104 protein-coding genes (1 of these 104 only partly in view) are annotated in these 115,343 nt (G+C 41.4%); 53 read left to right on the forward strand and 51 right to left on the reverse strand.

Annotation, left to right across the window (positions count from 1 at the left end; genetic code table 11):
- The first annotated feature begins 476 nt into the window (after positions 1–476).
- Positions 477–1,658: a bifunctional phosphopantothenoylcysteine decarboxylase/phosphopantothenate--cysteine ligase CoaBC gene (coaBC, locus tag H3T84_RS01305; RefSeq protein WP_198217759.1), complete on the forward strand. Its 1,182-nt coding sequence runs from the start codon at positions 477–479 to the stop codon at positions 1,656–1,658.
- Between the two features lie 82 nt (positions 1,659–1,740).
- Positions 1,741–2,202 carry a dUTP diphosphatase gene (gene dut / locus H3T84_RS01310; protein WP_198217290.1) on the forward strand — a complete coding sequence of 154 codons (462 nt, stop codon included), beginning with the start codon at positions 1,741–1,743 and terminating at the stop codon, positions 2,200–2,202.
- 144 nt (positions 2,203–2,346) lie between these two features.
- Here dut and ppk1 read toward each other — a convergent pair whose 3' ends face one another.
- The 9 genes from ppk1 to aroQ all read right to left on the reverse strand — a co-directional run bounded on the left by ppk1 (position 2,347) and on the right by aroQ (position 11,063).
- On the reverse strand, positions 2,347–4,407 hold the full coding sequence (ppk1, locus tag H3T84_RS01315) for a polyphosphate kinase 1 (RefSeq protein ID WP_198217292.1): 2,061 nt from the start codon (positions 4,405–4,407) through the stop codon (positions 2,347–2,349).
- A gap of 86 nt (positions 4,408–4,493) precedes the next feature.
- Positions 4,494–5,108, reverse strand: a complete 615-nt coding sequence (locus H3T84_RS01320) for a serine acetyltransferase (protein ID WP_198217293.1) — start codon at positions 5,106–5,108, stop codon at positions 4,494–4,496.
- 6 nt (positions 5,109–5,114) lie between these two features.
- Positions 5,115–5,387 (reverse strand): oxidative damage protection protein, encoded by a 273-nt coding sequence (locus tag H3T84_RS01325; protein ID WP_025331188.1) that lies wholly within the window; start codon positions 5,385–5,387, stop codon positions 5,115–5,117.
- A 62-nt stretch (positions 5,388–5,449) separates the two neighbouring features.
- Positions 5,450–6,787 (reverse strand): amino-acid N-acetyltransferase, encoded by a 1,338-nt coding sequence (gene argA, locus H3T84_RS01330; protein WP_198217295.1) that lies wholly within the window; start codon positions 6,785–6,787, stop codon positions 5,450–5,452.
- Entirely contained in the window at positions 6,784–7,587 is an 804-nt protein-coding gene (locus H3T84_RS01335; RefSeq protein WP_037475811.1) for a hypothetical protein, read from the reverse strand. The genes argA and H3T84_RS01335 overlap by 4 nt, the downstream gene beginning before the upstream one ends.
- 122 nt (positions 7,588–7,709) lie before the next feature.
- Positions 7,710–8,606: a 50S ribosomal protein L11 methyltransferase gene (gene prmA / locus H3T84_RS01340; RefSeq protein ID WP_198217297.1), complete on the reverse strand. Its 897-nt coding sequence runs from the start codon at positions 8,604–8,606 to the stop codon at positions 7,710–7,712.
- Positions 8,607–8,697: 91 nt separating this feature from the next.
- Positions 8,698–10,056 (reverse strand): acetyl-CoA carboxylase biotin carboxylase subunit, encoded by a 1,359-nt coding sequence (accC, locus tag H3T84_RS01345; RefSeq protein ID WP_078475659.1) that lies wholly within the window; start codon positions 10,054–10,056, stop codon positions 8,698–8,700.
- A gap of 45 nt (positions 10,057–10,101) precedes the next feature.
- Entirely contained in the window at positions 10,102–10,563 is a 462-nt protein-coding gene (gene accB, locus H3T84_RS01350) for an acetyl-CoA carboxylase biotin carboxyl carrier protein (RefSeq protein WP_025331183.1), read from the reverse strand.
- 41 nt (positions 10,564–10,604) lie between these two features.
- Positions 10,605–11,063, reverse strand: a complete 459-nt coding sequence (aroQ, locus tag H3T84_RS01355; protein WP_025331182.1) for a type II 3-dehydroquinate dehydratase — start codon at positions 11,061–11,063, stop codon at positions 10,605–10,607.
- A 253-nt stretch (positions 11,064–11,316) separates the two neighbouring features.
- On the opposite strand from aroQ, the gene queA reads away from it, so the two are divergent.
- The 6 genes from queA (at position 11,317) to pntB (ending at position 17,676) form a co-directional block, all read left to right on the forward strand.
- The gene (gene queA, locus H3T84_RS01360; RefSeq protein WP_198217299.1) at positions 11,317–12,357 is read left to right on the forward strand and encodes a tRNA preQ1(34) S-adenosylmethionine ribosyltransferase-isomerase QueA; all 1,041 of its coding nucleotides are present in this window, start codon (positions 11,317–11,319) and stop codon (positions 12,355–12,357) included.
- Positions 12,358–12,374: 17 nt separating this feature from the next.
- A complete protein-coding gene (gene gloA, locus H3T84_RS01365; RefSeq protein ID WP_198217301.1) occupies positions 12,375–12,761 on the forward strand; it encodes a lactoylglutathione lyase in 387 nt (128 codons plus the stop codon).
- Between the two features lie 239 nt (positions 12,762–13,000).
- Positions 13,001–13,318 carry a quaternary ammonium compound efflux SMR transporter SugE gene (gene sugE, locus H3T84_RS01370; protein ID WP_110414434.1) on the forward strand — a complete coding sequence of 106 codons (318 nt, stop codon included), beginning with the start codon at positions 13,001–13,003 and terminating at the stop codon, positions 13,316–13,318.
- 142 nt (positions 13,319–13,460) lie between these two features.
- A complete protein-coding gene (locus H3T84_RS01375; RefSeq protein WP_198217304.1) occupies positions 13,461–14,402 on the forward strand; it encodes a siderophore ABC transporter substrate-binding protein in 942 nt (313 codons plus the stop codon).
- Between the two features lie 346 nt (positions 14,403–14,748).
- Entirely contained in the window at positions 14,749–16,284 is a 1,536-nt protein-coding gene (locus H3T84_RS01380) for a Re/Si-specific NAD(P)(+) transhydrogenase subunit alpha (protein WP_198217316.1), read from the forward strand.
- A 12-nt stretch (positions 16,285–16,296) separates the two neighbouring features.
- Positions 16,297–17,676 carry a Re/Si-specific NAD(P)(+) transhydrogenase subunit beta gene (gene pntB / locus H3T84_RS01385; RefSeq protein ID WP_078475654.1) on the forward strand — a complete coding sequence of 460 codons (1,380 nt, stop codon included), beginning with the start codon at positions 16,297–16,299 and terminating at the stop codon, positions 17,674–17,676.
- A gap of 213 nt (positions 17,677–17,889) precedes the next feature.
- Here pntB and mog read toward each other — a convergent pair whose 3' ends face one another.
- A complete protein-coding gene (gene mog, locus H3T84_RS01390) occupies positions 17,890–18,465 on the reverse strand; it encodes a molybdopterin adenylyltransferase (protein WP_025331175.1) in 576 nt (191 codons plus the stop codon).
- 71 nt (positions 18,466–18,536) lie between these two features.
- Here mog and moaC point away from each other — a divergent pair, with 71 nt between their 5' ends.
- Positions 18,537–19,022: a cyclic pyranopterin monophosphate synthase MoaC gene (moaC, locus tag H3T84_RS01395; RefSeq protein ID WP_198217318.1), complete on the forward strand. Its 486-nt coding sequence runs from the start codon at positions 18,537–18,539 to the stop codon at positions 19,020–19,022.
- Positions 19,023–20,237: 1,215 nt separating this feature from the next.
- A complete protein-coding gene (locus H3T84_RS01400; RefSeq protein ID WP_037475831.1) occupies positions 20,238–20,999 on the forward strand; it encodes a helix-turn-helix transcriptional regulator in 762 nt (253 codons plus the stop codon).
- A 348-nt stretch (positions 21,000–21,347) separates the two neighbouring features.
- Here the strand turns inward: H3T84_RS01400 and H3T84_RS01405 are convergent, their stop codons facing one another.
- Positions 21,348–21,620, reverse strand: coding sequence for a DksA/TraR family C4-type zinc finger protein (locus H3T84_RS01405; protein ID WP_174833820.1), 273 nt, complete (start codon positions 21,618–21,620; stop codon positions 21,348–21,350).
- 468 nt (positions 21,621–22,088) lie between these two features.
- Here H3T84_RS01405 and H3T84_RS01410 point away from each other — a divergent pair, with 468 nt between their 5' ends.
- Positions 22,089–22,418 carry a four-helix bundle copper-binding protein gene (locus tag H3T84_RS01410; protein WP_198217326.1) on the forward strand — a complete coding sequence of 110 codons (330 nt, stop codon included), beginning with the start codon at positions 22,089–22,091 and terminating at the stop codon, positions 22,416–22,418.
- Positions 22,419–22,599: 181 nt separating this feature from the next.
- On the opposite strand, the gene dapB is transcribed toward H3T84_RS01410, so the two are convergent.
- Both dapB and H3T84_RS01420 read right to left on the reverse strand, forming a co-directional pair.
- Positions 22,600–23,412, reverse strand: a complete 813-nt coding sequence (dapB, locus tag H3T84_RS01415) for a 4-hydroxy-tetrahydrodipicolinate reductase (protein WP_198217328.1) — start codon at positions 23,410–23,412, stop codon at positions 22,600–22,602.
- Positions 23,413–23,415: 3 nt separating this feature from the next.
- Positions 23,416–23,775, reverse strand: a complete 360-nt coding sequence (locus tag H3T84_RS01420) for an outer membrane protein assembly factor BamE (RefSeq protein ID WP_037475840.1) — start codon at positions 23,773–23,775, stop codon at positions 23,416–23,418.
- Between the two features lie 129 nt (positions 23,776–23,904).
- Here H3T84_RS01420 and fur point away from each other — a divergent pair, with 129 nt between their 5' ends.
- From fur to dapD, 3 genes are read left to right on the forward strand one after another with little or no spacing between them, the layout of a single operon-like run.
- On the forward strand, positions 23,905–24,339 hold the full coding sequence (gene fur, locus H3T84_RS01425; RefSeq protein WP_037475842.1) for a ferric iron uptake transcriptional regulator: 435 nt from the start codon (positions 23,905–23,907) through the stop codon (positions 24,337–24,339).
- 29 nt (positions 24,340–24,368) lie between these two features.
- Positions 24,369–25,157 carry a leucyl/phenylalanyl-tRNA--protein transferase gene (aat, locus tag H3T84_RS01430; protein ID WP_037475844.1) on the forward strand — a complete coding sequence of 263 codons (789 nt, stop codon included), beginning with the start codon at positions 24,369–24,371 and terminating at the stop codon, positions 25,155–25,157.
- Positions 25,158–25,172: 15 nt separating this feature from the next.
- Positions 25,173–25,991: a 2,3,4,5-tetrahydropyridine-2,6-dicarboxylate N-succinyltransferase gene (gene dapD, locus H3T84_RS01435; RefSeq protein WP_037475846.1), complete on the forward strand. Its 819-nt coding sequence runs from the start codon at positions 25,173–25,175 to the stop codon at positions 25,989–25,991.
- A gap of 73 nt (positions 25,992–26,064) precedes the next feature.
- Here dapD and H3T84_RS01440 read toward each other — a convergent pair whose 3' ends face one another.
- The 3 genes from H3T84_RS01440 to H3T84_RS01450 form a co-directional block, all read right to left on the reverse strand.
- A complete protein-coding gene (locus H3T84_RS01440; RefSeq protein ID WP_037475848.1) occupies positions 26,065–26,352 on the reverse strand; it encodes a hypothetical protein in 288 nt (95 codons plus the stop codon).
- A complete protein-coding gene (locus H3T84_RS01445; protein ID WP_198208814.1) occupies positions 26,349–26,765 on the reverse strand; it encodes a phage holin family protein in 417 nt (138 codons plus the stop codon). The genes H3T84_RS01440 and H3T84_RS01445 overlap by 4 nt, the downstream gene beginning before the upstream one ends.
- Positions 26,766–26,851: 86 nt before the next feature.
- Positions 26,852–27,166, reverse strand: a complete 315-nt coding sequence (locus H3T84_RS01450; RefSeq protein WP_025331163.1) for a YqjD family protein — start codon at positions 27,164–27,166, stop codon at positions 26,852–26,854.
- 222 nt (positions 27,167–27,388) lie between these two features.
- On the opposite strand from H3T84_RS01450, the gene H3T84_RS01455 reads away from it, so the two are divergent.
- The 7 genes from H3T84_RS01455 to H3T84_RS01485 all read left to right on the forward strand — a co-directional run bounded on the left by H3T84_RS01455 (position 27,389) and on the right by H3T84_RS01485 (position 33,332).
- The gene (locus H3T84_RS01455) at positions 27,389–28,261 is read left to right on the forward strand and encodes a phosphoribosylaminoimidazolesuccinocarboxamide synthase (RefSeq protein WP_198217761.1); all 873 of its coding nucleotides are present in this window, start codon (positions 27,389–27,391) and stop codon (positions 28,259–28,261) included.
- Between the two features lie 380 nt (positions 28,262–28,641).
- A complete protein-coding gene (locus H3T84_RS01460) occupies positions 28,642–29,601 on the forward strand; it encodes a hypothetical protein (protein WP_100125833.1) in 960 nt (319 codons plus the stop codon).
- A gap of 238 nt (positions 29,602–29,839) precedes the next feature.
- A complete protein-coding gene (locus H3T84_RS01465; protein ID WP_198217330.1) occupies positions 29,840–30,637 on the forward strand; it encodes a polyamine aminopropyltransferase in 798 nt (265 codons plus the stop codon).
- A 64-nt stretch (positions 30,638–30,701) separates the two neighbouring features.
- Positions 30,702–31,037, forward strand: coding sequence for a ferredoxin (locus H3T84_RS01470; RefSeq protein WP_198217332.1), 336 nt, complete (start codon positions 30,702–30,704; stop codon positions 31,035–31,037).
- 5 nt (positions 31,038–31,042) lie between these two features.
- Complete coding sequence (locus H3T84_RS01475) at positions 31,043–31,678, forward strand: alpha/beta hydrolase (RefSeq protein ID WP_198217334.1); 636 nt, start codon at positions 31,043–31,045, stop codon at positions 31,676–31,678.
- A 186-nt stretch (positions 31,679–31,864) separates the two neighbouring features.
- Positions 31,865–32,743 (forward strand): helix-turn-helix transcriptional regulator, encoded by an 879-nt coding sequence (locus H3T84_RS01480; protein WP_198217336.1) that lies wholly within the window; start codon positions 31,865–31,867, stop codon positions 32,741–32,743.
- A gap of 10 nt (positions 32,744–32,753) precedes the next feature.
- Positions 32,754–33,332, forward strand: a complete 579-nt coding sequence (locus tag H3T84_RS01485; RefSeq protein ID WP_198217338.1) for an FRG domain-containing protein — start codon at positions 32,754–32,756, stop codon at positions 33,330–33,332.
- A gap of 264 nt (positions 33,333–33,596) precedes the next feature.
- Here the strand turns inward: H3T84_RS01485 and H3T84_RS01490 are convergent, their stop codons facing one another.
- Entirely contained in the window at positions 33,597–34,676 is a 1,080-nt protein-coding gene (locus tag H3T84_RS01490; RefSeq protein ID WP_198217340.1) for an MrcB family domain-containing protein, read from the reverse strand.
- 312 nt (positions 34,677–34,988) lie between these two features.
- Here H3T84_RS01490 and H3T84_RS01495 point away from each other — a divergent pair, with 312 nt between their 5' ends.
- The 6 genes from H3T84_RS01495 to H3T84_RS01520 all read left to right on the forward strand — a co-directional run bounded on the left by H3T84_RS01495 (position 34,989) and on the right by H3T84_RS01520 (position 38,413).
- Entirely contained in the window at positions 34,989–35,285 is a 297-nt protein-coding gene (locus H3T84_RS01495) for a hypothetical protein (RefSeq protein WP_198217342.1), read from the forward strand.
- A 100-nt stretch (positions 35,286–35,385) separates the two neighbouring features.
- Complete coding sequence (locus H3T84_RS01500; RefSeq protein WP_198217350.1) at positions 35,386–35,820, forward strand: putative T6SS immunity periplasmic lipoprotein; 435 nt, start codon at positions 35,386–35,388, stop codon at positions 35,818–35,820.
- A gap of 365 nt (positions 35,821–36,185) precedes the next feature.
- Positions 36,186–36,554 (forward strand): capsular polysaccharide synthesis protein, encoded by a 369-nt coding sequence (locus H3T84_RS12385; protein WP_198217352.1) that lies wholly within the window; start codon positions 36,186–36,188, stop codon positions 36,552–36,554.
- A 231-nt stretch (positions 36,555–36,785) separates the two neighbouring features.
- Positions 36,786–37,448: a hypothetical protein gene (locus H3T84_RS01510; RefSeq protein ID WP_198217354.1), complete on the forward strand. Its 663-nt coding sequence runs from the start codon at positions 36,786–36,788 to the stop codon at positions 37,446–37,448.
- Positions 37,449–37,614: 166 nt separating this feature from the next.
- On the forward strand, positions 37,615–37,884 hold the full coding sequence (locus tag H3T84_RS01515) for a hypothetical protein (protein WP_198217356.1): 270 nt from the start codon (positions 37,615–37,617) through the stop codon (positions 37,882–37,884).
- Between the two features lie 103 nt (positions 37,885–37,987).
- On the forward strand, positions 37,988–38,413 hold the full coding sequence (locus H3T84_RS01520; protein ID WP_037473341.1) for a putative T6SS immunity periplasmic lipoprotein: 426 nt from the start codon (positions 37,988–37,990) through the stop codon (positions 38,411–38,413).
- A gap of 268 nt (positions 38,414–38,681) precedes the next feature.
- Here H3T84_RS01520 and purM read toward each other — a convergent pair whose 3' ends face one another.
- From purM to rpsP, 5 genes are all read right to left on the reverse strand, one after another.
- Positions 38,682–39,716 carry a phosphoribosylformylglycinamidine cyclo-ligase gene (purM, locus tag H3T84_RS01525; protein ID WP_198217364.1) on the reverse strand — a complete coding sequence of 345 codons (1,035 nt, stop codon included), beginning with the start codon at positions 39,714–39,716 and terminating at the stop codon, positions 38,682–38,684.
- A gap of 382 nt (positions 39,717–40,098) precedes the next feature.
- Positions 40,099–40,464, reverse strand: coding sequence for a 50S ribosomal protein L19 (gene rplS / locus H3T84_RS01530; protein WP_025331156.1), 366 nt, complete (start codon positions 40,462–40,464; stop codon positions 40,099–40,101).
- Positions 40,465–40,477: 13 nt separating this feature from the next.
- Positions 40,478–41,224 (reverse strand): tRNA (guanosine(37)-N1)-methyltransferase TrmD, encoded by a 747-nt coding sequence (gene trmD / locus H3T84_RS01535; protein ID WP_025331155.1) that lies wholly within the window; start codon positions 41,222–41,224, stop codon positions 40,478–40,480.
- A complete protein-coding gene (gene rimM / locus H3T84_RS01540) occupies positions 41,224–41,736 on the reverse strand; it encodes a ribosome maturation factor RimM (protein WP_198217366.1) in 513 nt (170 codons plus the stop codon). The genes trmD and rimM overlap by 1 nt, the downstream gene beginning before the upstream one ends.
- A 15-nt stretch (positions 41,737–41,751) precedes the next feature.
- The gene (gene rpsP, locus H3T84_RS01545) at positions 41,752–42,000 is read right to left on the reverse strand and encodes a 30S ribosomal protein S16 (RefSeq protein WP_025331153.1); all 249 of its coding nucleotides are present in this window, start codon (positions 41,998–42,000) and stop codon (positions 41,752–41,754) included.
- A gap of 404 nt (positions 42,001–42,404) precedes the next feature.
- On the opposite strand from rpsP, the gene H3T84_RS01550 reads away from it, so the two are divergent.
- The 5 genes from H3T84_RS01550 (at position 42,405) to groL (ending at position 47,847) form a co-directional block, all read left to right on the forward strand.
- On the forward strand, positions 42,405–43,364 hold the full coding sequence (locus tag H3T84_RS01550; RefSeq protein WP_174833787.1) for an acetyl-CoA carboxylase carboxyltransferase subunit alpha: 960 nt from the start codon (positions 42,405–42,407) through the stop codon (positions 43,362–43,364).
- The gene (tilS, locus tag H3T84_RS01555) at positions 43,342–44,655 is read left to right on the forward strand and encodes a tRNA lysidine(34) synthetase TilS (RefSeq protein WP_198217374.1); all 1,314 of its coding nucleotides are present in this window, start codon (positions 43,342–43,344) and stop codon (positions 44,653–44,655) included. Before H3T84_RS01550 ends, tilS begins: the two co-directional genes overlap by 23 nt.
- 78 nt (positions 44,656–44,733) lie before the next feature.
- Entirely contained in the window at positions 44,734–45,330 is a 597-nt protein-coding gene (locus H3T84_RS01560; protein ID WP_100116081.1) for a sigma-70 family RNA polymerase sigma factor, read from the forward strand.
- A 521-nt stretch (positions 45,331–45,851) separates the two neighbouring features.
- Positions 45,852–46,139, forward strand: coding sequence for a co-chaperone GroES (groES, locus tag H3T84_RS01565; RefSeq protein WP_025331149.1), 288 nt, complete (start codon positions 45,852–45,854; stop codon positions 46,137–46,139).
- Between the two features lie 61 nt (positions 46,140–46,200).
- Positions 46,201–47,847: a chaperonin GroEL gene (groL, locus tag H3T84_RS01570; RefSeq protein ID WP_078475142.1), complete on the forward strand. Its 1,647-nt coding sequence runs from the start codon at positions 46,201–46,203 to the stop codon at positions 47,845–47,847.
- A gap of 627 nt (positions 47,848–48,474) precedes the next feature.
- Here groL and H3T84_RS01575 read toward each other — a convergent pair.
- Positions 48,475–49,743, reverse strand: a complete 1,269-nt coding sequence (locus H3T84_RS01575) for an MFS transporter (protein ID WP_198217376.1) — start codon at positions 49,741–49,743, stop codon at positions 48,475–48,477.
- A gap of 138 nt (positions 49,744–49,881) precedes the next feature.
- Here H3T84_RS01575 and H3T84_RS01580 point away from each other — a divergent pair, with 138 nt between their 5' ends.
- Positions 49,882–50,763 carry a LysR family transcriptional regulator gene (locus H3T84_RS01580; protein WP_198217378.1) on the forward strand — a complete coding sequence of 294 codons (882 nt, stop codon included), beginning with the start codon at positions 49,882–49,884 and terminating at the stop codon, positions 50,761–50,763.
- A 51-nt stretch (positions 50,764–50,814) separates the two neighbouring features.
- On the opposite strand, the gene H3T84_RS01585 is transcribed toward H3T84_RS01580, so the two are convergent.
- The 5 genes from H3T84_RS01585 to H3T84_RS01605 form a co-directional block, all read right to left on the reverse strand.
- A complete protein-coding gene (locus H3T84_RS01585) occupies positions 50,815–52,347 on the reverse strand; it encodes a class I adenylate-forming enzyme family protein (RefSeq protein ID WP_198217380.1) in 1,533 nt (510 codons plus the stop codon).
- Complete coding sequence (locus H3T84_RS01590) at positions 52,344–53,171, reverse strand: SDR family NAD(P)-dependent oxidoreductase (RefSeq protein WP_100116085.1); 828 nt, start codon at positions 53,169–53,171, stop codon at positions 52,344–52,346. Before H3T84_RS01590 ends, H3T84_RS01585 begins: the two co-directional genes overlap by 4 nt.
- 310 nt (positions 53,172–53,481) lie before the next feature.
- The gene (locus H3T84_RS01595) at positions 53,482–53,955 is read right to left on the reverse strand and encodes a hypothetical protein (RefSeq protein ID WP_198217382.1); all 474 of its coding nucleotides are present in this window, start codon (positions 53,953–53,955) and stop codon (positions 53,482–53,484) included.
- A gap of 451 nt (positions 53,956–54,406) precedes the next feature.
- Positions 54,407–54,841 carry a ribonuclease HI gene (gene rnhA / locus H3T84_RS01600; protein ID WP_078475184.1) on the reverse strand — a complete coding sequence of 145 codons (435 nt, stop codon included), beginning with the start codon at positions 54,839–54,841 and terminating at the stop codon, positions 54,407–54,409.
- 31 nt (positions 54,842–54,872) lie between these two features.
- Positions 54,873–56,279, reverse strand: a complete 1,407-nt coding sequence (locus H3T84_RS01605; RefSeq protein ID WP_198217384.1) for an FAD-binding oxidoreductase — start codon at positions 56,277–56,279, stop codon at positions 54,873–54,875.
- A gap of 129 nt (positions 56,280–56,408) precedes the next feature.
- Here H3T84_RS01605 and H3T84_RS01610 point away from each other — a divergent pair, with 129 nt between their 5' ends.
- From H3T84_RS01610 to purF, 6 genes are all read left to right on the forward strand, one after another.
- Entirely contained in the window at positions 56,409–56,768 is a 360-nt protein-coding gene (locus H3T84_RS01610) for a hypothetical protein (RefSeq protein WP_198217386.1), read from the forward strand.
- Between the two features lie 6 nt (positions 56,769–56,774).
- Positions 56,775–57,260, forward strand: coding sequence for a protein YgfX (locus tag H3T84_RS01615; protein ID WP_084552018.1), 486 nt, complete (start codon positions 56,775–56,777; stop codon positions 57,258–57,260).
- A 4-nt stretch (positions 57,261–57,264) separates the two neighbouring features.
- The gene (gene folC / locus H3T84_RS01620; RefSeq protein WP_198217393.1) at positions 57,265–58,569 is read left to right on the forward strand and encodes a bifunctional tetrahydrofolate synthase/dihydrofolate synthase; all 1,305 of its coding nucleotides are present in this window, start codon (positions 57,265–57,267) and stop codon (positions 58,567–58,569) included.
- Positions 58,570–58,612: 43 nt separating this feature from the next.
- Positions 58,613–59,629 (forward strand): SPOR domain-containing protein, encoded by a 1,017-nt coding sequence (locus H3T84_RS01625; RefSeq protein WP_198217395.1) that lies wholly within the window; start codon positions 58,613–58,615, stop codon positions 59,627–59,629.
- Positions 59,630–59,643: 14 nt separating this feature from the next.
- The gene (locus H3T84_RS01630) at positions 59,644–60,141 is read left to right on the forward strand and encodes a CvpA family protein (protein WP_198217397.1); all 498 of its coding nucleotides are present in this window, start codon (positions 59,644–59,646) and stop codon (positions 60,139–60,141) included.
- An 85-nt stretch (positions 60,142–60,226) separates the two neighbouring features.
- Complete coding sequence (gene purF, locus H3T84_RS01635; protein WP_198217398.1) at positions 60,227–61,762, forward strand: amidophosphoribosyltransferase; 1,536 nt, start codon at positions 60,227–60,229, stop codon at positions 61,760–61,762.
- Positions 61,763–61,966: 204 nt separating this feature from the next.
- On the opposite strand, the gene H3T84_RS01640 is transcribed toward purF, so the two are convergent.
- Both H3T84_RS01640 and H3T84_RS01645 read right to left on the reverse strand, forming a co-directional pair.
- On the reverse strand, positions 61,967–63,037 hold the full coding sequence (locus tag H3T84_RS01640; RefSeq protein ID WP_198217400.1) for a zinc-dependent alcohol dehydrogenase family protein: 1,071 nt from the start codon (positions 63,035–63,037) through the stop codon (positions 61,967–61,969).
- Positions 63,038–63,340: 303 nt separating this feature from the next.
- Positions 63,341–63,922 carry a bacterioferritin gene (locus tag H3T84_RS01645; protein ID WP_100116071.1) on the reverse strand — a complete coding sequence of 194 codons (582 nt, stop codon included), beginning with the start codon at positions 63,920–63,922 and terminating at the stop codon, positions 63,341–63,343.
- Positions 63,923–64,541: 619 nt separating this feature from the next.
- Between H3T84_RS01645 and H3T84_RS01650 the strand changes: the two genes are divergently transcribed.
- From H3T84_RS01650 to H3T84_RS01665, 4 genes are all read left to right on the forward strand, one after another.
- Positions 64,542–67,607 carry a S8 family serine peptidase gene (locus H3T84_RS01650; protein ID WP_198217402.1) on the forward strand — a complete coding sequence of 1,022 codons (3,066 nt, stop codon included), beginning with the start codon at positions 64,542–64,544 and terminating at the stop codon, positions 67,605–67,607.
- A gap of 245 nt (positions 67,608–67,852) precedes the next feature.
- On the forward strand, positions 67,853–68,299 hold the full coding sequence (locus H3T84_RS01655) for a hypothetical protein (RefSeq protein WP_198217404.1): 447 nt from the start codon (positions 67,853–67,855) through the stop codon (positions 68,297–68,299).
- Positions 68,300–69,015: 716 nt separating this feature from the next.
- Positions 69,016–69,717 (forward strand): phosphoadenosine phosphosulfate reductase, encoded by a 702-nt coding sequence (locus tag H3T84_RS01660; protein WP_037475107.1) that lies wholly within the window; start codon positions 69,016–69,018, stop codon positions 69,715–69,717.
- Positions 69,704–70,126 carry a hypothetical protein gene (locus tag H3T84_RS01665; protein WP_198217406.1) on the forward strand — a complete coding sequence of 141 codons (423 nt, stop codon included), beginning with the start codon at positions 69,704–69,706 and terminating at the stop codon, positions 70,124–70,126. Before H3T84_RS01660 ends, H3T84_RS01665 begins: the two co-directional genes overlap by 14 nt.
- 78 nt (positions 70,127–70,204) lie before the next feature.
- Here the strand turns inward: H3T84_RS01665 and hrpA are convergent, their stop codons facing one another.
- From hrpA to H3T84_RS01710, 9 genes are all read right to left on the reverse strand, one after another.
- Positions 70,205–74,227 carry an ATP-dependent RNA helicase HrpA gene (hrpA, locus tag H3T84_RS01670; RefSeq protein ID WP_198217413.1) on the reverse strand — a complete coding sequence of 1,341 codons (4,023 nt, stop codon included), beginning with the start codon at positions 74,225–74,227 and terminating at the stop codon, positions 70,205–70,207.
- 282 nt (positions 74,228–74,509) lie between these two features.
- The gene (locus H3T84_RS01675; protein ID WP_198217415.1) at positions 74,510–74,749 is read right to left on the reverse strand and encodes a hypothetical protein; all 240 of its coding nucleotides are present in this window, start codon (positions 74,747–74,749) and stop codon (positions 74,510–74,512) included.
- An 11-nt stretch (positions 74,750–74,760) separates the two neighbouring features.
- Positions 74,761–75,519: an ABC transporter ATP-binding protein gene (locus tag H3T84_RS01680; protein WP_174833774.1), complete on the reverse strand. Its 759-nt coding sequence runs from the start codon at positions 75,517–75,519 to the stop codon at positions 74,761–74,763.
- A 59-nt stretch (positions 75,520–75,578) separates the two neighbouring features.
- Entirely contained in the window at positions 75,579–76,535 is a 957-nt protein-coding gene (locus H3T84_RS01685; RefSeq protein ID WP_084585016.1) for an iron chelate uptake ABC transporter family permease subunit, read from the reverse strand.
- A 7-nt stretch (positions 76,536–76,542) separates the two neighbouring features.
- Positions 76,543–77,511, reverse strand: a complete 969-nt coding sequence (locus H3T84_RS01690; RefSeq protein WP_198217417.1) for an ABC transporter permease — start codon at positions 77,509–77,511, stop codon at positions 76,543–76,545.
- 91 nt (positions 77,512–77,602) lie between these two features.
- Positions 77,603–78,571, reverse strand: a complete 969-nt coding sequence (locus H3T84_RS01695) for a siderophore ABC transporter substrate-binding protein (RefSeq protein WP_198217419.1) — start codon at positions 78,569–78,571, stop codon at positions 77,603–77,605.
- Positions 78,572–78,652: 81 nt separating this feature from the next.
- Positions 78,653–79,459, reverse strand: a complete 807-nt coding sequence (locus H3T84_RS01700) for a siderophore-interacting protein (protein WP_198217421.1) — start codon at positions 79,457–79,459, stop codon at positions 78,653–78,655.
- A gap of 1 nt (position 79,460) precedes the next feature.
- Entirely contained in the window at positions 79,461–80,402 is a 942-nt protein-coding gene (locus H3T84_RS01705; RefSeq protein WP_198217423.1) for an alpha/beta hydrolase, read from the reverse strand.
- 315 nt (positions 80,403–80,717) lie between these two features.
- A complete protein-coding gene (locus H3T84_RS01710) occupies positions 80,718–82,946 on the reverse strand; it encodes a FepA family TonB-dependent siderophore receptor (RefSeq protein WP_198217431.1) in 2,229 nt (742 codons plus the stop codon).
- Between the two features lie 374 nt (positions 82,947–83,320).
- Here H3T84_RS01710 and H3T84_RS01715 point away from each other — a divergent pair, with 374 nt between their 5' ends.
- Positions 83,321–84,127 (forward strand): hypothetical protein, encoded by an 807-nt coding sequence (locus H3T84_RS01715; protein ID WP_198217433.1) that lies wholly within the window; start codon positions 83,321–83,323, stop codon positions 84,125–84,127.
- 368 nt (positions 84,128–84,495) lie between these two features.
- On the forward strand, positions 84,496–85,002 hold the full coding sequence (locus H3T84_RS01720; RefSeq protein WP_198217435.1) for a pilin: 507 nt from the start codon (positions 84,496–84,498) through the stop codon (positions 85,000–85,002).
- Positions 85,003–85,823: 821 nt separating this feature from the next.
- Here the strand turns inward: H3T84_RS01720 and H3T84_RS01725 are convergent.
- From H3T84_RS01725 to H3T84_RS01745, 5 genes are all read right to left on the reverse strand, one after another.
- Positions 85,824–85,940 (reverse strand): hypothetical protein, encoded by a 117-nt coding sequence (locus H3T84_RS01725; protein ID WP_198217763.1) that lies wholly within the window; start codon positions 85,938–85,940, stop codon positions 85,824–85,826.
- A 264-nt stretch (positions 85,941–86,204) separates the two neighbouring features.
- On the reverse strand, positions 86,205–86,720 hold the full coding sequence (locus H3T84_RS12065) for a prepilin-type N-terminal cleavage/methylation domain-containing protein (RefSeq protein ID WP_198217437.1): 516 nt from the start codon (positions 86,718–86,720) through the stop codon (positions 86,205–86,207).
- 156 nt (positions 86,721–86,876) lie between these two features.
- Entirely contained in the window at positions 86,877–88,142 is a 1,266-nt protein-coding gene (gene waaA, locus H3T84_RS01735; RefSeq protein ID WP_198217439.1) for a lipid IV(A) 3-deoxy-D-manno-octulosonic acid transferase, read from the reverse strand.
- Positions 88,143–88,278: 136 nt separating this feature from the next.
- Entirely contained in the window at positions 88,279–91,758 is a 3,480-nt protein-coding gene (gene smc, locus H3T84_RS01740) for a chromosome segregation protein SMC (protein ID WP_198217446.1), read from the reverse strand.
- Positions 91,759–91,883: 125 nt separating this feature from the next.
- Positions 91,884–92,291, reverse strand: coding sequence for a MerR family DNA-binding protein (locus H3T84_RS01745; protein ID WP_025331111.1), 408 nt, complete (start codon positions 92,289–92,291; stop codon positions 91,884–91,886).
- Positions 92,292–92,401: 110 nt separating this feature from the next.
- Here H3T84_RS01745 and H3T84_RS01750 point away from each other — a divergent pair, with 110 nt between their 5' ends.
- The 7 genes from H3T84_RS01750 (at position 92,402) to H3T84_RS01780 (ending at position 105,646) form a co-directional block, all read left to right on the forward strand.
- Entirely contained in the window at positions 92,402–92,608 is a 207-nt protein-coding gene (locus tag H3T84_RS01750; protein ID WP_025331110.1) for a heavy-metal-associated domain-containing protein, read from the forward strand.
- 38 nt (positions 92,609–92,646) lie between these two features.
- Entirely contained in the window at positions 92,647–94,857 is a 2,211-nt protein-coding gene (locus H3T84_RS01755; protein WP_198217452.1) for a cation-translocating P-type ATPase, read from the forward strand.
- 286 nt (positions 94,858–95,143) lie between these two features.
- Positions 95,144–96,895: an ABC transporter ATP-binding protein gene (locus H3T84_RS01760; protein WP_198217454.1), complete on the forward strand. Its 1,752-nt coding sequence runs from the start codon at positions 95,144–95,146 to the stop codon at positions 96,893–96,895.
- The gene (locus H3T84_RS01765) at positions 96,895–98,652 is read left to right on the forward strand and encodes an ABC transporter ATP-binding protein (protein WP_198217456.1); all 1,758 of its coding nucleotides are present in this window, start codon (positions 96,895–96,897) and stop codon (positions 98,650–98,652) included. The genes H3T84_RS01760 and H3T84_RS01765 overlap by 1 nt, the downstream gene beginning before the upstream one ends.
- A 144-nt stretch (positions 98,653–98,796) precedes the next feature.
- A complete protein-coding gene (locus H3T84_RS01770; protein ID WP_198217458.1) occupies positions 98,797–100,014 on the forward strand; it encodes an MFS transporter in 1,218 nt (405 codons plus the stop codon).
- Positions 100,015–100,042: 28 nt separating this feature from the next.
- The gene (locus H3T84_RS01775; RefSeq protein ID WP_100125860.1) at positions 100,043–101,272 is read left to right on the forward strand and encodes an MFS transporter; all 1,230 of its coding nucleotides are present in this window, start codon (positions 100,043–100,045) and stop codon (positions 101,270–101,272) included.
- Between the two features lie 840 nt (positions 101,273–102,112).
- Positions 102,113–105,646 carry an SIR2 family protein gene (locus H3T84_RS01780; RefSeq protein WP_198217460.1) on the forward strand — a complete coding sequence of 1,178 codons (3,534 nt, stop codon included), beginning with the start codon at positions 102,113–102,115 and terminating at the stop codon, positions 105,644–105,646.
- 143 nt (positions 105,647–105,789) lie between these two features.
- On the opposite strand, the gene H3T84_RS01785 is transcribed toward H3T84_RS01780, so the two are convergent.
- From H3T84_RS01785 to H3T84_RS01810, 6 genes are all read right to left on the reverse strand, one after another.
- Entirely contained in the window at positions 105,790–109,620 is a 3,831-nt protein-coding gene (locus tag H3T84_RS01785; protein WP_198217462.1) for a DUF3683 domain-containing protein, read from the reverse strand.
- A gap of 314 nt (positions 109,621–109,934) precedes the next feature.
- The gene (locus H3T84_RS01790; protein ID WP_037474858.1) at positions 109,935–110,624 is read right to left on the reverse strand and encodes a GNA1162 family protein; all 690 of its coding nucleotides are present in this window, start codon (positions 110,622–110,624) and stop codon (positions 109,935–109,937) included.
- Between the two features lie 2 nt (positions 110,625–110,626).
- Positions 110,627–110,983 (reverse strand): DUF4810 domain-containing protein, encoded by a 357-nt coding sequence (locus H3T84_RS01795; protein WP_037474856.1) that lies wholly within the window; start codon positions 110,981–110,983, stop codon positions 110,627–110,629.
- A 21-nt stretch (positions 110,984–111,004) separates the two neighbouring features.
- A complete protein-coding gene (locus H3T84_RS01800) occupies positions 111,005–111,667 on the reverse strand; it encodes a CsgG/HfaB family protein (protein ID WP_037474855.1) in 663 nt (220 codons plus the stop codon).
- A 600-nt stretch (positions 111,668–112,267) separates the two neighbouring features.
- The gene (locus H3T84_RS01805) at positions 112,268–113,014 is read right to left on the reverse strand and encodes a pseudouridine synthase (RefSeq protein WP_198217464.1); all 747 of its coding nucleotides are present in this window, start codon (positions 113,012–113,014) and stop codon (positions 112,268–112,270) included.
- Positions 113,011–114,168 carry a class I SAM-dependent RNA methyltransferase gene (locus tag H3T84_RS01810; protein ID WP_198217466.1) on the reverse strand — a complete coding sequence of 386 codons (1,158 nt, stop codon included), beginning with the start codon at positions 114,166–114,168 and terminating at the stop codon, positions 113,011–113,013. Before H3T84_RS01810 ends, H3T84_RS01805 begins: the two co-directional genes overlap by 4 nt.
- A gap of 202 nt (positions 114,169–114,370) precedes the next feature.
- Here H3T84_RS01810 and H3T84_RS01815 point away from each other — a divergent pair, with 202 nt between their 5' ends.
- Entirely contained in the window at positions 114,371–114,655 is a 285-nt protein-coding gene (locus H3T84_RS01815) for a YciI family protein (RefSeq protein WP_198217468.1), read from the forward strand.
- A gap of 123 nt (positions 114,656–114,778) precedes the next feature.
- Here the strand turns inward: H3T84_RS01815 and H3T84_RS01820 are convergent, their stop codons facing one another.
- On the reverse strand, positions 114,779–115,343 hold the 3' portion of the coding sequence (locus H3T84_RS01820) for a bifunctional transcriptional activator/DNA repair enzyme AdaA (RefSeq protein ID WP_198217470.1). 494 nt of this gene lie beyond the right edge of the window; the window shows 565 of its 1,059 coding nt (coding positions 495–1,059); the start codon falls outside the window, past its right edge; its stop codon occupies positions 114,779–114,781.

Below are 115,343 nucleotides of genomic sequence, written 5' to 3' on the forward strand. Positions count from 1 at the left end.
ATGTTTAAAGAACGGTGCAAAAACGATTCTGCTCCTGCTTTAGGGGACGCATTGTATGCAAGCATTTAGTATGGGGCAATGAAATTTAAGTGTTAATACGTTTAAATTCTCCACTTAGAGTATAACTTTGTATGTAAACAGGGATTTAGCGGTACTTTTTAAATTGAATAAAATTTTGTTAGGATTGAGCTAAAGTACGGTCTGACAGAGAACATGCTGTCTGGCAGGCTGAATATTGCCTAGTGTATCATGTAATTATTGGCTGCTATATTCATTTAAATCTGATCTACTCAGCGGTTGTATCTGATAATGAGATTGTACTGATTTCAATTATAAAATGTGAATGTGAGTATAAATGGATTATGCAAAAAATTTTCCTTATAATCAAATAGTTTGTTTTATTTTTTCTGACTGGGTTAAATGAAAATTCGGTAGATATCTGTTTACGGCCGGTCATGACGATGGATGTAAAAGTAATGAAGAAAAAGGTGTTGCTGGGTATTTGTGGTGGTATTGCTGCATATAAATGTTGTGAACTGGTACGATTGCTTAAAAAAGCAGGACATCAGGTTAATGTTGTGATGACACAGGCAGCTACTGATTTTGTCAGTCCCACTACTTTTCAGGCACTGAGCGGAGAACCGGTATTGCTGGATACCCATGATGCTGCCGGCGGCAACGGGATGGCTCATATCAATCTGAGTCGTCAGGCAGATGTGATGCTGATTGCACCGGCTTCTGCCAATACGCTGGCGAAAATTGCGCATGGCATGGCTGATAATCTGCTGACAACTCTGGTAGCAGCCCGTACCTGTCCGCTGGCTGTTGCGCCGGCAATGAATGTACAGATGTGGAATAATCCGGCTAATCAGCGCAATCTGGCTTTATTACGTCAGGATCAGATAAAAATACTCGGACCGGCAGTCGGTGAGCAGGCCTGTGGCGAAACTGGCAGTGGACGCATGCTGGAAGCGGCTGAGCTGGCGGAATTGCTGGCAGATGTCTGGACACTGCCGGTACTGGCTGGTAAACGGGTACTGATTACGACCGGGGCAACCTTTGAAGCCATTGATCCGGTACGCGGTATTACCAATATTTCCAGCGGACAGATGGGTATGGCTCTGGCACGTGCCTGCCGTGCGGCCGGAGCAAGTGTATCTTTGGTATACGGACAGATTAATACCTCAATGGCAGCAGGGCTGGCTTACACTGAACAGGCTGTCAGCGCAGATTCTATGCTGAATGCAGTCGAGCGTTTATTGCCCCAGCAGGATGTGTTTATTTCTGTAGCAGCAGTGGCTGATTACAAAGTAAAAAACCGCAGTGTACAAAAACTGAAAAAACAGTCGGGGCAGGCTATTCCTGTAATCGAACTGACTGAAAATGCCGATATACTGGCAACTGTAGCCGGCCGGCCGGATGCTCCTTTCTGTGTTGGCTTTGCAGCAGAAAGTGAGCATGTTCTGGAATATGCGCGTGCTAAACGGCTGAAAAAAGGTGTGCCGTTACTGGTAGCTAATGATGTGAGTCTGGCTATGGGTAAAACGACCAATCAGGTAATTTTACTTGATGACAAGCAGGAAACGGCTTTACCGCAGATGAGTAAAGCAGATACCGCTGCGGCTATTGTTGAACGGCTGGCACAATTATTGCCGTGACAGTAAAAGACTGTTACTGATGTGTTATAAGGGCTTGCTGTCCTGATATTTTTAATGATCTATTATTTAAAGACTGGTTTTTATGAGTGCTTCTGAGTTATCTGTACAAATTAAAATATTACATCCGTCAATGGCAGAACAATTACCTGAATATGCGACGATTGGTTCGGCCGGGCTGGATTTACGTGCCTGTATTGAAACACCGGTTACTTTGCAGCCGGGAGAAAGCTTTCTGCTACCGACCGGACTGGCCATACATCTGGCTGATCCGGGATACGCAGCTCTGATATTGCCGCGTTCCGGACTGGGACATAAACATGGAATTGTACTGGGTAATTTGATCGGGTTAATTGATTCGGATTATCAGGGAGAATTAAAAGTATCGTTGTGGAATCGCAGTCAGGAAGCGTATGTCATTGAACCTCTGGCACGGATTGCTCAGATGATTATTGTACCGGTTATGCAGGCAGCTTTTACTGTGGTTGATGAATTTGCGCAAACCAGCCGCGGAGAAGGCGGTTTTGGTAGTACCGGACATCAGTAATTTTATTTAAGCAAACGAAAAGCAAGGTATCCGGATGGATAACCTTGCTTTTTTTGCCATGGCACTGGCTAAAACTGCTTACTACACAATTAATTCAGCATTCTGACCGGCCATTCGGTAGTTTTAGGTTTGAAACCAGTATTATTACTGGCGATAACGCTCAATAAGCATATTCTGCATATTGGTTATAGACTCTTTCTCTGCTGGTTTAATGCGCTCATACTGGCCATCCGGCTGCATTAGCCATGCACACTGATTATCAGCCAGCGCAAGCATCAGAGTTTCCTTGATTATACGTTGTTTTAGCTCAGGTGTTTCAATCGGTGTGCAAATTTCTACACGACGGAACAGATTTCGCCCCATCCAGTCGGCGCTGGATATCCATAGTTTAGAATCACCGCCATTTTCAAAATAAAATACCCGTGCATGTTCCAGCAGCCGGCCGACTATAGAACGTACCCGGATATTTTCTGATAAGCCTTTAACACCCGGTCGCAGCACACATATTCCGCGTACTATCAGCTCAATTTGTACACCGGCCTGACTGGCTGCATACAGGGCATCGACAATAGAAGGCTCAACCAGTGCATTCATTTTAGCAATAATACGAGCTGTTTTGCCGGCTTTTGCCTGCTCAATTTCGTTATTAATGCTGTTGAGAAGCATTTTGTGCAGAGTAAACGGGCTTTGTGCTATTTTATGCAGATTATTGGGTTGTCCCAGACCGGTGATTTCCATAAATACGGTATTAACATCCACGCTGATGTCCTGATTGCAGGTCATCAGACCCAGATCAGTATAAATACGGCTGGTGCCCTGATGATAATTACCTGTACTGACATGAGCGTAGCGTTTCAGCCTGCCGTCTTCACGTCGTACTATCAGTGCCATTTTGGCATGAACTTTATAACCGAATACTCCATATACGACATGGGCGCCGGCAGCTTCAAGCTGACCTGCCCAGTTCAGATTGGTTTCTTCATCAAAACGGGCCATCAGTTCTACTACTACGGTAACCTGTTTGCCTGTCAGTGCCGCTTTCATCAGTGCTTTTACCAGGTCAGAGTTACTGCCAGTGCGGTAAATGGTCATTTTTATCGCAATAACCTGAGGGTCATCAGCCGCCTGCTGAATCAGACGAACTGTAGGTTCGAAAGACTGATAGGGATGATAGAGTAAGATATCGCGCTGGCTGATGATGCTGAACATATCGCGATTTTTATTCAGAATGGCCGGTGTGCCGGGAATAAATGGCGGAAATTTTAAATCATTGCGTTCAACCATATCCGGTACGGCCATCAGTCGTACCAGATTTACCGGACCGTTTACCCGGTACAATTCATCGCGTCCCAGATGAAAATGGCTAAGCAGGAAATCGTAAACGTGTGCCGGACAATTATCGGCTACTTCCAGCCGGACACCATCTCCATATTGTCTTCCCTGTAATTCACCGGCAATTGCCGTGCGCAGATTTTCCAGATCTTCTTCATCAACACTTAGGTCACTGTCGCGGGTAAGGCGAAACTGATAGCAGCCTTTAACGCTCATTCCGGTGAAGAGTGTATGCACATGAGCATGCAGGATTGACGACAGAAATACAAAACCATCATGCCCGTCACATAATTCTTTAGGCATTTTCAGTACTCTTGGCAAAATACGCGGAGCCTGAACGATGGCCATGCCGCCGGTACGCCCAAAAGCATCTTTACCTTCCAGTTCTACTGCAAAATTCAGTGATTTATTCAGTAAGCGCGGAAAAGGGTGCGAAGGATCGAGTCCGATAGGGGTCAGAATAGGTAACAATTCATGCCGGAAGTAATCAGCCACCCACTGGCGTTGTGCTTCACTCCATTCACTGCGCGGATAAAAAGATATGCCTTCACTGCGCAGTGCCGGAATCAGCTCATCGTTAAATAATCTGTATTGTTCGGCAATAATGGCGTGAGCTTCTTCGGTTACATTGGCAATAACTGTATCCGGCAGTTCGCCATTGGCCAGAGGAATATGCGGCGAGAGTTGACGGGTACGCCGCAGCCACGCCATTCGTACTTCAAAAAATTCATCCAGATTGGAAGAAACGATACATAAAAACCGTAAACGTTCGAGTAAGGGTACCTGTGTATCCTGCGCCTGTGCCAGAACGCGACGATTGAAAGCCAGCAGGCTAAGTTCACGGCAAAGTAGATGTGGCTGAATTTCGGACATTGGCTATACCTGTAACTGTCATTAAGGGTAAGAATTTGTCAGTCTGGTGTTAATGTTACTAACATTGGCACTGTTTTGCTGGCAGGTCAAGCTTCATTTGTATTTTCTGGCGGCCAGCGGTTGTGGATATATTGTCCCGGGTTCTGGTAGTTCAGTACTTTAGCGTAATTGCCGGCAGCAGTGGCATTTGCCGGAATATTTTTAGTCACAACACTGCCGGCGCCAATAGTGGCATTGTCACCAATCTGTACATTTTCAATCAGATTACAGTTGGGTCCGATGTAGACGTTATTACCGATATAGGCTGCGGGTCCGTTGTTAGCGCCAATTACTGTGTAGGGAGAAAGATTGACATTGTTACCCAGTCGGGCACTGCTATTGATAATCAGCGGGCCGCCATGACCAATGTACAAACCATAACCCACTGCTGTGCGCGGGCTGATAATGATGCCGCTGCGGCGTTTTTGCCATGCATACATGGGGTAGGCAAGTTTGCGCCATATTCCCGGTACGGAGGCCAGCCTGAGCCAGAAAGTAAAGCGGAACCCCCGGTTAAACAGATAATGACGAATAAAACTAGACCAGTCTGTACGGCCGCTATAACGAAACAAATCACTTTTAATAAGCTGGATAACCATAAAACAGTGCAAAGATGTCGGGAAAATAAAAGGCTGTTCGTCTCTGTGAAATCGAACAGCCATTAGTTTTTATTCCTGAGGCGGTGTATAACCACTGATTTGATCGGCACCCTCGCCGAAGAAATAATTTTCCATTTGCTGAGTAATGTACTGACGGGCGCGGGGGTCGGCCAGACTAAGGCGGTTTTCATTAATAATCATGGTTTGATAACGTAACCAGCCATCCCATGCTTCCTGTGATACGTTATTGTATATGCGTTTACCCAGTTCATTGGGAAATGGCGGAAATTTCAATCCGGGCGCTTCTTTGCCCAGTTTAACGCAATGCACCATATGGCTCATGTGTTTTCCTTTGTGTCATTCAGGGAAAAATACAGATTGTAGAATATTTTGCAGGAGTTGGTTTAAAGCTGGCGGCAAAATATTTTCGACTGGCGTTTGTTACTGGTGTACTGTTGCTGCCGCTCTAATGGTAACTGTTCCAGGTGAGCACTGATAAATCCGCGTTCGACAAACCAGTCACCAGTATGTGTGCTCAGAGCAAACAGTTCTTTTAGCTGTAATTGCTGTGCCTGTTTAATAACATGAGTCAGCAGCAGTTCTCCGTAGCCGCGGGCACGGGCATTCGGTGAAACAATCAGACAGGCCAGCTCACCGGCATTTGCTTCAGGATAAACATGTAAAGCAACACAACCATAAACATAACAATCCTGCTCAAGCACAGAAAATTCATGAATATGGTTTTCCATGTATTCACTGTCACGCGGTAATAAAATACCGGCTGCTTCCAGTGGCGCAATCAGTTGCAGGATATCACCGATATCTTTATTGGCAGCCGGCCGGATACGCATAAAAGGCGCTTTAGCCATGGCTGTGCCGCTGCCTTCACGGGTAAATAATTCCTGTAACAGGCTGCCATCCTGCAGACCGGACAGTACATGCACCCGCTGAACACCGTGTTCAAGTACATGTGCTGCTGTCTGTAACAGCTCTGTCTGGCGTCTGCTTCCGGAGTTTTGTGCCAGCAGACTGGCAATTTCAACACAGTTCAGTTCACTGATGGTTTGTTGCCGTTCATCCAGTAAACCCTGCTGTGTGCCCAGAAAGATGAGTTTTTCTGCGCTGATGGCTTCTGCCACAGCTTGTGCAACTTCATTTACCTGTAAACGATATGACTGACCGCTAAGCGAATGGCCGATCGGGCTGATTAATACCAGCTGATTGTGAGCCAGACGCTCTTCGATAGCAGCCGAATCTACTTTACGAACACAGCCGCTGTAGCCCATATCTGTTCCGTTAATTACGCCCAGAGGCTTGGCGCGCAGGAAATTGCCGGCAGCAATACGCAGGTTGGGAGTGCTGTGATCCATAACCTGTGTAGGTATCATAGATAGTGCTGCTTCCAGATTGAAGCGTGCAATTCCGCTGGCCTGTTTGACTAACTCCAGAGCAGCATTATCCGTAACCGGATTTTCATCTATGCTGATTGCGGTATCGCTGCCGGCTATGGCCTGAATATATTGACTGCAACCGTGAATAAGAACCAGCCTCATACCGAGGCTGGTTAATAAAAGTATATCGGCTGCCAGTGCTGCGAGTTTGTCGCTGACCAGAACATGGCTACTGATTGCTAAAACAAGCGTTTTACCATTCAGATGGTGGATATAGGGTGAGGCCTGACGAAAATCGTGAACAAACTGGTTACTCTTAAAAGTTTCTTGATTACCTGCATGAATGTTCATTTTACTGCCATTAAATAAAATAACTGCATCATCAGTACAGTTAACGCAACAATAGTTGCTAGAGTCCAGTTAAATTCTTTGGACAGTTTATCCTGCTGATGATGTAAAAATTCGGTTTTGGCATGGATGGCATCGGTTTTTTCGATCGCATCATTTAGCAGTAATGGTACATCTGCCTGATTTGTGTTGTCATTAGGCAGTAAGGTAAAAACAAGATTATTCAGGTTATTCACATTACTGTTCATGGAAATATTGGTAGTATTTTCTTCAGGCACATGGACTGGTGTGCTGACTATTGGCGGTGCATTTTTTACCGGCTCTGCTACTGGCAGCGGGTTAAGCAGTAATTCACTGCTGGCCAGCTGCGGCTGTGGCGCAGACGAGTGTTCCGGTTCCGGTTCGGTTGTTGTTGGCACGCGAATCTCCACTTTATTCGCTACCTGATTTAATAAAGTATTCAGATTCGGTCTTTTGTCGATAACCGCAGTATTTTTTGGTGTTGGTGCACTGGTGTAGATTTGATTCTGTGCGCGTTTATTATTCGTCTGATTCTGATTCAGAGCATTGTGCAGTAAATCCATTACTTCACTGGCACTGGGTATCTGCTGCCCGGAGGCAGCTGTATTTTTATTGCTTTCTGAAGCCGGCGGGGTGACATTTTTATTCGCACGGATTTTGGATACAACAGTAAATCTGTGCTGGCATTGTTGACATACAACACGTCCTCCGTCACGTGGCGGTGTTGCTACGATATTTTCTGCATGGCATTGAGGACAAATAACAGTAATTGTTTTAGACATGATTATTTCAGCAAACCAAATAGTTAAAAAGGAGGCAATTAAGTACTGTCAGAAGCAGATAGCCGCTTTATCGCATTAGTATGTCATGCCAGAGTCTACAGATAAATAGCAGAACTGGATAATTATGCTCTTTTACGGCCACTAATGCATACCCACCCGTCCAGTGTTTTAGGTGAATTTAAATCAAACCACTGACGATATATTTCACTGAGTTCTTCTGTTTGTTCTGCCAGAATTCCTGACAGAACAATTTCACCACCGGTACGGGTACGTTCTGCCAGCATTTGAGCCAGCATGCGTAACGGATTTGCCAGAATATTTGCAACAACAATGTCAAATTTCTGACCGGCTGGCAAATTATCCGGAAGATAAAATTCAGCACTGACCTGATTTTGTGCAGCATTATCCTGACTGGCACGGATTGCCTGCGGATCAATGTCTACACCACAGGCACGGCCGACACCCAGTTTCAGTGCGGCAATTGTTAGAATACCCGAACCACAGCCATAATCCAGTAGAGTTTCACCACTGCGCACATGCTTATCCAGCCATTGCAGGCACAGCCGAGTAGTAGGGTGACTCCCGGTACCGAAAGCCAGCCCAGGATCCAATTGCAGATTAATGACACCCGGTTCAGTTGGCTGGTTATGCCACGATGGCGTAATCCATAAACGCGAAGAAATCTGAATCGGGTCAAACTGAGACTGGGTCAGCCGTACCCAGTCCTGTTCAGGAATGGTTTCAAGATAGTATTGTGGTTTGGCAATAGCACATTCCTGTGCTGCTGCAGAAACAACGGAATCAATATCAGTATTTTCATTAAATAATGCCACAATGTTACTTTGCTGCCACACCTGTTCAGTGGGCATATCAGGTTCGCCGAAAATCGGCTGTTCATTGTCATTGCCGGCATTGGCATCTTCAATAGCTGTACTTGATGCGCCGTTTTCAATCAGTGCATCGGAGAGCTTATCCACCTGATCTTGTGTAACTGTAATAACAATTTGTTGGTAGTGCATGGCTTTTTTACCGTAACTGGATGTTTTATAAAACTTCAGGCAGCCACCGCGGCTGCCTGCAAACAAAAGCGCAATGTATGCTTATTGTAAATTATTTTTGTGATTCTTTGTGTTTTTGTAACCATTGTTCAAGATAATGAATACTTTCACCACCATGAATGAAACCCGGATCAGCAAAAATATCACGGTGCAGGTTGGTATTGGTTTTAATACCGGTGATGGCCAGCTCCTGCAGGGCAACACGCATTTTGGCGATAGCTTCATTACGATCACGCCCGTGGGTACACACCTTACCAATCATGCTATCGTAATAAGGAGGCACGGTATAGCCCTGATAAATATGGCTGTCAATACGCACACCGTTACCACCTGGCTGGTGGCAGCTGGTAATCAGGCCGGGGCTGGGAACAAAAGTATACGGATCTTCGGCATTAATCCGGCATTCAAAAGCATGTCCTTGTAAACGAATATCCGCCTGAGTGTAGGATAGAGGCAGACCGGAAGCTACACGGATTTGCTCCTGCACAATATCCACACCGGTAATCAGCTCAGTAATAGCATGCTCAACCTGTACACGGGTATTCATTTCAATGAAGAAGAACTCACCATCTTCATACAGAAATTCAAATGTACCTGCACCACGGTAGCCGATGCGCTGACATGCAGCCACACACGCGCTACCAATACGTTCGCGTTCTTCCGCGGTGATAAATGGTGCCGGTGCTTCTTCAATGACTTTCTGATGGCGGCGCTGCATTGAGCAGTCACGCTCACCCAGATAAATGGCATTGCCATGTTCATCACACAGTACCTGAATTTCAATATGGCGCGGTTTCTGCAGATAGCGCTCCATATATACGGCAGGATTACCAAAAGCAGCTCCGGCTTCAGTACGGGTCATTTCTACTGCGGCCAGTAAATCCTCAGCCTTTTCAACTACGCGCATACCGCGACCGCCGCCACCGCCTGATGCTTTAATAATGACCGGATAGCCTACCGCAGCACCGATTTTTTCAATTTCCTGCGGATCTTCCGGTAATGCACCATCTGAACCGGGTACACAGGGGACACCGGCGGCCTGCATCGCCTTTTTCGCAGAAACTTTGTCACCCATCTGACGTATGGTTTCCGGACGCGGACCAATAAAAACGAAACCGGACTGCTCCACCTGTTCTGCAAAACCATCATTTTCTGCCAGAAATCCATAACCGGGGTGAATCGCATCAGCATCGGTAACTTCAGCAGCGGAAATCAGAGCAGGGATATTCAGGTAACTTTGGGTGGAACTGGCAGGACCAATACAAACAGATTCATCAGCCAGTTTAACGTGCAGAGCATCACTGTCGGCTTCTGAATGCACAGCCACGGTTGCAATACCCATTTCATGGCAGGCGCGCAGAATGCGCAGCGCAATTTCGCCACGATTGGCAATAAGAACTTTTTTTAACATGAGGCAGTACCTTGTAAAAAAGGGGAGTTATGACTGATATTAAGATTACTCAATAATAAACAGCGGTTCACCAAACTCCACAGGCTGCCCGTTGGATACGAGAATTTCTTTGACCACGCCACTGTGATCAGCTTCAATTTCATTCATCAGTTTCATGGCTTCGATGATACACAGAGTGTCGCCGGCATTAACGGTTTGCCCCACTTCAACAAACGGTGCAGAAGTCGGACTTGCTGCCCGGTAAAAAGTTCCGACCATCGGTGATTTCATCGCTTTGCTCAGATCAGGACCGGCTGCCGGTACGGCTGCTGCCGGAGCAGCTTCTGCCGGAACTGCTGCTGGTGCTGCCATAACAGCCGGCTGTTGCTGTACTGGTGCAGAATATACTGGCTGAGCAGCAGTAGTGCGGGTAATTCGTACCTTTTCCTCACCTTCGGTCACTTCGATTTCAGCAATGCCTGACTCTTCTACCAGATCAATGAGTTTTTTAAGTTTACGTAAATCCATATTATGAACCCTTGTGTGATTGGACCTGATCGCAATAGGTATTAGTGTTGGCGATCTGTCTCTTGAATGTATTCAATTGCACGGTGTAACGCTGCCTCGTAACCATATACGCCCAGACCACAGATTACCCCCATGGCAATATCGGACAGATAGGAATGGCGCCGGAAAGCTTCGCGTGCATGTACATTTGAAATGTGTATCTCAATAAATGGTTTTCCGGCAGCTGCAAAAGCATCACGAATGGCTACGCTGGTATGAGTAAATGCACCCGGATTAATAATAATAAACCGGGTATCATCAGTTAATGCAGCCTGAATGCGTTCTGTCAGAACATGTTCGGCATTGCTTTGCAGTGTTTCCAGCGTTAGGCCTGCAGCTTGTGCCTGTACAAGCAGTTTCTGATTAATGTCTGCCAGTGTGGTATGGCCATATATATGCGGCTCCCGTAACCCTAGAAGATTCAGATTGGGGCCGTTTAAAACCAGAATTGAGGCACTCATAAATTAATTGTTTATCGCAAAATTGCGCCATTTTTGCCGAAAATGCGCGCAAATGTCCAGTATTTTCGTAAAAATTCACTATATAAACTACAACTGTTTTCCCGTATAACAGTCTGGCAGCCTTATTTTGCGTGCTTAATAAACTGATAAGCCGGATATTTAAACTGTGGCTGATAAGGGTAATATGCTACTGCTTCGCAGTCTGTGCAAGCCGGCTTATAATACGTCTTTTGCCTTTTTCGGGCACATATACATGCATATTAATGATTTTGATTTTGATTTGCCACCGGAACTGATTGCTCAGCACCCTCCGGCTGTGCGCGGCAGTAGCCGTCTGCTGGTAGCTTTGCCCGGGCAGTCTCCAGCAGACAGTGAATTTATCCGGCTGGCAGATTATGTGGCAGCCGGTGATGTTCTGGTATTTAACAATACCCGTGTAATGAAAGCCCGCCTTTTTGGCCGTAAAGCCAGTGGCGGTCAGATTGAAGCACTGATTGAACGAGTGCTGGATAACCATACTGCTCTGGCGCATGTGCGTTCATCTAAATCGCCCAAACCGGGTACAGAGCTGATTTTCGAAGGCGGATTGCATGCACAGATGCAAGCGCGACAAGGTGAGTTATTTGTACTGCATTTTTCCGGCGACAAAACTGTATGGGAGCTACTGGAAGCGCACGGCCATTTGCCATTGCCACCATACATTACCCGTTCGGCTGATCATGACGATGATGAGCGCTATCAGACGATTTATGCTAAATATGAAGGAGCAGTAGCTGCCCCTACCGCCGGTTTGCACTTTACCGATACTATTTTGCAACAATTGCGAGATAAAGGCGTACACCTGACCGAAGTAACTTTACATGTGGGTGCAGGCACCTTTCAGCCGGTGCGGGTAGAAAATATTGCCGAACATCATATGCATAGTGAGTGGTATGACGTGAGTGAAGAAGTTGTAGCAGAGATTGAAGCGGCACAGGCGCGAGGAAATAAAATCTGGGCGGTAGGCACAACAGCAGTTCGCGCACTGGAGTCTGCAGCACGCAGCGGAAAATTACAGGCAGGACAGGGCGATACCAATATTTTTATTACGCCGGGCTATGAGTTTAAGGTAATTGACCGTATGATTACCAATTTTCACCTGCCTAAATCAACTTTACTCATGCTGGTAAGCGCATTTAGCGGTTATGATGAAATTCGTGCCATTTACCAGCATGCCATTGGTGCCGGCTACCGCTTTTTCAGTTATGGCGATGCCATGCTGCTGGGTAATCTGGCAAAAACAAAAACAGAATAAGATATAAGGAACATAACATGAGAATGTTGCATACTATGCTGCGAGTAGGTGATCTGGATAAATCACTGGCGTTTTATCAGGATGTGCTTGGTATGAAACTGCTGCGACGGGAAGATTTTCCCGGCGGACGTTTTACTCTGGCTTTTGTCGGCTATGGTGAAGAATCTGACAGTACCGTACTGGAATTAACCTATAACTGGGATACACATGCCTATGATCTAGGTACAGGATACGGACATATTGCTATTGAGGTAGATGATGCTTATGCTGCCTGTGATGCTGTGCGCGCTAAAGGCTGTCGTGTAACCCGTGAGGCCGGACCCATGCAGCATGGCACTACAGTCATCGCATTTGTGGAAGATCCTGATGGCTATAAAATTGAATTCATTCAGAAGAAGAAATAAGTTCGCAGCATTATATTGATTATAACTGTGGCAGACTGAACTGCGATCAGTATCTATATCCTGACAGATGGTTTATAGCCATCTGTTTTTGTTCCAATGGAGTTTTGATTGCTTGACGCTGATTCAGACTGCCTATTATGATGCCATTATTCATATGCTTATTTATGCATCCGTTCGGGACGACCCGGCCGGTAGATTCTCACGCAGGACGGCCTGCATCAGCCTTAACAGGAATCATTATGGCCTGGATGTCATTATTGCTGGCCGGCATACTTGAAATAGTCTGGGCAATTGGTCTTAAGTATTCACAGAATTTTACTAAATTCACCCCGAGTATCATTACATTGGCTGCTCTGGTTGGCAGCTTTCTTCTGCTGGCACAGTCCATGCGTTCATTGCCGGTAGGTACAGCTTATGCAGTCTGGACTGGTATTGGCGCTGTGGGAGCAACCATTGTCGGTATCATTGCTTTTAAAGAACCGGCTGGTGCCATGCGTCTGATTAGCCTGACACTGATTATTGCCGGTATTATTGGTCTGAAACTGGGCGCACACTAAATTCATGCTGTCCGGCAAGTTATAACATCCGCTTATTAAATTTATATTAAGCCGGATTGTATTGCAAAGCTGGACATTTATATTAAATAATGATAACAATTATCATTATTTAATAATTTAAAATTCAAGGGGTAATTCAGTTATGAAAAAAATAATAACGCTGGCTGTGGCATCGGCTCTGATGATGGGGTTAAGTGCCTGTCAAAGCACTGCACCGTCAATTAACCTTACTCAGGCTGGCGAAGAAATTAAGATACCGGTACAACCGCAAAAAATTGTTGTGATGGATTTCGGTGCTTTAGATACGCTGGATGCGCTGGGTGCCGGCAACCGCGTTATTGCTGCGCCCGTAAGTAATATTCCGGCTTATCTGCAACAATATCATAATGCACAGGTACAGGATTCAGGCAAAATGAAGGAGCCGGATATTACCGGTATTAAAGCTGCCAGTCCGGATCTGATAATCATGAGCGGAAGGCAGAATAATTTCTATAAAGATTTAAGTGCCATTGCACCTACACTCAATTATTCAGTTAATGCCGGTGAAAATTATTATTCTGCGGTCAAGAATCAGATCAGATTGCTGGGGAAAATTGCCGGCAAAGAAGTACTGGCGCAGGAGCAGTTGAATGTACTGGATTTAAAAATGGATGCAGCCCGTCAGCTCGCGCAGCAATCCGGTAAAAAAGCCATCGTGGTATTACATAATGATGGAAATGTGATGCTGATGAATCAGGGTAGCTATGCTGCGCTGATATTCGATGAATTACATGTAAAACGGGCTGTAAATGCCAATGATCTGCCTGTACCGGATAAAGCTGAAAATGGCCGGCCGGCACGTATAATGGTTGATAATCAGTTTATTGCTCAATATCATCCGGATATTATTTACGTTGTTGACCGCAGTAAAGCAATAGGCAATACACCGATGCGCAGCGATTATTTTGATAATAAAGTTATGCAGAATGCAGGTACACAAATCGTTAATCTTAGTGCTGACTTGTGGTATTTATCCGGCAACGGGCTGGAAAGTCTGAACCGTCAGATTGATGAAGTTATCCGGCCGCTGAACAGCATGAATTAAATTTTGTTCTTGTCACATTATAGCCAGCCGTTATTACTAATGGCTGGCTTTTTTATTGAAAACAGATAATAGCCTATCCTGATAATAAACATTATTGATAAAGACATATTATATGTAAATGTAATTGTTAAATTTTTTAAATAAGACACAAATAATGACCTGAATAAAGGTTTTATTGCTGTGTTTTCGATAATATAGTGGTTGTAAACAACAAAAAATATTATCTTCTGATAGTTATGGGTTAGGCAGGCAGTCTATACTGATTAACTCAGAGCAAATATATCAGAGCAGACAAATATTTACAGTTAAAACTATTTTACGGCACCTTCCTCGGAAAGGAATAAGAATGAAGATAGGTATTCCACGCGAATCTCTTGCCGGTGAAACCAGAGTAGCGGCTACGCCGAAAACCGTTACCCAGCTAATTAAATTGGGGCATGAAGTTGTTATTGAGCATGATGCTGGTAAGGCCGCCAGCTTGTCTGACGGTTTGTATCATGAAGCAGGCGCAACAGTGGCTGATGCAGACACTGTCTGGCAGTGTCCGCTAATATTTAAGGTAAATGCACCGAATAAAGAAGAAATTGCCGCCATGCAGTCCGGTACGATACTGGTCAGCTTCATTATGCCGGCGCAGCAGTCAGAGCTGGTACAGCAGTTACAGGCGAAAAAAATTACTGTGCTGGCAATGGACATGGTACCGCGGATTTCACGTGCACAGGCGATGGATGCATTGTCGTCAATGGCTAATATCAGTGGTTATCGCGCGGTAATTGAAGGTGCTGAAAACTTTGGCCGTTTCTTTACCGGCCAGATTACTGCTGCCGGTAAAGTTCCTCCGGCAGAAGTGCTGGTGATAGGTGCAGGGGTGGCTGGTCTGGCCGCTATTGGTACAGCCCGTCAGCTTGGTGCCGTGGTTAATGCATTCGATACCCGCCCTGAAGTTGCTGACCAGATTGAGTCCATGGGTGGTAATTTTCTGCAACTGGACTATCAGGAAGAAGAAAGCAGTAGTGGCGACGGCTATGCTAAAACCATGAGTGCTGCTTATATTGAAGCAGAAATGAAACTGTTTGCCGAACAGGCTAAACAAGTTGACATTATCATTACAACTGCTGCGATTCCGGGAAAACCTGCTCCCAAACTGATTACCCGGGAGATGATAGACAGTATGCGTGAAGGTTCGGTAATCGTGGATCTGGCTGCTGCTACCGGTGGTAACTGCGAATATACCGAACCCGGTAAAATTATTACTACAGCCAATGGGGTGAAAATAATTGGTTATACCGATATGGCTAACCGTCTGGCCGGCCAGTCTTCACAGCTTTATGGCACAAATCTGGTTAATCTGGCACGCCTGCTTACACCAAATAAGGATGGTGAGCTGGCATTAAACTTCGAAGATGTGATTATCCGTAACATGACTGTTACTCATGAAGGCAACAGCATGTATCCGCCACCACCGATTCAGGTATCCGCCGCGCCAAAAGCAGAACCAAAAGTTGCAGCTCCGGCTCCTGTTGCGACAGCACAGCCGGCATTAGCAAACAAAAAAATCATCTGGGCAGCAATTGCAGTCATACTGATGTTGTGGATAGGTGCGGTTGCTCCGGTGGCTTTTCTGAATCACTTCATGGTATTTGTACTTGCCTGTGTAGTGGGTTACTTTGTGGTATGGAACGTGAACCACGCCCTGCATACCCCGTTAATGTCGGTAACTAATGCCATATCGGGCATTATTGTAGTAGGTGCATTGCTGCAAATCGGGCAGGGACATGGTTTCGTATCGTTGCTGGCCTTTATTGCAGTAGCGATAGTCAGCGTTAATATCTTCGGTGGCTTTGCTGTTACCCGCCGTATGCTCAATATGTTTCGTAAATAAGGGGGAAACGGTATGTCTCAAGGTATCGTAACTGCTGCATACATCGTTGCTGCAGTATTGTTTATTCTGAGTCTGGCCGGACTCTCACAGCAGGAAAGTGCCAGACGTGGCTGTTATATGGGCATAGCAGGTATGGCTATTGCGCTGATTGCTACGGTTTTCAGTGAAAATGCGCACGGTCTGGGCTGGGTGATTATTGCCATGGTTATTGGTGGTGCAGTGGGTCTGCAACAGGCTAAGAAAGTGGAAATGACCCAGATGCCGGAGCTGATTGCTATGCTGCACAGCTTTGTCGGATTAGCTGCCGTACTGGTGGGTTTCAACAGCTACATCGACCCTCATGATGTAGACTCAGACATGTTCACCATCCATCTGGTTGAAGTATTTCTTGGGGTATTTATTGGTGCAGTAACCTTTAGTGGTTCATTAGTAGCATGGGGAAAACTGAATGGTAAGATTGCCAGCAGCCCTTTGCAACTACCACACCGGCACCTGCTTAATCTGGGCGCACTGGTATTGTCATTTTTACTGATGCTGTGGTTCGTAGGTGTTGGCGGTTCCGGTTTTGCCCTGATAGTCATGACTCTGATTGCACTGGTATTCGGTTATCATCTGGTCGCTTCGATTGGCGGAGCAGATATGCCGGTAGTCATTTCTATGCTGAATTCTTATTCAGGCTGGGCTGCCGCCGCTGCCGGTTTTATGCTTGATAACGATTTACTGATTGTTACCGGTGCATTAGTCGGTTCGTCCGGTGCGATTTTGTCATATATCATGTGTCAGGCAATGAATCGCAAATTTCTTTCTGTAATTGGCGGTGGTTTCGGTTCAGCGCCGGTAGCCGCAAACAGTGACAATGTACCAGCCGGCGAAGTTCAGGAAATCAAACCTGAGCAGGTAGCAGATACACTGAAAAATGCACATAGCGTCATTATTACGCCAGGATACGGTATGGCGGTGGCTCATGCACAAAATGCAGTGGCCAGTATTACCGCCAAACTGCGCCAGCAAGGTATTAATGTCCGCTTCGGGATTCATCCGGTAGCCGGACGCCTGCCCGGACATATGAATGTATTACTGGCTGAAGCAAAAGTACCTTATGATATTGTACTGGAGATGGACGAAATCAATGATGATTTCAGCGATACTGATGTGGTACTGGTGATTGGTGCCAATGATACAGTCAATCCGGCAGCAGTAACCGATCCGAATAGTCCTATTGCCGGTATGCCGGTATTGCATGTCTGGGAAGCCAAAAACGTGATTGTATTTAAACGTTCAATGCAATCCGGTTATGCAGGTGTAGATAATCCACTGTTTTATGAAGAAAATGTCAGAATGTGTTTTGGTGATGCCAAAGCTACGCTGGATGAAGTGGATAAAAATATTTAACAGTGAAAAAACAGTCTGGTCATTTACCAGACTGTTTTTTTATAAAGCTCGATCAATACAAATCTTAAGAAATTCAAAATAAATCTGGATATTATCCTATCTGCTAAAGATTACAGAATGTTATTTATTGAATAAAGAATCACACCTTCCCCTTTTCCGCCAATCAAATTCATTGCCAAATTAATTGGTCTGTGAACATCAGGCATTATTCAATCAGCGCTTGGGTAATACTACCGGACAAAAATCAGAATCTGTACGGATAAGCGGGCCGCCAACGGCATCTACTGCAATAGGTATAGAAGCAAAAATACCCGGTATCAGGGTTTTCCCCTGTTCATCTTTTACGCCCCCCAGTGTTTCTGCAATTGCAGAAGGTTTACCGGGTAAATTCAGAATAAGACTATTGCCACGCAGTACCCCTACCTGACGCGATAAAATAGCAGTAGGAGTAAAATGCAGACTAATTTGCCGCATTAATTCACCAAAGCCCGGAATTACCCGGTCGGCAACTGCCAGCGTTGCTTCCGGAGTTACATCGCGTAAATAGGGTCCGGTGCCGCCGGTAGTCAGAATCAGAGGGCAGGCATCTTCATCGGCAAGCTGAGTCAGAATACTTTCAATCAGTGGCTGTTCATCCGGAATCAGGTGCTCAACAAATTCCAGAGGATTCAATACTGCACGCTGTAACCATTTTTTCAGTTCAGGCAAACCCTGATCCGTGTAGACGCCAGTAGAAGCCCGGTCACTGATAGAAACCAGACCAATTTTTAATAAAGACAATGTATCCATTTTCAGAGCTCATCCAGCATTACAAAGACAATTATTGTAATATAGACCCTTTAGCATGTCAGTGAAGCAAGATGAATTCAGATGAGTTAACTCATTTCAATAACCGTGGCGAAGCTCATATGGTAGATGTGGGAGCCAAACCGCACAGTAAGCGCATTGCCATTGCAACCGGTATTATCAGTGTCAATGAAACTGCGTTTAATAAAATACGCAATGGTGACAGTAAAAAAGGGGATGTGCTTGGTATTGCACGGATTGCGGCAATACAGGCATCCAAACAAACCAGTAATTTAATACCTTTATGCCATCCGATAGCACTTACCCGGGTTAATGTTGATTTCAGTCTTGATGATGAAAAACGCAGTATTACTATTTGTGTACAAACAGAAAATACGGGGCAGACCGGAGTTGAAATGGAAGCATTAACTGCTGCCAGTGTCGGACTGCTTACTATTTATGATATGCTCAAAGCAGTAGATCGCAGTATGATTATCAGCAATATCTGTCTGCAACACAAAGAGGGTGGCCAGTCCGGTACCTGGCTTCGCCAGCCCTGATCCAGTTAAGGTGAAAGCAAATTCATAGTGATTTTTAGTTATTAAAAAATTATTAAATAAACAGGTATATCAGTGCCACGCTGGTAATAAGCAGCTCAGGCTGTGTATAGTTAATAAATAGCTCTGATGAAGTAAATAATCTTAGTGCCTTCAGTCAAAAAGGCTATATCTACTTTCTTCATCTGCAATATAAACTTTGAGGCGCCTGTTTATTTTATATATAGCAAAAAAGTATCTTAAACATAGACAACGGACCCATATTAATAACTTAGCCAAGGTATACCAGTATCTTAAATTGTTTTTATAAAAAATTGATATTTATAATTATTTTTTAAATGTAATGAAAAAAATTAAATGTATTTTAAATGTAAGAATTAGAGAAATGATTATTTTAACTATACATTAAAAAATTAACATTAAAATTGCAATACTAAGTTTAAGTATAATTTTTTATAATAAAAATATTTAATAACTTAATTAAAATCGATAAAAAAATTAATGAATCTTCCAATGGTGTTTTCTCATAAATTTTAATATATAAATATATAATTATTAGTTATATATTTAGAATAAATAGTTATTTGAACGGTAAGCATCAAAATTTTAAGTATAATAAATAAATAGCTTTTGCTTAAAAAATCTCTATATATATAAATTTATATATAAAATTCCAAATGTTTATTTAATAAAAAATTAATGTTAAAATTACAAAAAAAAAGCTACATCTTTAACAAAATTTCACATATAATGACAATGTAGCTGATACCTCGGAAAAAAGATACTATTACCAATAGATACAATCCAATATTTTGTCGGGCAATTTTTTATATGCTAAAAAACATGCAAAGGTGCAAACCTAGCTGATTTCTGGCATTTTCTTGCGAATGACAAAATGGTATCATCTATCCGGTAGTTAAATACAGATAGTGAATTGCTAAATTAATGTATTTTTTAATACTAATGCTATGCTGTAAATTAATTATTATAGCTTAATATTAAAATTTTAATATAAACATTGTTTGCATTAATGTATTTAAGTATTGTTCCTAATATATTCACATATTAGATTATATAGTAAAGATTACAATTTGCAAGTTTTAATTTAAATATTGTGCAAAAAATGTTGCTTTTTTTTAAATTTATATTTGTAAATTATTGTTTACAAATATGTTTTAAATTAGACCTTACATAGTTTTATTTGAAAGTAATTCCAAAATGGAAAATTTTAACGTCGGGTTTGCCTCTAGAATGCAGGAAGTAGTTACTATTCTGAAAAGTGTTTCTGAATTAGCCAGGAAGGTAGATGTTGCTTACCCTACTGCTTCTAAATGGGTGAAAGAAGGTGCAGAACCGAGTACTACTAATCTAATTAAAATAGCCGATGTTGCACAGGTAAATCTATTATGGCTGGCGACAGGTAAGGGGCCTAAATTTAATTATGATAGTGTAAATAACCACAAAGATTTTTATACTAAACTACCCGATCCATTATCCATGAATACCGGCACTGATCTTAGTGAAAGCAGTCCTGATTATGCCGGCCGTTCCAATGAAATATGTGCAGGAGATTATACATTCATTCCGGTCTGCTCTTTGCAAAATACCAATAAAACAGACGTCTCGGACAATAAAACTTTATGCACAATTGCTTTCAATCGTAGCTGGCTGGAAAATTACCTGAATGTTGATCCGCAGAAATTAAGTACATTTATCGTTAAAGATGACAGTATGGCTGGTGTTTTTAATGACGGAGATCATGTACTGGTTAATCATGGAAAAAAAGAAGGCGGTGACGGTCTGTATGTGTTGCGCATAGGAAAAAATATTCTGGTTAAGCGTACGCAGCTGAAACCGAATAATCAATTATTGGTTACTTCTGCTAACAAAGAATACGAAGCATTTACTGTTGATCTGGCACATATTGAAGAAGATTTTGAAATTATTGGTAAGGTTGAATGGTTTGGTCGCAAGATCTGATATCGATTGATAATTTTAGGTATAAATCAAATTGCTCTTAAATTAATGTGCATAGTAAAGCAAGTAAAATATATGAGAAATATGAAAATATAAATGCTGTTTTATTGTAATAGTATAAATTCCAGTTTGATTTGACATTGTTACCAATCAGCCATTAATTATCTGAGCTGGTGCATAGCAGTAGCGGTATAAAATTCAGAAATCCGTCAGTATTATCTCTGGTAGTGAATTAAAGCCGGCAATTTAGGTTGTCTGGCTTTTTTAAATAGATGGTCATGATCCATTCTGTTTGGTTAGGGTTAATATGCGCGAGATAAACAGATATTTTTATTTGTTAATCAAGTGAACTTAACGTAACTGACTGTCTTTGCTGCCACGCCGGTTGTATAAACTGAATGTTTTCTGCATTTCCTTATCCCGTTCTGCCTGACAGTGAACACAAAAACGAACGCCCTGAATAGCCTGACGACGCCCGATAGGAATTGCTTCGCCACATTCTTCACAAAATTCTGCGCTTTCATCTGCAATATCCATTTGCTGACGGACATGATTGATGGCATCTGCTATCGTGCTTTCAATCTGCTGATTTACCGCATCATCTGATGCCCAGCCGCTGGCCATAATAAGCTCCTTCAAAATAATAGATTATTGATATGGAGTTATATTGTTTGATTTCAATAGATTGCTGATTAATATGGATATTTATTGATAATATAAAGAGGAAATAAATCCGGATTACTGAATTTTTATACTCAAAAATAAAGTAAATCATTGAAGCGGATTTAATATTTTACTTTGAAAGTAATCAATCTGCTTTATGAAAGTCTAATTTGAAAATCATAAAAATTTATATTTGGAAATTATTTTCTATTATGTTTTGCAGACTTATATGTTTTGCAGACTTACGTGAATAAACAATTTTCACCTGTTAATTGGCATATGAAATACAGATTCGGGTGAAACTTAAATTAATCTATCTAAATCATAATTTTATTTACCTGTAACCGGATTGCAATATGCGCTATGGTTTTATAGACTGATTTTGATTTTTCTTGTTAAATCAAAATATTGCTGAATAGGATATCAACTATGGATGCCCAGAAATTTAAAGAATGTGTAGAAGCCTGTAACCGTTGTATTGCTTTATGCCAGTATTGTTCTACTGCCTGTCTGCAGGAAGATGATGTCAAAATGATGGCTAAGTGTATTCATCTGGATATGCAATGTGCGGCAATGTGCACACTGGCTGTTAATTTTATGTGTATGAACAGTCCTTTTATCGTGCAGGTATGTCAGCTGTGCGCTGAAGTATGCCGGGCCTGTGCTCAGGAATGTGGCCGTTTTAAAATGGATCACTGTCAGCGCTGCGCTGAAGCTTGTAATGCTTGCGCGGATAAATGTATGGCTATGGCTGCATAAATAATGAAGTATGTATTGCAAAATTTTTTAAGCCATTGTTTCTGACAATGGCTTTTTTTCTGGTTGTTATATTATTGAAAATATAATTAATTCTATACCGTTTTTAGTTCTAAAATGTTTAAAATAAACAGGGTTAGCCAGATTAATAGCTAACCCTGTTTACTGTGTTAGTCAGATAGCTTTATTTCAGACCAAGTACATCCTGCATATCAAACAAACCATGTGGGTGCTGACGCAGCCAGACTGCCGCCCGGACAGCACCATTAGCGAAAGTAGCACGGCTGGAGGCTTTATGGCTGATTTCTACGCGTTCACCATCAGTAGCAAACAATGCCGTATGTTCGCCAACAATATCACCGGCGCGGATAGTTGAGAAGCCGATTGTCTGCGGATCACGCGCTCCGGTATGTCCCTCACGCCCGTAAACAGCACAGGTTTTTAAATCACGGTCTAGTGCATCGGCAATTACTTCACCCATACGTAAAGCAGTACCGGAAGGAGCATCAACTTTGTGGCGATGATGTGCTTCGATAATTTCAATATCGTAGCCTTCATTTAATACCCGGGCAGCGGTATTAAGCAGAGCAAAGGTTAGATTCACACCTACACTGAAATTAGGAGCAAATACAATGCCAATTTTTTCAGCAGCTGAGGCAATGCGTTGTTTGCCTGTCTCATCGAAACCGGTCGTGCCGATAACATCATTGACACCAAGCCGTTCACAGATAGCCAGATTATTCAGTGTGGATTCCGGTTTGCTGAAATCAATCAGTACATCTGTATTGTCCAGTACTTTTTCAGGGTCGTGACAAATACTAACGCCCAGCTCAAGACCGATGGCAAACCCGGCATCAAGACCGAGAGAAGGAGAGGCATCATGTTCCAGTGCGCCGCTCAGAACACAATCCTGGCGCTGACTTATGCTTTGAATAAGGGCTCTGCCCATACGCCCGTTGGCGCCGGCTACAGCAATTCTTAAACGTGATGTAGACATGTATTACTCCCTTACAGGTACAGGCTGAGCAGTTAAAGCATCACCTTCGGCATGGACCAGTTTACCATTGGCATCAAAGTAAAGTGTTAGCTTCTTTTCTTCCCGAATCTGTTTGTCGCGGGTTATAACAAACAGATAATCCCAGCGGTTGGCATGGAACGGGTCACGCAGTAAGGGCGTGCCAAGCAGCATTTGCACCTGTTCACGGCTCATACCGGGCTGCAAGGAATTTACCACATTCTGGTCAAGCTCATTACCCTGAATAATTTTCAGTTTATACGACGGAATTTGTGTCAGTTTTGCTGTGGAGCATGCGCTCAGGCCTAGAACGGCCACTGCCAGCAGGCAGTATATTTTTTTCATACTGATACCTCTGATCCGGGACGAAACAGTTAACAATGGCGATGTCGACATTGTATGACACCCAGTGGGCAATTGCCTTAAAATTGCGTATTATAGCGAGTATTATTACTTAGTGGTGAAATAAGCATCATGAATAACAATGTAGCTCAATTAAAAGATAGCGGTTTAAAGGTAACTGGCCCCAGACTGAAAATTCTGGAGCTATTTGAAGCTCAGCCTGAACTGCATATGAGTGCAGAAGATGTATACCGGCGCCTGCTTGATGATGGCGTGGAAATCGGTGTGGCCACCATTTATCGTGTGCTTACCCAGTTTGAACAAGCCAATATTCTGTTACGTCATCATTTTGAAACCGGAAAAGCCGTATATGAACTGAATCGCGGCGGTCACCATGATCATCTTGTATGCATTAAATGTGGTAAGGTAACCGAATTTTGCAGTGAAGAAATTGAAAAGCTGCAAAAGAAGATTGCTGATGATAACGGCTACCGTATTGTTGACCATGCTTTATATATGTACGGTGTATGCAGCGAGTGCCAGCAGTTTGACAATAAATATCTCTGAAACTGAAATAAAGGGCAGGATATTCAAATATGAATCAGCCTGAATACCGCTTACGTGTTCCGGTTCTGAGCAGGAATAATCTGGATTTTCCGGATATTGAAACTGCACAGCAACAACGTGACGGATTGGTGGCTGTTGGCGGCGATTTATCTCCTGCCCGAATACTGGCTGCATACCGGCAGGGTATTTTCCCTTGGTATTCACCTGATGAGCCTATTATGTGGTGGTCTTTTGCGCAGCGGATGGTACTATTTCCGGCAGAGTTGAAAATCAGTCGTTCTCTGGCAAAAAATCTGCGCAATAAGCCTTATGCCGTGACCATGAACTATGCTTTCCGGCAGGTGATTGCCAACTGCGCCCAAACGCCGCGCCCCGGGCAGAACGGTACATGGCTGAGCGCAGAAATGCAACAGGCTTACTATTCGTTACATCAGCAGCAGTATGCTTGTTCATTTGAATGCTGGTATCGGGATACAGATGGCAATACTATTCTGGCTGGAGGCTTATACGGCGTGCTGATTGGGCAGATATTCTATGGTGAATCCATGTTTGCTCATGCTTCGGATGCTTCCAAAATAGCTTTTGTGCATGCCGTGCATTATTTGCAGCAACAGGGCGTACCGCTGATAGATTGTCAGGTTTACACTGACTACTTAGCCAGCTTTGGTGCCCGTAAAATTCCTTATGCTGAATTTGCAGCTTGTCTGCATGAGTTTAATCCACGTTCACTGACACAGCCAGACTCTTTCAAATCACAGATACTGGCAGATAATGGTGTTATACCCTTACCCAGAGATAATCCAGAACTGAATTATTGATTATAGGAATATTGTATGTCTTTACAACAAGTAATTGAAACTGCTTTTGAAAACCGCGCGGAAATTACTCCGGCTTCTGTAACTGCCGAAGTAAAGGAAGCTGTAGCTGAAACTTTACAGCAACTGGACAGCGGACATCTGCGTGTGGCTGAAAAACAGGGTAATCAGTGGCTGGTAAATGAATGGGCCAAAAAAGCAGTATTGCTGTCTTTCCGGATTAGTGACAATGTACTGGCAGATGATGCAGTCAATCGCTATTTTGATAAAGTACCTACTAAATTTGCCAACTGGACTGGCGCAGATTTTCAGCAGGCAGGCTTCCGTGCAGTTCCGGGTGCAGTAGTACGTGCCGGCAGTCATATTGGTAAAAATGTAGTACTGATGCCTTCATTTGTTAATATTGGTGCATTTGTTGATGAAGGTACGATGGTTGATACATGGGCAACGGTAGGTTCCTGTGCTCAGATTGGTAAACATGTTCACCTGAGTGGCGGGGTAGGCATAGGTGGTGTACTGGAACCTTTACAGGCAGCACCAACAATTATTGAAGATAACTGTTTTATCGGCGCCCGTTCTGAAATTGTTGAAGGGGTAATTGTCGAAGAGGGCAGTGTAATTTCGATGGGTGTATTTATTGGTCAGTCTACTAAAATTTATGACCGTGAAAGCGGTGAAATCACTTATGGTCGGGTACCAGCCGGTTCTGTTGTGGTTTCAGGCAGTCTACCGGCGAAAGATGGCAGCCATAGCCTGTATTGTGCAGTAATTGTCAAAAAGGTAGATGCCAAAACCCGTGCTAAAACCAGTGTTAATGATTTGCTGCGTGGAATTTAAGTTTATTCAGGTTTTATAAATAAAAGCCTCTTACTTGCTGGTAAGAGGCTTTATCTTTATTATCTGTTGTATTTTAACGTATATTGCGGCTAATTTTATTGGCTATCAAGGTAGCCGCGGTTAATACTGCACCCACCAGCAGCTTGTTGCGCCAGCGTTTGGGTTTGTTCGCCAGCTTAAGTGCTAAACCTCCTGCTGGAATTTTATCCACAATATTCAGCGAGCGCTGCCATAAACGTGATTTATGGGTATTATCGCCATTCTTGAGCTGCTCTGCGAGTAATTTTAATCTCGTACCTTGTGCCTGTATGTCCAGCAATTCGCGTTGCTGTGCGATATTCAGCTTATCGGATTTACTCATGGTCGTCTGTGCTCTCCATTGGCTTCATGCTTGCCGGTGTGTCTGAGATAGCTTAGATCTTCACTCATTGCATCCAGTGTTTTTGTCATAAACTGGCTTTGCTTGCATAACAATTTAATAATCAATATAGTCAGAAGCAGAATCAAAAGTAAAAACAGAATGGCAAGACCAAAAAATACCCATACTTTAGCCTGAGGGGAAAGTACAGTATTCAGACCGAATAATAAACTGATAAATCCCAGAAAAAACATTACTCCGGCAAGTACAACAAGTACCATCAGTACAATAATACTTTGCAGCTGGGCAATCGCATCCAGGCGCAGCATACGTAAGCGAATCCACAATAACTCAGTGCCATAAGTCAGCCAGATTTTCAGCTGACGCAGGTCACGACCAAGATTGCCTATACTCATGGTATATTATCCGTTAAAAAGTAAATTATATTCAGGCAACCGATCGTTAGACCAGATTGCCTGAATGAATTTATGCCGTAAGTTGTTTAGTGTCTGCAACGTCCCAGCAACACACCGGCAAGAAAGCCGACTGCGGCAGCAACACCCATAGCATAGTATGGTTGTTCATGTACCAGCTCATCAGTGCGTTCAGCTGTGGCACGGGCTTTTTCTGCCAGTGTACTTTCGATATCGCACAGTTTGGATTTGGTATTGCTTAGTTTTTTACGAAACTGATCTTTCAATGCTTTAGCCTGATCAGACCCGTTGTCGCCGGCGTTTTCATATAAATCTTCAACTTCATCCAGTACAGAACGTACTTCTTTCATTAAATCTTTTTTTTGTGAATCAAAATCAGCCATGGCAATTCTCCTTCCAATTGGCGTGGAATTTATCTACGATTTAACATCAGCAACCGGCTTAACCCTTGCAGTACGGCAAACAGACTGTCTGTTGTATTGCAATATCGGTTAAAATAATCATTGGCTGCTAACATTTGTTGCACAATGATTACCTTAGCACAAGGTTATTGATTTGCACAGGTATATTATATTGGCGATTAACCGCTTGAATAGAGGTAGATGATGACTGAGCTGGCGCTGGAAAAAATATATTCGGGTAAAGTACGCGATTTGTATGCAATTGACGAGAAACGTATGCTGATGGTAGCTACAGACCGCTTATCGGCTTTTGATGTAATTTTACCTGAACCTATAACAGGAAAAGGCGAAATTCTTACCCAGATATCCAATTTCTGGTTTAAAAAACTGCAACATATTATGCCTAACCATTTCACTGGTGAAACAGTTTATGATGTGCTGCCACGCCAGCAGGCTGACAAAATTGCCAAACGGGCAGTTGTGGTAAAAAAATTAAGCCCGTTGAAAATAGAAGCTATTGTTCGCGGTTATCTTTCTGGCAGTGGCTGGCGTGATTACCAGCAAACCGGAGCTGTTTGCGGAATTAAATTACCAGCCGAATTGCGTGAAGCTGAACAATTACCAGAGGTAATTTTTACTCCATCAAGTAAAGCTGCTGTAGGCGACCATGATGAAAATATCAGTTTGTCACAATGTGCTTCTCTGCTGGGAGAAGAACTGACAGAGCAGGTAAGTGCTAAGGCGATTAAGCTATATTCAGAAGCCGCGGATTATGCTCGCAGTAAAGGCATCATTATTGCCGATACCAAATTTGAATTCGGTTTGGATGAGAATGGTGTTTTAACGCTTATGGATGAAGTGCTTACCCCGGATTCCAGCCGTTTTTGGTCTGTAGACAGCTATCAGGTTGGTAGCAATCCGCCTTCATTCGATAAACAGTTTATCCGTGACTGGCTGGTAGAGTCCGGTTGGAATAAACAACCACCGGCACCACATATACCGGCAGACATAATTTCCAAAACACTGGCTAAATATGAAGAAGCCCTGCATCTGATTGCCGAAGCAAAAATATTATGAATGGCAGGCAAGCGGTCCTGCCAGTATCATCCTATGTATATCAGCTCATATCTTTCCGACAGGATTGTTGAGTAGTGGGGATGGTTTGCCTGCTTTTATTGCTGATTTAGAGCACCATTATCTGATTGTGCTTTGCTTGTGATTTTGCTGATAACGCACTAATAATCAGTCCATTGACCTTATTCTGTATCTGTACTTGTTAAATCTTACTACATAGATAGTTATTAAATTACTCTTTGGATATTACAAATCTCATGATAGATAGTTTGTGATTCAGCAATACAAATGGAAACACCGGATTTATAGATTACAGTATCAGAAAATTGATTCAATAACCGTTTAGCAGCTAACAAGACATAATATTTTAGAAAGATACTAGTATGCTTGTAATTATATTAATCATTGTTGGCATAGTTTTAATCGATTTGATATTAATATTTTGTCTTGTTTGGGTAATAGATAAAATATGGACTGAAGCAAAAGTTAACCCCAAAAAAACAAAATATATAATAAGTTTTTTATTCATAATATTAATTATTGCAGGAGGATTCGGAATAAAAAAACTATTCTATGAAAGATCTCCTTATCGCTTCTGGTATGACATATTAAAAAAGAATTCCATACCTTTTAATATTTCACAGAAAGAGTTTGAGAAAAAGAATAGAGAAGGGTACTGCTGGCGGGACAGAAGGTATTACACCAAAAAAGAGCTTTGGCATAAGGCAATGAAAAGCTTAACTGAGCGGATGATATTTGAGAATAGTTTATTTTGGAATAATGATGTTTTGGATGCCAATGGAGTGAAAAGATGGACTTCTAGTGATTGTAAAAGTCAGAATAATTGCAGAGTATGGCGAATTCCTTTGAATTTAAACAATGAGGAGCTTAAAAAGCATATAGAAGTAGAAGAAGGAGAGAGTTACATGGAAAAAATTGAGGAACTTATTAATACTGATAAAGCACAGAGCTATGTAACATTAGATCAGAATTTTATCAATGATGATTTTAAATTGGAAAATTTAATTTTAATTCAAAGTAATAGTGGTGCTGAGATATATGGTAATAACTGTTGTAGTATTTTAAGTAAGTCTGAATGGTCAATGATCAGTAAAAATTATATTTTAGATTCTACTAAAAGTGATATAGGGACATTTGTGGAAGAAGCTAAAATTCCTGAAAAGATAAATATTAATTCTTGGGGAGTAGGTAATTTTTATCTAAGCACTAATTATTTTATCGCCGGAAATAAAAAAACACTATCCAAAAATTGGAATAATGTGTTTTATTTAAATAATTGTGGTGATGTTTTATATAAACCTTTTTATTTTAAGAAATATTAAATTTATTAAAATTAATCATATTAATGATGCTGATTCCAGATAAGACATAAGATTTGTTATAACTATATAATACACAACCAACTGGCCTCACTATATTTGCTGTTTATTCCAGTCTTATCAGTGAGGCTAATATTATTTTTAAACGGTTTACTGCTAATCTGATATTGAATATTATCAGACTGCATATTAGCCATCCGGCCAATTGCTACTTTATTGTTATCTGATGACGGAAATTACTATGCCACAACATCCCTATCGTCGTTTACGTCCTGCGCGCTATGAGTTACCCGAAGTAGGCATATCCGAATCAGGCAATATACGCTCTCTCCATCTAGGTACATCTACTATACAGAGTTCTATGAATGTCGATGATCCGGCAGAACTGGTGTTATCGTATAGCCGAGCTATGATGGCATGGCTATTGTTTGCCGACAGTATGCCTCGGCATATTACCCAAATAGGTTTGGGCGGTGGTTCATTTGCACGCTGGATAGATGCTTACCTGCCTGATACCTGTCAGACTGCTGTCGATATCAACCCTCAGGTTATCAGTATTGCCCGCAGTATGTTTGAGCTGCCATTTGAGGGCGAAAAATTCGAAATTATTGAAGACGACGGTGCCGAATACATCAAGATACTGCGGGGAAATACAGATATCATTTTGGTTGATGGCTTTGATGGTGAGCAGATTATTGACAGTCTGGTTGCTGAACCTTTTTTTGAGGATTGCCGTCAGGCACTGAGTGAGCATGGTATCTTTGTTACTAACTGGTGGCAGGGTGACAAACGGTTTCAGACTTTTGTACGCCGGTTGCGTAGTGTATTTGACAACAGAGTACTAATGGTGCCGGCTGAAACTCATGGCAATATTGCCGTACTGGCCTTTCAGCAGCCGCCTTCAGTACGTGACTGGGATAAACTGAAAAAACGGGCTGCACAGCGTGCAATTGAATTTAATCTGGATTTGCCCGCTATGCTGGCTTCAGTTAAAACTCAGCAATCACACAGTAATCGTGTGCTGACATTTAATGATTAAATATTTCATACTGGCAAAATGGATATTGCCGGTGTGAACAGAAACAAAGAATAAAGGAAAACCCGTGAGTTATTATGCTAAACATCTTTTTGTCTGCACCAATCGCCGAGATAATCCGTGTCGCCAGAGCTGTGGAGACGATGATGTTGGTGCAGATGCAGTTGATTATCTCAAAGGTCATGCTAAGGCCATGGGGCTGATGGGAGTAGGTGAGCTGCGTATCAGTAGTGCCGGCTGTCTTGGCCGGTGTGATGAAGGGCCGGTTATGGTGCTTTATCCGCAGGGGCGCTGGTATACCTATGTAGACGAAAGTGACCTACAGGAAATATTGGATGAAGAACTGGCAAACGATCGTGTTGTTACCCGATTGTTAATGGATAAACCTGAAAGTAATGAGTAAATCTGATGCTGAAGCAACAACCGAACATCTGGATTAACGGGCCGGCAGGACGGCTTGAAACTATTTATTTACCTGCGCAGGGTACCGCATGTGGTGTGGCTGTAATTAATCATCCCAATCCTTTACAAGGCGGGCTGAATACCAATAAGGTGATACAGACAGCTGCAAAAGCACTTACAGGAATGGGTTTTCACTGTTATCTGCCTAATTTGCGTGGCGTGGGTAATAGCGAAGGAGAGTATGATTATGGTCGCGGTGAAGTGGCGGACTGCCTTGCCGTGGTTGACTTTGCCCGTGCTCAGCATTCAGAAGTTGGTAAACTGGTATTATCCGGTTTTTCTTTCGGTGGCTATGTAGCCTTGTTCAGTGCGCTCACTGCAAGACCGGATGCCTTATTGCTGATGGGTCCGGCTATAGGTATGTATACCATTGATGCACCCAACGCCTATAATCCTGCTACTACATTACTGATTCATGGTGAAAAAGATGAAGTGGTACCGTTGCAGAACAGTCTGAACTGGGCTGAAGGGCAGGACTTGCCCGTATTGGTTGTACCCGGTTCCGGCCATTTTTTTCATGGCAAACTGATTTTACTGCGTCAATGGATTGAAAGGCTATTCCCTGCATTATTAACGAAATAAACGATGATATGCCTTTTGCCAGCAATTATCTGATGTTGGCAACAGGCTATATTTAATTATTACAGTTTTTAATAGAAATATAAGCCATTGCCATTGTTTTAATTAGCTTAAATATGTAAATATAACAATAGAAATATAAATTGTTTACTATTTTATTTAATTAGTTTAACTGCTATTAATACCTATATGGAAAAACTAAAAATTTTAAGAAAATCATGTAATTATACACAAAAAGATTTAGCTGATATTCTGGGGGTAAAATCAAAAGATATAAGTGACTGGGAATCGAATAAATCTCAACCAGAATTAAAAACACTAAGGGATCTTGCGGTAATTTTTGGTACAAGCGTTCTTGATATTTTATGTAATGAAACAGTTTCAACAACACATTGGCAACCATGGCAAAAAGAAAAAATAATTGATTCTTTTTGGGGGCATATTGGTATTCTTTTATGTAATTCTAATAATATTAAATGGTATCCGATTACCTCTGCTACAGCTCAAAGAATTCAAGAAAGCTTGTGTTATGATGAAGATATACATGATAAATTACTTTCTGTTGATACTCTAAATAATCACTTCCTTATTATTAATACTAAATTAATAAAAAAAATTTCACTTCTCGATGATTCATCCGATGCCCCGGAAAATTGGGAAATACCTTGGGATGGATATCAAGGCTTAGGAGCTGAAGAATATTACAATCTTATAGAAGAATATTTTTGGGATGATGAGTACTTTTATGAGAATACTTCAGAAAATTTACAATTAATTATTAAAGATTTGATCGAAGAGAATAATCTTACTGAAGAAAATGTTAAAGAGATAACACATAGTATAAATATTTATTTTTCTGATAATACATCCGAATCCATCAGAATAGAATATGATTCAAAATTTGTTGATACTATTATGGATATTGAATTAGGAGTAAGTAGTAGATTTCGTTGCTTTGAAGATTTAAACGGTGAAAAACATTTTATATCTGAAGAAAATATTGGGTTAATTGATATACCGCTTTATTTATATAAAAAACAGCTTCAGCAATTTTTTGATAATGAATAGGTAAATTATTATGTATACACAACAAGAGGGAAAAGATATTTATATTGGGGAAATATTCGAATTTATTCAGCAAATTTTGGATTTAAAAAAATACAAAAAACATATATTTTATCGAGGTCACTCAAGTGAGCGGTATCACTTAATACCCTCACTTTTTAGAAAAAATAGTCAAGGTCGTTCTATATATAGTTCGCAAGAACATATTTTATATCGAGAATTGTACATGTCTGAATATAAAGAATTTATCAATGATCGATATACATTAGATAAATTGGTTAGAATGCAGCATTACTCAATGCCGACACGATTACTTGATTTAACTACTAATCCACTTATAGCCCTTTATTTTGCATGTAAATCAAGTGTAGATATGGATGAAGGTATAGGGGAGGTGATTATATTTTTTATAGATGATAAGCATGTCAAATATTATGATTCTGACACGGCGAGCTGTATTGCAAATTTGGCAAGATTATCCGATCAAGAAAAAGAATCAATTAAGTTTAACTTTGATCGTGAACGTTTTAATCAACAGACCGGTATTCAGCTGTTTTCTGTAAATCAGTACTTTTTAACGGTTTATTCATGAATATTTTCATAATCAGCCTTTCTCCTATTTTTAATTTGCTGATTAATTGTAAAAGTCGCATTCATCAAAGTTATAGAAGCATAACCGATTGCAGCGATAGTATCAGCAGAGTGCCAAATTTTTTACATCATAACCATTTCCCGAACTATTTCCATTAAATAAAGAAACTTATTCATGACATCTATTTGTTACTAACAATATCAACCTGTTATTCATGCACAAAAAGAAGCGAGAATTAAACAAAATATGACTGTAAAACGAATTCTATTCCGTGAGATCGTGTTTATAGAATTCTTTCAGCTGTTTTAGCGTGACTGGGATAAGATCTTTTGCCAAAAGTGTTTCTCGCTGATGTAAAAAATTTTCTAGATGAGTTTTTTTATCCTTCCAAGTCCCATAATGCAGTAGACGGTGGCACTTTGGGCAGAGTACAATAATATTGGATAAAACATCTAATGAAAACTCAAACTTATTTCGTTGGCTAAGCGGAATAAAGTGATGAGCTTCAACATAAGGCTTCTTTGTCGCGTTTGAAAGAAATGTTTGGTGATTTGGGTCAATCTGACATTTAAAGTCAGCATTACATAACGCTTGAGCGGCTATATTTGGGTCACGCACTGGAGAATTTACCATGTAAGTTGATTCTTTTGGCTCTTTCACCATACTGTTATTCTGAGGCATTAACTTTGCTGCTTTTTGCTGGGTTAGCAGTTGATAATTATCTTCGTTATTTGCGATGATATCTTGTATATTTTTACCGACATGATTAAACAATTGCTCATAATGGCCGAGTAGGATCTCAACATGTTGCTCAAACTGCTTTTGCGTCGGTAAGTTGGACTTTTCATAGTAGAAGGCTTCAATATTGCCTTTTTCATAGCACTGGCCTAAATCCCCCTCCGCTTTTAAGTTAATATTGCCCTTAATTGTTTCGGCATGAGGAGTAAAATAATTTAGCGCTTGCTTGGCCACCTTCTGCATTCTTTGTAAAGCGTTTGCTTGACCGTAGGTTTCAACATAGCTGGTTACTCCCTGGTTTAACGAAAGGTAACATGATTGCATATCTTGCGAGAAAAGCAGGACAATATAGTATCCTTTGCGCGCTGATTCAGTGATGCTTTGATTAAAGATAGCGACCCAAGGGATTCTAGCTAACTTCCCTTCACCATAAGAACCTTTTACGCGAAAGGGATTTTTTCTATTTTCTTTTTGTATGGTAGCGTTGAGGATTTTAGGAATAGTATGTTTAATCGCAATTTGCTCAATTCGCGTTGGTTTTTTAGATAATTTGGTTGAGGCTAGTAAATCCTGATAGTTATCTAAAACATCCTTTAATTCTTTCATACTAATATCATTATATTGTGATTTGTATTCCAATAATTATAAAAGGGATATGTTGTTAATGAAATAAGTTAGTTGATTTAGTAAATCATATAGATAAGATTAAAGGGTTATGGGTAAGCTGAATATTAGTGAATGATACCATTCAAAGTCAAATTTCTAGATTAAAAATTTTGCCCCTTATCATGTGGTGGTCATGTCGATAATCAATGTGAAAATGACGGTATTATTTGGGATTGCCGCAGTATTAGGGAACCGGATATTGTTTTAAAAGAAAATGGTCAGCCTTGTATTAGCATCCCGCGGAGTGAGGATATGTTAAGAACAAACAGACCATTTAATATTACCTCAACACATATATATCAAACCAGTATCAGATCCTACTTATCAGAGAAATATTATCAGGAAGAACAATATTATGTAAAAGCTCAGGAGTTCATAGATTTTAAATATCATTTTCGAAATGATATTACATATGGTATTGCATTTAGCACGGAAGAAAAAGGTGGGAGTGAAAAAATCTGGAGTGCTGATATACGAATAGTAAAAGATAAGGATGGTAATTTACAATTATTAATTGATAATGAAGTCAATTCAGGTGATATTAATTAGTACTACATAAGTGGTAATGATAAAAGTGTGTTGTTATCGGTATTCAGCTTTTTTGGTAAATCAGTACTTTTAACAGTTTATTATAGAAGAGATAATTAATATGAAACAAAAAATTATCATCTTTATTCTACTAAATTTTATGCTAATGATGTTAGTGAGCTGTAGTAGTATTAGGGAACCGGATATTGTTTTAAAAGAAAATGGTCAGCCTTGTATTAGCATCCCGCGGAGTGAGGATATGTTAAGAACAAACAGACCATTTAATATTACCTCGACAGATATATATCAAACCAGTATCAGATCCTACTTATCAGAAAAATATTATCAGGAAGAACAATATTATGTAAAAGCTCAGGAGTGCATAGATTTTGACTATCATTTTCGAAATGATATTACCTATGGTATTGCATTTAGCACGGAAGAAAAAGGTGGGAGTGAAAAAATCTGGAGTGCTGATATACGAATAGTAAAAGATAAGGATGGTAATTCGCAATTATTAATTAATAATGAGGCTAATTCAGGCGATATGAATTAATGTTACATTAGTGGTAATGATAAAAATGTGTTGTTATCAGTATTCAGCTTTTTTGGTAAATCAGTTCTTTTAACGGTTAATTATAGAAGAGATAGCTAATATGAAATAAAGAATTATCTTTTGTATTCTATTAAATTTTTATGCTAATCATGTTAATAAACTGTTTGGAATTTATTATACACCATATATTATTTTAAAAAATAATATCAACTTTGTATTAGCATCCCAAGAAGTGAGAATATGATAAGAACGAACAATTTAATATTACCTCTGCAATAGTATCTAAACTTGGTAATGAATTTTTTATGTTTCAGAGGGATAAAATACACCTGATATGATTTTTTGAAAAGTATAATAATCATTATTTGGGCTGGAATGAGCATCATTATGTTAATGTCTTGAACAGCTTTATAGTCAGTGCTAAAAGAGGAGTTATTGGCCATCCTTTACTGGATTTATTGTTAAATTTCTGGAAAACACAAGACAAAGTACAACACTATTTCTTTTTTCACATTATGGTTGATGAATTATTTAAATACGAAGAGTATAAGAAGAATAATTGCCCAGTTTTTGATGACACATTAGTACATATTATTCAATCCAAAATGTATGAACCCTTTAATCCGGAATCATTTGAATTAATTAAACAAAGAACAAGAATTCATAAATTAACGTATGTGAAAAAGACTAAGAAAAATTCTTATTATGAACATATCCGCAACAGTTATTTATAATAAATTATTTTTATATCAATAATTTTGAAATAATATAGAAATTCGACTATTATTAAATTAGAAAATGAAAGATAGTAATTGCTACGGCGAATTTATATTAAATTTTTATTAAATATTAACGCAATATTGCTGGATCAAGTTTTTTTATAAAAATTAATTTATTTTATCTATTTGGATCCTTTTGATTATATTACTTTATAATCAAAAGGATCGGATATAAGGAGATAATAAATGCCTAAATTTCATGAAACTTCTATTGGGAAGGTTGCTTCACATCTTAAATCGACTGATCTATTTGTTTTTACATCACTATTCATAGTAGGTACGAAGGAAAATCATCAGAAGGCTACACCCAGACTATTAACCTCCGGAGAGATTGCGATGGTTACTTCAATATTTAAAGATAGCATCAACATTGCTTCAGTAAGAGTTAGAAATGGTCCTCTTCTGCTTGGTCAAGGTAATCATGCAGTAACTCCATTCGGCGAAATATATTTTCCTAAAGAGCATTTTAAGCGTGACTTTTCAACTGGGCAAAGTGGTGATAAGCATTGGTTTATGCATGAAATGGTTCATGTCTGGCAATTTCAGATGGGAATGGCAGTAGCATTTTGGGGACTAGGCAGCGGAGCTGTTGATTATCACTATGAATTGACAAATGATAAAGTATTATCAGACTATGGTATGGAGCAACAAGCTTCAATTATTGCTGATTATTGGTGTCTAAAAACATTCGATTATGATGCTTGGTATACACCCGCATATGAAAAATATAAAGGTAAGGATAAATCCAGAAATAAACAAGGCATGCGAAATTACTGGCTAAAATCATATGAGAATACTTTACGTTTATTTTTAAAAAATCCTAAAGATAAGAAAGCACTATTTGGATAAAATGAAGAAATATTCACTGTTTACTGCTGATATTTTTACTGAACATATTAGCAGGCTGTATTAGGGCGTATTATACACCGGATAGTGTTTTAAAAGATAATGGTTAACCTTGTATTAGTATCCCGCGGAGTGAGGATATATTAAGAACAAACAGACTAATATTACCTTGGCAACAGTATCTCTACCAGTTGACGGAAAAGAATTATCAGTGAAAAAGTATGATAATCCGGAAAATCAATATTATGTAAAAGCCCAGGAATACATAGATTTTAACTATTATTTTAAAAATGATTTCACTTATCAAATTGATTTTATATCAGTGAAAAAAGATCAAAAGGCAAAATTCTGGGAGGTATTAATACGGATTACAAAGGATAAGGATGATAATTTAAAATTATTAAATGATAATGAGGTCAATCTAGACGATATTAATTAGTGCTACATAAGTGGTAATCATAATAATAATGCGTTCTTATCGGTATTCAGCTTTTTTGGTAAATCAGTACTTTTAACGGTTTATTATAGAAGAGATAATTAATATGAAACAAAAAATTATCCTCTGTATTTTACTAAATTTTATGCTAATCATGCTGGCAGGTTGTATTCGTATTAATGATCCGGATGTTGTTTTAAAAGATAATAGTCAACCTTGTATCAGTATTCCATCAACTGAAGATATGTTAAAAGAAAACAAACAATTTAATATTACCGGTACGGGGATATATGAAACCAGTACTGATACCTACTTATCAAAGAAAGATTATCCGAAAGAACAATATAATGTAAAAACTCAGGAATGTATTGATTTTGATTATGATTTTCAAGATGGCATTATCTATGACATTATATTTACGTCGGCAGAGAAAGGTGGAAGTGAAAAAATCTGGGGTGCTACTATACGAATTATAAAGAATGAGGATGGTAATGCACAATTATTAACTGGAAACAGAGTTTTGATAAATTAAATAAATTGCTCAAAGTTAGATTTTTGATGAAGATAATATTGTTTTGAAATTGTTATACAAAATATAATACTAGATTTTCTAATCTTTTAATCCATATTTAATTGAATATGTTAATTATTTTTTTAGAAATAATTGATAAGAATTATTTATTAAAAACAAAATTTTGTTCATAAAATAACTATTAAAGCCATCAACCGGTCAGTAATAGTTGATGGCCATATTAATGATTAGAATAATAAATTTAATTCAAAAAAATATAAAATTCAGTTTAATTAATCTGAGTTTGATGTTCGTTACCCTGACGAGAACGAATACGACCAATCTGATAAACAGTTTCGCCTTGTTGCTGTAAAAATTTCTGTATTGCGTCGGCGTCTTCTGCATTTACCACCAAAACCATACCAATACCGCAATTAAAAGTGCGGTACATTTCCTGAACTTCTACATTTCCAGCTTGTTGCAGCCATTGAAAAAGTTTGGGTAATGGCCATGATTGAGAATCAATGGCGGCCACGGTGTTTTCAGGAAGAATGCGGGGTACATTTTCACTGATACCGCCACCGGTAATATGAGCCATACCTTTGATGGTAAATTGTTTTAGTGCCGCCAGAATAGGTTTTACATAAAGCCTGGTCGGGGCAATGATTGCCTGGCGCAATGTTTTACCTTGATTAAATTCAGCGTCAAGCTCAGGCTGGGCACGTTCGATAATTTTACGAACCAGTGAGTAGCCATTGGAGTGAATACCGTTTGAAGCCAGACCTAATACAACATCACCTGCAACAATGCTGCGTCCGTTAATTACCTGTTCTTTTTCTACAACGCCAACTGCAAAGCCGGCCAGATCATATTCGCCATCGGGGTACATGCTCGGCATTTCTGCAGTTTCACCACCAATCAGTGCACACCCGGACTGTTCGCAACCGGCTGCAATGCCTTTAATAACAGCAGCGGCACGTTCAACATCTAGTTTGCCGCAGGCAAAATAATCCAGAAAGAATAATGGTTCTGCCCCTTGTACCAGAATATCATTGACACTCATAGCTACCAGATCAATGCCTACGGTGTCGTGCTGATCCCATTCAAAGGCCAGTTTCAGTTTGGTACCTACACCATCGGTACCAGAAACCAGTACCGGGTGGCGATATTTCTGGCTGATTTCAACCAGAGCACCAAATCCGCCCAAATTACCTAATACTTCAGGCCGCATGGTACGCTTGGCAAATGGTTTAATTCTTTCAACCAAAGAATCACCAGCATTAATATCAACACCGGCATCACGATAACTCAGGGACTGGCTCATTTGGTGTGTTTCCTTTGGGTAAGACAAAGCAAGTTAAATTAGGATGGAGTAAACCAAAAACCGGATAATTTTAACATTTTTCACCTTTTGCCGGTGTGTAAATTATTAGAGTTTGTGAGCAGAGGATAGGCGTGGCTAGCATTCACAGATTTGGATTATTTCTGTCAGAGAAATTAATTTTTAAAAATTCAATTATCTATTCAGTATTTTTTATATAACACTATTTCAATAAATATTTATTGATTATTTTTTGCTATTTAAAAGCTCTGACATTTTCTGTTTTACCAGTTTGACCGAAAACATAAAGAAAAAGGCCGAATCTGATGATTCGGCCTGAGTATTAGCTCTGCCACAGGCAGCTAATAGTAATTGTAAATACTGCTTAGGCTTTACGAGCCGGCAGTTTTTCACGGATGCGGGCAGCTTTACCGGTTAAGCCACGCAGGTAGTACAGTTTGGCGCGACGTACATCACCACGACGTTTAACTTCGATTTTTTCAACGGCTGGAGAATATAACTGGAATGTACGTTCTACACCTTCACCGCTGGAAATTTTACGAACGATGAAGTTACTGTTCAGACCACGGTTACGACGGGCGATTACAATACCTTCATAGGCCTGTAAACGGGTACGGCTACCTTCAGTAACACGTACAGAAACAACCACGGTATCACCTGGTGCAAAAGCCGGAATTTCTTTATTCAGGCGAGCGATTTCTTCTTGCTCTAATTGTTGAATTAAGTTCATATTAAGCTTCCTATTATAATGGGATATCCCGTTCCTCTTGTCTGATCGTCTGCAAGAGTCTGGATTCCTCTGGGGTTAATTCACGATCGGCCAGTAAATCTGGACGGCGTGTCAGTGTGCGCCTCAGCGCCTGAGTTAATCGCCACTGTGCGATTAAAGCATGATTACCGCTACGTAGAACGTCGGGAACTGTCTGCTGACGAAATTCTACAGGACGGGTGTAGTGTGGGCAATCAAGTAAACCATTGGCAAAAGAATCTTCTACTGCTGAGCGTGTATCGCCAAGTGTGCCGGGTAACAAACGGATTACTGCATCCATTAACATCATTGCCGGCAATTCACCGCCGGAAACCACAAAATCACCAATACTGATTTCGGTTACTTCGTTGCTGGTCAGGATGCGTTCATCAATACCTTCATAGCGGCCGCACAGTACAATCAAAGCCTTTTCTCTGGCCAGATTTGCTGTCTGTGCATGATTCAGTGGCTTGCCCTGCGGACTCATATAAATCAGCCGTCCTTCGGGACAAGTCTGTCTGGCTGTATCAATGGCTGCCTGTAAGGGCGGAGCCATCATAATCATTCCCGGACCACCACCAAACGGCCGGTCATCAATATAACCCAACGGGTTATCAGCGAACTGGCGCGGATTAATGGTAGCAAATTCCCATATACCTTTTTGTAATGCACGACCGGTTACGCCACTGCCGGTAAGGGCAGTAAACATTTCCGGAAACAGAGTAATGGCCTGAATGTGCATCAGTAATCACTGCCCCAGTCAACAACAATTTGCTGTTGAGGCAAGTTAACTTCATCAATGTACTGTGAGACAAAAGGAATCAGTTTACGGCCAAAAGCACCATCTACTACCAGTACGTCATGCGCACCGGTTTGCATTAATGAACTGACAGTCCCCAGATTTTCCTGTGTACGGTTATGTACCTGCATTCCGATCAGGTCTGTCCAGTAATACTCATTGTCATCGGTTTCGGCAAAGCTGGCGCGGTCTATTTCGATGGTAAAGCCGCGTAGTAATACTGCGCTGTCACGATCGGTTATGCCGTCAAATCTTACCTGTAACTCATCGCCGCTGATTTTGCTTTCGGCTATGCTTACAGTTTTAATCTGGCCATCTTTACTCAGCTGCCATTGCGGATAGTCGAGCAGGCTATCGGTATATTCAGTATCAGAATGGACTTTCACCCAGCCTTTTACTCCGAACACACCTTTTATATAGCCCATTGCTACCCATTGTGGCTGTGTACTATTCATTTGCTTTACTGCTAATCAGGCCGCAGCCTTTTGTTCTTTAACCAGCTTGGCAACAGCTTCGCTTAATTGCGCGCCCTGACCAATCCAGTGGTTCAGACGGTCTGCGCTCAGACGTACGCGTTCCTGTTTCTCATTGGCAACAGGATTATAAAAACCAACGCGTTCGATAAAGCGGCCGTCACGGCGGTTGTGTGAGTCTGCTACGACAATGTTATAGAAAGGACGGTGTTTAGAACCACCGCGAGCCAAACGGATAACTACCATAGTGTATTCCTTAGTGAAAAAATCGAAGTAATTTTATTCTGCCAAGATAACAGAAAATCGCTAATTTTAGTGGGTAATTCCTAGTCTTGGCAAGCTGTTAATGCATATTTGTTGCGTATATAGTGTTTCGGATCTGCTTGTTATTGGATGTTTATTTAATTAGCATTGCTGCTGAGGCGTGTGGTTTAAGTTGTTGCTATATCAGCTTAAATTGATAGAAAACGCTAAAGTGTAATTCGGATGCGCAGGTGGCTGTAAAGATGTTTTTTATAATTATATTTTATAAATCATATTGTTATTATTATAATCTATAATTGTGCTATCAGGTTTTTATTAATAAGGGCTGCATAGCTTCATTTCTTCGCGTATCATAGCTATTACATGTTTTTGCGGATATCTCAACAATGAAACAGATTTTTTTGGATTTTGAACAACCTATAGCCGAGCTGGTACAGAAAATAGATGAGTTGCGCTTTGTACAGGATGAGTCAGCTGTAGATATATCCGAAGAAATCGCGCGCCTGAAAAAGAAAAGTGACGATTTAACCAAAAATCTTTTTGCCAAACTGACACCGGTGCAAATTTCACAGGTATCCCGTCATGCACAGCGTCCGTATACTTTAGATTATATTGATGCTCTGTGTACTGATTTTGAAGAATTGCACGGTGATCGTGCATTTGCTGATGATGCAGCTATCGTTGGCGGTTTGGCGCGCTTTAATGGTGAAAGCGTAATGGTTATTGGTCATCAGAAAGGCCGTGATACCAAGGAAAAAATTCGCCGTAATTTTGGGATGCCTAAGCCCGAAGGATACCGTAAGGCTCTGCGCCTGATGAAGCTGGCAGAAAAATTTCAAATACCTCTGCTAACCTTTATTGATACACCGGGAGCTTATCCGGGCATCGGAGCGGAAGAAAGAGGGCAGTCTGAAGCCATCGGCCGTAATTTATACGAGCTGGCACGGCTGCGTGTACCGGTTATCTGTACGGTAATTGGTGAAGGCGGTTCAGGCGGAGCGCTGGCAATAGCTGTTGGTGATTACATCAATATGCTGCAATTTTCGACTTATTCGGTGATTTCACCTGAAGGGTGTGCATCTATTCTATGGAAAACCGCAGAAAAAGCTCCGGAAGCTGCTCAGGCTCTGGGGATTACTGCTAAACGCCTGCATGATTTAAAATTAATTGATACTGTGATTGAGGAGCCTCTGGGAGGAGCGCATCGTAATTATCCGGAAATTATGCAGCGGGTAAAATCGGTGCTTACCCGTCAGCTGCAAGATGCTAAAGACAAACAGTTGTCGACATTACTAACCCGGCGTTTTGATCGTCTGATGAGTTATGGTCAGTTCAGCGGTAAGTAAACTATGTGACAATATTACACAACAATGGTCAGCCTCTATGGCTGGCCGTTGTATTTTAGCAGTCGGTCTCAGCGGCGGGCTGGATTCGGTGGTATTGTTACATGCGTTAACGAAATTGCGTGATAGTCTTCCGGTGCATATATCAGCAATTCATGTGCATCATGGTTTAAGCAGATATGCAGATGAATGGGCGGTATTTTGTGAGCAGTTATGCGCATCGTGGTCTGTCCCGTTGAAGATTGTCAGGGTAAATGTGCGTACAGCAGGAGAGGGTATAGAAGCGGCTGCACGCAAAGCACGTTATCAGGTTTATGCAAATAGTCAGGCTGACGCAGTGGTGCTGGCACATCACCGGGATGATCAGATTGAAACCTTTTTTTTAGGAGCTTTGCGTGGCGGCGGTATACGTTCGCTTTCGGCTATGCCTCAGGTACGCTCATTAACCGGACATACTGTTCTCTGGCGACCGTTATTGTCTTTTTCACGGCAACAGCTAAAAGCTTATGCAGATGAAGTGGGACTAAAACATATTGAAGATGACAGTAATAGTAATTGTGCCTATTTGCGCAACTGGCTGCGTCTGGATGGTTTGCCATACTGGCGCAAACATCAGTCACATCTCGATACCCAGATAGAAGCGGCAGTAGAACGTTTGCAAGATGAGCTGTCTTTACTGGATGAAATAGCTGAAGCTGACTGGACTATGCTGCATGCGCAGCAAAAAGGATTTCAAATACCGTTATGGCGTAATTTAAGTGCATCACGCCGACGGCAGCAATTACGTCTGTTTGCACATAAGCATTGTCTGGGGATGTCGACCGCTGCGGCACTGACAGAGTTTGCAAGACAACTGATGGAAAGCAAAAATGGAGCACAATGGTCTTTGCCGCGTGCCCGTGTAATCTATTATGATTCCAGATTATGGATTGATAAGTATAATTGCAATGAGCAATGGCTCTGGCTCAAGTTGTTGCCGGTGTCTGGCTCTGAGCTGACTGCTGCACATTATCTGCAATGGAAAAGACATTCATTTGGTCTGGAGGAGACCGACGCTGGAATGACGGTCCGTCTGGCAGATGTCCAGGATACAATTATTTTACAAGGAGGAAAAAAGAAAGTTAGAAAATTATTACAGGAAAGAAAAATCCCTTCTTTTATGCGTGCTGTCTGGCCTATTGTGTGTGATTCTGATAACCAGTGTGTCGCTGTCATTAATGTAGCTGTGGCAGCCGACAAGGGTGTAAAGAATGGCTGGATGCCGTTAATAGAGGATTTGCCTATCAGGCTGTAAAAATTTAGGGTTAATATTATATATTATCGCAGATTCAGCTGCTGATTAATGCAATAACAATAATTAGAGGATAACAAAATGCATGATGATTCTACCAGGCAGGTGGAAGAGCAGGTGTTGGTGCGTCGGGCTCAGCAGGGTGATGCCCAGATTTTTAGTTTGCTGGTCAGGAAATATCAGCGTCGCCTGAAGCACTTTCTGCGTCGTTTTACTCATGATGATCAAGTAACATTGGATGTTGTTCAGGAAACATTCCTTAAAGCTTATAAAGCTATGCCGCAATTTCGTGCCGGAAGTCAGTTTTATACCTGGCTATGCTGTATTGGTATGAATACGGCTAAATCTATGACTGCTGTTTACGGGCGTGAACCGCAAATGATTAGTGAAATTGTGGATGAGAACGGGGAAGAAATTGATGTGTTTGAACATTTATCTGATTATCAGACACCTGAAAATCTGCTGCTCAACCGTGAATTGATTGATGCTATAGATGAAGCAATTAATCAGTTACCGGCCAACCTGCGGCAGCCGATCATATTGTCTGAAGTTAATGGTCTGACCTATGAAGAAATCGCTCAGCTAATGGGTTGCCCGGTAGGGACTGTGCGTTCACGTATTGCACGGGCCCGTGAGATTCTGTCAGCACAGATTAATATCAGATTTGAAAGGAAATAAAAAATACCGATATTCTGATTGTGATTTTCAGGATTTAATTAAATCATTCTGCTTATAATATTAAAACAGCATTCTGGTATTTAGCAAAAAATGATAATTTAGTTTTATATGCATATGTATTTTTTAGCTGTTAAACAGCTTATTTGCTGTCTGGCTAAAAGGGATATTTTATTTTTTTGAAGTTTCACCCGTCATTCAGAATTTATCCGGCTGAAGCACAATAATAAACGGTTTTAATTTTAATTTGTCTCTAGTTAATTTATTCAGACTATGCTGAGATATATATTTAAGCAGTGTTTTTGTTGTTGCAGCTATCTGGCTGTAATAACTGGATTAATTTGTCAAATTTGCTAAGTATTTGTAAGAGTGAAGAAAAAAATTATCTTGTTTACTCTTGAATTGCAGCGAGCGAGCCTTACTTTAAGTAACGAATAAATTTATATTTACGCCCCGCTGAAAATGCGGGTTTGTATTAACCAACTTTGCCGTGCCTCGGGCACTAAAGATGTGGAGAAGATAATATGACTATTCGTCCTTTGAATGACCGCGTTGTCGTAAAACGCCTGGAAGCTGAAGAAAAAACTGCTTCTGGTATTGTATTACCCGGTTCTGCTGCTGAAAAACCTGATATGGGTGAAATAATTGCCGTAGGTAATGGCAAACTGCTGAAAAACGGCGATCGTCAGAAACTGGATGTTAAAGTTGGCGATAAAGTAATTTTCGGAAAATACAGCGGCCAGACTGTTAAAGTAGACGGTGAAGAGTTGCTGGTAATGCGCGAAGAAGATATTTTCGGTATCGTTGAATAAATTATTTATCCAGAAATTTAATTTTATTGCGTAATTAATTATTAAAAATTAGGAGTTGCAAATGGCAGCAAAAGACGTGAAATTCTCTGACGAAGCCCGTCAGAAAATGGTTGCTGGTGTCAATGTATTGGCTGAAGCGGTAAAAGTAACTTTAGGCCCTAAAGGTCGTAATGTATTGCTGGATCGTGCTTTTGGCGGACCGCACATCACTAAAGACGGTGTGTCTGTTGCTAAAGAAGTAGAATTGAAAGACAAATTCGAAAATATGGGCGCACAGCTGGTTAAAGAAGTGGCTTCTAAAACCAATGACGTGGCTGGTGATGGTACCACTACGGCAACTGTTCTGGCTCAGGCTATTGTTACTGAAGGTATGAAATACGTTACTGCCGGTATGAATCCGATGGATTTGAAACGCGGTATCGATAAAGCTGTTGAAGCTGTTATTGCCGAACTGAAAAATATTTCTAAACCAGTTCCGGAAAAATCTAAAGAAATTTCTCAGGTTGCTTCTATTTCTGCCAATGCAGATGAATCTATCGGTGAAATCATTGCCAAAGCCATGAATGAAGTGGGTAAAGAAGGCGTGATCACTGTTGAAGACGGCAAATCACTGGAAAATGAAGTAGAAGTTGTTAAAGGTATGCAGTTTGACCGCGGCTACCTGTCTCCTTACTTTGTTACTGATGTAGAAAAACAGATTGCCGGTCTGGACAGCCCGTATATTTTGCTGTTTGATAAAAAAATCTCTAACATCCGCGATTTGCTGCCTGTGCTGGAACAAGTGGCAAAAACCAGCCGTCCGTTGCTGATTATTGCTGAAGATGTTGAAGGTGAAGCTCTGGCTACTCTGGTAGTAAACAATATTCGCGGTATCCTGAAAACTGTTGCTGTTAAAGCTCCAGGCTTTGGTGACCGTCGTAAAGCCATGTTGCAGGATATTGCTATCCTGACCGGTGGTACTGTTATTGCTGAAGAAGTTGGTCTGTCTCTGGAAAAAGCCACTCTGGAAGACTTAGGTCAGGCTAAACGTGTAGAAGTTGGTAAAGAAAATACTACTGTGATTGACGGACTGGGTGACAAAGCTGCTGTTGAAGCACGTGTTGCTGAAATCCGCAAACAGATCGAAGTGGCTACCAGCGACTACGATAAAGAAAAATTGCAGGAACGCGTGGCTAAACTGGCCGGCGGTGTGGCAGTAATTAAAGTTGGTGCTGCTACTGAAGTTGAAATGAAAGAGAAAAAAGATCGCGTGGATGACGCCCTGCATGCTACCCGTGCTGCGGTAGAAGAAGGTGTGGTAGCCGGTGGTGGTGTTGCCCTGCTGCGTGCCCGTGCTGCGATTAAAGACCTGAAAGGTGCTAATGCCGATCAGGAAGCTGGGGTGAAAATCGTACTGAAAGCAGTTGAAGCACCATTACGCCAGATTGTTGCCAATGCTGGTGATGAACCAAGCGTTGTAGTAAACAATGTGCTGAATGGTTCTGGTAACTATGGCTATAACGCTGGTACCGGTGAGTATGGTGATATGCTGGAAATGGGTGTACTGGATCCGGCTAAAGTTACCCGCACTGCTTTGCAGCATGCTGCTTCTATCGCTGGTCTGATGCTGACTACTGATTGCATGATTACCGAATTACCGGAAGATAAACCTGCTGCTCCTGATATGGGTGGCATGGGCGGTATGGGTGGCATGGGCGGCATGATGTAATAATCATGTTTGGCTAACTAGTCAACATATAGCTAATAGTGAGCATAACTGGTGTTATGCTCACTATTTTTATATTGAATAATTTAACTATAATAATGGCCAGATGCTTAAGATTTTATCACCCACATATCAGACAAAGTAACCATTCTTTTGCTGTTAAATGTGTTGATGATGATATTGTGTAAATGAAAGTACAGTATTAACCACATTTTTTTGTTAGTAATTGCTTATTATTAATTTTTCTATGTGTTAACTATGCTTTAATTCAAAGCAGATTTATAAGCTTTATACCTTTTATTGTAGTTATTAGTTTTTTATGCCTGTGGAAAATATCTTTATTTCGATTTGATTTTTTCAATAAATCTTAGTCAATAAGAACGTTATATAGCTGAAATATTGTTAAATGAAACTTTTATCAATATTTCAGCTCATATCATAAAATGATTAATTATCATGATGTGAAAAATGAAATTTCAAATCTAAAAAACTATTTAGCTATTTTCAAAATAATCTTCATAAATCAATTCAAAATTAGATAAATTAAATTTATCGGTAAAATCACCAACAAAAAATTCAGTCTGTTTTATGCAGAGTAAAGCAGGGTGGTACATTCCTATGAATAAAAAATTATTTTTCAGATGATGGGTTCTCAAATAAGAAATAGCTTATTGCGCAAATAACAGCCATGACTGCCCAAACACCAACCCAGGAGAATTGATGAAATAGCCATGGAATTATGGCTGGAGTTGCAAACAGAATGAAAAATACTACTGTATTAGCCATGGCTAATACAGTTGCAACACTCTTTTGTCCGGCAACGGTAGCCAGTTCGGTATATCCGATTCCATGCCAGGAAGAAATTGATATACCAGATATAAGAATAATGAAACTAGCAAAGTAGGCAAAATGATGTATATTGAATTTATATGAAAAATAAGTAAATACGGTAAGGGCTGCGAATAAGATGAATGAAAGGGCTGTAACAGCTTTCAGAAAAAATTTTCTATTTCCTTTTTTATCTGTATAAAAGCCACTACCGATACGAGTTGGTATTGAACTGATTTGTATGAAAAATAATAGAATACTGATATATCCAATACTTAATCCGGCAAAATCGTGCAAGAAAAGCATTGAAAATGTCATCAATGCAAACTGTGGCGCACATAAAATACCCACAGCTAATACAATGCGCCAAACTTTCAATGATTTCATTAGCTGAGTTGATTTATTTTTGAGTGATTGTGTTATATCCGGTGTTTTGTGTTCACTCTTACTATCCGGATCAATAATCCATAGATAGCTAAATAATGCAGCCAGAATACAAATAAATGCCGATATAAATAGTGTGGTCGAGAATCCATAATGAATTGATATATAAGGGTAGAATAATGCTCCCAATGCATAACCAAGTGGTACAGCTGCCTGCCTTACACTCATTGCTAAGCCGCGTTGCTGTGGTTTAAACCATTGTATGATCGCTTTGCCACTGGAACCATTTACACTGCTTCCAAAAAGACCGACGACTAGTAAACCGACACATAAAATGATACTTATTGAAGTGTGAGATGATATTTTTACAAAATAAGCTAGGGTGAAAAGAGCTATGGCAGTTGTGGACAATCCTGTAATTAATATCGGCCGATCTCCGAAGCGATCGGTGGCAATTCCCCAGGGTAATTCACTTACAGCAATTCCAAAACCTACAATGCCCATTAAAAGCCCTAATACAGATGTTGGGATATGGTAATCATTACGTAGAATAATGGAGGCTGCAGGTACGCCGCCGATAACAAAGGTAAAGCATGTATTAGCAAATGCACCTGTAAATAAAACTTTCCATTTATGGTTATCAGAAAAAATATTTTTATCCGGCAATTTGTTTGAATTTAAAGACATTGATGAACTCCTTTTTTCCGGAAAATAATAGCTAGAATTTTTTATATCTGTAAAACAGGTTTTTTTGATTTATTTGTAACGGAAAATCCGATATATTAAAAAATCTAATGACACTAACCGATGAAGACTGATTACACTATGGAAAAACTTGATTTAGAAATCCTTCACACATTTGTTGTCATTGTAGAAATGGGCAGCTATACAAAAGCTTCGAATATTTTATTTAAATCTCAATCGGCTATCAGTGAGCAAATCCAAAAGCTTGAGGTATTGTGCGATGCACAACTTCTACATCGTGGCAGATACGGCGCGAAACCGACAGCTATTGGTGAAAAAATGTATAAGCATGCAAAAAAGATATTATCTTTAAATGATAATATCATAGCTGATATTAGAAACCATGATTCGGTATATGAGCTGACACTTTCAATTACAGATTATTTTATGCCTGCCACGATAGCATCTGTATTAAGAGGGCTACGTGACCAATGTCAGAATATTCAATTTAATGTCTCAATTCAGAGCAGTTCAAAAATGCTCCTTGAACATACTCTGGAACAATATGATATCGCTTTATTTATTCATTTAAACGGGCAGCGATTACCCGATAATGATAATTTTATGGTTGTAGGGCATGAACCGCTCTGCTGGGCTGGCTCGAAAGATCTTAGTATAACCGGATCTGATCCACTGCCAATTATAACTTTGCCAAAAGGCTGCTTATTACAGAAATTAGCTATAGATAAATTAGAAAATAATAAAATATCTTATAATTTATCTCATTATGCTTCCAGTGTTATTGGTATGCAGTCTGCTATTGAGGCTCAATTAGGCATAGGCTGTCTGAACAGATCGTCAATGTCTAAGAAATTTATCGATTACACCGATATCCTGAAACTTCCGGCATTACCAGATATTGATTATATTATGTATTATAAATCGGAGAAAAATCCTTTTATAAATACGATAAAAGGATTAGTTGAGCGGGTAACAAGCAATGATAATACTTTTGAAAAATAAAAATTTTTAAAAAATACTATTATGCTAATCAGTACTGGTGTTTTCGCTAACTCAGATCTTAGATAATTCATAATATCGATTGATAAGTTGTTTTCTGTCAACTTTGCCAATATGAGTCATGGGCAATTCGTCAATGATATATATTTTTTTAGGCATCTGGTAACGTGCAATTTGTGGTTTTAACCAGTCTATTAAAGTATCTTCGGTTTGTTCAGTATGCGCTGCTAATACCACAAATGCCACTAATCTCTGTCCGAATTCCTCATCATTAACACTAATAACGGCTAAGTCGTTAATGTCAGGATGGTTAACTAAGCATTGTTCGAGTTCGTATGGGTAAACATTTTCACCGCCTGAAACTATCATGTCATCAGCCCGACCATTTAGATAATAATTATTTGTACTGTCTTTTTGAACTATATCACCAGTAGCTGTCCAGTTTTTGCCCTGAGTGGACCATGCACATTTGATATAGAGTTCACCTTTTATCGCATCCTCTTTGCCATTGTTCATTAATTTGGCTGATAATCCTTTAACAGGCTTACCTAGAGTTGATGGGTGAGTGATCAAATCATCCGGTGTTGCAATCAGGCATATTCCAGCTTCCGATGTGCCATATAAGTTAAATAACACTTTACCAAGTTGATTAATTGTTCGTTGAACCAGCGTGACAGCAATTGGTGCGCCGCCGGTGATGATGCATCTTAAACTACGTAACTGCGTTACAGAATAATTCATCATTCGACTGAGCATTAAGGGAACGAGGGTGATAACTTCAATGTTATGTTTGTTAATAAGTTGACAAACTTTGGCGGCATCAAAGCGTTTATTGATAAATATAGTGGCACCTAATAGTACTGACATACACAATGTCGCAATACCAAAACCATGGTAAATCGGTGTTGCTATATAGATTCTGTTATATTTGCTCAGGTTTAATTTCATCAACAAGTGATAAAAAGGACTGATAAAATTTTGTGCTTTACTATTGCGTCCTGCCATTTTAAAACGTCCTGTTGTACCACTGGTTAACACAGTAAGTTTATTAAAATGGGTAACTTTAAGATTGCCGGAATAGGGGGGCATCTTATCCTTTAAGAGCGAGTAAATGGAAATTTGCTCCGGATGATCTGTTGGTAATGATTTGACATCAATTAAGATAGGAATTTGAGGATCATGTATGATCCAATCAAATTTTACTGCATCTTGTATATTTTGTAATTGCTGGGCTGATAGTTCTGTATTGAGTAAGTAAATATCTGCACCTAGCCGGGCAATAGCAAAGAGAGTTTGAATCATAATAGTATGATTACTTGCCATTATGGCTATTTTTTGATGCGGTTTTATGTCATAATGCGCCGCTAATTTTTTGGCTAAATGCTGTGACTGCGTATAAAGTGTACGATAATTTATACAATTGTCATTTTCATTAATGGCGATTTGGTCTGGGCTCAGCTTCTGACGTATATAGAGCAACGCCATTAAATTCATTCCAACCGAACGAAAACTCATTAATAAATAAAAAATTCCTTTAAAGGTCAAAAGTTTAATGGTGTATAGCGCTTTGATTGTTTTTATCATCATTTTCTCTTAATGTAATAACAATTTAATTTAAACCAGATGCCATTAAACAGGACGCTGGCCAATTGCACTATCATCGCCCACCATGGTTTATATTGGCGTTTTTGTGTTTGTAATAAATAACTTATAATTGTAGCAGCTTGCTTTGGCTGTAATGCAGGTAAGTTCTGATAAGCTTTGGTCGGCTCGATCATCCTTGTTTTTACTAAAGGTAAATATGCTGTCGATACTTTGATTTGCCGATTTTGTAATTCAGGCATTGCTGAACGCAGCCATTGATCGAATGCCGTTTTTGAGGCTTGATATGCTGACCAATTTACCGCTGGCGCAAACAACACATTGACAGCCGAAACGTTAATGATATGTCCTTTACTTTGCTGTAATTTGGGGATAAGTGCAAGGCATAATTGTACCGGAGTCAGGTAGTTTAATTTTATGGTTCGTTCAAAATCATGCTGGCGATCTAACGATTGCATGACCGGGCGACAAATCGATTTACCGGCATTATTAATAAATATATCAACAGGTAAATTTTGTATATATTTTATGAATCCATCAAGTTGTTCCTGATCACGCAAATCAGCTGCATAAATGTCAACTTTAGCTTTGCTCATAGTGAGCCGTTGCTTTAATTCGCGCAGTTTATCAACTGTGCGCGCAACCAATATTAAGTTGCAATCAATATCGGCTAAAAGATAACAAAGCGACTCTCCAATGCCATAACTGGCGCCTGTTATAATGATAGTTTTATGTTTTAACCGCTGCGTTAAACGGCGGATATTAGGTTTATGTACATAAAACAGCAAAAAGTTAAGCAGTTTAATCAAAGCAACGGATTTCAATTGTAAATAATATAAACAGCAGCATGAAGGTAGCAATTAATAAATCAATAGGTTATTTATTTTTGTTACGTCATCATTTTAATTTCATATGTTAAGTAATTAGTCTGGTTAAATCCTGTCCTAAGCATAGATCAATAAAGCAGGCTATCATCATGACGGAATAAATAGCGGGAATGTAAATCATCTTAGAATATCATATATTCCAAAAAGATAAACAAACCTTGCCAAAGATAGGATAAAAAATTAATGCTACAAGTTTAATTGATAAACTTTATAGATTTAGTAAGTGAGAAAGTTATATGCCCATAATATAGAATGAACCACACTTTTGTATATTTACATCAATCCAGGCTATAAAATCAATAATCATCTGAGAAAGCAAAGGTTTGGATTTGGAAAACTTGTGAGCCGTTTCTTTTAAATAATCGTCTTCTAGCATACAGACAAAACGAAAATCAAATAAATCACTTTTAAGTTCTTTTAAATTCTTGGCTTGATCAACCCTGGTCTTAAGCCTTAATAGTGCCGGTTTTATAAGTAGCCATTGTTCTGTATTAACTTCGGTGATTCCCCAATGCCCATATTCCCCGTATTTAGGAACATACTCGTATATAATGCCCTCAATAAAGCTGAACGCTCCTTCTGTCAGGTATTTAGATGTAGTACTGCGTGTAGTACTGCGGAGGGCTTTTTTATTAGGAGGTATGGCGAATTCAAAAATAAGCCCGCCTATGTTCTTATAATATGATTGTAAATTAAAATTAATCATGCACACACCATTATATTTCTCAAATGAGATTAAAACTGTATTAAATACAGGTACACTGAATATATTTTTAATTCAATTAATATATTATTTTAAATGGAAATTTGATTTATTTTTAAAAAATTCAACTAGATAATGAGTTATATTTTAGGTAGAAATTAGGTATTTTATACATATATTTATAGCTTAATTATAAATAATCATTGCAATCGTGTTATTGTGTTTTCAATAATATTGGAATATTTTAGCATGAAATAAAAAAACGGTTTAATTAAATTAATCTGTTTTTTCCATAAAATTTCTTTGAGCCCACATCTGCCGGTTTAGGCTGAGTTTTAAATTCTTCTAAGCCGATACCAAAACTTATCAAACAGTGTGCTTTCTAAACATGATAGTACTATTATGGTAGCTGAGAAGTGGGTAGGTGATAATAATTTATAAAAAAACTAAAGCTTTATTTAACCAGTTCTACACCGCGATTAGCCAGTTCATCAGCCTTTTCATTTCCCGGATGTCCGGCATGGCCTTTAACCCAGTGCCAGTGTACCTGATGCTTACTTACTTCGCTGTCCAGTGCCTGCCACAGTTCAGCATTTTTTACCGGCTGTTTTGAGGCAGTTTTCCAGCCGCGTGCTTTCCAGTTATGAATCCATTCCTGCATGCCGTTTTTAACATATTGTGAATCTGTGTAGATGTTAACAATACACGGGCGTTTTAATGCTGCAAGTCCTTGAATTACAGCTGTGAGCTCCATACGGTTATTGGTGGTATTAGCCTCACCGCCGAAAAGCTCTTTACTGTGGCTGCCGGATTGTAAAAAAGCCCCCCAGCCACCCACGCCGGGATTGCCTTTGCAGGCGCCGTCGGTATACAGAGTAACTTCACTCATATTCATAGTTGATTTAAAAATGCTTACTATATCACGTATGCACAGGTAAAACTTTTCCGGGATTCAGGATACCTTCGGGGTCGAGGTTATGCTTTTGTGCCTGCATCCATTTGATTTCTGCATTACTGCGAACACGTGGTAGCCATTGATTTTTTAACTGACCGATGCCATGTTCGGCAGCTATACTGCCATGGTAATTTAATACCTGTTCATATACGACTTTATTGATGTTTTCTTCATATTGATAAACATCATTATTCATAATATCAGCAATAAAAACGTTGTAATGCAGACTGCCATCACCGAGATGGCCGAATAAAATGGTCTTGGTTTGCGGAAAGGTTTTAATCAGTTGTTGCTGGCAGTTTTCGACAAAGTCAGCAACATGTTCAATCGGAACGACAATATCATGCTTGATACTGGCTCCGAGACTGCGTTGTGCAGCAGATATGTTTTCGCGCAAGCTCCATAAATGCTGACGTTCTGTTTCAGACTGAGCAATAACTGTATTAAGCCAGTTACCTTGTTCCAGTACGCTGATTAAGGGATCGGTTAAATTTTGTGCCGGCAGGCTATCGCTCAGTTCTACCAGAATATGCCAGCTCGCATGAGTTGGTTCGCGTAATTGACTATAGCTGGCTGACAAATTCAGAGCCGCCTGACTGATCAGTTCAAAGCTGGACAGGCGCTCGGCAAAGTGATTTTTCAGTGCGGCTAACAGACTGGTGGCAGCGTGAATATTGTCTACGCCAATCCAAGCTGTTAATACACTTTGCGGCGGAGCAAACAGTTTTAGTGTAGCTGCGGTAATAATCGCCAGTGTGCCTTCACTGCCAATGATTTGTTGACGCATTTCATAGCCACTGGTGTTTTTATGCAGTGGATACAGGTGACTGACCAGTTCGCCATCGGACAGGACATATTCCAGACCCAGTACCAGATCACGCATTGTGCCATAACGCACTACATTCAGACCGCCGGCATTACAGGCAATATTTCCGCCTATCTGACAGGAGCCTTCACTGGCCAGACTCAGGGGAAAATAGCGATTGGCAGTTTGAGCGATTTTCTGTACTTCAGCGAGTATCATGCCGGCTTCTACGGTAATGGTGTTGTCAGCCAGATTGAGTTTGCGCATGCGGTTAAGTTTACTTAAGGACAGAATAATCCCTTTACCGGCAACAGAAGCATGCGGTGTAGCACCGCCGCACAAGCCGGTATTTCCGCCTTGCGGAGTAACAGGAATATGCTGCTGATGGCAATAGCGCATAATCTCCTCTACAGCGCTAACGGTATGCGGTTGTAATACTGCAAAAGCCTGTCCATGATAACGGCCGCGCTGGTCGGTACAAAACGGTTCGATAAGCTGATTGTCAGTGAGGATTTCATCAGGCGTAAGGATTTGCTGAAACCGGGCTAGATGAATGGTGTGAGGCATGGCAGTTAACTCTGTAGACACTATAAGCTGATTGTACGGTAATTAAAAATTGCGGGGTGGTAAATATACGCTATCGCAGAACGTTTACAGTACAATATGGTTATTCAGTAATATTAGTAAGGATAGGGCATGTATTTTGTTGATCGCAGTGCTGTTGTGCTGAAACCTGCTCAGGCTTTTCTCGACTGGCTGAAAAGTACCAGTGATGATTTGCCTGAGTTAACTTTGTCACAGCTCCAGAGTAATTGTACTACATTGCTGGTACCGGAATTTGAAACCCCGGAACAGGTCATTGGTTATATTGGTGAACGCTTTAATCTGATTTTTGAGGCAGAGCTGTCTGCATGGGAGGTAGAGCGTAAGCTGTGGCCAGTATTGAATATTGATCAGTTCTGGAATTTTTTTACAGTAGAAGTGCATGATATGGTACTGGATCTGGTAGATACAGATATACATATATCTCCGGTATATGGTGAAGAACAGGTTTAGTATCTGATGATGGCGTGTGTTGTGCGGCTGAAGCCATCCCGATGTGCTTTTTATCTGTCGGTGATTATGCATGTACTGACACTAGTGGCTATTGTGTTCTACAGCACAGGCTGGTTGTGTCTGGTATGGCTGCTGGCATGGTTATTATCTGCATTATGGGCAGGTTATGGCTTGCGGCAAGGCAGAGTCAAAAAAATTGAAATCAGTCCACAGGGGCAGGCTTTACTGCTATTTACACAGGGCAAAGCTGCTGTACCGGCTAAACTGTGTTGCAGTGGTATTGTTATCAGAGCAAATATGATGGCTTTACACTGGCAAACTTCGCGCGGCCGCGTATACCAGCTTTTGCTACCGGATATGACCGATGCGCAGGCATGGCGAAGATTACAAGTATGGGTACGCTGGTGTCAGCCAAACAATACACAATCGGTTTTGAGGCAATCAATCTTGAATAAGGTAATCCGCAGGCTCAGGCTGAAGGATAAGAATTAGGATAATGACAGAAAAATTTCATGCAACTGGTTTGTCCTCATGGCTGCAACATCTGGAAAATGGTGTGGCCGGCGGCGAAATTGAAATGGGGCTGGCCAGGGTAGGTGCTGTTCGTGACCGGATGGGTTTAAAGCCGGTATGTCCGCTGATTGTTGTTGGCGGAACCAATGGTAAGGGTTCGGTATGTGCCTATCTGACACAGATTTATCATGAAGCCGGTTATCGGGTTGGTACCTTAACCAGTCCGCATTTGTTACGTTTTAATGAACGTATTGCGATTAATGGTGAAGCTGTTGCTGATGATCTGATTGTCAGTGCGTTTGAGCATATAGAGACAGCACGGGCTGAGATACCGTTAACCTATTTTGAGTTTAATACGCTGGCTGCCGTAGATGTATTTATACGCCAGCAGGTAGACGTAATGATACTGGAAGTAGGGCTGGGCGGGCGGCTGGATGCCGTTAATATATTTGATGCCGATGTGGCGGTGATTACCAGTGTTGATTTAGATCATGAGGCATTTCTTGGTGATACAGTAGAAAAAGTGGCATTTGAAAAAGCAGGCATTATGCGTGCTGGAAAGCCTGTAATTTGTGCTCAGATTCCTGTACCGCACAGTCTGTCATCGCATGCTGCAGAGGTGGGGGCAGATTTACTTTTGCTTGGCCGAGATTTTGATTGCCATAAGATGGAAATGCAGCAGTGGTCGTATCGTTTTCATCCACAAGAAAGTAGTTTATATACAGGTGAACATGCCCGTCATGCTTTACCGATACCAGTATTGCGCGGTAATTTTCAGCTTAGTAATGCAGCTTGTGCTTTAACTGTACTGGAATGCTTGTCTGAACGTTTGCCTCTGGATATTGGCGCAATTAAGCGCGGCTTGTTGCGCGTACGCCATCCGGGAAGATTTCAGGTGTTGCCCGGACGACCGGTTACGGTACTGGATGTGGGGCATAACCCTCATGCAGCACGGGCATTGCGCAGCAGTCTGATTGCTTTACCCTATGCAGAAAAACGCATGGCTGTATTCAGTATGCTGGCAGATAAAGATATTGATGTAGTTCTGGAAATTATTAAAGACCAGTTTGACTGCTGGCTGATAGCTCCGCTTGCTTTGCCGCGCGGCATGACTGAACAGGCTTTACAACAAAAATTTATTCAGCATAATATTACTGCTGTGACAGCTTATCCTGATGTTAAGGAAGCTTATCAAGCTGCTTTATCAGAGGCAGGTGAGAATGATAGAATTGTTGTATTTGGTTCGTTTCACACGGTAGCAGAAATAATAGATTTATCATCTCGGTAAATTCTGAAAATAGAAACAATAAGGACAGAGGAGTTAGTGATTAATGAATGCGCAGGAAAATTATGAACAGCTGAAACGGCGCAACAGGCGCCGTTTAGTAGGTGCATTAATTATGGTGGTCATTGCTGCTATATTGCTGGTTATTATGCTGAGCCGTCGCACTCCTCAGCCTGTACCGGCACCGCAGCTTGATGTCAGAACTGCTTCATCAGCAAATGCAGCGTCAGGTACCACAGCTATGGCTTCTCAGGTTAATGTTACCGCTCAGGTACAATCGGCTTCAGCGATCGTACTGGAACCGGTACACGGAACAACTGCATCTGCGGGTAGTACTCCTATTAACTCAAATCACGCGTCAGGAAGAACTGAACATCAACCTGTATCCAGACCTGCTGTGCATACAGATATTCCGGCTAAACTAAGTGACATACCGGTAAAAACTCCCGGTCCTGTGCAGACAGGCACTCAGCAGAATAATACAGATTCAGTCCATACCAGACCATCTTTACAGTCATCAAGAACTCCGGCTGAAAATAAGGTGATAAATAAAGAGGCTGCTGAAAGTAAAAAAATTGAAAAAAATATGCCGGTTCCAGTGAGCACTGCAACTGGGAGCCATTCTAAAACAGATGCCGTAGTAGCCAAACCAGCTAATAAAACACCGACATCTGTAAAACCAGCAGTGCCAGCAAAACCGGCAAATAATCCAACAGGCGGTAAACTGACACCGCAGCAGATATTGGAAAATAAAGCTGCCGGTACAATGTCTAAAAATTCTGCTTCTGGTCAGAATCGGAGCAGTGCTACTAGTAGCAGTAACAAACCGCCTGTGGAGCGCACAGTCATTCAGATTGGCGCTTATACCACTGAAGCACAGGCAAGCCTGGTACAGCAAAGGCTGGCGGCTGTTGGTGTGACCACGAGTATAAGCAGCCGGCAGACTAGTAAAGGCACACTGTATCGGGTACGCAGCCAGGTTTATAATAATCGCAGTCAGGCTTTGCAAAATCTGGATAAAGTGCATGCTGCAGGTCTGGACGGACTGGTAATTGGTTTATAGGAAGTTGGTATTGCATGACCCTTTTTGATGTGCTGGCTCTCGGCCTGATATTGTTAACAACTCTGGTTGCTATGATGCGCGGACTGGTAGGCGAAATAGCTTCACTGTTGTGCTGGATAGTGGCATTTGTCGGAGCCAGGCTGCTGGCAGCTCCTGTGGCTGATATGGCTTTTACCACCATGCAGCCACGGGCACTGGCTGTTTCATTGTCATTTATAGTGATATTCGGTGTGTTATGGATTATTCAGCGTCTGATGCGTACACTGATAACTTCGGCATTGAAATCGATTGGGCTTGGCGGAGTTAACCGTATGCTGGGTGCCTGTTTTGGTGCGATTAAAGGAATTATTATTGTTACTTTGGTGGTGTTGATATGTTCTTTTACTGATTTGCCGAAATCCCCTGTGTGGCGGGATTCATTTTCAGCAGGGATGTTTGAAAGGCTGGCGATGGTGGCGGTGCCTTATCTGCCGTCTTTTCTTGCTGATAAACTGAATTCACCATCGGTATAACAGCATGAACATAAGTAACCAAATACAACGCGCGTTTTTAATAACAAAAAACGCGCGTATTTATTTGTCTTGAATGGAGAAAGTAATGTGTGGTGTATTGGGTATTGTGGCACATGAACCAGTAAATCAGCTTTTGTATGATGGTTTACAGATGCTGCAACATCGTGGACAGGATGCTGCCGGAATTGTTACCGCTGAGGGTACTATGTTTCACATGCATAAAGGTCGCGGTATGGTACGTGATGTATTCCGTACCCGTAATATGCGTGAACTGATAGGTAATGTTGGCATTGCTCATGTCCGTTACCCGACAGCCGGAAATGCCAATTGCAGTGCTGAAGCGCAACCCTTTTATGTAAATTCCCCTTTCGGAATTGTGCTGGCACATAATGGTAATCTGACCAATACCGGGGAGTTATTTAAAAATGTCTGTTTTACTGAATTACGCCATGTAAATACCCGCTCTGATTCTGAAGTGCTACTTAATGTACTGGCACGAGAGCTGGAAAATCAGGTAGGTAATCGTACTGCGCTGGCTTTATCGGATATTTTTGCTGCTGTGGCCGCATTGCATAAACGGGTACATGGTGCGTATGGTGTGGTGGCATTGATTGCCGGCTATGGTTTACTGGCTTTTCGGGATCCGCTCGGTATCCGGCCTCTATGTCTGGGTAAAAGGGAAGAGAACGGTCATACAGATTATGTCGTTGCTTCTGAATCAGTAGTGTTTCCAAGTCTGGATTATGAGCTGGTACGGGATGTGGCACCCGGTGAAGCTATATTTATCAGTAATGAAGGTCAGCTATTTTCACAGCAGTGCGCACAGGAACCACATTTGATGCCCTGTCTGTTTGAATATGTATACTTTGCCCGCCCGGACTCTGTAATCGATGGAGTATCGGTATATCAGGCTCGTCTGAATATGGGGGTAACATTGGCAGAAAAGGTAAAACGGACACTGGATTTAGCAGACATTGATGTAATTATGCCTGTACCGGACACCAGCCGTCCCAGTGCTATGGAGCTGGCTTTGCATCTGAATAAGCCTTACCGGGAAGGACTATTTAAAAATCGTTATATCGGCCGGACATTTATTATGCCCGGGCAGGCTGTGCGTAAAAAATCTGTGCGGCAAAAGCTTAATCCGATGAATTATGAGTTTAGCGGTAAAAAAGTTCTGCTGGTAGATGATTCTATTGTACGCGGGACAACCAGCCGGGAAATTGTGGATATGGTGCGTGAGGCAGGAGCGATAAAAGTTTACTTTGCTTCCGCCGCGCCGGCTGTATTGTTTCCGAATGTTTATGGTATCGATATGCCAACCCGGAAAGAATTGATTTCATACCGGCGTAATGCAGAGCAGGTGGCTGCAGAAATTGGTGCCGACGGCGTTGTATTTCAGGATCTGGCTGATTTGAAAGATGTCGTTTTAAAGCTGAATCCGCAAATTGAAGGGTTTGACAGTTCCTGTTTTGACGGCCGTTATATTACGGGTGATGTTGATGAAGCTTATCTGCAACGTCTTTCCGATGATAAAAATGCTCTGGCCAGCTCATTTGTTGTACCCAGTTTGATTGAACACAGTGTCAGTGTGCAGGAAGATGAGGATGAAGAGGAATAAACTTATATTTTAAATTCTGAGGCTGAACGGACAAATAACAGAATTGCTGAATGTTCGATTTTTCAGCGGATTTAATCAGTAAATTGTCTATAGCTGTTCGGGGATAATTATTTTGTAAACAGACAGTAATCAATAAAGCAGCCTTAATGGCTGCTTTATTTAGTAGGTCAGATTTAATTAAAGCTTTTATCTGCTCCGCAGTATTCAATAATCAATAATAACTTTCATGGCTTTTTCATCTGCAGCATGCTTAAAGACATCATAAGCTTTTTCTAGTTCATTAAAGTGGAAATGGTGAGTAGCCAGCTTTTCCATCGGCAGTTTGCCTGAGCAACAGGTTTTCAACAACATGCCGGTAGTGTTGGCGTTAACTAGACCTGTGGTAATGGTAAGATTTTTAATCCAGAGTTTTTCCAGCTCAAAGTTGACTGATTGCCCATGTACACCTACGTTAGCCAAGTGTCCGCCTTCTTTTACCACACGCTGACAAATATTCCATGTGGCTTCAAGCCCGACAGCTTCCATAGCGCAGTCTACTCCGCGGCTGCCGGTGTATTCCAGAACACGCGCCACCGCGTCTTCACTGGCAGAATTAATGATTTGCGTGGCACCCAGCTCTTTTGCCATATGCAGGCGGTTATCATCCATATCAATCATGATAATCTGGGAGGGAGAATATAGTTGTGCGGTCAATAAACAACTCATTCCTACCGGGCCGGCACCGACAATGGCTACGGTATCACCGGGTTTAACATCACCATATTGCACGCCAATTTCATGTGCAGTAGGTAAGGCATCTGACAACAAAACGGCCACATCTTCATTTAAATTTGCCGGTAATCGGTAGAGTGAATTATCTGCAAAAGGGGTACGAACGTATTCAGCCTGAGTACCATCAATCATGTAGCCCATAATCCAGCCGCCACCACTCTGGCAATGTGCATAAAGCTGTTTCTGACAGTTTTCACAAGTACCGCAGCGGCTAACACAGGAAATAATGACTTTATCGCCTTTTTTAAAGTTTTTAACCGCACTTCCTGTTTCTTCAATAATACCAATCCCTTCATGCCCGAGAATGCGGCCGTTGAATTGACCGTTTTTTTGAATGGCGGTTTGTTCAATTTCCGGATTTTTTCCTTTCCAAATACCCAGATCGGTACCGCAAATGGTCGTTCTGGTTAAACGAATGATTGCATCAGTTGGTTCGATAATAACTGGTTTAGCCCGTTCTTCAAAACGAATGTCACCTGCTCCGTAGTACACCATTGCTTTCATATTGTTTACTCCATAAACCATTGAAAAATAATCCAGATATTTTTCTAGAAACCTCTTAATATGATTGTAGTGCAAAGAGATTCACACTACAATTTACCTGAGTATTTTCTTTAAAAGGTTTGTCGGATTATTAATCTGCCTCAAGTTTGAGCGATTTATCGCTATAAAGACAAATAGAATTATGGAATAATAGGTAGTTTGAAATAATAATAAATATCAAGTTCAAACATACACTTCTGAGGCAGAACAGTCTGAAAAAATCCGCAGACTGACTACGGATTTTTATGTTAAATCACTAAATTATTAAATTATTTTTTTCGATACGGGTTTGCCATCCAAACCTTCCATCATGTCGGATAATTCGTCTGCATGATCTTCTTCTTCGGCAAGAATATGTTCGAGCATGCGTTTGGTGGTGGTGTCATAATCGCTGACATACATAATGGTCTGCCGGTAGAGATCAATCACAATACGTTCTGCAATCAAATCTGACTCTACCATATCCCGTAAAGTTTCTCCCTCAATATATTCTGTCGGTGAGCGCTGAATAAACACATCCGGGTTCAAATCCGGCTCACCGCCAAGCTGGGTGATACGTTCAGCCAGCATAGCTGCGTGTTTTTGTTCCTGCTCTGCATGTTCCATAAATTCTTCTTTAACTGCATCCATAAACAGACCGGTTGCCATATAGTAATGCCGCAGATAACGCAGTACACATACCCATTCTGAAGCCAAAGCTATATTAAGCAGTTCGATTACCCGTTCCACATCCAGCTCATACGTAGAAGTAACCGGTCCGTCTTCATAATTTTTGCGTGCATTTTCCCTTAATTCTTCAGTGGTGCTGAATTTAATATCTCTTTTTAGCGGTTTGCGTTTGTTCATGCTTATCTCCTTATTTATCTAAACAAGTTACGGTTTGTTGCCTTGTGTTCCTTTTATAACCGTAACTGATTGTATAAGTTGTTGTCTATGAAAGTATTTTTAATATAAGTAATAATTAGCTGAATTTAATCGCATATTGTTTATTTAAATGTTTTCTTCTAAATATTTAATATATCAAGTCAAATATAATTAATTTCTGAAGCATATATTTATGTTATATGAGTAAAAAATCTAAAAAAATTATTCTTTATGCGTAAAAAATTTATTTATTTTTAATGAGATACTGCTTTAATGCCTTTTATAGCCAGTATTTCGCCGGTTTAAATCAATATTTTAAATAAAGCTATAAATTATTTATTTGGTATATTTATTTATAATTTACCAATCTGAAATTAAATACATAATAGTGCGGAATATTAAAATAGATAAAAATAATCTTATTTGGTTAATAAATATATAGACAAGTAAATCAGTAATTTAGACCATTTATCATGCCTGAATGCTAAACCTGAACTGAATAAGCAAATCAATGTTCATTAAGGTTATCAAGAAATATTAATAAAAATGAAATTTAAATTTTTATATTTATTTTTCAAATTAAGATAAAGGAACAGCCAGTATGAAACATTCAGCTTTAATGCTTAAATCAATAGTGATTGCTGTTTCATTTGCTTTAACGGCATGTGGTGGTGGCGGTGGTAGTGGCAACGGTGGCGGTGTTCATTCTGATTCCACCGAAACTGGTGGTAAACCGGGCGGAAACAATCCCGGTACAGGAGAAATACCGAATGACGGAGAAATTACTCCGGAGCCAGTTAATCCTCCTCCGGTTCAACCAGATCCAGACAAACCAGATCCAGACAAACATGATCCGGTAGACCCGACTCCGGTAGATCCCACTCCGGTAGATCCCACTCCGGTAGATCCGGCTGATAATATTCCCGTTCCTTCATCCAATCCTTCGAGAATGGATAGTTCCGAATCAGCAATAAAAGTTCCGTTGAGTAAAAACCAGTATCCCCGCAGTGAATACGGTGAGGATAATGCACAGGCTAACCTACTAAATCTGAAAGATGCGCGAGATCAGGGGCTGGATGGTAAGGGGGTGAAGGTCGGTATTGTTGATTTGCCAATCGATGTTAATCATCCGGCTTTACCTGACAATGTTGTTGATCTGGGACAGTTCGGGACACCTTATAATGGTAAAGTTTACCCGCATGGTGATGCGGTAGCTTTAAATATCGCCGGTAAAGATGTCAGAGGTAAAAAAATTGGAATTGCTCCGGAGGTGCAGATTTATTCAGCCAGTGCAACAGATAGCCGTGGGCCGGGTTTAATCAATTTACTGGCTACCATAAATGCGTTTTACGCGCTTGATAAAGCTGGTGTGAAAATCGTCAATAACAGTTACGGCGCTAATTATTACAGTAATAAGCAATGGTATACTAATATAGCTAAAGCTTATTTAAATGCAGATAATCCTGCTGATAAATCTGCATCCTATATCGGTCGTTTTGTTTCACTGGTTCAGGATGATATGCTGTTTATCTGGGCAGCTGCCAATGACGGGCAAAGTCAGCCCAGTATTGAATCGTTATTTCCTTTAATTGAACCTGAATTGCAGAAAGGCTGGATTGTTGTTGCTGGTGTAGATAGCGATAATACAATTGAAAAATTTTCCAACAGATGCGGCGATGCTAAAAATTGGTGTATGGTGGCTTATTATCAGTATGAGATTGCTAATTTGTACGCAAAGCCCGGCGATGATATTAATGCATTGCCACTAACCAGTGTCACGGGAACTTCATTTTCTGCTCCGCAGGTTGCTGCCGCTGCGGCACTGGTTAAACAAAAATATCCCTGGATGACCAATAATAATTTACGAACCACACTACTGACGACGGCCACTGACCTGGGTGCTAAAGGTGTAGATTCAGTATATGGCTGGGGATTACTAAATATTGGTAAGGCGGTTAATGGACCGGCACAATTTGCCTTCGGTGATTTCTCAGCAAATGTAACCGACGGCAGCTATGTATTCAGTAATGATATCAGCGGGCAAGGCGGGCTAATCAAAGAAGGTACCGGAACACTGATATTACAGGGTAATCATACTTATCAGGGTAAAACGCAGATTAATTCCGGTATGCTGGCTGTGAATGGCAGTAGCCAGTCTGCAACGCAAATTGGTAAAGATGCTGCTTATCTGGTTAAAGGCTTTACTGGTTCAGTAGATAATGCAGGAACTTTTATTAGTCGGGATGCCACTGTTAATGGTAGTTTTAACCAGACGGCAGAGGGTACTTTTCAGACCAGCCTTGGCAGCCGAACTACTGTCAATGGTACTGCCAGCCTGGCCGGCAGATTATATTTCGATGCGCTTAAAGCCGGTTTTGTGCCACAGACAGGGATAAAAGTAGCTGTTATTAATGCACAAAAACGCTTCGGTGAATTTGACTCAACTGAATTTTCCGGCGGAATTCTGCTAGATGGTAAAACGGTTTACGATGACAATAATGTAGATTTTGATATTACCCGCATTTCTGCACAAAAAGCTGTTATGAATAATGGTCTGTTAACCCGCAGTATTGCCGATCCGGCAATAGAGTCCGCTGCCAGAGCTGTGGATACGGCTTTCAGCCAGCTGGATGGTATACCTGCTGTGGACAAATATAGTGAACAGGATAAGGAGTTATTCGATGGTGCGGCCAGAATTCAGAATGTACAGTCCGCTCAGAGTTTAAGACGGTCGTTATATTCTTTATCCGGTGCGGTTTACAGTAACGCTAATATGGTCAGCACTCTGACATTAGGAAAACTGAATAGTGACTTTATGTCTTCAATTCAGAATGACTCTGATGAGGTTAACGTGATTATGGAATTTAATCATTCACAGAATCGCTGGAATCCCACTGTTGTCAGAGGAAAACAGAATACTAATAGCGGTATATTCGGTATTAGTAAAAAATTTGGTAACGGATTATCTGCAGCGATGGCCTATACTTTTCAAAATACCGGCTGGAATGAACAATATGGCAATGCTGATATTAAAACCAATGGTTTAACAGTAGGTTCATTTTATGCGCCGCACCGATGGAATGGTGCTTACATATCCGGCAGCTTTGGATATAACCGTTTTTCCAATGATGTCAACCGGCAAATATGGCTGGGTGAGTCGGCAGCAGCCACGGGAGCAAAAGCCAAAGGTAAAGTATGGCAACTGGCTTTTAAAGGAGGTAAAGCATTTTATCTGAATCAATTGATTCTGACACCGCAGCTAGGTCTGAGATATGATTATTTGCAACAGAATCATTTTAGCGAAGACGGGGCAAACGGTTATGGTTTATATGCCCGAAAGCTTAATAAAGGCGTTGTAGCCGGTTCGGCCAGTATTCTTACTCAATATCGTTTTGGTATAAGGGATACTGTGTTTGATATTTTTGGACTGCTGGGTGTTGAACATGATTTTCGCGACAGAGAATATGCAATGCGCGGAGGTTTTGCCGGAATACACGGAAATGAACGTTCCGGTAAATGGGCTCCAGCAAAAACACGCTGGAATACTGCTGTAGGCGGAAATGTACAGATCAGGCCTAATCTGAAAGCCGGTATTCAGTATCAGTATGAAAATGGTAGCCACTGGCACAGTAATTCAGGAATGGCAAATTTAAAAGTTACTTTCTGATTATAGTGAGTATAGAGAAGATAATGAACAGAATTTCAGATTAATTGAAATTCTGTTTTTTTTATGCAAATCAACATTTTAATCAGATGGTATGCTTTATAAATTCATATTTTATTAACAATGTTAAGTTAATGAATAAGTGTATAATGTAATTGCTAAAAAAGAAAAAACAGGCATTGTGAGAAAGTCTATCTTTTTCGTAGAGAAATAGTATATATAGATTTATTTTTTACCGGATCGATCATATGATTATTAAAATAAAAACTAAAGTCTTTAAAATACTTCAAGTATTGATTATAGTAATCGGAATTGATGCTTATAATTTATATATAAATAGAATAACAAATCCTCTGATAATCCTGAATATTGCCTCTCTTTTCTATCTGATATATAAAATTAAGGATGAATTTGAAAAGGCAAGAGGATTTGGCAAATATATTATAGAAATTACTGTAGAGTGTCTGACTAAAGAAAAAAAAGGAAATAAGACATGCTTTGAGTGGCAGAATTTTTATTCAGTCATTAAATTTCACAATAGAATCTATTTGTATTTAAAAAGAAAAAATTCTTTCAGACCATATAAACGTTTAATATATTTAGACAGCAAGGATTTTGCCAGTAAAGATGAATTTAATGCCTGTTTCGAAAATTGTAATACATATATTAAACAGGCAAATAACAAGTTCCTATGACTAAATGTGCAAAAAACGACAGAGAGTCTGTTTTAAAACACTTTGTTTGCGGTACAACAACTTTCTGTTTATAAAAAAGACAGGCTGATCTGATAGTCAAGACGAATGCTCAGTTCAAATTATAAGTGTTGTAGTTATAAAAAAAGAACCCGCCATTAAAATTTATAAGCCGAATGTAGGAGAGAAGCTTATAGATAAAATGGCTGGGTCAGGGAAATAAATAGCTTAGATATTCAGGTATTAATGGTAACAATAAAATTAATTTTTGTCTACAAATATTTTCTTTATTTAACCGGTAAATTAAATATAGCTTTGATATGTTTAAAATACTTTTTTCTTTCTTTATTTTTGTAACTGACTATGTGAAATAGAATTAATAAAATTAGTAATATATTAACAAATCTAGATGTGATTTTATTTGTATGACTTGATGATCCAGTAACCAAGCAGACGTCGATACGAGTTCATAATGAATTTTGAGAAGTAAAATAATTTTAGCTGAAATACTGTATATCCTGATTGCTACAGATTGTTGTTTATTGGTTATAAAAACTACTAAATGCGGTTTATAACAATATGTATTCCCGTTTCAGTGCATGTATGACTATTTTGTTGTTAATTGGGGGTTATGATTAAATTATGACAGATTAGGCATTTATATTTAAAATAGTTATACTGTTTGAATTAAACATCGTTGGTTTTGTGGAATTTTGCATATGGCTATTTTGTCTGGAACCAGAACGATTCAGAAAGTGGCCCGTGATTACAGCCAAAGTATTCTGGCGTTTAGTACGGGCAAAAATGCTGTTGCTGCTTATCTGGCAATCAGAGATAGCTTTACAGAGATTTATCCCTATTATTTGTATCTTGTACCCGAGCTGGAATTTGTAGAAGAACAGCTCGATTTGTATGAGCGTCAGTTTGATTTCAAAATTACCCGTTTGCCGCATCCTGCACTGTATCAGATGCTCAGGGCACATGTTTTTCAGCCTCCGGCTAATGTAGCTGTGATTGATAAGGCAAAATTAGAGGATTTTGATTTTACCGATATCCGCCGGATGATGTGCAGAAAATTTAATTTACCGCATAACACACCGGTAGCGAATGGTACCAGAGTGGAACACAGTTCCAAACAGCGCCTGAGTATGCAGAGACACGGATCGATTGTGAAAAGTCAGTGTCAGTATTATCCGGTATGGGACTGGAAAAAAGGGGATTTGCTCCGCTGTTTTAAGCAGCATAACATCAGGCTGGGAAGTGATTACAGGGTGTTTGGCTGCTCTTTTGATAGTCTGGATTTACGTTTTTTATTACCTGTTAAAGAACTTTATCCGGAGGATTACCGCAAAATTCTGGAGTATTTTCCGCTATGTGAGTTGGAAATTTATCGCTGGGAATGTGCTAATGGAAAAAGATAATACAATAAAAGTCAAAGTATCTGCACAACATGATTTGAGCAAAGAGGGGCAGCATAATAAATCTGAACCGGTTTCGTTTTCGGTGCATGCTAACCACTATGCGGATACAGATGCTATAGGACAGATGAGAGCGTTGAAAGAAGAATTTCAACAGGTAAAAAAAATGCCAGCACAGCTTAGACAAAGGGTGACCGATAGTGAATACTGGTGTGCCCTCTGTTTTCAGACTTATGAACAGCTGATGGTTTTTCTCGGTGAATTGAAAATACCGGTTTGTGAGAATAAATATATTGACGGGCAGTTACTGGCACAGAAAATGGGTATTGAGCTACCCCCTGGCGAAGTGAGATTTCGTTTGCCTGGTTATATTGATAAAGATTTCCAGGAGTTAGCAGAAAAAGAGAAATAGAAATCTGTGACATATAACTGCCGTAGGAACCGGATAACAGCTCTGTTTTTCCGAACAGAGCTGTTTTATTGAGTACATTTATACAATAGCCGTGCGTTTATCCCATTCTTTGCTCAGACGTTTTGCTGAAACCGGATAGGGTGTTTTCAGCTCCTGAGCAAACAGGGAGACGCGCAGTTCTTCCAGCATCCACCGGAATTCGGCAATGGCCGCAGGTACCGGCTGATTTTGTTGCCGGTATTGCTGTACTTTTTTTTGCCAGGTATCAGTAAGTTCCTGAATGTCGTTTTCCCGCGCATTATCACGTGCCGGATTACTGCCGTATTTATCCATACGCCTGAGCATGGCTTGCAGATAAACCGGCAGACGCGACCACTGTTGCCATGGTGTAGCACTGGCAAAACCCGGATAAACCAGACTGTTCAGATGCTCACGCAGAAGCGGGGTTAACGGGTGTTTACCCAGATGGCTGCTGACTTCAGTATAAGCCTGCGCTGTTTGTAGGGCATATTGATTAACAGCTTCTTTAACTGCTGGTAAACGGCTGCGGGCACGTTTTATCTGTTCTTTAAAAGCTTTTTCATCACGCGGCAGTTCATCTTCACCTATCAGAGCCCGATCCAGAACGGCATGAGTCAGGTCTTCACGCAAAGTATCAGTACCCAGGTGTTTAAGCAGCATGGCGATTTGGGTGAAGTCGGGCAGACCTTTATTCAGATCTTTAACCTGTTCTTTCAGTTGTAGACTCATCAGAGCAAGTACGCCGCTGCGGTGTGCCTGTTCGGCAGCTGCCGCTGTATCAAACAGCCTCAGGGAAATACTGCCGTTTTTTTGCAGTTGCAGGCCGAGATAGCCGGTAAGCTGTTGCTGAGCACGGGCAAATTTGATGCTTTCCGGTAGTTTACCTATATCCCAGCTGGTAATGTTATCTCGCTCAAACTCATTGCTGTTGTCACGGAAAGTAACCGCAGCCGCCTGTCCGAGCTGTTGTTGCAGGCTAATAAGATCACGACCGCTGGCCAGTTCTGTACCGCTGTCATCAATCACCTGAATATTGAAATAACAATGTGCCGGCAGTTGCTGGGTTTGCCAGTGTTCGACGTCTATCTGGTTAAGCAGACGCATGTCTCCGGCCTGACGGGCAATGGCCTGTGCCAGCTGAGGAAGTAAAGGTGCATTGATATCGGGATGACTGCTGAGAAATGTAGTGATGAAATCAGGTACCGGCACGCAGATACGGCGAATTTGTTTGGGTAAAGCTTTTATCAGTAACTGCAGTTTTTCACGAATCATGCCGGGAACCAGCCATTCCAGTCTGGATGCATTGATGCGGTTAAGCAGTGGCAGAGGTACAGCTATAGTGACACCGTCAAACGGATGATGGGGTTCGAAACGGTAGCTGAGCGCGCAGCGACCATCTGTAGTATCAAGATATTCCGGAAACTGGCTTTCAGTAACATTACTGGCTGCATGTTGCATCAGGTCGTCACGGCTCAGATACAATAGTTTCGGGTTTTCTGCCTCAGCCTGTTTACGCCACATTTCAAAGGTACGGATATCAGCCAGCGGCAGAATACGGCCTTTGTTTTCTACATTTGCCGGCAGACGCTGGTCGTAGAAACTGAACAGTGCTTCTTCATCTACCAGTACATCCTGCCGGCGTGATTTATGTTCCAGTTCGGTGATTTCTTCGATCAGTTGATGGTTATGCCGGAAAAAAGCTGCTTTAAGATCGCATTCCTGCGCTACCAGTGCACTGCGAATAAAGATTTCGCGTGCTTCTTTGGCATTGATGCGCCCATAGGCGACCGGGCGGCGGGGCAAAACAGTGAGACCGTAAAGAGTGATGCGTTCACTGGCCACCACTTCACCGCGTTTCTGTTCCCAGTGGGGTTCAAAATAATGATAGCGCAGAAGATGAGGTACTTCGCTTTCAATCCATTCCGGTTCAATCTTGCCGACATCACGGGCATATAGTCGTGAGGTCTCGGTTAGCTCAGCAGCAATAATCCATTTAGGCTTACTTTTAAACAGAGCGGATGCCGGAAAAAGGTGAAAATGAATTCCTCGTGCACCGGTATAGTCGTGGCCTTCGGGGCTTTTCAGTCCGACATTGGCTATTAGTCCGGTCAGCAGGGCACGGTGAATTTGTTCGTAGCTGGCTTCTTTTACCTGTTGCCGTTGCTGACGCTGCTGCCGGCGGACGATTTGCTGCCGTTTGAGTTTTGCGGATAAATCCTGATCACTATTGTCAGTTATGGCTGGCTGGGAATGATTGTCCGGTAATTGCCGGTAAGCTCCGGCCTTATCGGTAAGTTCCATATCTATGGCAATTTGTGCCAGCTGGTGATGCAGCTCGCGCCATTCGCGCATACGCAGATGAGAAAGAAAATATTGATGACACCACTGCACCATCTGACGATTGGATAACCCTTTGTCACGTTCGCGCTGATAGGAATCCCAGATATTCAGATAGGCGAGAAAATCCGACTGCTTATCGTTAAAACGTTCATGTGCTTTGGCAGCAGCTTCACGAGCTTCCATTGGTCGTTCACGCGGATCCTGAATCGACAGCGCAGCCACAATAACCAGCATTTCGGCAACGCATTGCAAGCGTTTCCCCGCCAGCAGCATGCGGCTAATACGCGGGTCTACTGGCAGACGTGCCATTTGCTCACCAAGTTTGCTTAGCTGATTATGTTCATTTACTGCGCCCAGTTCGAGCAATACTTGATAGCCGTCATTGATATAGCGCTGGTCAGGTGCTTCGAGAAAGGGGAATGCACTAACATCGCCGAGTTTCAGGCTGATCATGCGCAAGATTACAGCCGCCAGATTACTGCGGATAATTTCCGGATCTGTAAAGGCAGGGCGCTGATTAAAATCCTGCTCGCTGTAGAGGCGTATACAGATACCGGCGGCAACGCGACCGCAACGGCCGGCGCGCTGACGAGCCGCAGCCTGACTGATAGGTTCGATATGCAGTTGTTCGACTTTAGCACGGGCTGAATAGCGTTTTACCCGCGCCAGTCCGGTATCGATAACATAGCGGATACCGGGTACGGTGAGTGAGGTTTCGGCAACATTGGTAGCCAGTACGATACGCCGCTGACGACCATTGGGATGAAAGATTTTATGCTGTTCGGCTGCTGACAGGCGTGCAAATAGAGGCAGAATCTCATCATTGCGACGCAAAGGTGATTGCTGTAATGCATGTGCTGCTTCGCGAATTTCTCTTTCACCCGGCAGAAAAATCAAAATATCACCTTCACCTTCTCGTGCCAGCTCATCTGCGGCATCGACAATGGCATCATTGATTTCTATTTCAGCTTCGTCTGCATCTGTGGTGTGCAGCGGACGGTAACGTACTTCTACCGGATAGGTACGTCCAGATACTTCAATCACCGGTGCTACTACACCGTTCTGTGTGAAATGTTTACTAAAACGTTCGGCATCAATCGTAGCAGAGGTAATGATGACTTTCAGGTCTGGGCGCCGTGGTAGCAGTTGTTTGAGATAACCAAGCAGGAAATCAATGTTCAGGCTGCGTTCATGCGCTTCATCAATGATGATGGTATCGTAAGCACTGAGAAAGCGGTCAGTCTGGCTTTCTGCCAGCAAAATGCCGTCAGTCATCAGCTTGATGTAGCTTTCCGGCGCAGTTTTGTCATTGAAGCGCACTTTATAGCCGACATGCTGTCCGATCCGGCTATGCAGTTCTTCAGCAATTCGTTCGGCTACTGAGCGTGCGGCTAGCCGCCTTGGCTGAGTGTGACCAATCAGTCCGGCTATTCCACGGCCTAGCTCAAGACAGATTTTCGGTAACTGGGTGGTTTTACCGGAACCGGTTTCACCACAAACGATAACGACCTGATGCTGACTGATTGCCTGCTTGATTTCTTCGCGTCTTTCATGCACAGGCAAAGTGTTATCGTATTCGGGTACAGGCAGTCCGGCCAGACGTTGCAGATAAGCCTGATGAGAGTGCTGGTAACGGCTGTTTACTTTTTTCTCGCCACCGAAACGGGCAGGATTTTTACAGGCTCGATACAGGTAATAGCGGTCTTTACTCAGGATTTGGTTAAGTTCGTATACAGACATGGCACAGAGATTGCCGGAAAATTAGTAGTATGTGTATTATACCAAATCTGCCAAAACTGCTTTTTTACAGGCATTCCATGGCAGATTTATTTCTTAGAATCAGATAAAGATATAGATGAACAACAAGATAATAAGAATACAGATTTTTAATTGCTATGCGGAATAGTTATTATGTCTGGGCCGGAAAGCAGCAGAAAAATTATTTTAATAAACACGCTGGTACTAAGTTATGCGTATTAGCATAACTTTCAGTTTGGCTTTTGGCCTTGAATCTATGCGTTTCTAGTGATGCGGGTGTTGCCGGCGCCAGATTTTCGCGCCAATCATAATAAATACGCCAAACAGAAAAGTACACACCAGCCCCATAAAAATGAGCATAATCCGTGCCATTGACATCCGTACGGCAGCATCATTTCCCAAAAACAACCAGATAAACCATGCAGCCAGTACGACAAACAAAGCAATCATGGCAGTAATCAGCCCCGTCATTTTGCGTGAACCGGGGATATTATTGTTTTGCATAATAAAGCCTGCTAGAAGTGATGGATAACAAGAGGTTTCCCTTTATGGCTGACAACTTCTGTATCCAGATTAAATATGGTTTGAATATGGTCTACAGTAATAATATCTTCTGGTGTACCTTGCATAACAATCTGCCCGTCTTTAAGAGCAACAATATGGTCAGCATAGGCTGCTGCCATGTTGATGTCGTGAACCACCATAATGGTAGCCAGACCCTGTTCGCCGGTAAGCTGGTGTAATAAACGCATCAGCTCACGTGCATGATACATATCCAGATTGTTAAGCGGTTCATCAAGAATAACATGTTTGGTTTGCTGGCAGAAAGTCATGGCTACCAGTGCGCGCTGGCGCTGACCGCCGGAAAGTGCACTAAGATAACGCTGTTGCAATGGTTCCAGCTCAAAGCGCTGTAAAGCCTGATCAACAATTTGCTGGTCTTCTGCAGTGATGCGTCCCTGATTATGCGGATAGCGGCCAAACAGTAATAAATCACGTACGGTAATACGGCTCTGTATGTTGTTCTCTTGCGACAATATAGCCAGTTTTTTGGCTATGGCAGTTGATTTGCTGTGGCTGACTTCAAGTTCATCAATATGGATATTGCCTTCCTGTAAAGGTTGCAGGCGTGCAATCAGTGAGAACAATGTAGATTTACCTGCACCATTGGGACCAATCAGCGCAGTAATGCTTTTATCCGGAATATCAAGATTAATATCGCGAAGAATGGGTGTACCGTTGATGTGGTGGTTAACATTTTTTATGGTAATCATAATGCTGTCAGGTTAAATCGGTGCAAAAATGGTGATGATAAAAAAGCTACTGTTGCAGCCTAGCGTTTGCGTTTTAATACCAGCCACAGAAACACAATGCCGCCGCAAAATTCAATAACGGCACTCAGTACGCCCTGCATACCAAGCAGCTGCTCAAATATCAGCTGTCCGCTGACCAATACCAGTGCCGCAACCAGAAATGCTGCCGGCAGCCGCAGCTGATGTTTCATATCGGGGGTGCAGGTATTAACCAGTGCACATATCAATAAACCGAAAAAACTGACCGGACCGACCAGTGCAGTGGAGACCGAAACCAGCAGAGCAATCCATAATAAAATGCTGTGGTTCAGCCGTACATAGTTAATACCCAGTGCAATAGAGGCATTACGTCCGAGCATAAGAACATCGAGCTGATAGCGCATCCGCCAGATCCAGACTGTACTGAACAGCATGATACTCATGCCGATAATCAGCATGGTGACATTCACGGAGGTAAACTGGGCAAAATAACTGGTTTGAGCAACCGTAAACAGAGTAGGGTCAATCAGGCGTTGCAGCAGACTATTGAAACTACGAAACATGACTCCGAAAATCATACCGGTGAGTATCAGTCGGGCCAAATCACCGTTACTGTTCCGGGTTAAAGTGCGAAACAGCAGGAGCGAGGCAACCATCATTATGGGTGCTTCGATAACAAATTTGCTCAGCACACTCATACTGGTGAATCCTACTGCACCGAATACAAACAAAGTAATGGTTTGCAGCAACAGATAAAGCGAATCGTAGCCAAGTAATCCCGGTGTAAGAATAGGGTTATGGGTCAGAGTCTGGAAAAGTAAAGTGGATACACCAACTGCGTAGGCAACAGTAAGCAGCATCAGCAGCTTTTTACCGCGCAGTTGCAGTACAAAATCCCAACTTCCTTTAACGCCATATGTCATAAACAGAATACTGGCAATAATTAACAGAATACCGAGCACACCGAAAAAACGTGCACCGGAGCGATGTGACGGCATGGTGGAATTAAACTGCATGTACAGAAGGCTTTCTAAACAGCAAATACAGGAAAATCACGGTTCCGACGATACCGAAAATCAGAGACACCGGTATTTCATAAGGCGGGTCGATAGTGCGGCCGATAATGTCACAGATCAGCAGAGCGTTGGCACCCAGGAGTGCAACTGCGGGCAGATTCTGACGTAAACGGTCACCTGCCAGCCGGGAAATAATATTAGGCACTACCAGCCCGATAAAAGGAATCTGTCCGACTGTTACCACGACAATGGCAGTAATCATGGCCACGGTAATCAGGGAAATCCACATCATTTGTGCATAGTTGATTCCGAGGCTGGTACTGATATTCTGTCCCAGACCGGCAATGGTAAGCCGGTCAGCCAGAAAATAAATAACTAATGTCATCAGACCGGTAATCCACAGCAATTCGTAACGTCCGGCGAGTACTGCAGAAAAATCACCGGCAAACCACACCGCCAGCAATTGCAGGGTATTGGTTTCCACGCCGATAAAATTCACCAGTGCTTCAATAATACTGCCATAGATTATGCCGATTAGCGGAATCATCAGTTGTCGGTGTGCAGGCAGACGCCGAAATAAAAATAAAAACAGCGTCATCCCCAGCAAAGCAGCCAGACTGGCGCAGCTCATTTTGGTCAGCTGACTGGCCTGCGGCAACCAGATGGAGACCAGTAATACCCCAAGTGCTGCACTTTGGGTAGCACCAACCATACTCGGTTCCAGAAAACGATTGCGCAATACTATCTGTAACACCATACCCGCTACGGCCAGTGTGGCTCCGGTGAGAATAATCGCCAGAGATCGGGGTAAACGGCTATACAAAAGCAAAGAACGGGTATCACTACTGATAAGCAGATCACCCCAATGAAAAGAAGCTGCGCCAATACTAATGCTGATAATCAGTAAAATAGGTAACAGCAAAAAATTGATTGCATTAATCTGAGAGGAACGAAGCATATGACAGAAAAAATACAGACAACAGGTTTACGCTAATACTGCATATTTATGTAGCATAGCGAAACCTGATTATCGTGAATAAAACTCCGGCTTAGTGTGACATTGCCGCTTTAATATTGGTCAGATCAGTTTTCATTTGCTGTACACCGCCTGCGGCCAGATAGGATGCGCTGCTCAGATAAATAATGTGACCTTCTTTCCATGCTTTAGACTGACGTACCAGATCATTATTCAGTACAGCCTGAGCGGTTTTACCTTCTTCGCCGATGGCAGCAGTACGGTCAATAACGAATAACCAGTCCGGATTGATTTTCTGTACGTATTCGAAAGAGACAGACTGACCGTGGGGAGAAGCCGGAATGCTGGTATCTGCAGCCGGTACGCCAACCTGAGTATGAATCCAGCCAAAGCGAGAGGAGGAACCAAATGCTGAAAGTTTGCCGGCATTAACCATCAGAATCAGACCAGTGCCTTTTCCTTTGGCTGCCTGCTGAGTTTCATTAAGCAGATTCTGGATATCATCATGCAATTTTTTCGCTTCTGCTTCTTTCTTAAACAGCTTACCGTAGCTATCAAGCATTTTCATGCCATCGCCAATTAAATCCTGTCCGCTGTCAGACATATCGATAGTGGGAGCAAGAGCCGCGAGTTCATCATATTTCGGAGCGGTACGACCGGCGATAATAATAAGCTGTGGTTTCAGCGCATTAAGTGCTTCCATATCCGGTTCAAATAGAGTACCGATATTGTTTACCGTTTCCAGAGTTTGCTGCAGATACGGTACCAGCACTTTTTTCGGGGCACCGATAACCGGCACTTTCAATGCCTGTAAATCATCCAGTGTAGCCATATCAAATACCACAACTTTAGACGGATTCTCCGGTACGGTTATTTCTCCGCGGGCAGTATTTATTGTCACTGTTGGTCCGTTAACAGCAGTTGCGGCAGCAGACGAAGCATTACTGGCAGTGTGATTCTCATTGGTTTTTTCACCACAGGCAGAAAGCAGAGACAAAGTTAAAACAGACAAAGCAAGAGGTTTCCAGCAAGATTTAATCATTTTTCAGTATTTCCTATCATTATCGTTTGCATTAATTATACCGCCTGAACAAGGCTAAAGTTAATTTTCTTGAGCAGGTATCTATTTATCAATAAATCTGTGTCGTGTTTCATGATAACTATCTTCATTTTCTCCCTGACGCCAGTAGGGGACGGCATAATGGCGCTGAGGCGGTAATTGCCACTGTGTACGCAGCAATTCACGCAGTGGTTTAACCAGTGCTGCTTCACCGGCAACCCAGGCAAAGTCATCATCATTCAACGGGGCAAAACTGCTTATATGTTCTACTACAGCAGGAATCTGGCTCAAATCACCAAAAAAGGTATGCAGATGCATTTTTTCAGGTAACGGGAATGATGCTGGCAGATCTTCTGCCTGCGGTAATAACAGCACAACGTCACCGCTCGCATCTGCGGCAATATCTGCCAGCAGAGATTCAATTGCCGGAAGAGCTGTAATATCACCGGCAAATAAATAGCGTGATGCTGTTTTCAGCATCGGATTCGGTCCGCCGGGGGAAGAGATTCCAAGAATATCTCCAGCCTGAGCATGCTCGGCAAAAGATGAAGCGGGTCCGGTGTCTCCGTGTTTGACAAAATCGATACTTACCGTACACGACTGTGCATCATAATTGCGAATGGTATAGGTACGCACAATCGGTTTATTATCCGGCTCAGCCCAGTTAAAACCATGACCGGAAAACTGGGGTAATTGTGGTGTTATCTGACCATCCGGTGCCAGAAATATTTTGATATGGGCACCATTGTACTGATGCGGATAATCGGTCAGCTCCGGACTATGCAAAACCAGCCGGCGTAAATTTGGGCTTAGATCGATAATATCTTGAACACGTGTCAGATAAGCCTGAAGTGGTGAACGTTTATTCATTTTATTGCCTGATTACTGGATAAAATAATGCCTGCTGCAGACTTTTGCCAAACAGGCTACCATGATTTTCCTGCGGATAATGCTCATATCTGATAGTTAAATCAGTTTTTTGCTCTAATTCGTTAATGAGTTTGTTAATCAGACCGGCATATTTGGCTGTATGCTCATTGCGTATGCGGATACGTGCTGCCGCCTGAGGATTTTTCGGTAATTTACCGGCTTTGAGTTTGCTGCTTAAAACCCACAGACTGCTGCCAGAAAAAGCCACCTGACGTTTAAGCATGGTTTCAGCTTCCTGCTGTAACAGATCGCCGTGTAACCAGACGGACGGATCGGCAGCAATATAGTGCTGAAAAAGATTAGGCTGAGTAAATAAAGTATGCATAACCATCAGCCCGCCGTATGAATGCCCCCACAGAGTTTGTGCATTGGGATTAATCCGAACCTGTTGATTTACTGCCGGCATAATTTCATTCTGAATTAAATCCAGAAACATATCAGCTCCGCCGTTTATTCTGGTTGAATCAAGAGGATCGGTATTGTCATTGTCCGGCGCAATGGTGTAATCGTAGGCGCGTGCCTGCGCATCAAAGCGTTTATCTGTGGCATAGCCAATCAGTACCAGCACTGGAGGTTGAGGCTGTGCAGACAGTGCCCGCATATTTTCCGGCGTCAGAAAATCCAGTGCAGCATTTCCGTCCAGAATATAGAAAGCAGGAAAACCTCCTGCAGGAGCTTTACGGTCGGGAGCTGCTATATAAACCCGGTAATGACGCTGTCCGTCTGCAGAAGTAAACGCAAGCGTATTAAACAGATAGTCGCTGTCTAATTGCTTTAATGCAGTAAAATTAGCTGGTTCATTCAGATTAGGCTGAGCTTTGGCTGTGTTGTGCAAGATTAAGGCCGTAAAAAACAATAAAAGAAAAATAATAATCTGGCGCATATTTAATCTTTCCGTCAGTTGATTGGTGTTACAGAACATATGGAGACAACAGGACGGGTGTGCGGTAAGATTTTGTTGCTGCATGGTAAAATTAATCGAATACCAGTTAAAATATTGCCGGATCAAGTGGTTTGGTTAAAGTACAGTTAGATTGAAAAACTTATGTTTGTTTACCTAATAAAGTTGCTCATTATGTGTAAACAATAATCATTACTATTTATGATAGTAACTGAAATTGATGAATAAGTCACGGTGAAAAATAATTTGCTTATAAAAAAACAGGCTGCCCGAATGGCAGCCTGTTTGCAGAAAGCATCAGAAAGAAACTTTCATACTGCCCCATACTGCTCTGCCGCGTTCATTGTATGTATACGCAGTGCCGCGCAGTGTGGAGGCGTAGATACGTTTATTGAATATATTTGACATTCCGGCTCTGATATTAATATTTTTATTTACAGCGTAACCGGTGGAAATACCCCAGATACCATAACTGCCGATTTCTTCTCCGCTCAAACCGGTAGTTCCTTTTCCTCCGTTACCGATACCTGCCTCAACAGGATTTACCGGTACTGTGCGCGGTTTCTGGCGGCCATAATAAGTATAGGTAAGTAATGTGTCCCATTTTTCAGCAGGATTCCAGGCCAGAGACGAATTAATCGTATATTTAGGGATGACAGATAAAGGATTGCCGGTTTCCTTATTTTTGGAATTAAACATATAAGTAAAATTGTTTACCCATTTCCATTTGCTTGAAAACGGCAGGGTTAAATTGCCTTCCAGTCCTTCTACAAGCGCTTTGCGGGTATTGGTCCATTGAAAATAATCATATCCGCCTGAGTGTGAATTCGTATCAGTACTATCTGTGAATATAATCTGCCGGCCAGCTTCAATCTTATTTTTGTAATCATTGCGGAAATAAGCCAGAGAAGCCAGATAACCATTTTTATTAAATTCAAAACCCAATTCTTTATTAATACTGGTTTCTGGTTTGAGATTACTGTTACCTATCAGATAGCAGCCACGGCCGCCTCCGGAAGAGGTGGCACAACCATTGCCTTTGCTGTACAGCATATAACTGTCTGTACTCTGGTACAGATTCGGAACTTTGTAGGCACGTGCTATTCCGCCTTTAATCAGCCAGTTCGGATGAAGCTGCCATGACAGATTAACAGCGGGGCTGACATTACCGCCCGTTTTATTATTGTGATCATAGCGCAGCATTGGTACCAGTTTTAAATAGTCGGTCAGGCTGATATTGTCTTCCACATAGCCGGCCCAGCTGCTTAGTGACGGTGTGTGGTTAGCCGGAGCCGGATAAACTGCCCCGGGAAGAGGTATACGGCGCAGACCATCCGGATCATCCAGTTGATCGTGCTGATATTCTGCACCCATAGTCAGCACGTGGGACACACCTAATGTAAACGGAAAGTGTATTTCACCCGTCAGACGTTTTGTTGTCAGTGTACTGTCTTTATAAGTAATATCTTTGCTGCCCAAATCCTGACACAAGCCTTCAGGACCACCTGACAGCGCTTCAGAGCAGTGGCTGTTGGTAGTTTTATCGTATTGTGCTACCAGCTTGCTGTCGCCCCAGTCCCATATACCTTCATGAGTCAGTGCAAAACTCTGGCGGTATACTCGGCGGGTTTCCTTACCATATAAACTTTGGGTGTAATCAGTCTGTACATTATTGGGACCATCACCGTTATAACGATTGCCCTGCCGGCTGTAGGTAGTATCCAGTGTCAGAGTTTGTGCCGAAGAAAGGCGCCATGCCAGCCGTCCGCCAATATCTTTATTAATCAGACCTTCCTGTCCGGCAGCCAGCGATTTGCTGCCTTTATCATTCGAACGCTGATTAATAAATGGTGAATCTGCATCAGTACTATTCAGATTGCCATATATCCGAAAACCGAGTACATCCTTAATAACCGGACCGGACAAATCAAAGCCGATACGATGTGTATCTCCTTCTTCTTTATCTGCCGGCAAATTCATAAACGCATTGATAGAACCGTGAAACTCATTACTGACTTTTTTTGTCACAATGTTCACTACACCGCCAGCTGCACCAGAACCATAGCGTGCGGCAGCCGGTCCACGAATAACTTCAATTGATTGAATTTCTGCTGCCGGTACCCAATTGCTGTCGCCAATGGTGTCACGCTCACCGCGCCAGCTCATGCGTGCACTGTTGCGCGAAGTAACCGGCCGGCCGTCAATCAGTATTAAGGTATTTTCCGGACCCATTCCGCGAATATCAATCTGGCGTTTATTGCCATGCTGACCGGAAGCAGTATTACCAGTCAGATTAACGCCGGGCATCGTACGCACCAGCTCAGAAATATCATTAACCGGAGTTTTGCGTTCAATATCCTGACTATCAAGTTTAGAAACGCCAAGAGACTGTTTAACCTGCTGTTCGGCGGTGACGTAAATATCGTCCAGCTTTGCTGAATTATCCTGAGCATAAACAGTATTGCCGGTAAAAAGAATGAATGGAATCAATGCCAGTTTAAAAGAAGGAAAAGGGTGATCAGGCATACTATTGAGCTACGAAAAGAGAAAAATTGATAAATCTGCGAATAATAATGAATACTATTATTATTTTCAACTAAAACCATACTGATTAAACAAAAAATACAAATTCATACTTAATCGGTATAATTATTATCTATACTTACATAATTCAGTTTAATGTGACAAAATTTGACACATTTGCTAAAAATTAATTAAGTAAAAAGCGATATATGTATATTTACAATGTAAATAATTGATTTAAAGTTAATTTTTAAATTAAGAAATTGTATATTTCAAGCTGGTGATACTGCAACGTAAGCAATTCCGTTAAGCTTTTATTTATTGAAATACTCATTTAAAGTATACAAAAAATGAAATTAAAACAGCAAATAATCAGTATGATGCAAAAAATAACTTTTTATATTTATCAATATTTCTTTCTATTGTTATTAATTGTAATCGGGTTGCCTGTATATGCCGAAGATTCTGTTTCAGATACCTTTAATATTACCGGGCAAGCAAAGATATTGCCGGTTACTCAAACCTGTGCCGGTAATCCATGGCCAGATATTGTCTGGGTGCATGTACATGATAATGAAGAAACTGCACGGCAGGCTGCATTATTGACTTTAAACCAGATTAAGCAGGGATGTTTAGTGGACTTTCGCCATGATGGCAGCCGTGAAATCAGTATACAGACAGCAGAAGTAAGCTATCGATTTGATCCGAATAGAATTTTTACGGAGCCTGGACGAAACAATGCACTAAAATGTCGGCGCGGTAACTGTGCCGGTGCAAGGGAAGAGTTAGGTCAGGAAGTCCGCAGTTTTCTGGATCAGTATCTGATTCATGCTAAATTAATTGTTGCTCTGCATAACAATCATCCGGGAGGATTATCTATACGAAACTATGTACCTGGCGGTTCAATGGCGCAGGCTATGAGTCAGGTCGCGGTCAGCCCTGATAAAGATCCTCATGATTTTTTCTATGTGACCAGCCGGCAGGCGTTTGATTTTTTGTCCGGCCGGAATTTCAATGTGGTTTTACAGAATAATCAGGATGTTCATGATGATGGCTCATTGTCAGTATGGGCTGCCCGGCAGCAGATTGATTATATTAATGTTGAAGGCGGGACAGGAAATTTAATCAGCCAGATGGCTATGCTTGCAGCTGTACGGGCATATATGCTGCAGTATTATCTTTGATAAATCAAATTATTAAACCTGTAACTATAAAATATATCGATAATTGTTATGAGATAAGAGGGTAATTAATGAGTTGGAAATATCAGGAAAATTTTATTAATACTTTTTATTTATAACTTTAAGTATTATTAATAATCAATTGATTATAATTTTATAGGTGGCTTAATATTTAATGTCTGAGTATGGTTAATACAGCATTCGTTCAATTTATATTTAGTTTATACTGGAATATCTCAAAACTGGCACGGAATATGCTTATATCTAATTGAAGTCAGCAGATGCAATATTTATCAAATTATTGTTATCCGCCGCTGATAGAAATTAATTGAAGTTGTTTAGTTGTTTTAACTCTTACACAGGAGCTAATAATGAAATCCTTACAAAAAGGTTTTACCCTGATTGAGCTGATGATCGTAATCGCGATTATCGGTATTCTGGCAGCAATTGCTGTACCTCAGTACCAGAACTACATTGCACGTTCACAGGTAACTCGTGTGATGGCTGAAGCAGGTGCTTTGAAAACTACTGTAGAAACCTGTATTCTGGACGGACGTACAGATTTAGGTAATACTGCTGGTAAATGTCAATTGGGTGCTACTGGTTCTAATCTAATGGCAAACACAACACCGAATGCTGGTGATGCAACGCCAGCAACAGGTACTGGTGTTCCTCAAGTTACTATGCCAACAGCTGATAACGGAACAGCTACAATAAAAGCAGAATTTGGTAATAATGCCGCAACTACATTAAAAGGTAAAACATTGACTTGGTCACGTGATAACAACGGAACTTGGACTTGTTCAACCGATGTGGATGCTAAATATGCACCTTCTTCTTGCCCTGTTGGTTCAGGTACTGGTGGCGGTCAACCTTAATAAATTATTTTTAATAATTTAATAAAAAGGACGGTTTACCGTCCTTTTTAATTTATAAATTCAATAGAATTAATTTTTTTATGATAAATAAATATTTATTTTATGTTGTATAGCACAGTGTATTATTAATGAAATCCTTAAATTATAATTTGACTGTATTTTAAATCACATTACACAGTTTATTAGCTCAATTCAACTAATATATAATTTAAGGCTTTGTTGGATATAGTTAATAAAATTGCTGCTTATCAAAGTATATCTTTGATATTTTGATTATTAAGCTTGAATAGTAATATAATTTAATTATTAATTTACTATTTATTGTTGTATTGAGGATTTTACCAAAGAAATTTTTGTATTGATCTCTTATATAAGATATGGTTGATTAAATAATCAGATTTTCAAGTTTAAAAATATTTAAATTATTTTTTCAAATAATATTAATTTCTAGACGCACACGGTTTTTATCAAAGATTAGCCCGATTTTTACATCATTGATTAGAAGTGACTGAATTAAAACCTGAAAATTATTAACTGTTTTAGCGAAGTCAGGCTAATGATGGGGAAAATTACCATCTATCCACAAAATAATTCCTGTATTTCGCAGCCAAGAGTACGATATAAATCACCGGCGTAAGCACCTGCAACTTAATTTCAAGCATCTATATCATTGTTTGCTGTGGCTGAATCTGATGAGTTTATATAAAAATATATTCAGAAAAGTCAGTCATGTAACGACACTTCGGCATATTCAGCTTTAGCGGTAACTTCACCGGATTCAATAATTTTACGTAAAACCTGAGTATTATCATCAGCCGGAGTTAGTTCCGTCTGGTATCCATTTTAAAACCATAATAGTCAGGCGGGTTATGACTGCCTGTAATCATGATATTGCTGCCATCACAATGTTCATTAGCTGCAAAATACAGTATTGATATGGCATGACGATGTCGGTTATATCATTGCCACAGGCGGATGGTATTATAAATTATAAAGATACCAAAATGCAGATAAAAAAGTCTATTCCCTATGCGAATTTTTATTCGCAGGATCAACCAACTAGATTCTCAAAACAGTAAAAAATTTAAGGCAGTCATTATTAATAATATAAAATATATCCAGATAATATATTTTATATTAGCTTAATTATATTCTGAATTTAAATAACTACCTATAGACTTAGTTTAAATTATCAAAAAAAATCAGTTAGTAATGATATTGCAATTGCTAATTGCATATTTAGATAAATTTTCAGTTTCTTGAGGTTTAATCTGGCAGGTCCATGTGCCACCTTCTGACCGTTCTAAAGTAATAACCGTTCCATTAATTGCTGGTGCAACGTGATTACCTAATATTGCACGCAAACCCGTTACTTTATCACTTTCTGCAGTAATGTCCACGCTAGACATAATATTAGAATCGATATTATTCGTGTCTATACCAATAAATTCATAAATTTTTCCGGATCCGTTAACAGGTCTACCATTCTGAGATCTGTCCATGGTTGGTACATTACCCATTGCTATGATGGTATCTATGGCTGTAGTAGAAGCTTTAAGTTCATAATAAGCTCGGGTTAGCTGGGTTTTAGCGACATTATTCTGGTATTGCGGAACTGCTATAGCTGCTAGAATGCCAATAATAGCTATTACAACCATCAACTCAATCAAAGTAAACCCTTTTTGAATGTGTGCCCAAGATTTATATTTATATTGCATAATAAAATCATTTTATTAAATGTATAAAAGTATTTAAATTCTAGCAATATATATACCAAATTTTCATTTTAGAAAAATTTAGTAATAAAATGATATAAAAATTCCTTTATTTTGTTGGTTAATTATTTGTTTTAAAATATATATTTTGATTAGATGTTATTTTTTAATTATGTCATGTATATATAGTGCCATGCGTTCACTTGCTCCCTGATGCTGCCGGATAAAGGCTTGCGCACTGGCAGACATCTGCTTTCTTTGCTGTGAATCATCCAGCAAAGCCAGGGTTGTTGCTGCCCAGTCTTCTGCAGACTGAATTTGCCTGGCTGCGCCGGCGGCAATTGCTTTGGGCGCGGCGTCGGCAAAATTATAGGTAGAAGGACCAAACAGAGTAGGGAGTTTGCACACAATCGGTTCGATAATATTATGGCAGCCGCTGTCGACCAGACTTCCGCCTACAAAGGCAATATCGGCACATTCATAGTAGGCAAACAGTTCGCCGATACTATCACCTATCCAGACCTGAGTTTGTTCGGCGATATTCTGGTTATCACTGCGTTTTTGGGTAATAAAATTCAGTTTTTCGGCATATTCGTAAGTTGGCTCAAAGCGCTCAGTATGACGCGGAACGATAACCAGCAGGATATTGCCGGTTTTTTGTTTTGCCCATGCATCAAGCAGTAACTGAGCTTCGTCTGTGCCGTGGTAAAAGCGGGTACTGCTGCACACAACTACCGGTCTGTTGCCAATACGCTGTCTGAATGTTTGCGCCAGTTCAGCCATTTCTGCCGGCGGAGTAATATCATATTTGGTATTACCACAGACCTGAATATTGGCTGCACCGATTTGTTTAAGCCGCTGAGCATCCGCCTTAGTCTGGGCGTAACAACCAGTTAACGTGCTCAGAGCCGGCGCAACCAGTGAACGTACTCTCAGATAACCATGCAGAGACTTTTCGGATAAGCGCGCATTAGCCATAAACAGCGGAATCTGATTGTCGGCGCAGACATTAATCAGATTCGGCCAGATTTCTGTTTCCATTAATACGCCGAATACAGGCTGGTGATCGCGGATAAATTGTTTAACCCAGGATTTTTTATCATAGGGCAGATAACGGCATTGTGCTTCAGGAAAAAAATGCTGTACTGTGGCACGACCGGTAGGTGTGGTTTGCGTCATCAATAATGGTTTATCCGGAAAATGCTTTTGTAGCGCACGGATAAATTGTAATGAAGCGCGTGTTTCACCAACAGAAACCACATGCACCCAGATGCCGTGTTTTACCGGATCGGGATAAGGTTTGCCGAAACGTTCAGACCAGTTAAGCGCATATGCCGGTGCCAGCGCAGCACGCCGGCGTAAATACCTGCGTAAAAAAGGGGGTGCTATCTGCCATAAGATTTGGTATAAAAAATTCAGTAGCATAGGTATTGCTTGTAATGATCTGTTGCAGAGAATTATAAATTAAAAAAAGATTGATTATCAGGAATGATTCAGTAAGCATGAGTTGAAAAAGCAGAAGCTGTATTGTGTGGTTAGTGCCATTCTGTTATCTGCGAACTTAAGCTTCAGCCATATCCAGTGCCTGACGGATATTGACTTCAACAATACGCGAAACACCTTTTTCCTGCATGGTTACCCCTACCAGCTGCTCGGCCATTTCCATCGTCAGCCGGTTATGGGAGATATACACGAACTGAGTCTGTGCCGACATTTGCTGAACCAGATTGCAAAAACGGCTGGTATTGGCATCATCCAGCGGAGCATCTACTTCATCTAGCAGACAGAACGGAGCAGGATTAAGGCTGAACAGGGCAAAGACCAGACTCATGGCAGTTAAGGCTTTTTCTCCACCGGAAAGTAGATGAATAGTGCTGTTTTTCTTGCCCGGCGGGCGCGCCATAATGGATACGCCGGCGCTGAGTAAATCAGCGCCCACCATATCCAGTCTGGCCTCACCACCACCAAATAAAGTAGGAAAGTAGCTTTGTACTTTTTCGTTTACCGCATCAAAAGTAGTTTTAAAGCGGGTTTTGGTTTCTTCATCAATTGTACTGATGGCTTCTTCCAGTAACGCAATAGCTGCCTGTACATCCGCTGTTTGTGTCTGATAATACTCAGCGCGCTCATGTGCTTCTTCCAGCTCCTGTAATGCCGCCAGATTAACCGCACCCAGTGCATTGATTTTCTGTGCCAGTACCGCAATTTCCTGATTTAATTCCGGTACAGCCTGTTGTGACTGATTAAACAGCTCTGCTAATGCCTCCAGATCAGCCTTATTCTGTTGCAGGGTTTCGTGAAAACGTCTGGCATTCAGCAAGGCTTCCTGTTGCTGTAGCAAGGCAGTCTGAGTATCGGCCTGTAACTGCGGAAGCTGGCTGTTGAGATTGTGCTGCTGTTGCTGTATGTGCTGTAATTGCTGCTGGAGCTGTTCAAGCACTTGCTGTGTAGTTGTACACTGTTCAGTAGCTGCATCGATTTGGGTATTCAGTTCTTCAGTTTGCAGGGTTTGTTCGTCTTCCATTTCCTGCTCGGCAATACCGAGCGCAAGCTCGCTCTGACGTTCCTGCCAGCGTTCCGTTTCGCGTGCAATACGCTGCTGTTCCTGTGTGGCAGTCTGAATCCGCTGTTGCAGGCGTACTATAGCCATTTCTACCAAACCCTGCTGCCGTCGCGCTTCCAGCAATGCTAGCTGGCTCTGTTTCAAAGTTTGCTGCTGGTTTTGCTGGCTGGCAGTATGATTTTGTAATTGCGGACGCAATTGTTCTACCGCGAGTGTAAGATTTTCAGTATCAGCCTGCGTTTGCTGCTGCACATGCTGTTGTTGTGCCAGCTCACTGATGATTTGTGCGCTTTCCTGCTGAATATGTTCCTGCCGCAATTGCCCCTGACTGGTGCGTGCCAGTAACTCAGTAGCCTGAGCAGAGGCTGTTTGCCAGCGCTGTTGCTGCTGTTTAAGCTGTTGCTGACACTGATTCAACCGTTCTTCCGTATTCTCAAGGTTGCGCTGTGCCAACTGCATGGTTTCTGCAGCCTGCTGCAAAGGTTGTTCCAGTGCTAGCAGTGCCTGTTGCTGTTCGCGCAATTGCTGCTGCTGTTGCAGCAGACCGGTGCCATTATCTTCAGCATACAATGTCACACTGATGGCATCAATGCAGTGGCCTTCAGGAGTAATAATAAGCTGTTGTGCCTGTAAATCAGCCTGCCCGAGCAAAGCCTCTTCCAGTGTTTCTGCACAAAATACCTGTCCGAGCCAGTATTGAATGGCTTCGGAAAATGGAGCCTGAACTTCTATATGCTGTAAAAGGGCATTTGTTGCCCATTTTTGCCGGTTGGTTTCAGCTGTCTGATTGACCCAGACGGTTGTGTGTTCTGGCAGAGTATCTCCAGGTTGCAGCTGTTCGGTATACTGTGCCTGTAGTCTGTGTCCGAGAACAACGGTTGTCGCATGCTGCCATTTTTGGGCAACCTGCAAATGTTGCCATAATAAAGGAATATTACTATCGGTTTCGTTTTCTGTACTGCTGCGTTCAGCTTGCGGAAGCATGGCTGTTAACGCTTCTACCTGCGCGCTAAGAGTAAGCTGCTGTTTGTCCAGTTGCCGGTATTGCTGCTGAGCCAGAAGCAGCGCTTCCCGTGCGCTTTCACGCTGCTGTTCATATTGCAGCAGGTTCTCTTCCAGCGTAGTTACAATCTGTTCCAGCTCTGCTGCTGTCTCACGGGCGGTTTCCAGCTCTCCGTTTTGCGGTAAGGCCAGTTGCGTCAGCTCTTCTTCCAGACGCTGCCGGCGCTGCTGCAATTGAGCAATGGCCGCTGTCGCATGCTGGTGCTGCTGCTGTCTGATGGCCAGTTCACGTTCCAGACGTGCCAGCTCATTTTGCTGGTTCTGACGAGTGCGCTCGCCCTGATGAGCCAGTTCTTCCAGTTCCGGCATGCGCGCTTCATGTTCCGCGGCCTGTAAAGCCCATTCTTCACGCTGTAATTGCTGTTCTTCCAGCTCTGAACTGGCCGATTCCAGTTGCTGCTGTTGCTGAATATTTTCATTGTGCAGGCGTTGCAGCTCAGTTTGTGCCTGAGTCTGTTCCCGGGCAATACGCTGCTGCCAGTCGCGCCGGTGGCGAATCTGTTCTTCCAGCCGTGCCCATTGTTCGCGCAGGCCGGCACGCTGCATTTCAGCTTCGCGTACTCGCTGTTGCTGTTGCTGTTCCTGTTCGCGCAGCTGCTGTAATTGCTGTTCCAGTGTTTCCAGTTGCTGCTTCAGCGATTCCTGTGCATTGCCATGCTGCTGGTAAAGTGCTGTGGCACTGTCTGCCTGATGCAGAGCCTGCTGCCACTGGCTGTAATCAAATAAATTCTGTTTATCGGCTATCTGAGCTTTCAGCTCCTGATAGCGTTGTGCGGTATTTGCCTGTCGCCGGAGTTTTTCTACCTGACGATCCAGCTCGCTTTGTAAATCGGCCAGTCGTTGTAAATGTTCACGGGTATCGGCAAGACGATTTTCGGTTTCACGGCGGCGTTCTTTGTATTTAGACACGCCGGCGGCTTCTTCGATATGGGCACGCAGCTCTTCCGGCCGTGCTTCAATGATGCGGGAAATCATTCCCTGCTCAATAACGGCGTAACCGCGGGCACCGACGCCAGTTCCTAGAAATAAATCGGTAATATCACGGCGGCGCACAACCTGATTATTAATGAAATAAGTAGAATCGCCCTGGCGGGTCAGCTGGCGTTTTATCGCCACTTCGGCATATTGTCCCCATGCTCCCTGAAGCTGGCCGTCACTATTGTCAAATACCAGTTCGACACTGGCACGCGGTGCCGGGCGGCGGGTATTGGCACCATTAAAAATCACGTCCTGCATGCTTTCGCCGCGCAACTGCCGGGCGGAAGCTTCTCCCAGAACCCAGCGCACAGCATCAATCACATTGCTTTTGCCGCAGCCGTTTGGTCCGATTACCGCTACCAGTCTGCCCGGTACCGCAATCGTGGTGGGATCAACAAAGGATTTAAAGCCGGAAAGCTTGATATGGGTAAGACGCATAGCAACAATAAAGCCCGGGAAAAGTGCCGAAAAGCGACTATTTTAGCTTGTTTTAAGTAAAAAGACAGTTTTAGTTACTATGAATAACAGCCAGTCCTGAACGGATAACACAAACCGGAGCCGGCTTAACTGTGATTACCGGCATAACCATGCTTATCCAGCCCGTCGATAATCGCACAGTGTGGTGAAGCATCACCGCCACAGCGGTTGTACCAGTTTTCCAGAGTCTCTTTCATGCTGGATAAATCATTTATTTTCTGGTTAAGACGCTGTATGTGCTCGCCTGCTAGTGCTTTGACATCAGCACTGGTGCGTTGTGGATTGTTGCGTAATGCAAGCAGCTGGGCAATCTGTGCCAGCGAAAAATCTACTTCGCGGGCATGTCTGATAAAGCACAGTGTGGCAATATCGGCTTCACTGTAATCGCGATAGCCGTTACTCTGGCGTACAGGCTGAATCAGTCCGGCAGCCTCATAATCACGAATGGTTTTACTGGATAAACCGGTTAATTTTTCTGCGGCACTGATATTCATAAGATAAAAATCTGAATTTGCATATGTAAAGCTTGACTCTATCACAGTGTTAAGGTTTAAGCTGTACTCTATCTACTTTTTATTAAACCCGAATCCATAAGGAGACAGAAATGCAAATGGTTCAGTTTAAAATTGACGGCATGACCTGCGAAGGTTGTGCCAAAAGTGTGACATCAGCACTACAGGGCAGCCCGGGTGTGGAAACTGTGGCGGTTAATTTTGCAACCGGTATTGCCGATATTGGCTTTGACGACAGCCTTACTAACGTAGATACCCTCAAAGCCGCGGTTGAAGCTGCCGGTTTTGATGTAGTTTAATCCTCAGATATGCGGCTGGAAAACAGAAGGACAGAACCATGGAACAAACTCAGCACACTAACGGCAATACAGCCGAAACAGCGCGCTTTGCCATTGAGGGCATGGACTGTCAGGCCTGTGCCAACCGCATAGAAAAAGTATTGCGTCGGCAGCAGGGTATTATTGCTGCCGATGTTAACTTTGCCAGTGATGAATTACAAACCTGTTTTGACAGTAAGCTGCTGAGTACAGACGATATAGTTCAGATAGTGGCAAAAACCGGATTTAAAGCCACAGCCGTAACCAGCGCCAGTATAGAAGCACTGGCTAAAATGCAGAATGAGGAGCATAAAACGACAGCGATACCGTGGCGTCTGGCAGTTATCTGGATCATTGCTCTGCCTTTTGTTATCGGTATGCTGGGCATGCTGCTGGGACAGCACTGGATGCTGCCGCCATGGTGGCAGTTTGTTCTCGCTTCGATTATCCAGCTTGGTCTGGCGTGGCCGTTTTACAATAGTGCGATTAAATCCCTGCAAGGCGGTGTAGCCAATATGGATGTACTCGTGTCTCTGGGCACGGTCGCTATCTGGCTCTATTCCAGTATTATGCTGTTTAATCATCAGCATGATGCGCATCAGTTTATCTATTTCGAAGCCAGCGTGATGGTAATTGCCTTTGTTTCGCTGGGCAAATATCTGGAACAGCGGACTAAAAAGCAAAGCCTTAACAGCATGAGCATGCTGCTGCAACTGACTCCGAAAATGGTGCGCAGACAAACAGACAACGGCTGGCAGGAAGTACCGCTCAGCCAGATACAGAAAGGTGACATCCTGCAAACCAATGCCGGCAACCGCATCGCTGCCGATGGCATTGTGCACAATGGTGAAGCATGGTGTGATGAAAGCTATCTCACCGGTGAATCTAAACCATTACTGAAACAGGCTGGTGATAAAGTACTTGCCGGTGCATTACTGAGCAACGGCAGTATCACCTATCAGGCACAGACCCTTGGCAGTCAGACTCTGCTGGGTGACATGATGCAGGCACTGGCGCAGGCACAGGGCAGTAAAGCACCGATTGCACGGCTGGCTGATAAAGTATCCATGGTATTTGTGCCTGCCGTAGTTGCCATAGCCGTATTAACTTTTATTCTGAACTGGTGGTTTGGTGGTGATTTTAACGAAGCAGTGACCCGTGGCGTTGCCGTACTGGTAATTGCCTGTCCGTGTGCGCTGGGGCTGGCCACCCCGGCCGCGATGATGGTGGGTATGGGGCGCTCGGCGCGGTACGGAGTATGGTTTAAAGATGCAGCCTCACTTGAGCGTACCAGTCAGGTCACTACGGTTGTACTGGATAAAACCGGCACTCTTACTCAGGGTAAACCCCAGATTGTTGCTCAGTGGCGAAATCCCGCTTGTCAATATGATGCGCAAACCATTCTGCAACTGGCTGCTGCCGCTGAACAGCTCACCACTCATCCGCTGGCGCAAGCAGTGATTCAGGCTGCTGAACAGCAAAACCTGCCGGTACTAACCGCCAGCAATAGCCACAGCGAAATCGGGCAGGGTACACAGGCGCAAGTAGACGGTTATGGCGCGGTAAAAGTCGGCAATCCTGCATGGTGCGGTTTCAGCATACCCGGGCAATTACAGCAGCAGGAAATCTGGCAGATTGCCAGTATTGTGGTTGTCGCTATTAATAATGAAATAGCAGGTGCATTTGCCATTGCTGATGCTTTAAAAGAAGACACTGCCAGTGCAATTACACGCTTACAGCAGCAAAATATTGATATTCATATTATGAGCGGTGACCAGCGCAGTGTAGTTGAATATATTGCCAGACAACTGGGTATCAGCTATTATCAGGCAGAAATGAATCCGCGTGCCAAGGCCGAAGCGGTGAGAGCGCTGATGCAGCAAGGCAAGGTGGTAGCGATGGTCGGCGACGGTATCAACGATGCGCCGGCACTGGCCGCGGCGGATGTCAGCTTTGCCATGTATGGCGGGGCAGATGTGGCCACCAATACTGCTTCAGCTACGCTGATGCGCCATTCGGTGACTCAGGTAGCCGATGCCCTGGCTCTGGCTCACGCTACTGTACGCGTTGTTAAACAAAACCTGTTTTTTGCTTTTTTCTATAATATTCTCGGTATCCCGCTGGCTGCAATTGGCTGGCTCAGCCCGGTAATCGCCGGCGCGGCAATGGCGATGAGCTCGATTTCAGTATTGCTTAATGCTTTGCGACTGCGAAAAAGCAGGCTGGACTGAATAATAAATTTTCTGTGCAGGCAGATAAATCGCTGCCTGCATAACAATAAAAATAAAAATATCAGTTTCTTAACCCTACCAAAAAATCTGCAACTAAAGTAGTAGTCTACTTTGGCAATGTATTTTTTTATCTGTCTGATTGTAAATAATTTATCAGATGATAATCAATTGCCGGATATATGATTTAAAAGAATCATAACTTAACGAATAATCAGAAAAAAACAGCTTTTTTTCTTTTCGGATTTTCTTATTGCATGATAGATATGGGCTAAGGAGAAACTTTATTATGAATCATACGGATATATTTCTGCCAGTAAAGAATAAAGTATCTTATTCTATATTTTTGGCATCAATTGCTCAGGTGCTTAAACTGAGTATCTGGCTAATGTTGATCTGGGTCCTGTACCAATTAATGTTGGATGCCAGTGTCTTCCCAGGACTGCCCATTCTCTCTCTGCTTGTGCTGAGCATTCTTTTTTATACGCTGAGAACTTATGCCCACGATAAATCTCACTATGCGGCATTTGAACTAGAAGAAATATTACGAACCAGGCTTATCAAAAAAATCAATCAATTGCCGATTGAAACGGTTAGAAACATGGGCAGTGGGAATCTTGTTAAAACATTAATTGATGATATTAAAGAATTACATGCTTTTGTGGCTGATGCTCCGCCTTTAAAAGCTGAGGCATTCGTTACCCCATTTTTTACCTTACTCGTTTTATTTATCTTTAATTGGGTCTTTGCAAGCATTGTATTTGCAATCACTTTAGTTACTTTTCTGTTGCTGAGTTTTATCATGAAAAAAGCTAAGCTTTTAAAGGAAAGCTATAACAATGCAACTATTCAAATCAACGGTAAAATCATTGAATATATTCAGGGAATGAGTGCAGTAAGAACATTTGATGCCGGGGAGGGGGCATTCGGTCAATATAAAAAAGCGCTGGAAAATTATAGTCAGGTGGTCTTTCATTGGTTGCAATCTATGCGATTGTCTACAAAAATTGCCCGCAGCCTTTTCTCTGCTATGCCGATGAGTATCATATTAGTTGTTGGATTGAGCATAGCCCAGCTAAATGACCAAATCTCTTTTATCACGACGTTCTGTTTTTTATTGCTGGCGATCGGTATTGCAGAAAGTGTTTATCCTGTGATGAGCCTGTTTCAGATATTACAAAAGTCAAAAGCAGCAATAGAAAGGATATTTGAAGTTGAAAATCTGCCAATTTTAAAGGCTCCCACCAACCCGCTATTACCTGACAATAATGAGATTATTTTTAAAAACGTTGGGTTTTCTTACCAGAATTCTGGCACTGTTTTAACCAATATCAATATCAAAATTCCTGAAAATTCATTTACTGTTCTTATAGGTACATCTGGTTCTGGCAAGACAACGCTGGCTAATCTCATTCCTCGCTTTCTTGATATAACCTCTGGAACGATAACTTTAGGTGGCGTGAATATAAAAGATATTGAATATGCTGGACTTATGTCGAGAATTTCATTTGTTTTTCAGGATAACTTTTTATTCTCGTGTTCGATCGCAGATAACATACGCTATGGGTTAAACGGTATCTCTGACGATGACGTTATTGAAGCCGCCAAAAAAGCTGAAATTCACGACTTCATTCTGACACTTCCTGAACAGTATAACACTCTGGCAGGAGAAAGAGGGCAGCTATTATCAGGTGGTCAGAAACAGAGAATCACCATTGCCCGGGTTTTTCTGCAAAATCGACCAATCGTTATTTTAGATGAACCGACGGCTTTTTCTGATGCCCGAAATGAAGCTTTGTTGTTAAAAGCCTTTAACCGTTTAATTGATAGAAATAAAACTGTCATTATGGTAACTCACCGCTTATCGACGATTGTCAATGCCGACCAAATAATATTATTGGATAAAGGGATGATTAAAACTCATGGGACACATAATGATTTAATCGAAAATTCTAGTGACTATAAATTGTTGTGGCAAGAGTATAACAAAGCAAAAAGTTGGTCGATTCCAGTCAATAATTTGGCTGATGGAGAAAAGTGATGAAAGAGTATATTAATACACACACACGCACAACAAAATCATTGCTGACAACGTATACTGGCTTAATCAATGCGGCAGGTAAGCAAAAGAAAATATTGATCCGCAGTCTGATTTATACTGTGATTTCCTCTTGTCTGTTTGGCGTTTCGCTGGTTTTACTATATCCCTTATTTGCTGCGCTAGAAGCCAAAAATATTACTGCAACACTCACTCATTTAATTATTGTCGTTGTTCTACTGGCGGGTAGTTTTATTTTTAAGGTGCTTTGTGAACGCTATGATGCGGATGGTTATTCGACCTTAGCCGTTACCGAGTTAAGGGAAAAATTAGGCAATAAGTTACGTAATATTTCCTTAGATTATTTAAGTCAGTTTAGATCTGGCGAAATAAATCACCTTATGATGCAAAGCGTAAATGAAGCGGCAGTATTTACATTTATGCTACTCAATATCATCATTACCGGCGTGGTTATACCACTGTCAGCTGCAATTGCCTTGTTATTTTACAGTTGGCAACTTTCTTTGATGATGCTTTTGGTTTTTCCAATGGCAATTCCACTCTATCTGTGGCGCAGGAAGGCCTATCGCAGAGGTTTTAGCATTCTGGCAGAAGCCAATGCAAAATTAAAAGGTGAAGCTGTCGAGTTTGTACAAGGACTTGATGTATTAAAATCGACAGGCCAAACCGAAGAAAAGATGACAGAGTTTGTTAAGGTGACAACAGATGTAGCAAATATACTGCGCATTGGCACGAAAAAAGGGGAAAAACCTAATTTAATTATAACCATCGTGATTCAAGCTGGTTTAATCCTTATTATCTCGTTAGGTGCGTATTTGGTGAATGCTGCAACCATTTCTTACCTCTTGCTAGCCTGCGTGTTATTAATCGTTGCCCGTTCCACAGATGTATTAAACTTTTTTGTACAAATGTCATCGATGCTTGAATCATTGGTTATAGGGTATGAAAAATTGCAGGGACTGTTGAATGCACCGTCATTACCTGAAAAAAAGGCAGAGATTATGCCTGAGCACTATAATATTGAATTTGAACGAGTTAACTTTTCATACCGGGGTCAGGACAAGTACGTACTTAAGAATATATCCCTTCATATTCCGGAAAAAGCATTAACCGCTCTGGTCGGTGCCAGTGGCTGCGGTAAAACTACAATAACCAAGCTTATTCTCCGGTTTGCTGATGTAATATCAGGCAGTATGAAAATCGGTGGTATTGATATACGAGATATGTCTCAGAGGCAGTTAATGAGTCTAGTCTCTGTCGTATTTCAGGATGTTTATTTGTTTCAGGATACCATTATTAATAACATCAGAATGGCAAAATTATCCGCTAGCGACGAGGAAGTCATCGAAGTTTGTAAACAGGCAAATTGCCACGAATTTATCCAGAATTTCCGCGACGGTTATCAAACACAACTGAATGATATTGGCAAAAGTCTCTCTGGTGGGGAGAGGCAACGTATCTCTATTGCCAGAGCCATTTTGAAAAACGCGCCTATTCTTATCCTCGATGAGCCAACTGCCGCACTCGATACTCAGAATGAACTGGCAGTGCAAAAGGTGATTAATAAGCTCGTGCAAGGGAAAACAGTATTAGTTATCGCTCATCGACTTTCTACTATCATCGGAGCTAAGCAAATTATAGTAATTGATAAAGGCGAAATAGTGGAAAGTGGTACTCATCAGCAGTTATTGCAACAAAATGGGATTTATAAGGAGTTTTGGCATCTTCAGCAAAACTAACTCCATCTGCCACATTAATGTTATTGCCCATTGTGAATTAAGCAGTATAGACAGCTTAATGTGTTGCAACATTCTTAGTCGTTTACTCTGCATCTTTGAAATTGGGTAGTAAATCTTTCAGTAAATTGTTATTGTGAGGTTGGTATGCAAAAGAAGACCTTGTCTTTATCGTTTATTTGCTTGTTGATAACCGTTTTTTTAGACCAGATTGGTTTATTTCTTATCTACCCGATTATTCCCTCTTTGCTGGAATCGGTAACTCACGAGAGTGTCGCAGATAATGCGCTTATCGGTGGGTGGCTGCTAGCGACTTTTGGTATTATGCAGTTTATTTTTGCGCCAGTAATGGGGGCTATTTCCGATAAATTTGGTCGCAAGCCAATTTTAATTATTTGCTTCACGGCATTCACCCTCGATTATTTTTTATATGCGATTAGCCAAAATCTGAATCTTTTATTTCTAGCCCGAATTATCGCTGGTATTGCCGGCTCTTCCGTCATTGTTTCTTTGGCAAGTGTCGCGGATATGAGCGATGAAAAAAGTAAAATGCAGAATTATGGGTTTATTTTTGGTGTAATGAGTTTGGGCTTAGTTATCGGACCGGCTATCTCAGCAGTTGTTGTTCAGCCAGGGATAAGAGTTCCTTTTTATGTTGCCGCCATTTTTAGCTTGCTGGGGTTACTGTGTGTTATTTTCTTATTTAAGGAGACGCTGCCTAAAGACAAGAGAAGAGCATTCAAAGTTGATAATCCGTTCTCTTCGGTAGCCTATTTTCTTAAGTATAAAGGTTTATTTCATCTGTTTACTGTGCAAATTATTTTTATGTTTGCGACGCAGTTCTCTATTACTCTGTGGCCGTTTTTTACAAAATATCGTTTTACATGGAATGATAGTCAAATTGCAACCTCTTTTGTTATCCTTGGGGTCGGTGGCTTATTTGCCCAAACAGTTTTGCTTAAGCTGGTCCGCTATGTACTAAGCGATCGTCAGATTCCTCTGTTAGGTTTCATTTTATTTGCGCTGGGGTTGATATGTATTGCTCTTTCCAATAGTATTTTAGCGATATATATGGCGATGATGATTTATAGTTTTTCAAGCATCAGTAACTCCTCCATGGTAAGTATTTTTTCGTCGCAGGTTGCTGATTCTGAGCAAGGGCAGCTAATGGGGGCATTATCGTCTATTACCAGTTTTTGGGCTGTATTAGGGCCAGTTTGTGCTACCAGTATGTATTACTTTACGGTTAATCAACCCTTACCAAATAGCGATGGTTACCCATTTATTTTTTCTGCAATCCTAGTATTGATATGCTTAATCCCGCTCTCTAAAGGATTAAAAATAGCAACCGCTGGACATAATTAATCTTTGTCACGTTGAGGTTTGTATTAAAATGTCCCATAAAGAGATCAAAAACATCCCCAAACAGATTCAGGAATTATTTTTTACTTTATATTACACCAGGTATATTGGCTCTGGATTTTTGGCTGGTGGTTTGTTTTTAATTTTACGCAATAAAGGTATTGCGCTGGATAAATTAAGCCTTATTCCACTCATGTTTTTGCCACTTAGCTTTAGAGTGTTATGGGCGCCGTTTATTGATAAATATTTAAAAACATCTTCAGGCCATTATCGGAACTGGCTGTTGATTGCGCAATTTTTGATGATATTGGGTTTATTTGCGATTGCTTTTATTGATCCGGTTAATAATTATTTATTAGTTTTGTTGGCCATTTTATTTTTTTCATTTATTATCCTCACGCAAGATTTGGCGTTGGCAAACTTAGCCAGCAACATTTTTGAAGAGCATGAGAGAGGTCTTATTGTTAGTATAGAAGTTAACGCTTTAATGTACGGCAATATTATCGGCGGGGCCGTTGAGTTATTGCTATATTCTTATACACGCTGGAGTGTCTGTATGATTTGTCTCTCTGCACTTTTGGCACTTTCATTTAATTGGAGGCAATTATGGTTTTTTAATGAGTATAAGTTTAGTAAAAACAGTCGTATTTCTGAGACTACTGACAAAAATTATTGGAAGAATATTGTTTCAGTCTGGAAGGGAAAGAAAAGCTGGTGCGCTTTGCTGGTTATTATCCCTTTTGTCATTTCACCCTTTTATAGTCTGATGCCTCTAGCGCTGCTTGATAGCGGCTGGTCGTTAGCTAATACTGCCATTTTGCTAAAATTATTCGGTACGATGATTATGGTGATGACTATTTACGTTGGTATTCGTCAGCTTAGAAAATTGACCCGGAAACAAAGCTTTTCATTTTCTATTATATTTCATGCTTGCTGTTTATTGTCATTTATCCCTATCTCGCTTGGTTATAATAATGCCTTGCTAGTTTATCTTTCATTTTTCCCGTACTTTGTTAGTATGCAGTTTGTTCGTACTTCCCTATCTACCATTATTGTGGATAATGCTGCCAGTAGCGTCGCACCGACTACAGCCGCCAATGCTCAGATAGCAATTTTTGGGGTCTTTGATGCAATCGTTACATCCTTAAGTTTTTATTTTGCTCAAAAGTGGGGATATTTTGTCATAATCACTGGTTCTGTTGTGATCGCTTTTTTTGCCGCATTTTTGGCAACCAGAGTCGTCCAGAATCAGTCCGATTAGCATTAACGCTATAGCTATTAAAACATTAAGTAACACGATGACATTCAATCAACAAAATTTTTCTATCAAAAAAATTATTTGAACCGTCCGTTACTTATTTGCAGCAATAAATTATTTAGCGTATTAGGAAATTTACTGAGCAAAAAGATGTGGCTAACTCTTATAACAAAAAAGAAGAGTCAGATAATATCTTTTCGATTTTAATCGTTCCTGAAACGCCCGCAAGTATCGAATCTTATATTGATAATGTAAAAAATACTATCATTCCTATTTGGTCTCATTGAGCAAACCCAACGTATCCAGGGCATATGACCAGCCCCATGCCATCGTTAATTCCAGAAATGGGTCGATTAATCCTGACATTAAATCAAATTATAGTTTAGCTGGAAACCTGCAGAGGGTTAACACTGCCAGAGCATCAGTTGCTTGAATTATTGCATAAGGCAGTATTTAACTATAATGATGAATTTTAAGCGGATGTTAATCAGGATTTTAGTATAACACCGAGGATTTTTACTAATAGCCAGTTTGATTGCAATGCTTAATTTTTTAAGACTAAACTTATTTATGCAAGCTGGAAATTATTTCTTAGCTTCTGCTAACCCATATTAAATTCAAGCAGCAGGAATAGGGATATTGACAGCTATAACAGTGTTTTTTAGAGTAAAATTACACTTTATTGATGCTGATTACACTATAGATAAGCCGTGTTTGTTTGATTAAGTCAGTTTTGAAATTTACAGCAGCTATTTTGCTGAACTAACAGTAAATTCACTTAACAGAAAATGTCCAACATGGTTTCTCAATGTATTAATTGATTTCTCAGGGGGGAAACAGACTATGACCGAAAGAGATATTACCAAAATAACTGATTATCCCTTAATTCAAAAGCTGGCACAGGCATTGTGGCAGAGTGAAGATGATGGTCATGGGGTAGCCATTATGGTTGGTGCGGGCTTTAGCCGCAGTGCTGCTACAACACAGGATATCAATAAGAAAATGCCAATCTGGGCAAATTTGGCTAAAAAAATTGCTGAAGAACTTGGAGAGGAGGAGCATACAGATGCTTTACGTCTGGCACAAATGTATCAGGATTACTTTGGTAAGCAGACACTGTATGATTTATTGAAAAATGAAATTGATGATGAAATATGGCAGCCGGCAGAGCTTTATCAGCAGTTATTAACTTTACCCTGGACTGAAGTATTAACCACAAACTGGGATACATTGCTGGAGCGTGCGGCCAGAGATATACATGAACCTATCTATGATGTAGTCAATAAACAGGAGGATTTAGCCTGCTGTCATTCCCCCCGGATTGTAAAATTACATGGCACAATTAATCTCAGTAGCGATTTGATTTTTACCCAGGAAGATTACCGTCATTATCCGAAGAAATACGGCATTTTTGTTAATTTTGTCCGGCAGGTGTTTGTAGAAAACGAATTATGCCTGATAGGCTTTTCCGGTGATGATCCGAATTTTCTCCAATGGATAGGCTGGGTAAGGGATAATCTTCAAAGCAATGCGCGACGTATTTATCTGGTAGGTGCATTGAATTTATCTTCTGCTAAACGTAAGTATCTGGAAAGTTTGAATGTAGCACCTATTGATTTATCTGAGCTTGTTGACGATATCGAAGATAGAGATTTAAAACATAAAACGGCAATTGAATTGTTTTTAACACAACTGTCAAACTTAGAGGTAAAGAAAGTCTGGGATTGGACTCTTGAACATTTCAATGAAATTATTACGCTTTATCCATATAATCAAATAGAAATAGAAAAAGCTCTTCCGGCTTTAAGAATGGATAGAGAATCATATCCGGACTGGATTATCTGTCCAGATTCATTAAGATTAGATATATTTCATCAATTACAGAATTATATATTCATGTTATTGATTCCAGAACTGGAAAATTCAATAAAAAACAAGCTGCTTTATGAATTGGTTTGGAGATATGGGATCATTTTTCATTACAATATCAGCTCAAATTTCCAAAAAATGTTATTGGCAATATGTGAACCTGATGCTAATAGTGGTTTGTCTGTAAAGCAGCAATTAGAAATAGCTTTGTATTTACTTAAATGTACCCGGTCCACAAAAAAAGATTCTGACCAGCAAGAGATTATTGATAAAACCACTAAAATTTTAACAGAACACGGTGAATATTGGAATGAAGGTCTTGTTGAACTTTATTACCATCAAATTCTTGTAGCTCGGGATGAATTAAATTATCCGCTAATGGAAAAATTAGTAGATAAAATACAAGGAGCTGACCCAGTTTGGAAACTAAGGAAAGCATTTATTTTATCAGAATTAGTTCGTTATAGAGAAAGTGCCGGCTTAATAAATGAAGTTTATGCAGAACTTGTACGTGGCTATCGTAATAATAGAAATTCAATTTTTATATTATCAAGATTAGCCTGGGCACATATGCTGAAAAGTATAGTAGATTTAGAAGAATTTAAAGCCAAAGCTTATAGTCAGCAATATTGTAATCCATATGACATAATTGATTTCTTAAGAAAAGAAATATCATATTGTATTGAAAATCAAGAAGAACCCATTTCTGAAGCATCTTTTAATCCGGGAAAAATTATTGATAATTCTTCAACAATAAATTTTATTTCTAATATGAAAATTCCCCCGGAAATTTTATTTGATAATATTACTAATATTGTCGGTTTGCCTGTTCGATGGACAAATTATGAAATTACTAAAAAAAATGCACTTGATATAGCTAATTCTATTGAAAAAAATTTTTGGAAGAAATTTTTTTTACTAATACAAATTGGTGATAATAAGGAGTTTGAAAATGTACGGAAAATCTTTAATAGAATAGCAATTGCCCAATTACCAGATGATGAGGTAGATAAAATTATCAAATGCTGTTCGGAAGCTATAGAGTATTGGCAAAATAAAGTAATTAAAGAATATGGTCATAACAAATCATATACTATTGAACGTTTATCAATATTTATTGAAATTTTAGCCAGATTTCAACCTAGGCTTTCATCAGAAGAAGCCAGAAAATATTACAGATTGGCTTTAGATTTAGGTAAAAATGATTGGTATAAATCTTCTATTTTGAAAAAATCAATAACTGATTTATTTAATTATTCATTGCAAAGTATTCCTATTAATCAACACTATGAACTTCTTACAGATGCTTTACAATTTCCTATACAGGATAAAGAACTGAATCCAATAATTCAGTATCCTGGTAAACGTAAAGCTGATATACAACTTGATCATACAATTGATAAACTTATTAATAATGTAAAAAATATAGGTTCATCTAAAATCAATTTAGAAATATTAAATCGTATTCTTCCTTTAATGAATAATGATTTTCTTAAAGAAAAGGAAAAAAAGCAATTAATTCGAAATTTATATGACAAAAACGCTGATTATCAGAATTTACTTGCTAAAAATAACCTTTATCCCAGTTTTTTTATAAATTTCCCACCTGAAAAAAATACAGAACAAGTATACAGTTTAATTATAGATAAAGTATTTACTGTACCTCCTTCTGATAATTCAAGTTTTCTCAAGACATTACTTAATACACTTGCATGGCAAAAAAAAGAATTAATACCTGATATCAAGGTAGTAATCGAGTATTTCGATTATTTTACGAGTTGGAAATATGATGAAGAACAAGATATAGAAGATATTGAAAAGATGCTTGATCATGAATATCAGCATGCAGAGGAAAAATCAAAATTCATAAGTCGTATTTTATATTATTTGGTGCAATATTTTCCTGAAAAATCTTTAAACCAAAATAATTTTGAAAAACTTAAGAGGTTCTATACTAGAAATCATTTACCATGTTATTTAATTAGGGCATTTATTCCATTTGTTTTAAACAATTCGCAATGGCAGAAACAGATTATCGATATTATTAAAAAGGGTTTGATAAGCAAAGATGAATTAATAGTTGCGGATGCTGCTAATGCAATTCTTCAGTGGGGAGATAAACTATCAAATAGAAAAGTGATTCGTCCGTTAATCCAAAAATTGATTAATCATGTAGAGTCAGTAAAATTAATTGGTATAGTAAATATATTACCAGTTATCAATAAGATGCTGAATCAAGACTGGCTAACTGATGATGATATCAATATTTTAATTGAAAATTTACCAGAAATTTATCATGAGTGTAATTATATAAATTTTATTGACGGGAATAATTACGAAGTAAGCAAAATTTCTATTATTCGAGCAAGATGTGTGAAACTAGCACGGGATATTCTGAAACGAAGCCAGCAACCGATTACAGAGTTACAAAATATTCTGGAAGAAGCTAAAAATGATGCATTGCCAGAGGTGCGCTTTGCTGAAACTGATGAATTTTATAAATTATGAATAAATTAATCTGCTAAACCATATTAATTAAAGTGCCAATGAATAAAATATTTAAATTTTAGTGCTTTATTTTCAGCTATTAAATCAGACTTAATAAAAAAGGTTGCTACTTAGTAAGGTAGCAACCTTTTTTAAAGTCCTATTTACAGTAACACCCGCTCAATCCCTCCGTTACTGGCTTTCTGCACAAATTCATCCTGCCAGTTTTCGCCCAGTATATGTTTGGCCATTTCAATCACTACATAATCGGCCTTGATATTTGCATCATCAGTATAGCGGCTCAGACCTTGCAGACAGGCGGGGCAGCTGGTGAGGATTTTTACCGGTTCGCCCTGAGGCAGCTTGGCTTTGCCTTTTTCGATTTCTTCCTGTTTGCGGAAGCGTACCTGTGTGGCAATATCCGGCCGGCTGACGGCAAACATGCCGGATTCACCGCAGCAGCGGTCTGACAGAGGTACATTCTGCCCCATCAGCTCATTCACAACTTTTATCGGCTGTGTGGTTTTAATCGGGGTATGGCAGGGGTCGTGATACAGGTATTGCCGGCCTTTTACGCCGTTCAGTTTCAGCCCTTTTTCCAGCAGGTATTCATGAATATCGAGTATGCGGCAGCCGGGGAAAATTTTATCGAAGTGATAATCTTTGAGCTGGTCGTAACAGGTTCCGCAACTTACGACTACGGTTTTGATATCTAGATAGTTCAGGGTATTGGCTACACGATGGAACAGTACGCGGTTGTCCATGGTGATTTTATCGCCTTTGTCTTTATTACCGCCGGCGGTTTGCGGATAGCCGCAGCACAGATAGCCCGGCGGTAAGACGGTTTGCACGCCTACATGCCAGAGCATGGCCTGAGTAGCGAGACCTATCTGGCTGAACAGTCGCTCGGAGCCGCAGCCGGGAAAGTAGAAAACGGCTTCGGCTTCATCGCTGATTTGCGGATTGCGGATAATTGGTACCGTGGTGCTGTCTTCGATATTCAGCAGGGCACGGGCTGTTTTAATCGGTACGTGGCGCGGTAAAGGGCGGTTGATAAAATGTATTACCTGTTCGCGGATTTCCGGCTTGGCGGTGGTGGCACGCGGTGCGGTTTTCTGGCGCTTCAACCAGCCTAGGCTAAAGTGCTTACCCATTTCATAGCCCCAGTTTTGCAGTCTGAAGCCGGCCTTAACGACGCCTGTACGCAGGGCTTTGATGGTTCTGGGGTCGGTGGCGTTAAGAAAGGCCATGCCCATGTAGACGGTGGGATTGAATTTCTTTTTACCGGCTTTGCGCAGGTAGTTGCGCATGGCTACGGTAACGTCGCCAAAGTCGATTTTTACCGGACAGGGTTTTATACAGCGGTGACATACAGTACAGTGATCGGCCACGCTGTTCAGTTCATCAAAATGTTTCAGGGAAACGCCGCGGCGTGTTTGCTCTTCGTACAGGAAGGCTTCGGTAAGCAGACCGACACCCAGAATTTTATTGCGCGGTGAGTACAGCAGGTTAGCGCGCGGTACATGGGTACTGCACACGGGTTTACATTTACCGCAGCGCAGACAGTCTTTGATGGAATGGGCAATTTTACCCAGCTCGGACTGTTCCATAATCAGGGATTCTACGCCCAGCAGCTCAAATGAGGGTGTATAGGCTTTGTCGAGGTTGGCACCGGGCATCAGTTTGCCTCGGTTAAAATGGCCGTGTGGGTCTACCTGCTGTTTGTAATCCCAGTAGGGCTGCATTTCTGCCTGTGTCAGGTAGTCGATTTTGGTAATGCCGATGCCGTGCTCACCGGAAATAACGCCGTTAAGGCTGCGCGCCAGTGCCATGATGCGGTCTACGGCATGATGAGCGGTTTGCAGCATGTCGTAGTCGTCGGAATTAACCGGGATGTTGGTATGGACATTGCCGTCACCGGCATGCATATGCAGGGCAACGAAGACACGGCCGCGGATGATATGGCGGTGAATTTCGTCGAGTTTTTCCAGTATCAGGGTATCGGTTTTGCCGCTGAATATTTCGGCCAGCGGCTGCATGATGTCGCGTTTAATGGATACGCGCAGATGAAAATCACGCATGGCGATAAAGCAGCTCTGGTCGCCAGCCGGTTCGTTGTCTTCGAGTTTTTGCGGAAACTGCTGCAGATAGTCGGCCAGTGGTGTGTCGAGATGGTTGAGCAGCCATGTCCAGCGGGTCTGGATACCGGTGATGTAATCAAGGGCATGCTGTTTGCGGGAGCCGAGCAGCTCGGCGCTGGAAAGGTCGGTATCGAGTTTATCTACCGGCAGTTTGGTTTGCAGATATTCGATGATGGCCGCGCACAGGGCAAGTTTGTTCTGAATCGACAGCTCAATGTTGATGCGTTCGATACCGTCGGAATAGCTGCCAAGCTGTTCAAGAGGGATAACAACGTCTTCATTGATTTTAAACGCGTTGGTATGGCGGGCGATGGCGGCCGTACGTGAGCGGTCGAGCCAGAAAGTTTTGCGTGCTTCAGGGGTAACGGCGATAAAGCCTTCGCCGCAGCGGGCGTTGGCCAGCCGCACGATATGAGCTGCTGCTGTCTGTACTTCATTTTCATCATCTGAAACGATGTCGGCCAGTAATACCATTTTCGGGCGGCCTTTGCCGGCTGCCTTGGTGGCGTAGCCTACGGCGCGTACGTAGCGCCAGTCGAGATGCTCCAGTCCCGCCAGTTTGACGGTTTTATGGTTAAGCATGTAGTTGCGCACTTCGACGATGGACGGGGTGGCATTGGCTACGGTGCCGAAAAACTCCATACAGATGGTACGGGTGTATTTAGGCATGCGATGCAAAACGAAAGCAGCAGAGGTGATGATGCCATCCGTGCCTTCTTTCTGCACACCCGGTACGCCGGCAAGGAATTTATCGGTAACGTCTTTACCCAGACCCACTTTGCGGAAACGCTGCCCGGGTACTTCGAGACGCTCGGTTTTAAGGATGCTGTAGCCGTCGTTATCAAGGGTATGTATGTCAAATATGGCGGTGGTTTCGTCGTGGATTTTGCCGAAATTATGGCGTACACGTTCTATTTTCAGCCATTGCCCCTGAGGGTTGACCATTTTCCACCACGCCAGATTATCCAGAGTGGTACCCCATAATACGGCTTTTTTACCGCCGGCATTCATGGCTACGTTGCCGCCGATACAGCAGGCATCGGCAGATGTCGGGTCTACGGCAAAAACCCAGCCGGCAGCACTGGCGGCTTCTTCTACACGGCGGGTAACTACTCCGGCACCGCAGGTAATTACCGGATGAGTGCCTTCCAGCCCGGGCAGTTGCTGTAAGGCAACCGGGCTATACTGGTCGAGTTTTTCGGTATTGATTACGGCGCTCATGGCGTCCATTGGAATAGCACCACCGGTATAGCCGGTACCGCCGCCGCGCGGAATGATGGTGAGCTCCAGCTCAATTAAAGCGCGTACAAGCGGTGCAACTTCTTTTTCGTGATCCGGGTTGATAACTACAAAAGGGTATTCAACACGCCAGTCGGTAGCATCGGTAACGTGGCTAACGCGCGCCAGCCCGTCGAACATAATGTTGTCTTTGTGGGTGATTTTACGCAGGCGGTTGAATACCTGTTCGCGTTTGCTGCGGGTTTTACCAAAGCTGCTGTCAAAATCGCAGATGGCCTGCTCTGTGCTTTTTATCAGCTGCTCGACCATCTGGTTGTTGTCGCGCCGTTTCTGAATTTCGCTGAGGCGGTGGCGCATTTCTTTAACCAGCGCTTGCTGGCGATGCTGGTGTTCGAGCAGGTCGTCAATCAGGTAAGGATTGCGGATAACTGCCCAGATATCTCCGAGTATTTCAAACAGCATTCGTGCTGAGCGACCGGTTCGTCTTTGCTCGCGCAGTTGTTGCAATAAATCCCATGAATGGCTGCCGAGCAGGCGGATGACTATTTCTCTGTCGGAATAAGAGGTGTAGTTATAGGGGATTTCGCGTATACGCTGACTGGCTTGTGTGCTCATTAAACGTGTTCCGTTCCGCTCTGCTGGCGTTAAATTGGTAAGGCTGTAAATTGGTTATTTTAACTGTTTACTTTACTTTTCGCAGTTTTGTCTAATAACAATTTAGGTGAAAACAGTGGTAATGGCAATGGAAAAATCTGCTGGTTTGATGGTATTTTGTTTCATACATCTGTTTCAGACTAGAGAATTTCTTAAATTTAATCAAAAATTATCGTTTTGTGGCAGTTGAAAATCAGTTTACGGTTTGTAGTTCTGATAACAGAAAAAGCCCCTTAGTTTTACTAAAGGGCTTTTATTTTAGCTATGAATTATTTTTATGGATTTTGTTCAGAAGTTATCGCAGCAGAAGGTTTCTGATAGTTAGGATGATGCGGCCCGTATAAAATCCCGTCTTCAACACCGGCTGAAAGTAAATTGTCATTGACAGTTTCAGTCAGATTGAAAGCACCGTCTGTCAGCTTGTCTTTAATTTGATTGAAAAGGGCAGAGGTGACAGCACTCAAAAATCCCTGCTGGTTGTTATCATTCGAATTTACGGTAATTTTTTTAGAGCCAGTCCAGATTACTTCACCGTTTTTCGCGTCAACAAGCCTAGCTTTGACGCTTACGGTGGTGTTGCTGTTAATAACCTGATATTTGGTTCCGTAATCATCTATATCCATATAAAGGATGGCATCCGGATTATATATTTTACGGATTTTGCTTAAATCAACGGCCTGGATTTCTGCACCATCATTCAGTCCGTTTTCTCTGAATGTTTCGTTAACCAATACAACCGGAAATACATAATAGCCGGATTCTGCCAAAGGCCGGGTGGATTGTGCCATTACTGCATTAGGTGCTTTTACGTCCACAGATGAATTGGTTGGCTGTACCACAAGTATGGAACGAGGATTGGTACGCTGGAATTTACTGTAATCGTAGGGCTGTTTATGGCTGGTAGTACCACATGCAGACAGAATGGCGGCAACAGATAAAGAAAGTAATAGTTGGCGTAAATGCATTATTATTTTTCTCCTACGACGTTTTTCAATAAGAAATTCATGTAGGTAGCAGATTCCGGAAATGCCTGTTTTTCCATTTCAAATTGGGTTTTGGCTCCGGCCAGATTACCTACTTTGGCATAGAGCATACCCAGATGCGCATGTGTTCCGGGTGCTGCTTTTGCATGATTGCTCTGAGCATCAAGGAAATATTTTTCCATATTGGCAATCTGTTCCTGAGGAGTAAGGGCATTATTCAAAGTTTGATATTGCTGCTTATTAAAATCTCCCCAGTAGTACAATGAGTTTTTCGCCGGCTTATTTTGCGCACAGGCAGCCAGTAACAGAGCCATTACGGCCGTTGTCAGAATGTGTTTCATATTGTAAATACCTGATTTAATTTAGGGCTGAGGGTTCCACTGGCCTTGTTCGATACCGTGTACAAGATTGTTCACGGCTTCGCGAATGGCTAAATCAAGTACTTTGCCGTTAAGAGTGGCATCGTAGCCGGTATGACCGCCGGTGCCCAGAATTTCGCGTGATGACAATTTGAACTCACCGGCACCCTGACTGGAAAATACAATTTCGGAAGATTGTACGTCAACAATGCTCAGAGTAACTTTTGCGTAGGCTACTTGGGTTTTGCCCTGACCTAAAATCCCGAACAGTTGCTGGTCACCGATATTTCTGCGTCCGAATTCTGTAATCGCACCGGTAACGACGTAGCGTGCACCTTTAATTTTCTGGTTCAGCCCTTTAATACTGGCTTCATTTCTGATTTCGTCCAAATTGGTACGATCCAGCACGGTAAAACGACCGGTTTGCTGTAAATCTGCCATCAGTATGGTTTTAGCCTGACTGGTAAGCTGATCGGCACTATTACTAAAGATACCTCCGCCCAGGTTACCGCGGCTATCAAATTTGCCTACGGCTAACGGAGCTTTTACACCGTTGTATGCCTGCTGGTAAGTTTCTACTTTAGGCACATTAAGTACCTGAGAAGATTCGGTAGCACAGGCTGATAGTAAAAATGCGCTTAATATGGTTAAATATAATTTATTCATGATGTTTTATGTTAATTGGTTTCAAATTAAGTATATATAGACTATTTTTTTATGTCAAAATTTTAAATATTATTAATACCGGTATATTAATTTAAAAGCTGAATTATTTAACTAAAGTAATAAAATTATGATATAAATTTTTGTTTTTAGATGTTTTTATTACATTATTTTTAATGACATAAAAATTATTATTGTGTTTAAGCTTATATATCAAAAATCGATGAGATAACTAATTATTTATTATTTTAACGGTCAATTATAGTTGTTTTAATCTTATTTTTGGATTTCTTGATAATACAGTTTTTTATAATCCAATTTACTCTCTGCGAAAGTAAATGAACTTCATGAAATGGTTCATGGGATCATATCTGGTTAAATATAAAAATTAATTAATATCAGCTAAGCATATGGAAAACAATAAAGGTGTTGACATAATAATTATTTTGATAATTCAGGATAAAATTATATTGTCTTGTGTTATCAAGATAGCACAAGACATCCGCTGGCATATTATTTTGATACGGTTAGCTCTGGATTATTGATCACATGATTGATAACCAGGAAATATGATTTATCTGATGCGTTCAATAGTGGCTGATATCAGAATTTTTCTTGCGAGCTTAAATAACGCCATTGCCCTGGTGGCAGTGTACCCAGTTTGATTTTACCCATGCGTACCCGTTTCAGACCGGTTACACGTAAGCCTACCAGTTCACACATGCGCCTGATTTGGCGTTTTTTACCTTGTTTAAGTATAAAGCGCAGCTGATCCTGATTTTGCCAGCTGACTTTAGCCGGCCGCAGTTTTTCACCGTCAAGACTTAATCCGTGGTTCAGCAGCGCCAGACCGCTTTCACTCAGTTTGCCGGTTACGCGCACGAGATATTCTTTTTCGGTACCACTGTGTTCACCGATCAGCTGTTTGGCAATACGCCCGTCCTGAGTGAGTACCAGCAAGCCTACTGAATCGATATCCAGACGGCCGGCCGGCGCCAGATGACGTGTATGCTCCGGCTGAAACTGAATCCGGCTTTTGTCTTCCTGCCAGTGGTTGGCTTCGGTAATCAGCTCTACGGCCGCACGATAACCTTTTTCTGGCTGCGCGCTGACAAAGCCTACTGGCTTATTCAGTATAATGGTAACGCGTTCGGCTTGCTGACGGTGCGCCTGCCGGTCGAGGTCGATGCGATCACTATTAAGAACTTTTTGTCCGAGTACGGCAGTTTTACCATTAACTTTTACCCAGCCCTTTTCAATATAGCTGTCTGCTTCACGGCGTGAGCATAAACCCAGTTGCGCCATGCGCTTTGACAGACGCTGAGCTTCGTTTTGTTCTGTAGTTGTCATGCTTTATGCTCTTTTTGTCGATTAGAACCGGCTACCATATCCAGCAGGAATAGGCGGCAATCCAGATTACCGTTAAATAATGGGATTTTACGTTTTGGCGTCAGACGCATCAGTTTGGGCATATCACGGTCGGCGCTGAACATACCGATCAGCCAGCCGGCAAAATGTTGTTTCAGCCAGCTGCCTAATTGAGGATATAAAGCGTGTAAGAGCTGAATTTCAGAAAGGCGGACACCATAAGGCGGATTGCTTATCATAATGCCGTTATTTCCGTTCGGACGGGTATCCAGGGCATCAGTTACTTGCCATTGAATATATTGCTCCATACCAGCATAGCGGGCGTTGTCCTGAGCCAGTTTGATTAGCCTGCTATCAATATCTGCTCCGAAAACCGGTGCAGATGGCTGGTGTATGGCTGCCTGAGCAGCGCGACGCAGCTGCTGCCATAAATTATCATTATAATTATTCAGCTTTTCAAAACCGAAAGCACGTTCCAGCCCGGGTGCTGTGCCGGTAGCAATCAGTGCGGCTTCAATGGCAAGGGTACCACTGCCGCAAAAAGGATCCATGAAGGGCTGGCTGCCGTTATAGCCGGCCAGTAACAGTAAACCGGCTGCCAGATTTTCACGTAATGGTGCTTCACCGGTGTCACTGCGGTAGCCACGTTTGAATAAGGCTTCACCACTGCTGTCCAGATAAACAGATATTTCGTTTTTCTCAATAAAGACATGAATGCGGATATCCGGACGAAATTTTTCTATACTGGGGCGGCGACCAGTTTTATCGCGAAATACATCGCAGATAGCATCTTTTACTTTGAGGGCAGCAAAATTAAGGCTGTTGATTTGTGCCTGTTTGCCTTCGATATGAATTTTGAAATTTTTATCTACGTCAAACCATTCAGGCCAGCAGATTTTCCGGGCCAGTTGATAAATTTCGTTTTCGTTGCGAAAGTGGCCGGTAGTCAGACGGATAAGTACCCGGCTGGCTACACGGCTGTGCAGATTAATTTTGTATACGCTGGCTAAATCACCTGTAAGTGCGATACCGCTGTCACGATTATGAATCTGCTCACAGCCCAGGGTAACCAGTTCCTGATTTAATATGGTTTCCAGCCCGCGCGGACAGCTTACGAAAAGAGAATATGAATTCATGCAGTACTTTATTTAAAGAAGATAGGACATGCTAAATTGGTTTGCGCATGTATAAATAGTATGATTGTAATATTGAAGTTTATGTGCTGACTATTGTTTATGTTTTCGGGCTTGCAAATTTGAGTGATTAAGCGTGAAGATAACCTTAAGATGAAAAGGGACAAGAAGTCTGTATATGTCTAATTAATCGGGGATAAATACCATGTTTATTTTTAAGCTGCATTATTTGAAGTCGATAGAAGAAGTAGAAAAATATTTGCCTGCTCATCTGAATTATTTGCAGGAACACTATGATAGTGGTGATTTTATTGCTTCCGGCAGGCAGGTACCTCGCATCGGCGGAGTTATTCTGTGCCGGGCGGCCAGTAAAGAATTGGCGCAGTCTATTATGGTTAAAGATCCGTTTTACATTCATCAGATTGCCGAATATGAACTGATTGAATTTATACCGACAAAATATGCATCAGGTTTTGAAGCGTTTATTTAAAAAACATTTTCAGAATGATGTTTACTTGTTTTTTGTGTTACAGGCAGATAAACGGTAAATCATCATTATACTGACGCTCAAATAGTATTACTGTTTTTATATTAGCCTGATGTGTAAACAATTTTATGATTTAAGATTACTTTTTTCATGGTCAATCAGCCATTTTTTACGTTCCAGCCCACCGCCGTAGCCGGTTAATTTACCATTGGAGCCGATTACTCTGTGACAGGGGATAATAATAGCAATACGATTGAAACCATTGGCATTGGCTACAGCTCGGACTGCCTGAGGATTATGCATTTTTTCTGCCTGTTGTTTATAGGTAGTGAGTTCTCCGTAGGGGATCTGTTTGAGACAATTCCAGACAGCCTGTTGAAAATCAGTGCCGGGAGTATGTAGTGGAATAGAAAAATATTTTCGTTTTCCTTCAAAATATTCCTTAATTTGAATTCTGGTCTGAATGATATGTTCATTTTCACCAAAAATAATTGTAGCATTCAGTAATTGCTGTAATTGTTTAAACTCTGTTTCTAACATCCGCCGGTCGACAAATTCCAGCAAACAGACTCCCTGTTGCGTGGCGCAGACAAACATTGGACCTATAGGCGTGGTCAGCCGGTTAATAAGTATGATGTTGTTGTTTAAATGGCTGGATGGTGAGTTTTTAGCAATTTTTTTATAGATATAG

Source organism: Snodgrassella sp. M0110 (assembly GCF_016101465.1).
In the GTDB taxonomy this organism is placed as follows: domain Bacteria; phylum Pseudomonadota; class Gammaproteobacteria; order Burkholderiales; family Neisseriaceae; genus Snodgrassella; species Snodgrassella alvi.

What these genes read in the sequence shown, in the direction of transcription:
- H3T84_RS01690 (WP_198217417.1), bottom strand. Translation starts at nt 77,511, where the DNA reads ATGCTTCGTTCCTCTCAGATTAATGCAATCAATTTTTTGCTGTTACCT.
- H3T84_RS01475 (WP_198217334.1), top strand. Translation starts at nt 31,043, where the DNA reads ATGCTGAAGCAACAACCGAACATCTGGATTAACGGGCCGGCAGGACGG.
- tilS (WP_198217374.1), top strand. Translation starts at nt 43,342, where the DNA reads ATGGTCAGTTCAGCGGTAAGTAAACTATGTGACAATATTACACAACAA.
- H3T84_RS01495 (WP_198217342.1), top strand. Translation starts at nt 34,989, where the DNA reads ATGTTAAGAACAAACAGACCATTTAATATTACCTCAACACATATATAT.
- H3T84_RS01710 (WP_198217431.1), bottom strand. Translation starts at nt 82,946, where the DNA reads ATGCCTGATCACCCTTTTCCTTCTTTTAAACTGGCATTGATTCCATTC.
- H3T84_RS01440 (WP_037475848.1), bottom strand. Translation starts at nt 26,352, where the DNA reads ATGAGTAAATCCGATAAGCTGAATATCGCACAGCAACGCGAATTGCTG.
- rimM (WP_198217366.1), bottom strand. Translation starts at nt 41,736, where the DNA reads ATGAATAGTACACAGCCACAATGGGTAGCAATGGGCTATATAAAAGGT.
- H3T84_RS01775 (WP_100125860.1), top strand. Translation starts at nt 100,043, where the DNA reads ATGTCCCATAAAGAGATCAAAAACATCCCCAAACAGATTCAGGAATTA.
- H3T84_RS01770 (WP_198217458.1), top strand. Translation starts at nt 98,797, where the DNA reads ATGCAAAAGAAGACCTTGTCTTTATCGTTTATTTGCTTGTTGATAACC.
- H3T84_RS01715 (WP_198217433.1), top strand. Translation starts at nt 83,321, where the DNA reads ATGATGCAAAAAATAACTTTTTATATTTATCAATATTTCTTTCTATTG.
- H3T84_RS01420 (WP_037475840.1), bottom strand. Translation starts at nt 23,775, where the DNA reads ATGAAAAAAATATACTGCCTGCTGGCAGTGGCCGTTCTAGGCCTGAGC.
- H3T84_RS01460 (WP_100125833.1), top strand. Translation starts at nt 28,642, where the DNA reads ATGCTTGTAATTATATTAATCATTGTTGGCATAGTTTTAATCGATTTG.
- H3T84_RS01800 (WP_037474855.1), bottom strand. Translation starts at nt 111,667, where the DNA reads ATGAATAAATTATATTTAACCATATTAAGCGCATTTTTACTATCAGCC.
- H3T84_RS01585 (WP_198217380.1), bottom strand. Translation starts at nt 52,347, where the DNA reads ATGATGATAAAAACAATCAAAGCGCTATACACCATTAAACTTTTGACC.
- H3T84_RS01790 (WP_037474858.1), bottom strand. Translation starts at nt 110,624, where the DNA reads ATGCATTTACGCCAACTATTACTTTCTTTATCTGTTGCCGCCATTCTG.
- smc (WP_198217446.1), bottom strand. Translation starts at nt 91,758, where the DNA reads ATGCGTCTTACCCATATCAAGCTTTCCGGCTTTAAATCCTTTGTTGAT.
- H3T84_RS01660 (WP_037475107.1), top strand. Translation starts at nt 69,016, where the DNA reads ATGGCTATTTTGTCTGGAACCAGAACGATTCAGAAAGTGGCCCGTGAT.
- mog (WP_025331175.1), bottom strand. Translation starts at nt 18,465, where the DNA reads ATGGATACATTGTCTTTATTAAAAATTGGTCTGGTTTCTATCAGTGAC.
- H3T84_RS01650 (WP_198217402.1), top strand. Translation starts at nt 64,542, where the DNA reads ATGAAACATTCAGCTTTAATGCTTAAATCAATAGTGATTGCTGTTTCA.
- H3T84_RS01810 (WP_198217466.1), bottom strand. Translation starts at nt 114,168, where the DNA reads ATGAATTCATATTCTCTTTTCGTAAGCTGTCCGCGCGGGCTGGAAACC.
- H3T84_RS01785 (WP_198217462.1), bottom strand. Translation starts at nt 109,620, where the DNA reads ATGAGCACACAAGCCAGTCAGCGTATACGCGAAATCCCCTATAACTAC.
- H3T84_RS01325 (WP_025331188.1), bottom strand. Translation starts at nt 5,387, where the DNA reads ATGAGCCATATGGTGCATTGCGTTAAACTGGGCAAAGAAGCGCCCGGA.
- argA (WP_198217295.1), bottom strand. Translation starts at nt 6,787, where the DNA reads ATGAACATTCATGCAGGTAATCAAGAAACTTTTAAGAGTAACCAGTTT.
- H3T84_RS01335 (WP_037475811.1), bottom strand. Translation starts at nt 7,587, where the DNA reads ATGTCTAAAACAATTACTGTTATTTGTCCTCAATGCCATGCAGAAAAT.
- dapB (WP_198217328.1), bottom strand. Translation starts at nt 23,412, where the DNA reads ATGTCTACATCACGTTTAAGAATTGCTGTAGCCGGCGCCAACGGGCGT.
- purF (WP_198217398.1), top strand. Translation starts at nt 60,227, where the DNA reads ATGTGTGGTGTATTGGGTATTGTGGCACATGAACCAGTAAATCAGCTT.
- prmA (WP_198217297.1), bottom strand. Translation starts at nt 8,606, where the DNA reads ATGCACTACCAACAAATTGTTATTACAGTTACACAAGATCAGGTGGAT.
- H3T84_RS01685 (WP_084585016.1), bottom strand. Translation starts at nt 76,535, where the DNA reads ATGCCGTCACATCGCTCCGGTGCACGTTTTTTCGGTGTGCTCGGTATT.
- H3T84_RS01410 (WP_198217326.1), top strand. Translation starts at nt 22,089, where the DNA reads ATGGATGCCCAGAAATTTAAAGAATGTGTAGAAGCCTGTAACCGTTGT.
- H3T84_RS01380 (WP_198217316.1), top strand. Translation starts at nt 14,749, where the DNA reads ATGAAGATAGGTATTCCACGCGAATCTCTTGCCGGTGAAACCAGAGTA.
- dapD (WP_037475846.1), top strand. Translation starts at nt 25,173, where the DNA reads ATGTCTTTACAACAAGTAATTGAAACTGCTTTTGAAAACCGCGCGGAA.
- moaC (WP_198217318.1), top strand. Translation starts at nt 18,537, where the DNA reads ATGAATTCAGATGAGTTAACTCATTTCAATAACCGTGGCGAAGCTCAT.
- folC (WP_198217393.1), top strand. Translation starts at nt 57,265, where the DNA reads ATGACAGAAAAATTTCATGCAACTGGTTTGTCCTCATGGCTGCAACAT.
- H3T84_RS01720 (WP_198217435.1), top strand. Translation starts at nt 84,496, where the DNA reads ATGAAATCCTTACAAAAAGGTTTTACCCTGATTGAGCTGATGATCGTA.
- H3T84_RS01695 (WP_198217419.1), bottom strand. Translation starts at nt 78,571, where the DNA reads ATGATTAAATCTTGCTGGAAACCTCTTGCTTTGTCTGTTTTAACTTTG.
- H3T84_RS01375 (WP_198217304.1), top strand. Translation starts at nt 13,461, where the DNA reads ATGAAAAAAATAATAACGCTGGCTGTGGCATCGGCTCTGATGATGGGG.
- accB (WP_025331183.1), bottom strand. Translation starts at nt 10,563, where the DNA reads ATGGATTTACGTAAACTTAAAAAACTCATTGATCTGGTAGAAGAGTCA.
- H3T84_RS01485 (WP_198217338.1), top strand. Translation starts at nt 32,754, where the DNA reads ATGTATACACAACAAGAGGGAAAAGATATTTATATTGGGGAAATATTC.
- H3T84_RS01450 (WP_025331163.1), bottom strand. Translation starts at nt 27,166, where the DNA reads ATGGCTGATTTTGATTCACAAAAAAAAGATTTAATGAAAGAAGTACGT.
- pntB (WP_078475654.1), top strand. Translation starts at nt 16,297, where the DNA reads ATGTCTCAAGGTATCGTAACTGCTGCATACATCGTTGCTGCAGTATTG.
- H3T84_RS01665 (WP_198217406.1), top strand. Translation starts at nt 69,704, where the DNA reads ATGGAAAAAGATAATACAATAAAAGTCAAAGTATCTGCACAACATGAT.
- H3T84_RS01575 (WP_198217376.1), bottom strand. Translation starts at nt 49,743, where the DNA reads ATGTCTTTAAATTCAAACAAATTGCCGGATAAAAATATTTTTTCTGAT.
- H3T84_RS01680 (WP_174833774.1), bottom strand. Translation starts at nt 75,519, where the DNA reads ATGATTACCATAAAAAATGTTAACCACCACATCAACGGTACACCCATT.
- H3T84_RS01815 (WP_198217468.1), top strand. Translation starts at nt 114,371, where the DNA reads ATGTTTATTTTTAAGCTGCATTATTTGAAGTCGATAGAAGAAGTAGAA.
- queA (WP_198217299.1), top strand. Translation starts at nt 11,317, where the DNA reads ATGCATATTAATGATTTTGATTTTGATTTGCCACCGGAACTGATTGCT.
- H3T84_RS01520 (WP_037473341.1), top strand. Translation starts at nt 37,988, where the DNA reads ATGAAACAAAAAATTATCCTCTGTATTTTACTAAATTTTATGCTAATC.
- aroQ (WP_025331182.1), bottom strand. Translation starts at nt 11,063, where the DNA reads ATGAGTGCCTCAATTCTGGTTTTAAACGGCCCCAATCTGAATCTTCTA.
- H3T84_RS01705 (WP_198217423.1), bottom strand. Translation starts at nt 80,402, where the DNA reads ATGCGCCAGATTATTATTTTTCTTTTATTGTTTTTTACGGCCTTAATC.
- rplS (WP_025331156.1), bottom strand. Translation starts at nt 40,464, where the DNA reads ATGAACTTAATTCAACAATTAGAGCAAGAAGAAATCGCTCGCCTGAAT.
- H3T84_RS01560 (WP_100116081.1), top strand. Translation starts at nt 44,734, where the DNA reads ATGCATGATGATTCTACCAGGCAGGTGGAAGAGCAGGTGTTGGTGCGT.
- hrpA (WP_198217413.1), bottom strand. Translation starts at nt 74,227, where the DNA reads ATGTCTGTATACGAACTTAACCAAATCCTGAGTAAAGACCGCTATTAC.
- H3T84_RS01580 (WP_198217378.1), top strand. Translation starts at nt 49,882, where the DNA reads ATGGAAAAACTTGATTTAGAAATCCTTCACACATTTGTTGTCATTGTA.
- H3T84_RS01610 (WP_198217386.1), top strand. Translation starts at nt 56,409, where the DNA reads ATGTATTTTGTTGATCGCAGTGCTGTTGTGCTGAAACCTGCTCAGGCT.
- H3T84_RS01320 (WP_198217293.1), bottom strand. Translation starts at nt 5,108, where the DNA reads ATGGCTGTTCGATTTCACAGAGACGAACAGCCTTTTATTTTCCCGACA.
- H3T84_RS01405 (WP_174833820.1), bottom strand. Translation starts at nt 21,620, where the DNA reads ATGGCCAGCGGCTGGGCATCAGATGATGCGGTAAATCAGCAGATTGAA.
- ppk1 (WP_198217292.1), bottom strand. Translation starts at nt 4,407, where the DNA reads ATGTCCGAAATTCAGCCACATCTACTTTGCCGTGAACTTAGCCTGCTG.
- groES (WP_025331149.1), top strand. Translation starts at nt 45,852, where the DNA reads ATGACTATTCGTCCTTTGAATGACCGCGTTGTCGTAAAACGCCTGGAA.
- H3T84_RS01490 (WP_198217340.1), bottom strand. Translation starts at nt 34,676, where the DNA reads ATGAAAGAATTAAAGGATGTTTTAGATAACTATCAGGATTTACTAGCC.
- H3T84_RS01615 (WP_084552018.1), top strand. Translation starts at nt 56,775, where the DNA reads ATGATGGCGTGTGTTGTGCGGCTGAAGCCATCCCGATGTGCTTTTTAT.
- H3T84_RS01700 (WP_198217421.1), bottom strand. Translation starts at nt 79,459, where the DNA reads ATGAATAAACGTTCACCACTTCAGGCTTATCTGACACGTGTTCAAGAT.
- H3T84_RS12065 (WP_198217437.1), bottom strand. Translation starts at nt 86,720, where the DNA reads ATGCAATATAAATATAAATCTTGGGCACACATTCAAAAAGGGTTTACT.
- H3T84_RS01780 (WP_198217460.1), top strand. Translation starts at nt 102,113, where the DNA reads ATGACCGAAAGAGATATTACCAAAATAACTGATTATCCCTTAATTCAA.
- fur (WP_037475842.1), top strand. Translation starts at nt 23,905, where the DNA reads ATGAATAACAATGTAGCTCAATTAAAAGATAGCGGTTTAAAGGTAACT.
- H3T84_RS01510 (WP_198217354.1), top strand. Translation starts at nt 36,786, where the DNA reads ATGCCTAAATTTCATGAAACTTCTATTGGGAAGGTTGCTTCACATCTT.
- rnhA (WP_078475184.1), bottom strand. Translation starts at nt 54,841, where the DNA reads ATGAGTGAAGTTACTCTGTATACCGACGGCGCCTGCAAAGGCAATCCC.
- H3T84_RS01805 (WP_198217464.1), bottom strand. Translation starts at nt 113,014, where the DNA reads ATGACAACTACAGAACAAAACGAAGCTCAGCGTCTGTCAAAGCGCATG.
- H3T84_RS01760 (WP_198217454.1), top strand. Translation starts at nt 95,144, where the DNA reads ATGAATCATACGGATATATTTCTGCCAGTAAAGAATAAAGTATCTTAT.
- H3T84_RS01675 (WP_198217415.1), bottom strand. Translation starts at nt 74,749, where the DNA reads ATGCAAAACAATAATATCCCCGGTTCACGCAAAATGACGGGGCTGATT.
- H3T84_RS01625 (WP_198217395.1), top strand. Translation starts at nt 58,613, where the DNA reads ATGAATGCGCAGGAAAATTATGAACAGCTGAAACGGCGCAACAGGCGC.
- coaBC (WP_198217759.1), top strand. Translation starts at nt 477, where the DNA reads ATGAAGAAAAAGGTGTTGCTGGGTATTTGTGGTGGTATTGCTGCATAT.
- H3T84_RS01605 (WP_198217384.1), bottom strand. Translation starts at nt 56,279, where the DNA reads ATGCCTCACACCATTCATCTAGCCCGGTTTCAGCAAATCCTTACGCCT.
- accC (WP_078475659.1), bottom strand. Translation starts at nt 10,056, where the DNA reads ATGTTAAAAAAAGTTCTTATTGCCAATCGTGGCGAAATTGCGCTGCGC.
- H3T84_RS01640 (WP_198217400.1), bottom strand. Translation starts at nt 63,037, where the DNA reads ATGAAAGCAATGGTGTACTACGGAGCAGGTGACATTCGTTTTGAAGAA.
- rpsP (WP_025331153.1), bottom strand. Translation starts at nt 42,000, where the DNA reads ATGGTAGTTATCCGTTTGGCTCGCGGTGGTTCTAAACACCGTCCTTTC.
- H3T84_RS01445 (WP_198208814.1), bottom strand. Translation starts at nt 26,765, where the DNA reads ATGAGTATAGGCAATCTTGGTCGTGACCTGCGTCAGCTGAAAATCTGG.
- H3T84_RS01465 (WP_198217330.1), top strand. Translation starts at nt 29,840, where the DNA reads ATGCCACAACATCCCTATCGTCGTTTACGTCCTGCGCGCTATGAGTTA.
- trmD (WP_025331155.1), bottom strand. Translation starts at nt 41,224, where the DNA reads ATGCACATTCAGGCCATTACTCTGTTTCCGGAAATGTTTACTGCCCTT.
- H3T84_RS01595 (WP_198217382.1), bottom strand. Translation starts at nt 53,955, where the DNA reads ATGATTAATTTTAATTTACAATCATATTATAAGAACATAGGCGGGCTT.
- H3T84_RS01550 (WP_174833787.1), top strand. Translation starts at nt 42,405, where the DNA reads ATGAAACAGATTTTTTTGGATTTTGAACAACCTATAGCCGAGCTGGTA.
- H3T84_RS01750 (WP_025331110.1), top strand. Translation starts at nt 92,402, where the DNA reads ATGCAAATGGTTCAGTTTAAAATTGACGGCATGACCTGCGAAGGTTGT.
- H3T84_RS01655 (WP_198217404.1), top strand. Translation starts at nt 67,853, where the DNA reads ATGATTATTAAAATAAAAACTAAAGTCTTTAAAATACTTCAAGTATTG.
- groL (WP_078475142.1), top strand. Translation starts at nt 46,201, where the DNA reads ATGGCAGCAAAAGACGTGAAATTCTCTGACGAAGCCCGTCAGAAAATG.
- waaA (WP_198217439.1), bottom strand. Translation starts at nt 88,142, where the DNA reads ATGCTACTGAATTTTTTATACCAAATCTTATGGCAGATAGCACCCCCT.
- H3T84_RS01480 (WP_198217336.1), top strand. Translation starts at nt 31,865, where the DNA reads ATGGAAAAACTAAAAATTTTAAGAAAATCATGTAATTATACACAAAAA.
- H3T84_RS01745 (WP_025331111.1), bottom strand. Translation starts at nt 92,291, where the DNA reads ATGAATATCAGTGCCGCAGAAAAATTAACCGGTTTATCCAGTAAAACC.
- sugE (WP_110414434.1), top strand. Translation starts at nt 13,001, where the DNA reads ATGGCCTGGATGTCATTATTGCTGGCCGGCATACTTGAAATAGTCTGG.
- dut (WP_198217290.1), top strand. Translation starts at nt 1,741, where the DNA reads ATGAGTGCTTCTGAGTTATCTGTACAAATTAAAATATTACATCCGTCA.
- H3T84_RS01630 (WP_198217397.1), top strand. Translation starts at nt 59,644, where the DNA reads ATGACCCTTTTTGATGTGCTGGCTCTCGGCCTGATATTGTTAACAACT.
- H3T84_RS01795 (WP_037474856.1), bottom strand. Translation starts at nt 110,983, where the DNA reads ATGAAACACATTCTGACAACGGCCGTAATGGCTCTGTTACTGGCTGCC.
- H3T84_RS01400 (WP_037475831.1), top strand. Translation starts at nt 20,238, where the DNA reads ATGGAAAATTTTAACGTCGGGTTTGCCTCTAGAATGCAGGAAGTAGTT.
- H3T84_RS01645 (WP_100116071.1), bottom strand. Translation starts at nt 63,922, where the DNA reads ATGAACAAACGCAAACCGCTAAAAAGAGATATTAAATTCAGCACCACT.
- H3T84_RS01755 (WP_198217452.1), top strand. Translation starts at nt 92,647, where the DNA reads ATGGAACAAACTCAGCACACTAACGGCAATACAGCCGAAACAGCGCGC.
- H3T84_RS01500 (WP_198217350.1), top strand. Translation starts at nt 35,386, where the DNA reads ATGAAACAAAAAATTATCATCTTTATTCTACTAAATTTTATGCTAATG.
- H3T84_RS01455 (WP_198217761.1), top strand. Translation starts at nt 27,389, where the DNA reads ATGACTGAGCTGGCGCTGGAAAAAATATATTCGGGTAAAGTACGCGAT.
- aat (WP_037475844.1), top strand. Translation starts at nt 24,369, where the DNA reads ATGAATCAGCCTGAATACCGCTTACGTGTTCCGGTTCTGAGCAGGAAT.
- H3T84_RS01765 (WP_198217456.1), top strand. Translation starts at nt 96,895, where the DNA reads ATGAAAGAGTATATTAATACACACACACGCACAACAAAATCATTGCTG.
- gloA (WP_198217301.1), top strand. Translation starts at nt 12,375, where the DNA reads ATGAGAATGTTGCATACTATGCTGCGAGTAGGTGATCTGGATAAATCA.
- purM (WP_198217364.1), bottom strand. Translation starts at nt 39,716, where the DNA reads ATGAGCCAGTCCCTGAGTTATCGTGATGCCGGTGTTGATATTAATGCT.